Origin of the sequence: Streptomyces violascens, from assembly GCF_014649955.1 — a bacterium.
Lineage (GTDB): Bacteria > Actinomycetota > Actinomycetes > Streptomycetales > Streptomycetaceae > Streptomyces > Streptomyces violascens.
On the sequence record NZ_BMUA01000004.1, the window covers coordinates 114,671 to 229,036 of the forward strand.

Annotated in this window: 101 protein-coding genes, 1 tRNA gene and 1 pseudogene (2 of these 103 only partly in view); 64 read left to right on the top strand and 39 right to left on the bottom strand. The window is 70.9% G+C overall.

The annotated features are described in order from the left end of the window. The 4 genes from IE206_RS11495 to IE206_RS11510 form a co-directional block, all read left to right on the top strand. Positions 1-830, top strand: partial view of a molybdopterin oxidoreductase family protein gene (locus IE206_RS11495; RefSeq protein ID WP_189962010.1) — the final stretch only. The gene continues 1,396 nt to the left of window position 1, outside the view; only the last 830 of its 2,226 coding nucleotides appear in the window; the start codon falls outside the window, past its left edge; it ends in the stop codon at positions 828-830. A 122-nt stretch (positions 831-952) separates the two neighbouring features. Beyond that, a complete protein-coding gene (locus tag IE206_RS11500) occupies positions 953-2,353 on the top strand; it encodes a CitMHS family transporter (protein ID WP_189962011.1) in 1,401 nt (466 codons plus the stop codon). Between the two features lie 266 nt (positions 2,354-2,619). Further along, positions 2,620-4,014: an aldehyde dehydrogenase family protein gene (locus IE206_RS11505; RefSeq protein WP_189962012.1), complete on the top strand. Its 1,395-nt coding sequence runs from the start codon at positions 2,620-2,622 to the stop codon at positions 4,012-4,014. Between the two features lie 63 nt (positions 4,015-4,077). Beyond that, positions 4,078-5,157, top strand: a complete 1,080-nt coding sequence (locus tag IE206_RS11510) for a Zn-dependent alcohol dehydrogenase (protein ID WP_189962013.1) — start codon at positions 4,078-4,080, stop codon at positions 5,155-5,157. Between the two features lie 159 nt (positions 5,158-5,316). On the opposite strand, the gene IE206_RS11515 is transcribed toward IE206_RS11510, so the two are convergent. Both IE206_RS11515 and IE206_RS11520 read right to left on the bottom strand, forming a co-directional pair. Beyond that, positions 5,317-6,306 (bottom strand): DMT family transporter, encoded by a 990-nt coding sequence (locus IE206_RS11515; RefSeq protein WP_189962014.1) that lies wholly within the window; start codon positions 6,304-6,306, stop codon positions 5,317-5,319. Positions 6,307-6,411: 105 nt separating this feature from the next. Continuing rightward, positions 6,412-7,053 carry a TetR/AcrR family transcriptional regulator gene (locus IE206_RS11520; RefSeq protein WP_189962015.1) on the bottom strand — a complete coding sequence of 214 codons (642 nt, stop codon included), beginning with the start codon at positions 7,051-7,053 and terminating at the stop codon, positions 6,412-6,414. Positions 7,054-7,119: 66 nt separating this feature from the next. On the opposite strand from IE206_RS11520, the gene IE206_RS11525 reads away from it, so the two are divergent. From IE206_RS11525 to IE206_RS11535, 3 genes are all read left to right on the top strand, one after another. Then, positions 7,120-8,277 carry an acyl-CoA dehydrogenase family protein gene (locus tag IE206_RS11525; protein ID WP_189962016.1) on the top strand — a complete coding sequence of 386 codons (1,158 nt, stop codon included), beginning with the start codon at positions 7,120-7,122 and terminating at the stop codon, positions 8,275-8,277. An 88-nt stretch (positions 8,278-8,365) separates the two neighbouring features. Continuing rightward, positions 8,366-8,653 (top strand): YiaA/YiaB family inner membrane protein, encoded by a 288-nt coding sequence (locus IE206_RS11530; protein ID WP_189962017.1) that lies wholly within the window; start codon positions 8,366-8,368, stop codon positions 8,651-8,653. A gap of 72 nt (positions 8,654-8,725) precedes the next feature. Then, on the top strand, positions 8,726-9,361 hold the full coding sequence (locus IE206_RS11535; RefSeq protein WP_189962018.1) for a TetR/AcrR family transcriptional regulator: 636 nt from the start codon (positions 8,726-8,728) through the stop codon (positions 9,359-9,361). Positions 9,362-9,430: 69 nt separating this feature from the next. Here the strand turns inward: IE206_RS11535 and IE206_RS11540 are convergent, their stop codons facing one another. Next, positions 9,431-9,892 carry a MaoC family dehydratase gene (locus IE206_RS11540; RefSeq protein ID WP_189962019.1) on the bottom strand — a complete coding sequence of 154 codons (462 nt, stop codon included), beginning with the start codon at positions 9,890-9,892 and terminating at the stop codon, positions 9,431-9,433. Positions 9,893-10,088: 196 nt separating this feature from the next. Between IE206_RS11540 and soxR the strand changes: the two genes are divergently transcribed. Further along, positions 10,089-10,550, top strand: a complete 462-nt coding sequence (gene soxR / locus IE206_RS11545; RefSeq protein WP_226598754.1) for a redox-sensitive transcriptional activator SoxR — start codon at positions 10,089-10,091, stop codon at positions 10,548-10,550. Between the two features lie 57 nt (positions 10,551-10,607). Here soxR and IE206_RS11550 read toward each other — a convergent pair whose 3' ends face one another. Together IE206_RS11550 and IE206_RS11555 are read right to left on the bottom strand one after the other, a co-directional pair. Beyond that, positions 10,608-11,315 carry a 3-keto-5-aminohexanoate cleavage protein gene (locus tag IE206_RS11550; RefSeq protein WP_189962021.1) on the bottom strand — a complete coding sequence of 236 codons (708 nt, stop codon included), beginning with the start codon at positions 11,313-11,315 and terminating at the stop codon, positions 10,608-10,610. A gap of 151 nt (positions 11,316-11,466) precedes the next feature. Further along, on the bottom strand, positions 11,467-12,078 hold the full coding sequence (locus IE206_RS11555; RefSeq protein ID WP_189962022.1) for a hypothetical protein: 612 nt from the start codon (positions 12,076-12,078) through the stop codon (positions 11,467-11,469). 551 nt (positions 12,079-12,629) lie between these two features. Between IE206_RS11555 and IE206_RS11560 the strand changes: the two genes are divergently transcribed. Next, positions 12,630-15,464 (top strand): penicillin acylase family protein, encoded by a 2,835-nt coding sequence (locus IE206_RS11560; protein ID WP_189962023.1) that lies wholly within the window; start codon positions 12,630-12,632, stop codon positions 15,462-15,464. Between the two features lie 18 nt (positions 15,465-15,482). On the opposite strand, the gene IE206_RS11565 is transcribed toward IE206_RS11560, so the two are convergent. Both IE206_RS11565 and IE206_RS11570 read right to left on the bottom strand, forming a co-directional pair. Continuing rightward, positions 15,483-16,796 (bottom strand): lipase family protein, encoded by a 1,314-nt coding sequence (locus IE206_RS11565; RefSeq protein WP_189962024.1) that lies wholly within the window; start codon positions 16,794-16,796, stop codon positions 15,483-15,485. A gap of 114 nt (positions 16,797-16,910) precedes the next feature. Further along, positions 16,911-18,134 (bottom strand): exo-beta-N-acetylmuramidase NamZ family protein, encoded by a 1,224-nt coding sequence (locus IE206_RS11570; RefSeq protein ID WP_189962317.1) that lies wholly within the window; start codon positions 18,132-18,134, stop codon positions 16,911-16,913. Between the two features lie 375 nt (positions 18,135-18,509). Between IE206_RS11570 and IE206_RS11575 the strand changes: the two genes are divergently transcribed. The 3 genes from IE206_RS11575 (at position 18,510) to IE206_RS11585 (ending at position 21,602) form a co-directional block, all read left to right on the top strand. Next, positions 18,510-19,283, top strand: a complete 774-nt coding sequence (locus tag IE206_RS11575; RefSeq protein WP_189962025.1) for an SDR family oxidoreductase — start codon at positions 18,510-18,512, stop codon at positions 19,281-19,283. Further along, on the top strand, positions 19,280-20,932 hold the full coding sequence (locus IE206_RS11580; protein WP_189962026.1) for a class I adenylate-forming enzyme family protein: 1,653 nt from the start codon (positions 19,280-19,282) through the stop codon (positions 20,930-20,932). The genes IE206_RS11575 and IE206_RS11580 overlap by 4 nt, the downstream gene beginning before the upstream one ends. Before the next feature lie 73 nt (positions 20,933-21,005). After that, complete coding sequence (locus IE206_RS11585) at positions 21,006-21,602, top strand: TetR/AcrR family transcriptional regulator (protein ID WP_189962027.1); 597 nt, start codon at positions 21,006-21,008, stop codon at positions 21,600-21,602. Positions 21,603-21,621: 19 nt separating this feature from the next. On the opposite strand, the gene IE206_RS11590 is transcribed toward IE206_RS11585, so the two are convergent. The 6 genes from IE206_RS11590 to IE206_RS11615 form a co-directional block, all read right to left on the bottom strand. Further along, positions 21,622-22,836 (bottom strand): acyl-CoA dehydrogenase family protein, encoded by a 1,215-nt coding sequence (locus IE206_RS11590; protein WP_189962028.1) that lies wholly within the window; start codon positions 22,834-22,836, stop codon positions 21,622-21,624. A gap of 9 nt (positions 22,837-22,845) precedes the next feature. Continuing rightward, a complete protein-coding gene (locus IE206_RS11595) occupies positions 22,846-23,868 on the bottom strand; it encodes a phosphotransferase family protein (RefSeq protein WP_189962029.1) in 1,023 nt (340 codons plus the stop codon). 141 nt (positions 23,869-24,009) lie between these two features. Next, on the bottom strand, positions 24,010-24,330 hold the full coding sequence (locus IE206_RS11600; RefSeq protein ID WP_189962030.1) for a DUF202 domain-containing protein: 321 nt from the start codon (positions 24,328-24,330) through the stop codon (positions 24,010-24,012). Continuing rightward, entirely contained in the window at positions 24,330-24,722 is a 393-nt protein-coding gene (locus IE206_RS11605) for a YidH family protein (RefSeq protein WP_100577397.1), read from the bottom strand. Before IE206_RS11605 ends, IE206_RS11600 begins: the two co-directional genes overlap by 1 nt. Before the next feature lie 25 nt (positions 24,723-24,747). Then, a complete protein-coding gene (locus IE206_RS11610) occupies positions 24,748-25,263 on the bottom strand; it encodes an NUDIX hydrolase (RefSeq protein ID WP_189962031.1) in 516 nt (171 codons plus the stop codon). Positions 25,264-25,312: 49 nt separating this feature from the next. Beyond that, positions 25,313-26,209, bottom strand: coding sequence for a DMT family transporter (locus IE206_RS11615; protein WP_189962032.1), 897 nt, complete (start codon positions 26,207-26,209; stop codon positions 25,313-25,315). Positions 26,210-26,375: 166 nt separating this feature from the next. Between IE206_RS11615 and IE206_RS11620 the strand changes: the two genes are divergently transcribed. Next, the gene (locus IE206_RS11620; RefSeq protein ID WP_189962033.1) at positions 26,376-28,031 is read left to right on the top strand and encodes an FAD-binding dehydrogenase; all 1,656 of its coding nucleotides are present in this window, start codon (positions 26,376-26,378) and stop codon (positions 28,029-28,031) included. Here IE206_RS11620 and IE206_RS11625 read toward each other — a convergent pair. Beyond that, positions 28,028-28,489: an ASCH domain-containing protein gene (locus IE206_RS11625; protein WP_189962034.1), complete on the bottom strand. Its 462-nt coding sequence runs from the start codon at positions 28,487-28,489 to the stop codon at positions 28,028-28,030. The genes IE206_RS11620 and IE206_RS11625 overlap by 4 nt on opposite strands. A 186-nt stretch (positions 28,490-28,675) precedes the next feature. On the opposite strand from IE206_RS11625, the gene IE206_RS11630 reads away from it, so the two are divergent. The 4 genes from IE206_RS11630 to IE206_RS11645 all read left to right on the top strand — a co-directional run bounded on the left by IE206_RS11630 (position 28,676) and on the right by IE206_RS11645 (position 32,754). After that, entirely contained in the window at positions 28,676-29,626 is a 951-nt protein-coding gene (locus IE206_RS11630; protein ID WP_189962035.1) for a hypothetical protein, read from the top strand. Positions 29,627-29,700: 74 nt separating this feature from the next. Next, positions 29,701-31,293, top strand: coding sequence for an APC family permease (locus tag IE206_RS11635; RefSeq protein WP_189962036.1), 1,593 nt, complete (start codon positions 29,701-29,703; stop codon positions 31,291-31,293). Positions 31,294-31,376: 83 nt separating this feature from the next. Further along, positions 31,377-32,108: a molybdopterin-dependent oxidoreductase gene (locus IE206_RS11640; protein ID WP_226598752.1), complete on the top strand. Its 732-nt coding sequence runs from the start codon at positions 31,377-31,379 to the stop codon at positions 32,106-32,108. Continuing rightward, positions 32,050-32,754 (top strand): cytochrome b/b6 domain-containing protein, encoded by a 705-nt coding sequence (locus IE206_RS11645; protein WP_189962037.1) that lies wholly within the window; start codon positions 32,050-32,052, stop codon positions 32,752-32,754. The genes IE206_RS11640 and IE206_RS11645 overlap by 59 nt, the downstream gene beginning before the upstream one ends. Here IE206_RS11645 and IE206_RS11650 read toward each other — a convergent pair. Both IE206_RS11650 and IE206_RS11655 read right to left on the bottom strand, forming a co-directional pair. Continuing rightward, a complete protein-coding gene (locus IE206_RS11650; protein WP_189962038.1) occupies positions 32,751-34,157 on the bottom strand; it encodes a GntT/GntP/DsdX family permease in 1,407 nt (468 codons plus the stop codon). The two genes, IE206_RS11645 and IE206_RS11650, sit on opposite strands and share 4 nt — an antisense overlap. Positions 34,158-34,169: 12 nt before the next feature. Then, positions 34,170-34,679: a gluconokinase gene (locus IE206_RS11655; RefSeq protein WP_189962039.1), complete on the bottom strand. Its 510-nt coding sequence runs from the start codon at positions 34,677-34,679 to the stop codon at positions 34,170-34,172. A gap of 178 nt (positions 34,680-34,857) precedes the next feature. Between IE206_RS11655 and IE206_RS11660 the strand changes: the two genes are divergently transcribed. Together IE206_RS11660 and IE206_RS11665 are read left to right on the top strand one after the other, a co-directional pair. Then, complete coding sequence (locus IE206_RS11660; RefSeq protein WP_189962040.1) at positions 34,858-35,559, top strand: FadR/GntR family transcriptional regulator; 702 nt, start codon at positions 34,858-34,860, stop codon at positions 35,557-35,559. 230 nt (positions 35,560-35,789) lie between these two features. Further along, a complete protein-coding gene (locus IE206_RS11665; RefSeq protein WP_189962041.1) occupies positions 35,790-37,247 on the top strand; it encodes an amino acid permease in 1,458 nt (485 codons plus the stop codon). Between the two features lie 64 nt (positions 37,248-37,311). Here the strand turns inward: IE206_RS11665 and IE206_RS11670 are convergent, their stop codons facing one another. Beyond that, the gene (locus IE206_RS11670) at positions 37,312-38,019 is read right to left on the bottom strand and encodes a TetR/AcrR family transcriptional regulator (RefSeq protein WP_189962042.1); all 708 of its coding nucleotides are present in this window, start codon (positions 38,017-38,019) and stop codon (positions 37,312-37,314) included. A 117-nt stretch (positions 38,020-38,136) separates the two neighbouring features. On the opposite strand from IE206_RS11670, the gene IE206_RS11675 reads away from it, so the two are divergent. The 4 genes from IE206_RS11675 to IE206_RS11690 are packed head-to-tail and all read left to right on the top strand — an operon-like array spanning position 38,137 to position 43,100. Then, entirely contained in the window at positions 38,137-39,630 is a 1,494-nt protein-coding gene (locus tag IE206_RS11675) for an APC family permease (protein WP_373300905.1), read from the top strand. Positions 39,631-39,680: 50 nt separating this feature from the next. Next, positions 39,681-41,324 carry an amidohydrolase gene (locus IE206_RS11680; RefSeq protein WP_189962044.1) on the top strand — a complete coding sequence of 548 codons (1,644 nt, stop codon included), beginning with the start codon at positions 39,681-39,683 and terminating at the stop codon, positions 41,322-41,324. Positions 41,325-41,379: 55 nt separating this feature from the next. Beyond that, the gene (locus tag IE206_RS11685) at positions 41,380-42,465 is read left to right on the top strand and encodes an S-(hydroxymethyl)mycothiol dehydrogenase (protein WP_189962045.1); all 1,086 of its coding nucleotides are present in this window, start codon (positions 41,380-41,382) and stop codon (positions 42,463-42,465) included. Beyond that, positions 42,465-43,100 (top strand): MBL fold metallo-hydrolase, encoded by a 636-nt coding sequence (locus tag IE206_RS11690; protein WP_189962046.1) that lies wholly within the window; start codon positions 42,465-42,467, stop codon positions 43,098-43,100. The genes IE206_RS11685 and IE206_RS11690 overlap by 1 nt, the downstream gene beginning before the upstream one ends. Before the next feature lie 308 nt (positions 43,101-43,408). On the opposite strand, the gene IE206_RS11695 is transcribed toward IE206_RS11690, so the two are convergent. The 4 genes and pseudogenes from IE206_RS11695 to IE206_RS11710 all read right to left on the bottom strand — a co-directional run bounded on the left by IE206_RS11695 (position 43,409) and on the right by IE206_RS11710 (position 46,619). Then, complete coding sequence (locus tag IE206_RS11695) at positions 43,409-44,269, bottom strand: amidohydrolase family protein (protein WP_226598750.1); 861 nt, start codon at positions 44,267-44,269, stop codon at positions 43,409-43,411. 46 nt (positions 44,270-44,315) lie between these two features. Beyond that, positions 44,316-44,619 (bottom strand): annotated as a pseudogene (locus tag IE206_RS11700) (L-rhamnose mutarotase). After that, positions 44,616-45,560 (bottom strand): aldo/keto reductase, encoded by a 945-nt coding sequence (locus tag IE206_RS11705; protein ID WP_189962048.1) that lies wholly within the window; start codon positions 45,558-45,560, stop codon positions 44,616-44,618. Before IE206_RS11705 ends, IE206_RS11700 begins: the two are co-directional and overlap by 4 nt. Positions 45,561-45,683: 123 nt before the next feature. After that, the gene (locus IE206_RS11710; protein ID WP_189962049.1) at positions 45,684-46,619 is read right to left on the bottom strand and encodes a pseudouridine synthase; all 936 of its coding nucleotides are present in this window, start codon (positions 46,617-46,619) and stop codon (positions 45,684-45,686) included. A 197-nt stretch (positions 46,620-46,816) separates the two neighbouring features. On the opposite strand from IE206_RS11710, the gene IE206_RS11715 reads away from it, so the two are divergent. Continuing rightward, positions 46,817-48,337 (top strand): beta-ketoacyl-[acyl-carrier-protein] synthase family protein, encoded by a 1,521-nt coding sequence (locus IE206_RS11715; protein ID WP_226598749.1) that lies wholly within the window; start codon positions 46,817-46,819, stop codon positions 48,335-48,337. Positions 48,338-48,404: 67 nt separating this feature from the next. Here the strand turns inward: IE206_RS11715 and IE206_RS11720 are convergent. Beyond that, positions 48,405-48,492, bottom strand: a tRNA-Leu gene (locus tag IE206_RS11720). A gap of 187 nt (positions 48,493-48,679) precedes the next feature. Between IE206_RS11720 and IE206_RS11725 the strand changes: the two genes are divergently transcribed. From IE206_RS11725 to IE206_RS11735, 3 genes are all read left to right on the top strand, one after another. Beyond that, complete coding sequence (locus IE206_RS11725; RefSeq protein ID WP_189962050.1) at positions 48,680-50,011, top strand: M20/M25/M40 family metallo-hydrolase; 1,332 nt, start codon at positions 48,680-48,682, stop codon at positions 50,009-50,011. Positions 50,012-50,202: 191 nt separating this feature from the next. Beyond that, positions 50,203-50,436, top strand: coding sequence for a chaplin ChpH (chpH, locus tag IE206_RS11730; RefSeq protein WP_189962051.1), 234 nt, complete (start codon positions 50,203-50,205; stop codon positions 50,434-50,436). A 139-nt stretch (positions 50,437-50,575) separates the two neighbouring features. Continuing rightward, entirely contained in the window at positions 50,576-51,394 is an 819-nt protein-coding gene (locus IE206_RS11735; protein ID WP_189962052.1) for a chaplin, read from the top strand. 73 nt (positions 51,395-51,467) lie between these two features. Here IE206_RS11735 and IE206_RS11740 read toward each other — a convergent pair whose 3' ends face one another. Beyond that, positions 51,468-51,656 carry a DUF5703 family protein gene (locus tag IE206_RS11740; protein WP_018535088.1) on the bottom strand — a complete coding sequence of 63 codons (189 nt, stop codon included), beginning with the start codon at positions 51,654-51,656 and terminating at the stop codon, positions 51,468-51,470. A 47-nt stretch (positions 51,657-51,703) separates the two neighbouring features. On the opposite strand from IE206_RS11740, the gene IE206_RS11745 reads away from it, so the two are divergent. Beyond that, positions 51,704-52,378 carry a hypothetical protein gene (locus IE206_RS11745; protein WP_189962053.1) on the top strand — a complete coding sequence of 225 codons (675 nt, stop codon included), beginning with the start codon at positions 51,704-51,706 and terminating at the stop codon, positions 52,376-52,378. A 72-nt stretch (positions 52,379-52,450) separates the two neighbouring features. Here the strand turns inward: IE206_RS11745 and IE206_RS11750 are convergent, their stop codons facing one another. Next, complete coding sequence (locus IE206_RS11750; RefSeq protein ID WP_226598748.1) at positions 52,451-54,811, bottom strand: helix-hairpin-helix domain-containing protein; 2,361 nt, start codon at positions 54,809-54,811, stop codon at positions 52,451-52,453. Then, the gene (locus tag IE206_RS11755; protein ID WP_189962054.1) at positions 54,808-55,791 is read right to left on the bottom strand and encodes an aldo/keto reductase; all 984 of its coding nucleotides are present in this window, start codon (positions 55,789-55,791) and stop codon (positions 54,808-54,810) included. The genes IE206_RS11750 and IE206_RS11755 overlap by 4 nt, the downstream gene beginning before the upstream one ends. Before the next feature lie 171 nt (positions 55,792-55,962). On the opposite strand from IE206_RS11755, the gene IE206_RS11760 reads away from it, so the two are divergent. Beyond that, positions 55,963-57,018: an LLM class F420-dependent oxidoreductase gene (locus IE206_RS11760; protein ID WP_189962055.1), complete on the top strand. Its 1,056-nt coding sequence runs from the start codon at positions 55,963-55,965 to the stop codon at positions 57,016-57,018. Positions 57,019-57,273: 255 nt separating this feature from the next. Further along, on the top strand, positions 57,274-58,062 hold the full coding sequence (locus tag IE206_RS11765) for a ferritin-like domain-containing protein (RefSeq protein WP_189962056.1): 789 nt from the start codon (positions 57,274-57,276) through the stop codon (positions 58,060-58,062). A 1-nt stretch (position 58,063) separates the two neighbouring features. Here the strand turns inward: IE206_RS11765 and corA are convergent, their stop codons facing one another. Further along, positions 58,064-59,059, bottom strand: coding sequence for a magnesium/cobalt transporter CorA (gene corA / locus IE206_RS11770; protein WP_189962057.1), 996 nt, complete (start codon positions 59,057-59,059; stop codon positions 58,064-58,066). Positions 59,060-59,118: 59 nt separating this feature from the next. Between corA and IE206_RS11775 the strand changes: the two genes are divergently transcribed. The 5 genes from IE206_RS11775 (at position 59,119) to IE206_RS11795 (ending at position 66,091) form a co-directional block, all read left to right on the top strand. Beyond that, the gene (locus tag IE206_RS11775) at positions 59,119-59,805 is read left to right on the top strand and encodes a histidine phosphatase family protein (RefSeq protein WP_189962058.1); all 687 of its coding nucleotides are present in this window, start codon (positions 59,119-59,121) and stop codon (positions 59,803-59,805) included. Positions 59,806-59,873: 68 nt separating this feature from the next. Then, complete coding sequence (locus IE206_RS11780) at positions 59,874-60,464, top strand: DUF3090 domain-containing protein (RefSeq protein WP_189962059.1); 591 nt, start codon at positions 59,874-59,876, stop codon at positions 60,462-60,464. After that, positions 60,428-61,249, top strand: coding sequence for an SCO1664 family protein (locus IE206_RS11785; protein WP_189962060.1), 822 nt, complete (start codon positions 60,428-60,430; stop codon positions 61,247-61,249). Before IE206_RS11780 ends, IE206_RS11785 begins: the two co-directional genes overlap by 37 nt. A 428-nt stretch (positions 61,250-61,677) precedes the next feature. Further along, positions 61,678-62,907 carry a cysteine--1-D-myo-inosityl 2-amino-2-deoxy-alpha-D-glucopyranoside ligase gene (gene mshC / locus IE206_RS11790; protein ID WP_189962061.1) on the top strand — a complete coding sequence of 410 codons (1,230 nt, stop codon included), beginning with the start codon at positions 61,678-61,680 and terminating at the stop codon, positions 62,905-62,907. Positions 62,908-63,043: 136 nt separating this feature from the next. Beyond that, positions 63,044-66,091 carry an NPCBM/NEW2 domain-containing protein gene (locus IE206_RS11795; RefSeq protein WP_189962062.1) on the top strand — a complete coding sequence of 1,016 codons (3,048 nt, stop codon included), beginning with the start codon at positions 63,044-63,046 and terminating at the stop codon, positions 66,089-66,091. A gap of 61 nt (positions 66,092-66,152) precedes the next feature. On the opposite strand, the gene IE206_RS11800 is transcribed toward IE206_RS11795, so the two are convergent. The 4 genes from IE206_RS11800 to IE206_RS11815 form a co-directional block, all read right to left on the bottom strand. Beyond that, the gene (locus tag IE206_RS11800; RefSeq protein ID WP_189962063.1) at positions 66,153-66,701 is read right to left on the bottom strand and encodes a hypothetical protein; all 549 of its coding nucleotides are present in this window, start codon (positions 66,699-66,701) and stop codon (positions 66,153-66,155) included. Between the two features lie 54 nt (positions 66,702-66,755). Beyond that, complete coding sequence (locus IE206_RS11805) at positions 66,756-68,492, bottom strand: S8 family peptidase (RefSeq protein WP_189962064.1); 1,737 nt, start codon at positions 68,490-68,492, stop codon at positions 66,756-66,758. A 444-nt stretch (positions 68,493-68,936) separates the two neighbouring features. After that, positions 68,937-70,334, bottom strand: coding sequence for an NADP-dependent succinic semialdehyde dehydrogenase (locus IE206_RS11810; protein ID WP_189962065.1), 1,398 nt, complete (start codon positions 70,332-70,334; stop codon positions 68,937-68,939). 89 nt (positions 70,335-70,423) lie between these two features. Next, on the bottom strand, positions 70,424-71,407 hold the full coding sequence (locus tag IE206_RS11815) for a PAC2 family protein (protein ID WP_189962066.1): 984 nt from the start codon (positions 71,405-71,407) through the stop codon (positions 70,424-70,426). A gap of 379 nt (positions 71,408-71,786) precedes the next feature. Between IE206_RS11815 and IE206_RS11820 the strand changes: the two genes are divergently transcribed. The 6 genes from IE206_RS11820 to IE206_RS11845 all read left to right on the top strand — a co-directional run bounded on the left by IE206_RS11820 (position 71,787) and on the right by IE206_RS11845 (position 79,677). Beyond that, a complete protein-coding gene (locus IE206_RS11820; protein WP_189962067.1) occupies positions 71,787-73,106 on the top strand; it encodes an enolase C-terminal domain-like protein in 1,320 nt (439 codons plus the stop codon). Next, on the top strand, positions 73,103-73,879 hold the full coding sequence (locus IE206_RS11825) for an SDR family NAD(P)-dependent oxidoreductase (RefSeq protein WP_189962068.1): 777 nt from the start codon (positions 73,103-73,105) through the stop codon (positions 73,877-73,879). Before IE206_RS11820 ends, IE206_RS11825 begins: the two co-directional genes overlap by 4 nt. 26 nt (positions 73,880-73,905) lie before the next feature. Next, positions 73,906-74,943 (top strand): sugar ABC transporter substrate-binding protein, encoded by a 1,038-nt coding sequence (locus IE206_RS11830; protein WP_189962069.1) that lies wholly within the window; start codon positions 73,906-73,908, stop codon positions 74,941-74,943. Positions 74,944-75,002: 59 nt separating this feature from the next. Then, positions 75,003-76,535, top strand: coding sequence for a sugar ABC transporter ATP-binding protein (locus tag IE206_RS11835; protein WP_189962070.1), 1,533 nt, complete (start codon positions 75,003-75,005; stop codon positions 76,533-76,535). Next, the gene (locus IE206_RS11840) at positions 76,532-77,563 is read left to right on the top strand and encodes an ABC transporter permease (protein ID WP_189962071.1); all 1,032 of its coding nucleotides are present in this window, start codon (positions 76,532-76,534) and stop codon (positions 77,561-77,563) included. Before IE206_RS11835 ends, IE206_RS11840 begins: the two co-directional genes overlap by 4 nt. Positions 77,564-77,775: 212 nt before the next feature. Then, a complete protein-coding gene (locus IE206_RS11845; protein WP_189962072.1) occupies positions 77,776-79,677 on the top strand; it encodes a serine/threonine protein kinase in 1,902 nt (633 codons plus the stop codon). 147 nt (positions 79,678-79,824) lie between these two features. Here IE206_RS11845 and IE206_RS11850 read toward each other — a convergent pair whose 3' ends face one another. The 5 genes from IE206_RS11850 to IE206_RS11870 all read right to left on the bottom strand — a co-directional run bounded on the left by IE206_RS11850 (position 79,825) and on the right by IE206_RS11870 (position 85,682). Continuing rightward, positions 79,825-80,496, bottom strand: coding sequence for a FadR/GntR family transcriptional regulator (locus IE206_RS11850; RefSeq protein WP_189962073.1), 672 nt, complete (start codon positions 80,494-80,496; stop codon positions 79,825-79,827). 110 nt (positions 80,497-80,606) lie between these two features. After that, complete coding sequence (locus IE206_RS11855) at positions 80,607-82,217, bottom strand: glycerol-3-phosphate dehydrogenase/oxidase (RefSeq protein ID WP_053723490.1); 1,611 nt, start codon at positions 82,215-82,217, stop codon at positions 80,607-80,609. Positions 82,218-82,222: 5 nt separating this feature from the next. Continuing rightward, positions 82,223-83,749 carry a glycerol kinase GlpK gene (gene glpK / locus IE206_RS11860; protein ID WP_189962074.1) on the bottom strand — a complete coding sequence of 509 codons (1,527 nt, stop codon included), beginning with the start codon at positions 83,747-83,749 and terminating at the stop codon, positions 82,223-82,225. Positions 83,750-83,789: 40 nt separating this feature from the next. Further along, positions 83,790-84,566, bottom strand: a complete 777-nt coding sequence (locus IE206_RS11865; RefSeq protein WP_189962075.1) for an MIP/aquaporin family protein — start codon at positions 84,564-84,566, stop codon at positions 83,790-83,792. Positions 84,567-84,917: 351 nt separating this feature from the next. After that, positions 84,918-85,682 (bottom strand): IclR family transcriptional regulator, encoded by a 765-nt coding sequence (locus IE206_RS11870; RefSeq protein ID WP_189962076.1) that lies wholly within the window; start codon positions 85,680-85,682, stop codon positions 84,918-84,920. Positions 85,683-85,974: 292 nt separating this feature from the next. On the opposite strand from IE206_RS11870, the gene metH reads away from it, so the two are divergent. The 4 genes from metH to IE206_RS11890 all read left to right on the top strand — a co-directional run bounded on the left by metH (position 85,975) and on the right by IE206_RS11890 (position 94,074). Then, positions 85,975-89,484 (top strand): methionine synthase, encoded by a 3,510-nt coding sequence (gene metH / locus IE206_RS11875; RefSeq protein WP_189962077.1) that lies wholly within the window; start codon positions 85,975-85,977, stop codon positions 89,482-89,484. A gap of 129 nt (positions 89,485-89,613) precedes the next feature. Then, the gene (locus IE206_RS11880; RefSeq protein ID WP_189962078.1) at positions 89,614-90,315 is read left to right on the top strand and encodes an HAD family hydrolase; all 702 of its coding nucleotides are present in this window, start codon (positions 89,614-89,616) and stop codon (positions 90,313-90,315) included. Between the two features lie 490 nt (positions 90,316-90,805). Next, on the top strand, positions 90,806-92,410 hold the full coding sequence (locus IE206_RS11885; RefSeq protein WP_189962079.1) for an ABC transporter substrate-binding protein: 1,605 nt from the start codon (positions 90,806-90,808) through the stop codon (positions 92,408-92,410). Positions 92,411-92,481: 71 nt separating this feature from the next. Continuing rightward, a complete protein-coding gene (locus IE206_RS11890) occupies positions 92,482-94,074 on the top strand; it encodes an ABC transporter substrate-binding protein (RefSeq protein WP_189962321.1) in 1,593 nt (530 codons plus the stop codon). 214 nt (positions 94,075-94,288) lie between these two features. Here IE206_RS11890 and IE206_RS11895 read toward each other — a convergent pair whose 3' ends face one another. After that, positions 94,289-94,960 carry a response regulator gene (locus IE206_RS11895; RefSeq protein ID WP_053723497.1) on the bottom strand — a complete coding sequence of 224 codons (672 nt, stop codon included), beginning with the start codon at positions 94,958-94,960 and terminating at the stop codon, positions 94,289-94,291. A gap of 128 nt (positions 94,961-95,088) precedes the next feature. After that, positions 95,089-95,946 carry a RecB family exonuclease gene (locus IE206_RS11900; protein ID WP_226598747.1) on the bottom strand — a complete coding sequence of 286 codons (858 nt, stop codon included), beginning with the start codon at positions 95,944-95,946 and terminating at the stop codon, positions 95,089-95,091. A 178-nt stretch (positions 95,947-96,124) separates the two neighbouring features. Between IE206_RS11900 and IE206_RS11905 the strand changes: the two genes are divergently transcribed. From IE206_RS11905 to IE206_RS11915, 3 genes are all read left to right on the top strand, one after another. After that, the gene (locus IE206_RS11905; protein WP_189962081.1) at positions 96,125-97,381 is read left to right on the top strand and encodes a site-2 protease family protein; all 1,257 of its coding nucleotides are present in this window, start codon (positions 96,125-96,127) and stop codon (positions 97,379-97,381) included. Between the two features lie 56 nt (positions 97,382-97,437). Beyond that, on the top strand, positions 97,438-98,325 hold the full coding sequence (locus IE206_RS11910) for a tRNA (adenine-N1)-methyltransferase (RefSeq protein ID WP_053723500.1): 888 nt from the start codon (positions 97,438-97,440) through the stop codon (positions 98,323-98,325). A 189-nt stretch (positions 98,326-98,514) separates the two neighbouring features. After that, a complete protein-coding gene (locus IE206_RS11915) occupies positions 98,515-99,096 on the top strand; it encodes a hypothetical protein (protein WP_189962082.1) in 582 nt (193 codons plus the stop codon). A gap of 32 nt (positions 99,097-99,128) precedes the next feature. Here the strand turns inward: IE206_RS11915 and IE206_RS11920 are convergent, their stop codons facing one another. After that, positions 99,129-99,407 (bottom strand): ferredoxin, encoded by a 279-nt coding sequence (locus IE206_RS11920; protein WP_189962083.1) that lies wholly within the window; start codon positions 99,405-99,407, stop codon positions 99,129-99,131. A gap of 240 nt (positions 99,408-99,647) precedes the next feature. Here IE206_RS11920 and arc point away from each other — a divergent pair, with 240 nt between their 5' ends. The 6 genes from arc (at position 99,648) to prcA (ending at position 105,412) form a co-directional block, all read left to right on the top strand. Next, positions 99,648-101,414 (top strand): proteasome ATPase, encoded by a 1,767-nt coding sequence (gene arc / locus IE206_RS11925; RefSeq protein WP_189962084.1) that lies wholly within the window; start codon positions 99,648-99,650, stop codon positions 101,412-101,414. Positions 101,415-101,648: 234 nt separating this feature from the next. Further along, positions 101,649-103,160, top strand: a complete 1,512-nt coding sequence (dop, locus tag IE206_RS11930) for a depupylase/deamidase Dop (RefSeq protein ID WP_189962085.1) — start codon at positions 101,649-101,651, stop codon at positions 103,158-103,160. Positions 103,161-103,280: 120 nt separating this feature from the next. Then, complete coding sequence (locus IE206_RS11935) at positions 103,281-103,499, top strand: ubiquitin-like protein Pup (RefSeq protein ID WP_016325855.1); 219 nt, start codon at positions 103,281-103,283, stop codon at positions 103,497-103,499. A gap of 104 nt (positions 103,500-103,603) precedes the next feature. Continuing rightward, positions 103,604-103,801 carry an endonuclease domain-containing protein gene (locus tag IE206_RS11940; RefSeq protein ID WP_373300911.1) on the top strand — a complete coding sequence of 66 codons (198 nt, stop codon included), beginning with the start codon at positions 103,604-103,606 and terminating at the stop codon, positions 103,799-103,801. Further along, on the top strand, positions 103,753-104,598 hold the full coding sequence (gene prcB, locus IE206_RS11945; protein ID WP_189962086.1) for a proteasome subunit beta: 846 nt from the start codon (positions 103,753-103,755) through the stop codon (positions 104,596-104,598). The genes IE206_RS11940 and prcB overlap by 49 nt, the downstream gene beginning before the upstream one ends. Positions 104,599-104,653: 55 nt before the next feature. Next, positions 104,654-105,412 (top strand): proteasome subunit alpha, encoded by a 759-nt coding sequence (gene prcA / locus IE206_RS11950; RefSeq protein ID WP_189962087.1) that lies wholly within the window; start codon positions 104,654-104,656, stop codon positions 105,410-105,412. 32 nt (positions 105,413-105,444) lie between these two features. On the opposite strand, the gene IE206_RS11955 is transcribed toward prcA, so the two are convergent. Continuing rightward, a complete protein-coding gene (locus IE206_RS11955) occupies positions 105,445-106,467 on the bottom strand; it encodes a LacI family DNA-binding transcriptional regulator (protein ID WP_189962323.1) in 1,023 nt (340 codons plus the stop codon). Positions 106,468-106,642: 175 nt separating this feature from the next. On the opposite strand from IE206_RS11955, the gene IE206_RS11960 reads away from it, so the two are divergent. From IE206_RS11960 to tatC, 10 genes are all read left to right on the top strand, one after another. Then, positions 106,643-107,902: an MFS transporter gene (locus IE206_RS11960; RefSeq protein ID WP_189962088.1), complete on the top strand. Its 1,260-nt coding sequence runs from the start codon at positions 106,643-106,645 to the stop codon at positions 107,900-107,902. Positions 107,903-107,911: 9 nt separating this feature from the next. Then, positions 107,912-109,273 (top strand): Pup--protein ligase, encoded by a 1,362-nt coding sequence (gene pafA, locus IE206_RS11965; RefSeq protein WP_053723508.1) that lies wholly within the window; start codon positions 107,912-107,914, stop codon positions 109,271-109,273. A gap of 133 nt (positions 109,274-109,406) precedes the next feature. Further along, positions 109,407-110,417 (top strand): FKBP-type peptidyl-prolyl cis-trans isomerase, encoded by a 1,011-nt coding sequence (locus IE206_RS11970; RefSeq protein ID WP_189962089.1) that lies wholly within the window; start codon positions 109,407-109,409, stop codon positions 110,415-110,417. A gap of 40 nt (positions 110,418-110,457) precedes the next feature. Continuing rightward, positions 110,458-110,829, top strand: coding sequence for an FKBP-type peptidyl-prolyl cis-trans isomerase (locus IE206_RS11975; RefSeq protein ID WP_053723510.1), 372 nt, complete (start codon positions 110,458-110,460; stop codon positions 110,827-110,829). Positions 110,830-110,976: 147 nt separating this feature from the next. Further along, a complete protein-coding gene (locus IE206_RS11980) occupies positions 110,977-111,927 on the top strand; it encodes a helix-turn-helix transcriptional regulator (RefSeq protein WP_189962090.1) in 951 nt (316 codons plus the stop codon). 16 nt (positions 111,928-111,943) lie between these two features. Further along, complete coding sequence (locus tag IE206_RS11985) at positions 111,944-112,918, top strand: helix-turn-helix transcriptional regulator (RefSeq protein WP_189962091.1); 975 nt, start codon at positions 111,944-111,946, stop codon at positions 112,916-112,918. Positions 112,919-112,933: 15 nt separating this feature from the next. Further along, on the top strand, positions 112,934-113,188 hold the full coding sequence (locus tag IE206_RS11990; RefSeq protein WP_189962092.1) for a hypothetical protein: 255 nt from the start codon (positions 112,934-112,936) through the stop codon (positions 113,186-113,188). A gap of 11 nt (positions 113,189-113,199) precedes the next feature. Further along, complete coding sequence (locus IE206_RS11995) at positions 113,200-113,397, top strand: hypothetical protein (protein ID WP_114037925.1); 198 nt, start codon at positions 113,200-113,202, stop codon at positions 113,395-113,397. A gap of 211 nt (positions 113,398-113,608) precedes the next feature. Continuing rightward, positions 113,609-113,887: a Sec-independent protein translocase subunit TatA gene (gene tatA, locus IE206_RS12000; RefSeq protein WP_189962093.1), complete on the top strand. Its 279-nt coding sequence runs from the start codon at positions 113,609-113,611 to the stop codon at positions 113,885-113,887. 70 nt (positions 113,888-113,957) lie between these two features. Then, positions 113,958-114,366: the beginning of a twin-arginine translocase subunit TatC gene (tatC, locus tag IE206_RS12005; RefSeq protein ID WP_189962094.1), read on the top strand. The gene runs 551 nt beyond the window's last position; only the first 409 of its 960 coding nucleotides appear in the window; its start codon is at positions 113,958-113,960; its stop codon lies beyond the right edge, outside the window.

Sequence of the window (114,366 nt, forward strand, 5' to 3'; positions counted from 1 at the left end):
TCGCCGAAGGGCGCATGGACGAGTGCGAGATCCATGCCCGGCTCGTGCTCGCCGCGAGCGGGATGCACGGCGCGGAGCCCGCCGCCGTGGACGCGATGGTCGTCGACAGCGCCCTTGCCAAGGCCGTCGCCGACCCGCACTCGCCCGTGCACGGCCAGGACGCGAAGGAACTCGCGGCCAGGCTCACCGGCGAGGGCGGCCCCGAACGGCGCCTCGACCTCATGCTCCGGCTCGGCCCGTACGGCGACGGCTTCGGCGCCCGCCCCGGCGGACTCACCCTCGACCGCGTGCTCGCCCACCCCCACGGCATCGACCTCGGGCCGCTTCGGCCGCGCCTCCCGCAGGTGCTCAGGACCCGCAGCGGGCGCATCGAGCTGCTGCCGGCGCCCATCGCCGCCGACCTGCCCCGGCTGCGCGCCGCCCTCGCCGAACGGCCCGCCTCCCTGGTCCTCGTCGGCCGGCGCCATCTGCGCTCCAACAACAGCTGGCTGCACAACATCCCCGCCCTGACCGGCGGTTCCAACCGCTGCACCCTCCAGATCCACCCCGAGGACGCGGCCCGGCTCGGCCTGGCCGACGGCACCGACGTACGGATCACCTCGGAAGGGGGAGCCGTCGCGGCCCCCGTGGAGATCACCGACAGCGTCCGCGTCGGCGTGGTCAGCCTGCCGCACGGGTGGGGACACAGCAGGCCCGGCAGCCGGCTCGCGGTCGCCGCCGACCGCCCCGGTGTCAACGTCAACCAGCTCCTCGACGGCTCCCGGTTCGACCCGCTGTCGGGGACCTCCGTGCTCAACGGCTTCCCCGTCGAAGTCGTACCCCTATCGTGACCTGGAGTTTTGCTCGTATTGCTCAGGTGTCAACATCTTGTTAAGGATTGAAACGGCGACCTAACGTCATCCGCACCGCCAGCCCCTGGTGGGAGTTCAAGGGTGAACGTTAGGTGTCCTCCATGCTGACCATCCTCGGCTTCGGCATGATCGCGACCTTCCTGGTCCTGATCATGCTGAAGAAGATGTCGCCGATCGCGGCGCTGGTTCTGATCCCCGCTCTCTTCTGCGTCTTCGTCGGCAAGGGAGCCCATCTCGGTGACTACGTCATCAAGGGCGTCGGCTCGCTGGCGCCGACCGCCGCGATGCTCATGTTCGCGATCATCTACTTCGGCGTGATGATCGACGTGGGCCTCTTCGACCCGATCGTGCGAGGCATCCTGCGCTTCTGCAAGGCCGACCCGATGCGCGTGGTCGTCGGCACGGCGGTGCTGGCCGCGGTCGTCTCGCTCGACGGTGACGGCTCCACCACCTTCATGATCACCGTCTCGGCGATGTACCCGCTCTACAAGCGGCTCGGCATGAGCCTCGTCGTGATGACGGGCGTCGCCGCGATCGCCAACGGCGTCATGAACACGCTCCCCTGGGGCGGCCCGACCGCCCGCGCCGCGACCGCGCTCAAGCTGGACGCCTCCGACATCTTCGTGCCGATGATCCCCGCCCTCGCGGTCGGCCTGGTCGCCGTCCTCGTCCTCTCGTACGTGCTCGGCATGCGCGAGCGGAGGCGCGTCGGCTATCTGTCCCTCGACAAGGTCCTGGAGCCGGAGTCGGAGACCGTCCTGGTCGGGGCCGGCGGTTCGGGTTCGGGCTCCGGCTCCGGCTCGGGCGACACCCCGCGCAAGGCGAGCGGCGGCGGCGTGGATGCCCCCGAAGGAGACGACTTCCAGGGGCTCGACTCGGCCCGGGAGACCCTGCGGCCCAAGCTGTACTGGTTCAACGCGCTGCTCACCGTCGCCCTGCTCACCTCCATGATCATGGAGTGGCTGCCGATCCCGGTGCTCTTCCTGATCGGCGCGGCCCTCGCGCTGACCGTGAACTTCCCGCACATCCCGGACCAGAAGGCCCGCATCGCCGCCCACGCCGACAATGTCGTCAACGTCTCCGGCATGGTCTTCGCGGCCGCCGTCTTCACGGGCGTCCTCAACGGCACCGGCATGGTCAAGCACATGGCCGACTGGCTGGTCGGCGTGGTGCCGGACAGCATGGGCTCGCAGATGGGCCTGGTCACCGGGGTGCTCAGCCTGCCGCTCACCTACTTCATGTCGAACGACGGCTTCTACTTCGGCGTGCTGCCCGTCCTCGCCGAGGCCGGTGCCGCGCACGGCGTCTCCCCGCTGGAGATCGCCCGCGCCTCGCTGGCCGGACAGGCCCTCCACATGTCGAGCCCGCTCGTTCCCGCGGTGTACGTCCTGGTCGGCATGGCGAAGGTCGAGTTCGGCGACCACACCCGGTTCACGGTGAAATGGGCGGCGCTCACCTGCCTGGTGGTGCTCGGCTCGGGCATCCTCTTCGGCATCATCTGACCCTCCCTTTCGGCCAACTCCACCGGCGCGGCACGTCCTTCGTGCCGCGCCGGTGCGCGTGCCGGGCGACGTCGGCGTCCGTCCCGGGCGGTGTCGGCGGTGGCCGAAGGGGGTGCCTGGCGCAGTGCCGCCCGGGACCAGGAGGATGGCGCCGGTGAGAACCACCGGCGACCGGGCCCCGGTCGCCCGGGCCGCCCCTGGCGCCCAAAAACTAACGGCGCTAGTTTGAGCGGCGTACGACACCGGTCCGGCTCGGGAGGAATGCGATGAAGGCCCACGACGGGATGTACATCGGCGGCGAGTGGCGATCCGCCGCAGGCCAGGACACCATCGCGGTGGTGAACCCGGTCGACGAGCAGGTCATCGCCCACGTCCCGGCGGGCACGGCCGAGGACGTCGACAGCGCGGTGCACGCCGCCCGCGCGGCACTCCCGGCCTGGTCCGCGACCCCGCCCGCCGAGCGCGCGGCCAAGCTGACGGCGCTGCGGGACCACTTGGTCGCCCGCAAGGACGAGATCGCCGCGACCATCAGCGCCGAACTGGGCGCGCCGCCGGCCTTCGCCCAGGCCGTGCACACGGGCCTGCCGATCGCGATCGCCGGTTCGTACGCCGAGCTGGCCGCCTCGTACGCCTTCGAGGAGAAGATCGGGAACTCCACCGTCTACCAGGAGCCGGTCGGGGTCGTCGGCGCGATCACGCCCTGGAACTATCCGCTGCACCAGATCGTCAACAAGGTGGCTCCCGCTCTGGCGGCGGGCTGCACGGTCGTCCTCAAGCCCGCCGAGGACACGCCCCTGACCGCGCAGCTCTTCGCCGAAGTGGCGCACGAAGCCCGTCTGCCCGCCGGTGTGTTCAATCTGGTCACCGGCCTCGGCCCGGTCGCGGGCCGGGCGCTCGCCGAGCACGAAGGAGTCGACCTGGTCTCCTTCACCGGCTCGACGGCCGTCGGAAAGACGATCGGCGCCACGGCGGGCGCCGCCGTCAAGCGGGTCGCCCTGGAGCTGGGCGGCAAGTCCGCCAACGTCATCCTGCCCTCCGCCGACCTCGCCAAGGCCGTGGGCGTCGGCGTCGCCAACGTGATGGGCAACTCAGGCCAGACGTGCAGCGCCTGGACGCGGATGCTGGTCCACGCCGACCAGTACGACGAGGCCGTCGAGCTGGCCTCGGCCGCCGCAGCCAAGTACACCGTGGGCGACCGCGTCGGCCCGCTCGTCAACGCCAAGCAGCTGGCGCGCGTACGCGGCTACATCGAGAAGGGCGTGCAGGAGGGCGCCCGCATCGTCGCAGGCGGCCCCGAAGCGCCCCTGGAGCGGGGCTACTACGTCACGCCGACGGTCTTCGCCGACGTCACCCCCGAGATGACCATCGCCCAGGAGGAGATCTTCGGCCCGGTCGTCTCGATCATCAAGTACGTGGACGAGGACGACGCCCTGCGGATCGCCAACGGCACCGTGTACGGCCTGGCGGGCGGGGTCTGGGCGGCCGACGACGCGGAAGCCGTGGCCTTCGCGCGCCGCATGGACACCGGCCAGGTCGACATCAACGGAGGACGCTTCAACCCCCTTGCGCCGTTCGGCGGTTACAAGCAGTCGGGCGTGGGCCGCGAGCTCGGCGTGCACGGCCTGACCGAGTACCTCCAGACGAAGTCGCTGCAGTTCTGAGTCGCTTCTGGGCCGCTTCCGAGTCCGCACCCCCTCTCTTACCGTTCAGGAGTAACGCACGTCATGGTTCGCGCCGCTGTACTGCCCGCCGTCGGCTCTCCGTTGGAGATCACCGACATCGACCTTCCCGAGCCGGGCCCCGGCCAGGTGCGGGTCCGCCTCGCCGCCGCCGGGGTCTGCCACTCCGACCTCTCGCTCACCAATGGCACCATGCGGGTCCCGGCCCCGGCTGTCCTCGGCCATGAGGGCGCGGGCACCGTGGTCTCCGTCGGCGAGGGCGTCACCTCGGTGGCCCCCGGTGACGAGGTCGTCCTCAACTGGGCTCCGTCCTGCGGGAGTTGTCACCCCTGCTCGCTCGGCGAGGTGTGGCTGTGCGTCAACGCGCTGAACGGCGCGGCCTCGGTGTACGCGCGCACCGCCGACGGAACCGAGCTGCACCCGGGTCTGAACGTGGCCGCGTTCGCCGAGGAGACCGTCGTCGCCGAGAACTGCCTGATCCCGCTCCCCGAGGGCATCCCGCTCACCGAGGCGGCGCTGCTCGGCTGCGCGGTCCTCACGGGGTACGGGGCGATCCACCACGCGGCGAAGGTGCGGGCGGGCGAGACGGTCGCGGTGTTCGGCGCGGGCGGGGTGGGCCTGGCCACCCTCCAGTCGGCCCGGATCGCGGGCGCCGCGCAGATCATCGCCGTCGACGTCTCCCCGGAGAAGGAGGAGCTGGCCCGCCGGGCCGGCGCGACCGACTTCGTCGTCGCCTCCGAGACCACCGCCAAGGACATCCGCAAGCTCACCGGCGGCCAGGGCACGGACGTGGCCGTCGAATGCGTGGGCCGCGCGGTGACCATTCGTACGGCGTGGGAGTCGACCCGGCGCGGCGGCCGCACCACCGTCGTCGGCATCGGCGGCAAGGACCAGCAGGTCACCTTCAACGCGCTGGAGCTCTTCCACTGGGGCCGCACGCTGGCGGGCTGCGTATACGGCAACTCCAACCCGGCGACGGACGTCCCGACCCTGGCCAACCACATCCGGGAGGGCCGCCTGGACCTCGACGCGCTGGTGTCCGAACGCATCGCCCTGGACGGCATCCCGGCGGCTTTCGACAACATGGTGAAGGGTAAGGGGGGTCGGGCGCTGGTGGTGTTTTAGGGGGTTAGGGGGCGCCGGCTGGGGAGCGTGAGTGCTTTGTCCGCAGGCCGGTGGGGGCTGATCGCGCAGTTCCCCGCGCCCCGGTACCGACAGGGGCGCGGGAAACTGCGTGGCCAGCCGCGGGCGACCCTCACGCGGCCAACCAATGTGCGGGAGCGATCAGTTGACCCGCTCACCAGGATGGGGGTCGGGCGTGGGTCCGGACGGCTCGCCCCCGGCGGAGGAGGCGGGCCCGGATGTCACAGTGACCCCACCCCCGGAGCCTCGCGGGCGGGACCGCGAGACAGCCACTCCCGCGAGGCAGATCGCCCCACCGACCAGGGTGAGCACGGCCGGAACCTCGTCAAGCACCGCCCAGGACATGAGCACGACCATCGCGGGCACCACGTACGTCGTCGCCCCCATGCGGCTCGCCGACGTGCGGGCCAGCGCGAACGCCCATGTAGTGAAGGCGAGCGCGGTCGGGAACACCCCCAGGTACACCATGTTCAGCGTCGCCGAGGCGGGCGCGTGCGAGGCGTCCGAGAGCAGCTGACCGCTGAACGGCAGACAGGCCACCGCCCCCACCAGGCAGCTGAAGAAGGTGACTTGGAGCGGGCTGCCGTGCCGCAGGGCCGGCTTCTGCAGGACGACTCCGGCCGCGTACGTCGCCGCCGCGACCAGGCACAGGACCACCCCGAGCACCGAGGCGTGCCCGTCGCCCGACATGGAGAGCCCCACCGCGATCGCGCCCGCGAACGAGACGGCCATGCCGGCGATCAGGCGCGGCGGCAGCGCCTCGCCGAGGAAGCGCGAGGCGAGCAGCGCCATGAGGATGGGCCCGATGTTCACGATCATCGCGGCGGTACCGGCATCGACCTGCCGCTCGCCCCAGTTGAGGGCCACCATGTAGCAGGCGAACCACAGGAAACCGGACGCCAGGATGCCCGGCCAGGCGGCTCGCGGCGGCAGCCCCTCGCGGCGTATGAGCAGGAAGAGCCCGAGGACGAGCGCCCCGGCGAGCAGGCGGCCGAGGGCGAGCGCGCCGGGGGAGTAGGCCTCCCCGGCGCTGCGGATCGATACGAAGGCCGAGGCCCACAGCACGACGGAGACCGCCACGGCGGCCAGGGCGAGCCGAGCGGAGCGGCGCTCGGGGGAGGTGTTGGTCATGGTCATGCACAGTAGGCGAGAGGCGGTCCGTCGCCGTCCGGATTTTCGCGCGGGGCCAGGTGTTGCCCGAGCGGCCGGGAAGGGAGCGGGACTTGGGGCGACCGGCTAGCCGCCCAGCGCCGCGTACTGCATCGACAGCCCATCCAGCAAAGCCCGCAGCCCCGTCTCGAACGCGCCCTCGTCGATCTTCTCCTGCCGCTCGGCGAGCAGGTGCGCCTGGCCCAGGTGCGGATAGTCCGCCGGGTCGTACGCCGCCTCGTCGTCGACGAAGCCGCGGGCGAAGGAGCCGAGCGCCGAGCCCATGATGAAGTACCGCATCAGCGCGCCGATCCGGGTCGCCTGGGCCGGCGGCCAGCCCGCCGCGACCATCGCGCCGAACACCGCGTCCGCCAGCCGAAGACCGGCCGGGCGCCGGCCGGGCCCCTGGGCGAGGACCGGAACGATGTGGGGGTGGCGGGTCAGGACCGCGCGGTAGGCGAGCGCCCAGTCGTGCAGGGACGTACGCCAGTCGCGGTCGTCGTCCGCGTCGAACATCGACAGGTCGACCTGCGCGGAGGTGGCGTCCGCGACGGCCTCCAGGATCTCGTCCTTGGTGCGGAAGTGGTTGTAGAGCGAGGGCCCGCTGACCCCGAGCTCGGCGGCGAGACGGCGGGTCGAGACGGCCGCCAGACCCTCCGCGTCCACGAGCGCGCTCGCCGCCGCGACGATGCGGTCGGTGCTCAGGAGGGGCTTGCGCGGTCGGGCCATGCGGCACATAGTAGGGCCTGCCAACCAAAAACTAGCAGTGGTAATTAAATCTGGGGTGCAGGGAAAATGAACCTGGAGCTGAGCGAGGAACAGGCGGCCGTGCGGCAGCTCGCCGAGGAGTTCGTCGGCCGCGAGATCGCCCCGCACGTCGTCGAGTGGGACCGCTCCGAGAACGTCGACAAGTCGATCGTGAAGAAGCTGGGCGTACTCGGCTTCCTCGGGCTCACCATCGACGAGGAGTACGGCGGCTCCGGCGGCGACCACCTCGCGTACTGCCTGGTCACCGAGGAGCTCGGCCGCGGCGACTCCTCGGTCCGCGGCATCGTCTCGGTCTCGCTCGGCCTGGTCACCAAGACCATCGCGTCCTGGGGCAGCGAGGAGCAGAAGCGCGCCTGGCTGCCCCGGCTCACCTCCGGCGACGCCCTCGGCTGCTTCGGCCTCACCGAGCCGGGCACGGGTTCGGACGCGGGGAACCTCTCCACGAAGGCCGTCCGGGACGGCGCGTCCGGCGACTACGTGATCAACGGCGCCAAGATGTTCATCACCAACGGCACCTGGGCCGACGTGGTCCTGCTGTTCGCCCGCACCAACGACACCCCGGGTCACCGCGGCGTTTCCGCCTTCCTGGTCCCCACCGACACCCCGGGCCTGACCCGCCGCACCATCCACGGCAAGCTCGGCCTGCGCGGCCAGGCCACCGCCGAGCTCGTCCTCGACGACGTACGGGTCCCGGCGGGGGCGCTGCTCGGCCCCGAGGGCAAGGGCTTCTCGATCGCGATGTCGGCGCTCGCCAAGGGGCGGATGTCGGTCGCGGCAGGATGCGTCGGCATCGCCCGGGCCGCGCTGGACGCGGCCGTCGCGTACGCGGGCGAACGCGAGCAGTTCGGCAAGTCGATCGCCCACTACCAGCTGGTCCAGGAGCTGATCAGCGACATCTCGGTGGACGTGGACGCGGCCCGGCTGCTGACCTGGCGGGTCGCCGATCTGATCGACCGGGGCGAGGAGTTCGCGACCGCCGCCTCCAAGGCGAAGTTGTTCGCCTCCGAGGCCGCGGTGCGCTGCGCCAACAACGCCCTTCAGGTCTTCGGCGGCTACGGCTACATCGACGAGTACCCGGTCGGAAAGCTGCTGCGCGACGCCCGCGTGATGACCTTGTACGAGGGCACCAGCCAGATCCAGAAACTCATCATCGGCCGTGCGGAGACCGGGGTTTCGGCCTTCTGATCAAGGAGCGCCGGGCCCCGGCGTCTGAGTACGTACTGAGTACGAGAGCGGATGTGGCACGCGCCACATCCGCTCCATGCTGTGCGCCATGAGTGAGACACCGGTCAAGCAGCAGAACACTGCGGCGTACTACGGACAGGCCGTCGCCGCCTTCTCGATCGCGCTCGCCGCGACCGCGATCGGCATTCTCCGGCTTCAGGCGGACGCCTGGGTGCGGGCCTTCCTCGGCATAGCGGTCCTCTATCTCGTCACCTCCGCCTTCACCCTGGCCAAGGTGATCAGGGACCGGCAGGAGGCCGGGCAGATCGTCAGCCGCGTCGACCAGGCCCGCATGGAGAAGCTCCTGGCCGAACATGACCCGTTCCAGAAGCTCTAAGCGCTTGCTCACCCTCGGGGTATGGTGTTCGTCCTGCTGAACGGAAGCGCGGACGGACGGAAGGGGCGAGCGATGGGCACGGCTGACGTGACCGAGGAGACGGCCGGCGGCGAGGAGAAGCCGTGGGGCGAGGTCACGCCCGAGGCGGCCAGGAGGCTGCTCGTCGCCGCCGTCGAGGCCTTCGCCGAGCGCGGCTACCACGCCACCACGACCCGGGACATCGCGGGCCGGGCCGGGATGAGCCCGGCCGCGCTCTACATCCACTACAAGACCAAGGAAGAGCTGCTCCACCGGATCAGCCGGATCGGCCACGACAAGGCACTGGAGATCCTCCGGTCCGCGGCCGAGGGCGAGGGCACCGCCGCCGAGCGGCTCTCCGCGGCGGTGCGTTCCTTCGTCCGCTGGCACGCGGGGCACCACATGACGGCCCGCGTGGTCCAGTACGAACTCGACGCGCTCGGCGCCGAGCACCGTAGCGAGATCGTGGAACTGCGCAGGCAGAGCGACGCCGCGGTGCGCCGCATCCTCAACGAGGGCGTGGCGGCGGGCGAGTTCGACGTGCCGGACGTGCCGGGCACCACGCTCGCCGTGCTTTCGCTCTGCATCGACGTGGCCCGCTGGTTCAACACCCAGGGCCGCCGCACGCCCGACGAGGTCGGCGCGCTGTATGCCGACCTCGTCCTGCGGATGGTGGGGGCCCAGAAGTAGCGGGCCCCGGCCCGGCCGGATTCCGAGTCGGGCCGACCGGCCCGGGCAGGTGCGGAAGATCGGCCGGGCTCAGAAGAAGTAGCGCGAGACCGACTCCGCCACGCACACCGGCTTGTCGCCGCCCTCGCGCTCGACGGTGACCTTCGCCGTCACCTGGACGCCGCCGCCCGCCTCCACGACCTCCGTGAGCATCGCCGTGGCGCGCAGCCGCGAGCCGACCGGCACGGGGGAGGGGAAGCGGACCTTGTTGGTGCCGTAGTTGATGCCCATCTTCATGCCCTCGACGCGCAGCACCTGCGGGACCAGCGTCGGCAGCAGCGACAGGGTGAGATAGCCGTGCGCGATGGTCGTCTTGAAGGGGCCGGCCGCGGCTCGCTCCGGGTCGACATGGATCCACTGGTGGTCGCCGGTGGCGTCGGCGAACAGGTCGATCCGCTTCTGGTCGATCTCCAGCCAGTCGCTGTGCCCGAGCTGCTCGCCCACCCCGGCCTTCAGCTCCTCGGCGGACGTGAAGATCCTCGGCTCTGCCATGTCCCTGGTCCCTGCCTCTCGCGACGCTCTCGCAGTGATGAAAAAGCGCATGCGCAGCGCGTGTACAAGCGCTTGCTCAGCTAGCTCAGCATGGTTGGGGCCGCGGGTCCTGTCAACGATGTACGGGGCGGGGGCCGGGCCTGTGCGAGCAGGGCACCCGGCGGGGGCCGGGGGCGGGGCCAGTAGGGTTCGAGGGGTGCCGCAGATTCCAGAGAAGATCCACGAGCTCACGGTCGGGCAGCTGTCCGCGCGCAGCGGGGCTGCCGTGTCCGCACTGCACTTCTACGAGTCCAAGGGCCTGATCGCCAGCCGCCGGACCTCGGGCAACCAGCGCCGTTACTGCCGGGACACCCTGCGCCGCGTCGCCTTCATCCGGGCCGCGCAGCGCGTCGGCATCCCGCTGGCCACGATCCGGGACGCCTTGGCCGAGCTCCCCGAGGAGCGCACCCCCACCAAGGAGGACTGGGCCCGCCTGTCCGAGAACTGGCGCGCCGAACTCGACCGGCGCATCACCCAGTTGGGCCGGCTGCGCGACCACCTCTCGGACTGCATCGGCTGCGGCTGTCTGTCCCTGGACAACTGCGTCCTGTCCAATCCGGACGACGTCTTCGGCGACAGTCAGACGGGGTCCCGGCTGCTGGCAGAGCGCAAGGGCTGAGCGGCTCCGCCCCCTTACGCGCGAGCCCTCACCTTTGTACGGTCGGGCCCCCTGCCCTCAGGCGCAGGCCAGCGCTGCCCGCACCAACTGAGCATTGGACTCGGCCCGTGCGCCGTCCGGAAGGACCAGGACGTCCTCCAGGCCTATGCGCGTGTCGAGCCCCAGCCTGCGGGCCAGTCGCAGCACCGGCCAGGTGCCGCCGTCGTGGCTGTGCAGCAGGATGGGCCTGCCGTGCGCGGCGCCCAGCTCGGCGAGCAGGGAATGCGCCGTCGGCTCCGCGGCCTCCGCGGACGTGCCGATCACTTCGGCGAGGATGCGCAACGTCCTTGAGAAATAAGGGGAGTTGAGGAAGCGCTGGGCGGCGGGGGTGTCGGACCAGATGCCCGCCTCGATGCCCACGCCCCGATCGAGCAGCGCGGCCGCCACCTCGTCGGCGCCGTCCTCGTGCCAGTTCACCGACGCGTAGTCGGGCAGCACCGTCCAGGAACGGATGCGTTCCACCCGGCGGGCCGGATCCGGCTCCGCCCAGGCGCCCGTGGTCACCCCGACCGGCACCGACACTGCGGCCCGTATCGCCTCAAGGGCCGGGCCCACCACGCGTGGTGAGAGCGAATCGCTTCCGCAGGGCGTCTTGGGGTGGACATGGACTTCGGCCGCACCGGCGGCGACGGCCGCTGCCGCGGACTGGGCCAAGGCGGCCGGGGACAGCGGCACCGCCGAGCCGTCCTTGGCACTTCGTACGCCGTTCAGGCAGACCTGGATCATGTCTTCGATGGTGCCAGAGCCCACTGACAACGCGGGCGCCACCGCCGATGCAAAGTCCTTCGACCACGCGCGGCGCTCCGGCGACGCGGGTCCTTCTGGCCGTGCGGGCCCTCTGGCAACGCGGGGGAGAGTCGGCTCGCCCCCGCGCCGCTCACGCCACCGATGCCAGTTCTCCGCGCCGTGCCGCCTTGGCTCGTGCCACCGCCTCGGAGGTCAGTACCGGGCGCGGCACCAGAATTCCGCAGCCCGAGCAGACCGGTCCGAACCACGGCTCGTGGGTCAGATCCTGGTTCCACACCAGCCGGCTTCCCCCGCACACCGGGCACACCGTGCCGGGCGCGGCCCGCAGTGCCGCGATCATGCGGCCGAGCACCTCGGCCAGCGGCTCGGTGGGATGTGTCGTGGGATCGTCGCACCAGGCCACCCCGAAACCGCCCCAGGTGCGCCGGTGCCAGTCGTCGAAGGAGCCCGGGCGCCGCAACCCCGCGTGCTTCTCACGCTTCCTGCGTGCCGCGAACTCCACTTCGTAAGCGAGCCAGACGGCCCTGGCCGCCTCCAGCTCCTCCAGTGCGGCCACCAGCCGCGCCGGATCGGGTGCCCGGTCCTCGGGCCCGATGCGGTGCCTGCCGCACAGATGGTCCCAGGTCGCCCGATGCCCGTAGGGGGCGAACCGCTCCAGACACTTGCGCAGCGAATAGCGCCGCAACGCGAGATCGTTCCTCGGGTCGCGCACCTGTCTCGCCAGACTGCGGAAACCAGCCATGGCCCTGCCACCTCCGTCGCTCGTACTTCGGCGTCGAGGAATGGACGTACCGGAAGGCGATCCGGCTCCATCGAAATTCCGATGGCGTCCATTACGGGGGATTCGCCTACCCTGTCCCAACCGTTGGAATCCGATTCTCATGAACTCCTCAGAACGTGGCCCATATGGACCCTTCCCCCCGTCGACCTGCTGGAACGGCCGAAGAGGCCAGGCAGTGGCGCTGCCGGGGAAGTGCCGGGGCCGGCAATGGATCAGGTCCCGTCAGGCCCTCCGCCACATCCGGAATCCCTTCAACCGGCTTGGCCCCCATGGCCACTTGGGCACCAACGGCGCGGCCGGTATTCGCCCGTCCCACATAACCCTGCGAAGCCCGGAAGGAATACGCGTGCCGACGGAGGCCGAAAGGGTACAGCTGCCGGTGGTGTCCCGCCGTGATCGCGGAGCCGGTCGGGCGGGTGTGTGGGGATTCCGAGAAGGTGACGCATGTTCACCTTACGCTGCGGTGTTACCCCAAGTAGCCTCCCGCGCATCGGCCCCCACTAGGAGCGCGCATGCGACGACGCACCGCCAGGCTCACAACAGCCGGGAAACACAGCAGACTTCGACTCGTGACGGGCATCGGGCGCGGCAGAGCCGCCGCGTGCGCCGCCACCGTCATCGCCCTGTCCGCCGCCCTGCTCGGCCCCGCGGTCCCGGCCGGCGCGGCCGAGCCCGCGGACGGCGACCTCTGTCAGGGACAGTGCTCCGACATCCTGCCGCCCGGCGCCAACGGCAACGCCACCCTCGTCGAGATCCTCGGGAACAAGGTGTTCGGGACCCATCCCGCGCACAGCGACGACGAGCTCGGCAAGTACGACGCCCTGGTCGCCGGCCAGTCCTCGCTCACCGACGACAAGCTCAACAGCTTCTTCAACGACGCCTCCTTCGGCGTCCCGAACGGCCAAGTCGAGTCGACGACCTCACCCCGCTCCGACGTCACCATCACCCGCGACAAGGCGACGGGCGTGCCGCACATCAAGGGCACCACCCGGTACGGCACCGAGTACGGCGCCGGGTACGCGGCCGGGCAGGACCGGCTCTGGCTCATGGACCTCTTCCGCCACATCGGGCGCGGCGAGCTCACCTCCTTCGCGGGCGGCGCCCTCGCCAACCAGGGTCTTGAGCAGGAGTTCTGGCCACAGGCCCCGTACACCGAGGCCGATCTCCAGGCGCAGGTCGACCGTATCCGTACCGCCAACGGAGCCCGCGGCGAGCAGGCCATGGCCGATGCCCAGGCGTACGTCGACGGCATCAACGCCTATGCCAAGCAGTCCAAGGACGGCCGCTACTTCCCCGGCGAGTACGTGCTCACCGGCAAGATCGACTCCATTACGAACGTCGGGGAGATCCAGCCCTTCAAGCTCACCGACCTGATCGCGCTCGCCTCCGTGGTGGGCGGGCTCTTCGGTGGCGGTGGGGGCGGCGAGGTGCAGGCCGCGCTCTCGCTCCAGGCCGCGCAGGCCAAGTACGGCGTGGCCGAGGGCACCAAGGTCTGGGAGTCCTTCCGCGAGCGCAACGACCCCGAGTCCGTGCTCACCGTCCACGACGGCACCAGCTTCCCGTACGCGGGCAAGCCCGCCAACGCCCAGGGCACCGCGATGCCCGACCCCGGCACGGTCGTCCCCGAACAGCTCGTCTACGACCGCACCGGATCGGCGAACACCCATGCCAGGGCGGACGTGAAGGTTCCGCAGCGGCTCAAGCCGTTGAAGGGCATGTACGACAACGGCGCGCTGCCCGGCATCGACCTCGGCAAGCCGCGCGGCATGTCCAACGCCCTCGTGGTGTCCGGCTCGCACACCGCCGGCGGACACCCTGTAGCGGTGTTCGGCCCGCAAACCGGCTATTTCGCGCCACAGTTGCTGATGCTCCAGGAAATCCAGGGCCCCGGCATCAGCGCCCGTGGTGCCTCCTTCGCCGGAGTCGGCATGTATGTCCAGCTCGGCCGCGGCCAGGACTACGCGTGGTCGGCCACCTCGGCGGGCCAGGACATCATGGACACGTACGCCGTGGAGCTCTGCCAGGACGCCACCCACTATCTCTACCGGGGCGTGTGCACCCCGATGGAGAAGCTGGAGAAGACCAACTCCTGGAAGCCGACGGTCGCCGACACCACGGCGGCCGGTTCCTACCGGATGCAGGTCTGGCGCACCAACTACGGCATCGTCACCGCCCGCGCCACCGTCGGCGGCAAGCCCGTCGCGTACACCTCACTGCGCTCCACCTACCGGCACGACGCCGATTCGATCATCGGCTTCCAGATGATGAACGACCCCTCCTACGTCAAGGACGCCAAGACCTTCCAGGAGGCGGCCCAGCACGTCGACTACACCTTCAACTGGTTCTACGCGGACTCCCGCACCGCCGCCTACTACAACAGCGGCCTGAACCCGGTCCGCAACCCCGATGTCGACCCCTCGCTGCCCGTCAGGGCGGACCAGGCCTATGAGTGGCAGGGCTTCGACCCGGCCTCCAACACGGCGGCCTACACCCCGCCCGCCCAGCACCCCCAGTCGGTCGGCCAGGACTACTACGTCTCCTGGAACAACAAGCAGGCCAAGGACTACTCCACGGCCGGCTTCGGCGACGGCTCCGTGCACCGCGCCAACCTCCTCGACGACCGCGTGAAGGCGCTGGTCGCCCAGGGCGGCGTCACCCGCTCCTCGCTCACCCGCGCCATGGCCCAGGCCGCGGTCACCGACCTGCGCGGCGAGGACGTGCTGCCCGAACTCCTCAAGGTGCTGCGCAGCGCGCCGATCACTGATCCCCAACTGGCGACCGCCGTGCAGCAGCTGGAGGCCTGGCAGGCCGACGGCACCCAGCGCCGCGAGACCTCGCAGGGCTCGCACACCTACACCCACCCCGACGCGGTGCGCCTGATGGACGCCTGGTGGCCGCTGCTCGTCGAGGCCGAGTTCCGCCCCGGGCTCGGCGACCCGCTCTACAACGCCCTGACCGCAAACCTCGGCATCGACGAGGCACCCTCGGCCGGGCACGGCCCGACCGGCTCGCACGCCGGGTCCGCCTTCCAGTACGGCTGGTGGAGCTACGCCGACAAGGATCTGCGGAAGGTCCTCGGTGAGCCGGTGCAGGGGCCGCTGGCCCGCGCCTACTGCGGCGACGGCAAGCTCGACGCCTGCCGCGACAGCCTGCTCGGCACGCTCAAGCAGGCCGCCGCCAAGACCCCGGCGCAGGTCTACCCGGGCGATGCCGGCTGCGGAGCCGGCGACCAGTGGTGCGCCGACAGCATCGTGCAGCGCCCGCTCGGTGGCATCACCCAGTCCGCGGTCAACTGGCAGAACCGGCCGACCTACCAGCAGGTCGTCGAGTTCCCCAGCCATCGCTAGCGCGTGAACGGCCGCGGGTCAGGTCCTGCCGATCCGGCCCGCGGCCAGCACCACCTGGGCCAGCTCCTGGTGGCAGATGTCGCTGTGCGCACCCGAGGGCGGCCCGCCGTCCTTCACCACGGCGGCCGCGTCCACGCTGACGCAGCCCGAGTCCGGCACCCCGTCGCGCAGCGCCTCGGCCAGCGTGAGCGTGGTGCAGGGGCTGACGGCCTGGATGCCGTCGTGGCCGATCGCCCACCACCGCCTGTCGAGGCCGGGCAGCGCGCTCGCGTAGTCCCCGGACAGCGCGGACGCCAGCGGGTAGATGACGCCGAGCGCCGTGTCGAAGTGGGAGTAGCAGGAGACGACCGGGCCGTCGATCCGCCCCTGCGCGTCGCTCAGCGCCCCAGCCCCCGAGAGACCGTCGGGCAGGTGCTCGGCGAAGACGTAGTGCGAGAAGGCTCCTTCGAGCAGCGTCACCGACTTCAGATTGCGCGCGCCCGCGGGCAGCCCCTTGAGCGCGAACGCGACCACGCGCGCACCCTGACTGTGTCCGACGAGGTGTACGCGCAACTCGGGCCGCGCGGCGGCCAGTTGACCGATCAGTGGACCGAGTCCGAGCTGCCCCACCTTGCCCGCCCGGCGCTTCATCTCGTAGTAGGTCGTCTGGCGCAGCACTTCCTTCGCGCCGTCCCACAGGTGCTTGAGGGAGCCACCGATCGAGAACGAGGGCCCGGCCGGCCCCGGCTGCACGGCCATGCCGGTGTCGGCGAGCGCGGCCGTGAACTTCTGGCACAGCGGCAGGATGTCATCCGTAAGGATCGCGGGCGAGGCACCGGGCCCGTCCTCCACCGCCAGGTCGCCGACGGCTCCGGCCCCGCTCGTGGCGGCCGTAGTCACCAGCTGCCGGGTCAGCCGCCCGAAGTCGTTGAACGCGTCCTCGGAGTCTGGCTGCCCGGCGAGGTGGGCGGCGATTTGGTCGACGGTCGCGTCCTGGCCGGGGAAGAAGCCCTTGAGCGCCGATACGGTCGCGTCGTCGAGCCCGGGGCCGACGGCGGCCTCCGTGGCGTGCGGATAGTCGGGGATGGTCTCGTCGGTGAAGCGGATCGACGGCCAGATCACGCCGCCGTACCCGAGCCGCACCTGGGGCGAGCCCGCGAGCAGCGCGGGAAACGGCGCGAAGAACGCCTGGTACAGACTCCGGGCCGCCGACGGGGTGTTGTTCCAGCCGTGGCAGAACAGCACCAGGTCCGTGGCGTCCACGCCGGTCAGGGCCGTGCGCTCGGCGGGATTCGTGTCGCCGTCCGCGTCGAAGGTGATCTCCCGGTACGGCTCGACTCCGATGTCCGTCATGGTCCGACCTCCGGTCCGCTCGACGATGAGCGCCACCCATCGTCCCGCCGCACCGCGGAGCCGGCCATATGCGGGACAGCGGAGACCCGGCGACTTCGGCCCGGCCCACCCGTATCAGTCGTACATCAGGTAGGTCCGGCGTACGGTCCGGAACGCGGTCAGCCCCGGCTGCCAGGCGGCGACGATCTCGTCGGTTCCGGCGCCCGCGTCGACCATCGTGCGGACCAGGGCCGAGCCCGTGAGCTTGTCGATCCAGTGGTCCGGCCGCCAGGCGAAGCCGCGCCAGACCCGCTTGGCGGTGACGAGGAGGGCGATTCCGGTGCGTACGGGATCGAACGACTCCCGCTGGTGGACGTGGAGCTGTACGCCTCCGACGGTCTTCCCCTCGAACTTGGAGAACGTCGGAGCGAAGTAGGCCTCGCGGAACCGGACGCCGGGCAGGGCGAGTTCATTGAGCGCGGCGGCCCACTTGCCGTCGATCCCCTCCGCGCCGAGCAGCTCGAACGGCCGCGTCGTGCCGCGCCCCTCGGACAGGTTGGTGCCCTCGAAGAGGCAGGTGCCGGAGTAGACGAGAGCGGTGTCGGGGGTGGGCATGTTGGGGCTGGGCGGCACCCAGGGGAGTCGGGTGTCGTCGAAGAAGTCGGCTCGCCGCCACCCGGTCATCGTGACGGTGCTCAACTGCACTCTGCCGTTGAGGAATTGGGCGTTGAAGAGCCGGGCGAGCTCGGCGGCCGTCATGCCGTGCGCCTGCGCGATGGGCCGGCGCCCGACGAAGGTGGCGAACGCGGGGTCGAGGACCGGGCCGTACGCGGAGCGGCCGGTCACCGGGTTGGGCCGGTCCAGGACCACGAAGCGCTTGCCGGCGAGTGCGGCGGCCTCCATGCAGTCGTAGAGGGTCCAGATGTAGGTGTAGAAGCGCGCGCCGACGTCCTGGATGTCGAAGACGATCGTGTCCACGGCGGAGGCGGTGAAGATGTCGGCGAGGGGCTGTCCGCTCTTCGTGTACGTGTCGTACACGGGGAGCCCCGTCGCGGGGTCGGTGGAGCGGCCCTCGGAGCCGCCGGCCTGGGCGGTGCCGCGGAAGCCGTGCTCGGGGCCGAAGACGGCGGTCAGGCGTACGCGGGGGTCGGCGTGCATGACGTCCACGATGTGGCGTACGTCCTGGGTGATGCCGGTGGGGTTGGTGACGAGGCCGACGTTCTGGCCGGCGAGGGGGGCGTAGCCGTCGGCGGCGAGGCGGGCGAAGCCGGTGCGGAGCCGGGCTTCGGCGGGGAGAGGGAGGGGGAGGGGGGCCGTCGCGAGTGTGCCGGCGAGCAGGGTGCGTCTGGACAGGGTCATCCGTACACCTCCGGGTTCGGTACGGGCCGTCATGCCCAGCACGGTAGCGGGCGCCGGGTGCGCGCGAGGGCGGCCACGCCTGGGGCTCCGCCCCAGACCCCGATGCCCCCACCCCGCCCCTTCCCGAAACCCGCCGGGGGTTGGGAAAGGGGTGAAGCCGGGTTCCTGGGGCTGCGCCCCAGCCCCCGTTCGCGCCCGAACGGCGCTCGTCCTCAAACTCCCCCAAGGCCTCACGGGCCAGGGGGGACCCCCATGACAGGCTGAAATGCTCCGGTGCGGGCCGGGGCGCGGCCCCAGGAGGGTGGGGCCTTCCCAGGGGACATACCGACTGGTTAGTCTGTCGGGGCATTCGGCACCACAGAGAGGCGGGTCTCCATGAGCACGGGACAGGCGGTCCAGGGCGCCGCAGTGGTCGTCACCGGCGCAGGCGGCGGCATAGGCGCCGCCCTCGCGCGCAGATTCGCGGCGGAGGGCGCCCGCGTCGTCGTCAACGACCTGGACGCGGACAAGGCCCGTAAGACCGCCGAGGAGATCGGTGCCATCGCCGTCCCGGGGGACGCCTCCACCGTCGTCGGCCCCGCCCGCGACGCCCTCGGCGGCGCCATCGACATCTACTGCGCCAACGCGGGCCTGGGATCCGGCGGTTCGGAGGCCGCCCCCGAGGACGTATGGGCCGCGGCCTGGGACGTCAACGTGATGGCCCACGTCAGGGCCGCCCGCGAGCTGCTGCCCGAATGGCTGGAGCGTGGCGCGGGGCGGTTCGTGTCCACCGTCTCCGCCGCCGGGCTGCTCACCATGATCGGCGCGGCGCCCTACAGCGTCACCAAGCACGGTGCGCTCGCCTTCGCCGAGTGGCTTTCGCTGACCTACCGCCACCGCGGCATCCAGGTCCACGCGATCTGCCCGCAGGGCGTGCGCACCGACATGCTGGACGCCACCGGATCCGCCGGCGACCTCGTGCTCAAGCCCACCGCGATCGAGCCCGACGAAGTGGCCGACGCCCTCTTCGGCGCCATGGCCGACGGACGCTTTCTCGTGCTGCCCCACCCCGAGGTCGCCGATTACTACACGGCCCGCGCCGCCACCCCCGACCGCTGGCTGACCGGCATGAACCACCTTCAGCAGAAGTGGGAGACGAGCGCCGAATGACCTCGATCTACGCGGCCAAGCCCTGGCTGGCCCAGCTCAGCGATGCCCAGCGGGCGGACATCACCCCGCCCGAGACCGTGCTGCACTCCTTCCGCGCCGCCGTCGCCCGCGCCCCCGAACGCACCGCGCTCGCCTACTTCGACGGCCGCCTGAGCTACGCCGAGACCGACGCGCTCTCCGACTCCGTGGCCGGCCACCTCGCCGCCCGGGGCCTGGTCCGCGGCGACCGCGTCGCGCTCATGCTGCAGAACACCCCGCACTTCGTGATCGCCCTGCTCGGCGCGTGGAAGGCCGGGGCCACCGTCGTCCCGCTCAACCCCATGTACAAGTCGGGCGAGGTCGCGCACGTACTCAAGGACTCCGACGCCGCCGCGCTGATCTGCTCCGACCGCGCCTGGGAGGACTATCTGCGCGACACCGCCGCCGCCTCCCCGGTCCGCATCGTCCTCACCGCCTGCGAGCTCGATCTTCAGACGGAGAACGACCAGAGGGTGCTCGGGTTCGAGCGGTCTGCCGTGCCCGGCGACACCGATGACCTCGTCGGCGTTGCCCGGCAGGGGCTCGGCGCTCCCTCAGGGCGGGAACTCTCCGGCGGTGACACGGCGTTGATCAGTTATACGTCCGGCACCAGTGGCACCCCCAAAGGCGCGATGAACACCCATCGCGGCATCACCTACAACGCGGAGAGGCAGCGCACCGGACATCCGATAGCAGAAGGCTCGGGCTACTTCGCGCTCGCGCCGCTCTTCCACATCACCGGCATGGTCTGCGAACTCGCCGCCTGCATCGCCAACGCGGGCACCCTGATCCTGGCCTACCGCTTCCACCCGGGTGTCGTCCTCGACGCCTTTGCCGAACACCGCCCCGCCTACACGGTCGGACCCTCCACGGCCTTCATGGCGCTCGCGGCCACCCCCGGCGTCACCCGGGAGCACTTCGCGTCCTTCGAGGTCATCTCGTCGGGCGGCGCACCCCTGCCGCCCGCGCTGGTCGAGAAGTTCCGCGAGGGCTTCGGTCCGTACATCCGCAACGGCTACGGACTGACCGAGTGCACCGCCCCCTGTGCCTCGGTGCCGCCCGAGAAGGAAGCGCCGGTCGACCCGGTCTCCGGGACGCTCTCGGTCGGCGTGCCCGGGCCCGAGACGGTGGTGCGGATCGTCGACCTCGAAGGCAACGAGGTGCCCTTCGGCGAGCAGGGCGAGATCCTGGTGCGCGGGCCGCAGGTCGTGCCCGGCTACTGGCGCCGCCCCGACGCCACCGCCGAGGCGTTCCCCGACGGCGAGCTGCGTACCGGCGACATCGGCTTCATGGACCGCGACGGCTGGCTCTACGTGGTCGACCGCATGAAGGACATGATCAACGCGTCCGGGTTCAAGGTGTGGCCGCGCGAGGTCGAGGACGTCCTCTACACCCACCCGGCGGTCCGCGAGGCGGCCGTCGTGGGCATCCCCGACGCGTACCGGGGAGAGAGCGTCAAGGCGTACGTCAGTCTGCGCCCGGGCGCCGAGGCCGACCCGGCCGAGCTCGCCGCGTACTGCAAGGAGCGGCTCGCCGCCTACAAGTACCCGCGCGAGGTCGAGATCCTGGCGGAGCTTCCCAAGACCACGAGTGGGAAGATCCTCAGGCGGGAACTGCGCACCCAGGCGTAGCGCCCGGCACACACGACCAGCACGGCACGACCAGCTCACAGCTTCGCGCACGTACGAGAGAAAGGTGGCGGCGATGGCCAAGGCGACGGACACAAGCGGCACCACCCCCGTCCCCCAGCGGCTGCTCGCCGCCGCCACCCGCCTCTTCGCGGAGAACGGCTACGACCGCACCTCGGTGCAGGAGATCGTGGAGGCGGCGGGCGTCACCAAGGGCGCGCTCTACCACTACTTCGGCTCCAAGGAGGACCTCCTCCAGGAGGTGTACGCCCGGGTGCTGCGGCTCCAGCAGGAGCGGCTCGACGCGTTCGCCGACGCGGACGAGCCCATCGAGCAGCGGCTGCGCGAGGCGGCCGCCGACGTGGTGGTGACCACCATCGACAACCTCGACGACGCGGCGATCTTCTTCCGCTCCATGCACCACCTGAGCCCGGAGAAGAACAAGCAGGTCCGGGCCGAGCGCCGCCGCTACCACGAGCGGTTCCGCGCGCTCATCGAAGAGGGGCAGGCCGCCGGGGTGTTCTCCACCGCGACCCCGGCCGACCTGGTGGTGGACTACCACTTCGGCTCGGTCCACCACCTGTCCACCTGGTACCGCCCGGACGGCCCGCTCACCGAGCAGCAGGTCGCCGATCACCTCGCCGACCTGCTGCTGCGCGCGCTGCGTCCCTGAACCCCGAACCGCCCGGCCCTTACAGGTACTTCTTCAGCTCGCGGCGGGCCAGCGAGCGCTGGTGCACCTCGTCCGGGCCGTCCGCGAGCCTCAACGTCCTGGCCGCCGCCCAGAGTTCGGCCAGCGGGAAGTCCTGGCCGACGCCGCCCGCTCCGTGCAGCTGGACCGCGTTGTCGATGATGCCGACGACCGTGCGCGGGGTGGCGATCTTGATGGCCTGGATCTCGGTGTGTGCCCCGCGGTTGCCCACGGTGTCCATCAGCCAGGCCGTCTTCAGGACGAGCAGCCTGAGCTGCTCGACCGCGACGCGGGCGTCCGCGATCCACTCCTGGACCACGCCCTGCTGGGCGATGGGCTTGCCGAACGCGGTACGGGACACGGCCCTTCGGCACATCAGCTCGATGGCCCGCTCGGCCATGCCGATCAGCCGCATGCAGTGGTGGATCCGGCCGGGCCCGAGCCGCGCCTGGGCGATGGCGAAGCCGCCGCCGGCCTCGCCGACCAGATTGCTCGCGGGCACCCGGGCGCCGTGGAAGACGACCTCTGCGTGACCGCCGTGGGAGTGGTCCTCGTAGCCGTACACCTGCATGGCGCGGCGGATCTCGACGCCCGGGGTGTCGCGGGGGACCAGGACCATCGACTGCTGGCGGCGCACGTCGGCGTTGGCGGGGTCGGTCTTGCCCATCACGATGAAGATCTTGCAGTCCGGGTTCATGGCGCCGGAGATGTACCACTTGCGGCCGGTGATGACGTACTCGTCGCCGTCGCGCTCGATCCGGGTCTCGATGTTGGTGGCGTCCGAGGAGGCCACCTCGGGCTCGGTCATCGCGAACGCCGAGCGGATCTCCCCGGCGAGCAGCGGCTCAAGCCACTGCTTCTTCTGCTCGTCCGAGCCGAACTGGGCGAGCACCTCCATGTTCCCGGTGTCCGGGGCCGCGCAGTTGAGGGCGGTCGGCGCCAGGTGCGGGGAGCGGCCGGTGATCTCGGCCAGCGGGGCGTACTGGAGATTGGTGAGCCCCGCGCCGTACTCCGCGTCGGGAAGGAACAGGTTCCACAGGCCCTGCCGGCGCGCCTCGGCCTTGAGGTCCTGCACCACCTGAGGGGTGTCCCACGGGGATGCGAGCCGGGCGCGCTGCTCTTCGGCGACGGCCTCGGCGGGGTGGACGTACTCGTCCATGAAGGCGAGGAGCCTGGTCCGCAGTTCTTCGGTGCGGGCGTCGAATGCGAAGTCCATGAGGGGCGTTCAGCCTTCCTGAAGGGTGGTGAGGCCGTGCTCGATGAAGACCGGGACGAGCTCGCCGATGCGGTCGAAGCCGGCGCCCACGGTCTGGCCGAGGGTGTAGCGGTAGTGGATGCCTTCGAGGATCACGGCGAGCTTGAACCAGGCGAACGCCGTGTACCAGGAGATGGCGGAGGTGTCGCGGCCGGAGCGGGCCGCATAGCGTTCGATCAGCTCGGCGGGGGAGGGGTGGCCGGCCGCGCCGGCGGTGGTGGAGACCGGAGAGTTCGGGACTTCCAGTTGCGCGCTGTACATCGCCAGCAGGCCGAGGTCGGTCAACGGGTCGCCCAGCGTGGACATCTCCCAGTCAAGGACCGCCTTGATCCGGTCGTCGTCGCCGATCAGCACGTTGTCGAGGCGGTAGTCGCCGTGGACGACGGTCGGGGCGGGCGATACGGGAAGGTCACGGCCGAGCGCCGCGTGCAGCTCGTCGATGCCGGCCAGGTCGCGGTTGCGGGAGGCGTCGAGCTGCTTGCCCCAGCGGCGGAGCTGCCGGTCGAGGAAGCCCTCGGGCCGCCCGAAGTCGCCGAGCCCGACGGCCTCGGGGTCCACCGCGTGCAGCTCGACGAGCGTGTCGACCAGCGCGAGCACGGCCGCCCGGGTCCGCTCGGCGCCGAGCGGCGCGAGCTGTTCGGCGGTGCGGTACGGCGTCCCGGCCACGTACTCCATGACGTAGAACGGCGAGCCGAGCACCGACTCGTCCTCGCAGAGCAGCACCGGTTCGGGCACCGGGACGGCCGTGGGGTACAGGGCGCTGATCACCCGGTGTTCGCGCTTCATGTCGTGCGCGGTGGCGAGTACGTGGCCAAGGGGTGGCCGCCGCACGACCCACTGGCCGGCCCCGTCCGTGACGACGTACGTCAGATTCGAGCGGCCCCCCTCGATCAGCCGGGCCCTGAGCGGTCCGCTCACCAGACCCGGCCGCACGCGGTCGAGGTGGGCCCGCAGCTGATCCGGGTCGAGGCCTGGCGGGGGGACTGTGCTCATGTTCGGCACCTCCGGACGGGGGTCGGGGCATGCTGTCCGGAGACACGCTACCGACCAGTCGGTATGCCGTCCAGGGCGGGCCGCGAATTACGGCGTATCCAAGGGAGGGATGCGGGTCCCGGAAGAGCCCGGAGGCCGGTTTCAGAACAGCATGGCGACGGCGAAGCAGGCCAGGGCCACCGTGCAGGCGGCCGTGGCGACCGCGGCGCGCACCCCGAGAACCCGGGGCCGCCCGGCGCCGCTCAGGGCCTGGATGCGGCGGTGCGCGACGGCCAGGAACCCGAGCCACACCAGCCCGCTGAGCGTCAGTGCGAGGATCCCGAGCGGTGAACTCCCTCGGTGCACCGCCTGTTTGGCGGCGAGCACGGCGGCCACTGTGCAGGACAGCGTGGTACGCCGCCAGGCGAGCCGGGTCCGCTCCGGCTGGAGCCCCGGGTCGCGGGCGGGCACCGGCGAGGGCATCAGCCGGCCCAGCCGAAGACGACGACCACCACCATCACCACGGCGACCACCGCGACGGCGAGGCTCAGGAGCGTGGGGAACCGCGACACCGGCAGGTCCTCGCCGCGCCGCATGGCCCGCTCGCAGCGCACCCAGTGGTTCACCGCCCGCAGCGCGCAGAGCACGCCCGCGGCGAGCAGCGCGAGGGCGAGCGCGACCCGGACGCCCCAGCGCAGGTCGGGCAGGAACTGGTCGACCGCGAAACCGCCCCCGACCAGCGCGAGCGAGGTCCTGATCCAGGCCAGGAAGGTGCGCTCGTTGGCGAGCGAGAACCGGTAGTCGGGGGTCTCGCCCTCCTCGCCGATGCGCTGGGGCGCGAACCACAGCCGCAGGGTCTGCACGATCGTGATCACCCGCCGCACCCTACCCGGCACCCCCTCAGGACAGGTCGATGCCCGAAGCGCGCAGCCGCCGCCAGGCCGCGAGGCCGTCCGGCACCCACTCCCAGGCCCCGATCCGGCGCTCCAGTTCGGCGAGCGGCAGGAAGTCGTGCCAGGCGACCTCCTCCACCTGCGGATTCACCGGGAGCTCGCAGCGGACCTCGTACACGGCCGACCACCAGCTCTGCTCGCCGTTCTCGTAGAGGAACTTGAACAGCGGCACGGGCTGCGGAAGACCACAGACGCCGAGCTCCTCCTCGGCCTCGCGCAGCGCCGCGCCGTCGTACGACTCGCCCGCGCCGACCACCCCGCCGACGAACATGTCGTACAGGGAGGGGAAGACGAGCTTCTCCGGCGTGCGGCGGTGCACGAAGATCCGGCCCGCCGCGTCTGTGGCCAGGATGAACACGCAGCGGTGCCGCAGGTTCCGGGCGTAGGCGTCGGCGCGCCGGGCCTGCCCGATCACGGTGTCCTGCTCGTCGACGATGTCCAGGATTTCGTCAGCCGGATTCATGGGGTCATGAAATCACCGGCCCATGGCCTCTCGGTACGAGAGCCGCGCCTCAGTGCGGCTGGAGGTCGCGGGCCTCCTCCTGCGGCGCCGTCCCCGACGGCATCGCCGGGTGAAGACCGAGCAGCACGATCCCCGCCACGATCGCGGCGAGCCCGGCCGCCTCCCAGGCCAGCGCGCCCGCGTCGGTACGCAGCCGGTCCCCGAGGAAGCCGACGCCGCAGGCGATCCCGGCGAGCGGCTGGGCGGCCGTCAGGGCGGGCAGCGACATCCGCAGCGGGGCCGTCTCGAAGGCACTCTGGACCAGGACCAGGCCGGTCACCCCGAGCGCGATCACCCCGTACGGCTGCCAGCTCGTCATCAGCTCCGGCCAGCCGCCGCCCGAAAGGCGCTGGCCGCTGATCCGGGTCAGCGCGTCCTGGAGGCCGTACAGCAGGCCCGCTGCGATGGCGAGCATCACCGGGGCCGCGACGCTCAGCCGGTCGTGTTTGGCGAGGCCCGCCAGCATCAGCGCGATCCCGACCACCAGGCCCACGATCAGCCAGTGCCGCAGCGCCCCCGCCTCCGAGACGCCGCCGTGCGGCTGACCCGCCACGATGAACGCGGTCACCCCGCCCGCGAGCAGCGCGAGCCCCGCCCAGCCCTGGCGGCCCAGCGGCTGACGGGTCCAGAGTCTGGACAGCCACATCGCGAAGAAAAGGTTGGTCGCCACCAGCGGCTCGACCAGGGACACCTGGCCCCAGCCCAGCGCGAGGGCGCTGAGCACCATGCCCGCCACCATCAGGCCTATCCCGGCCAGCCAGCGCGGCATCCGCACCAGGTCGAGCAGCAGCCGCGGCGACATGAAGTCGCCGATCGGGGCGCGCTGCGCCGCGTTCTGCTGCAGCACGAAGCCCGAGCCCAGACAACACGCTGCGCTCACGGCGAGGACGAGGACCAGAACCGACACGACGTACACCTCAAGTACGGCCGGGGGGAGCCGACTTGGCCGACGATAGCGCCCCGGGGGCGCTGATGCCTCCCGGGTGCCCGCAGCCGGGCGGTTGACGCCGGGTGACGGCCCGCCGAAGATCTGACGCACGGGTAACTTGGCGGACGAGCGGAGTGACGGGCCCATGGCGTACGACGCCGATGTGATCGTGGTCGGGGCGGGACTCGCGGGCCTGGTGGCCACGGCCGAGCTGGCGGACGCCGGCAAGAAGGTGATCCTGCTCGACCAGGAGCCCGAGCAGTCGCTCGGCGGTCAGGCCCACTGGTCCTTCGGCGGGCTCTTCCTCGTGGACTCGCCCGAGCAGCGTCGCATGCGGATCAAGGACAGCCGGGCGCTCGCGCTGCAGGACTGGTACGGCACGGCGGGCTTCGACCGGGACGAGGACCACTGGCCGCGCAAGTGGGCGGAGGCCTACGTCGACTTCGCGTCCGGCGAGAAGCGGGCGTGGCTGCACGCCCGGGGAGTCCGGTTCTTCCCCGTGGTGGGCTGGGCCGAACGGGGTGGTTACGACGCCAACGGGCATGGCAACTCCGTTCCCCGCTTCCACATCACCTGGGGCACCGGGCCGGGCATCGTGGCCCCGTTCGAGCGGAGGGTGCGGGAGGCCGCCGCCCGGGGGCTTGTCCAGTTCGCGTTCCGGCACCGGGTCACCGGCCTCGGACGCACCGCCGGGGCCGTGGACACCGTGACCGGCGAGATCCTGGAGCCGTCCGGCGCCGGGCGCGGGACCGCGTCCACCCGGACCGTGACCGGTTCCTTCGAGCTTACGGCGCAGGCGGTCGTCGTGACCAGCGGCGGCATCGGAGGCAACCACGACCTCGTGAGGTCACAGTGGCCCCAGCGGCTCGGCACCCCGCCCGAGCACATGCTCTCCGGTGTGCCCGCCCATGTGGACGGCCTCATGCTCGGCATCGCGGAGGAGGCCGGCGCCCACCACATCAACCGCGACCGGATGTGGCACTACACCGAGGGCATCCAGAACTGGAACCCGATCTGGGCCCGGCACGGCATCCGCATCCTGCCCGGCCCCTCCTCGCTCTGGCTGGACGCGCGCGGCAACCGGCTGCCCGTGCCGCTCTTCCCCGGGTTCGACACCCTGGGCACGCTCGACCACATCATGAAGACCGGCCACGACTACACGTGGTTCGTGCTCGACCAGAAGATCATCGGCAAGGAGTTCGCGCTCTCGGGCTCCGAGCAGAACCCCGACCTCACCGGCAAGTCCGTACGGGGCGTCATCGGGCGGGCGCGGGCCGACGTGCCGGGTCCGGTGAGGGCGTTCATGGACCACGGCGCCGACTTCGTCGTCGAGAAGGACCTGGCCTCGCTGGTGCGCGGCATGAACGTGCTCACCAAGGAACCCCTGATCGACGAGGCCGCGCTGCGCCGCGAGATCGTGGCCCGCGACCGGGAGATCGCCAACCCCTTCACCAAGGACCTCCAGGTCACCGCCATCCGGGGGGCGCGCAACTACCTCGGCGACAAGCTCATCCGCACCGCGACCCCGCACCGCATCCTCGACCCGAAGGCGGGCCCGCTGATCGCGGTCAAGCTCCACATCCTGACCCGCAAGTCGCTCGGCGGCCTGGAGACCGACCTCTCCTCCCGCGTGCTCACCGCGGGCGGCGAACCCCTTCCGGGCGTGTACGCGGCGGGGGAGGCGGCCGGCTTCGGCGGCGGAGGCGTCCACGGCTACCGCTCCCTGGAGGGCACGTTCCTGGGCGGCTGCATCTTCTCGGGCCGGGCGGCGGGAAGGGCGGCGGCGAAGGCGGTGTCCTAGGGCCTGCCCGGGGTGCCTTGGGGCCCGCCCGGTGAGCCCACCCGCTCCACCAGCCGGAACCGGGTGGCGATGACCGGGGTCTCGTCGGTGACCTCGAACGACGGGTCGCCGACGGCCTCCAGCATCTCGGGGCTGCGCCAGAACGTCTCGTGGTTGGCGCGCCACCCGGCCAGGGTCTCGTCCCCCTCGCCCTCGTCGATCGCGTGCTGGAGGTCGACCTCGGCCAGCGGCAGGACCCGTACGTCGGTCACCTCGATCACGGCGACCGTCTCGCCCGCCGAGTCGATGAGGCGGCTGCGTTCGCCGACGTACGGCAGTGGATCGCCCGCGTGCTCGTAGTCGGCGAGCAGCCCGGTCGTCGAGGTCTTCGCGCCGCTGAGCACCGCCGACACCAGCTGGTCACGCAGGGGACCCGGAAAGGCCAACAGGAATTCGGGCAGGGACTGTTGTTCACTCATGGGCTCAGCCTATGGCGGTCGCCGGGGCCCAACTCCCTTGAGTGGGGCTCACGTTCACTGATCATTCAAGGGCCGAACGGCCTTGACGCGGAGCATCGCCTACCGCTTTGCTGTCGGCGACCATCGCGCACGTGTTCAGCGTTCACATGCATGCACGAGCGCCATCGCCTCACAGGAAGTACGCGGATGTCCCCGCCTCCGCCCCCGCTCGGCCGCCCCCGCCGATGGGGCAACCGGTCGTTCGACGCGGCCCTCGACGACACCGAACTCGCCACGGTCCGGGACCAGTTGGCGCAGGGGCGGTGGACCAGGGTCCGCTCGCTGCTCGGGGCGACCGGCGACGACTGGGACCGCCGCGGCCACCGCCTCACCGTGCTCGCCGAACCCGCCACCAGCGCCGTCTGGGCCCGCGAGTGGCTGCTCGCCGAACCCGACAGCGCGGATGCCGCGGCCCTGTTCGCCTGCGCCAGCGTCCAGAAGTGTCTGCGCGGCAAGGAGTCAGAGGACCGCGCCCGCCAGGCCTGCCTGACCGCGGCCGGGCGCGCCCCGGCCGACCCCACCCCCTGGCTCGCGCTGCTCGCGCTGGCCCGCGCGCTCGGCACCGAGGACGAGACGGTGCGGGCCTTCGAGGAGGTGCGCGCCCGCCACCCCGAACACCACCACGCCCACCACCTGATGGCCGCCCGCCTGGCGGAGCGTCGCCCCGGCGAGGGCCCCGACCCGCTCCACGAGGTGTACGACTTCGCCACCTCCGAGGCCGCCCGGGCCCCCGCCGACTCCCCGCTCGCCCTGCTCCCGCTGATCGCCCATGCCGAGCGCTACCGGGTGCTCGCCGCGGCCGGGGGCAGGCCCGGCGACCCCGCCGCGTCCGGGCACTGGACCGGCCGCCGGGCCGGCCAGGTGATCAGGACCGCGTTCGACTGGTGGCTGGAGTGGGAGCGCGAGGACCACCCCAGGGCCGGCATCGACCTCAACTTCCTCGCCCACGCTAAGCATTGCGAGGGCCGCACCGCCGAGGCCGCCGCCCTGTTCCACCGCATCGGTCGCCACATCACCCCCGCGCCCTGGTCGTACCCCAATCGCGACCCGTACCGCGCCTTCCACGCCGCGCGCAGCGCAGCGCTGGGTTCCGTGTAGCGCGCGGACCCGGCCCGCGTCGTGGCCGCACCCCCGTCCTGTTCCGAAGGCAGTACCGAAAGGGCAGACCCCGCATGCCGAGCCAGACCAGCGATACCGAGATCAGCACGTACAAGGGGCAGGACCGGGCGCTGCGCGCCGACCGCCTCGGCACCCCGGGACTGCTCCTCTCGGTCCTCGCGGCGAGCGCGCCCCTGATGGTCGTGGCCGGGGTGATGCCGACCGCGTTCGCGGCGATGGGCGTCGTCGGACAACCGCTGCTCTTCCTGATCCTCGGCGCGGTCCTCGCCCTGTTCAGCGTCGGGTACGCCGAGATGAGCCGCCATGTGCACAACGCGGGCGCGTTCTACGCGTACATCGCGCGCGGCCTCGGCCCGACCGCGGGCGCCGCGGCGTCCTACGTGGCGCTCGCCGCGTACAGCGCGCTCCAGGTCGGCATCTACGGCATGTTCGGCTTCGAGGTGTCCGGGCTGCTCGACACCCACCTCCACGTGAGCATCGACTGGTGGGTGCCCGCACTGCTCGCGGTCGCCCTCGTCGGCGCGCTGGCCTGGCTGAAGATCGACCTCAACGCCAAGGTGCTCGGGGTGCTCCTGGTCCTGGAGGTCGTGATGGTCGTCGCCTTCGACGGCGCGGCCGTGGCGAAACCGGCCGCCGATGTGCTCTCGCTGCACGCCTTCAACCCGCACAGCCTGAGCGGCGGCAGTGTCGGCATCGCCCTGTGCTTCTGCATCGCCGCGTTCACCGGCTTCGAGCAGGCCCCGGTGTACGCCGAGGAGACCAGCCGCCCGCACGTGGTCGTCAAGCGCGTCATGTTCCTCGCGGTCGGCTTCGTGGCCCTCTTCTTCGCGCTCAGCTCCTGGGCGCTCACGCTGGCGACGGGCCCGGGCGACATCATCGACTCCGCGCAGAAGCAGGGCCCGGGGCTGCTGTTCGCGCTGGCCGACAAGAACCTCGGCGGCACGTTCACCGACGTCCTCCACGTCCTGTTCGTGACCGGCATGTTCGCGGCGCTGCTCAGCTTCCACAACGTGGTCGCCCGGTACGTGTTCGCCATGGGCCGCGAGGGGCTGCTGCCCGCCGGCTTCGGCCGCACCAGCCGCGCCAGCGGCGCCCCGGCGGGCGGCTCGCTGCTCCAGAGCGTGATCTCGGTGGTGGTCGTCGCGGCCTTCGCGCTCACCGACCACTGGCCGGCCGGCGACCCGACCGCCCCCGTCATGCACCTGTTCACCTGGATGGGCAACGTCGGCGCGCTCGGCGTGATCCTCCTGATGGCCGCCGCCTCGCTCGCCGTGATCGTCTTCTTCGTACGCCGGGGAGCGGCCGGGGCCCAGCTGTGGCGGCTGCTCGCCGCGGGCGCCGCGGGCATCGCGCTGCTCGGCATCGCCGCGTACACCGTCAAGCAGTTCCATGTGCTGGTCGGCGCGGGGCCGGACGACGCGCTCAACTGGGTGCTGCCCGGGATCATCGTCCTCGCGCTGGTGGCGGGCCTGGGCTACGGCCTGGTGCTGCGGGCGCGCAAGCCCGAGGTGCACGCCCGGATCGGCCTCGGCAACGAGGCCTTCCAGCTGGAGCGGACGGCCCTCGCCGAGCGCGGCGCCCGGGGCACGGTGCCGGGCAGCCGCCGGCCCGAGGAGAGCGAGTCGGGACGCGCCGCCGAGCTGTGAGCCGCCTTCGGGAATTCTGACGGAACGGTGACGGACGGCCGGGATTCCTGGCGGGACCGGCCCCCTGGTGTTCGAATCGTCGCGTGACACCAGAACCAACCCCTCCGCCCGCGCGTGGTGCGCCCGTCGGGCGCCGGCTCGTGCTCGGCATGCTCGGCCTCGGCGTGGCCGGGGTCGCCTCGGCGCGCTACGTCCAGGGCGGCCTGGAGTCGTTCCTCGGCGCCGCCGCCGACAAGGACCCCACCGGACTCACCGGTCTGCTGCCCAACGGCGGCGGCTTCCGCTACTACTCGGTCACCTCCTCCGTGCCCGACAGGAGCGCCGCCGACTACCGGCTCACCGTCGACGGCCTGGTCACCAGGCCCGCCACGTACACACTCGACACACTGCGCGCGATGCCGCAGACCCGCCTGGTGCGCGATGTGCAGTGCGTGACGGGATGGCGGGTGCCGGGTACGCCCTTCGCCGGGGTGCAGTTGTCGCGGCTCCTGGACGCGGCCGGGGTGCGGCCGGGCGCCGGAGCGGTCCGCTTCACCTGCTTCGACGGCGCGTACAGCGAGAGCCTCACTCTCGAACAGGCGCGCCGCGACGACGTGTTGATCGCCCTGAGCATGCAGGACAAGCCGGTCAGCCACGCCCACGGCGGGCCGGTCCGCCTGTATGTGGCGCCCATGTACTTCTACAAGTCGGCGAAATGGCTGTCCGGGATCACCGTGACGGAAAAAGTCGAGCGGGGATACTGGGAGGAGCGAGGTTATGACACCGACGCCTGGGTCGGCCGGTCCAATGGACGCGAAGACACCCCCACCTCCTGAACTCCCTTACACAGTAAGGCGGTTCACGGCGGGGGAGCGGTGGGTGCACCGGGCCACGGCCTGGCTGATGGGCGCCTGCGTGGTGACGGCGGCGATCCTCTACATCCCGCAGCTCGCCGAGGCCGTCGGCCGCCGCGAGCTGGTGGTGCGGGTGCACGAGATCTGCGGGGTGCTCCTTCCCGCGCCGGTCCTGCTCGGCCTCGCCTCACGGGCGTTCCGCGCGGACCTCGGCCGCCTCAACCGTTTCTTCCCGTACGACAGGACCTGGCTGCGCACCGCGCTGCGCCGGGAGCGGGAGCCGCGTCCGGCCGGGAAGTTCAACGCGGGGCAGAAGGTGTACGCGGGCTGGATCGCGGGGGCCGCCCTGGTGATGCTGGGGACGGGGCTGCTGATGTGGTTCACACACCTGGCGCCCATCGAGGTGCGGATCGGGTCCACGTTCGTGCACGACTGGCTCTCCCTTGCCGTCGGCATCGTCGTCATCGGGCATGTGTGGATGGCGTTCGGCGACCCGGAGGCACGCCGTGGCATGCGCACCGGGTCGGTCGAACGGCCCTGGGCGAAACGCGAACACCCTTTGTGGGAGCCGGAGCCGGAGTCGGACGAGGATGCGGACCGGCTCGACCCGGAGTCGAGCCGGAGCTAGACGACGAGTGAGAGCAGCAGGACGAAGCCGAGTGCCACCACGGAGATGATCGTCTCCATCACCGACCAGGTCTTGACCGTCTGGCCGACGTTCATTCCGAAGTACTCCTTGACCAGCCAGAACCCGGCGTCGTTGACGTGGCTGAAGAAGAGCGAGCCGGCCCCGACGGCGAGCACGAGCAGGGCGGCGTGCGCGGTCGACATGTCGGCCGCGAGCGGTGCCACCAGGCCCGCCGCGGAGATCGTCGCCACCGTCGCGGAGCCCGTCGCGAGCCGGATCGCCACCGCGATCAACCAGGCGAGCAGCAGCGACGGAATCGCCCAGTCCTTGGAGAGGTCCAGGATCATCTGGCCGACGCCCACGTCGATCAGCGTCTGCTTGAAGCCGCCGCCCGCGCCCACGATGAGCAGGATGCCCGCGATGGGAGCCAGGGACTTCTCGACGGTCGTCGAGATCCGCTCCTTGGTGAACCCGGCCGCCCGGCCCAGGGTGAAGATGCCGACCAGGACGGCCGCGAGCAGCGCGATCAGCGGCGAGCCGATGACGTCGGTGACCCGCTGGACGTGGTTCTTCGGGTCGTCGACCACGATGTCGACCAGCGCCTTGGCCAGCATCAGGACGACCGGAAGGAGCACGGTGGCGAGGGTCGCGCCGAAGCTCGGCCGCCTCTCCAGATCCTCCGAGGGCCGGGTCGGCACCATCTTGTCCGGGGCCGGGATGTCGACCCAGCGGGCCGCGTACCTGGAGAACAGCGGGCCCGCGATGATCACCGTGGGAACGGCGACGACGACACCGAGCGCCAGCGTCACGCCGAGGTTGGCGCCGATCGCGTCGATGGCGACGAGCGGCCCCGGGTGCGGCGGGATCAGGCCGTGCATCACGGACAGACCGGCGAGGGCCGGAATGCCGATCCGCATCAGGGAGTAGTTGCCGCGCTTGGCGACGAGCAGCACCACGGGGATCAGCAGCACGATGCCGACCTCGAAGAACAGCGGAAGCCCGATGATCGAGGCGATGGCCACCATCGCCCAGGGCATCGCCCGCCCGCCGGACTTCCCGGCCCTGGCCAGGATGGTGTCGACGATCTGGTCCGCGCCGCCGGAGTCGGCGAGCAGCCTGCCGAGGATGGCGCCGAGCGCGATCAGTACGCCGACGCCGGCGACCGTGCTGCCGAGGCCGCCGCTGAAACTGGCGATCGCCTTGTCGAGCGGGGCGCCCGCGAAGGCGCCGAGCGCCAGCGATCCGATGGTCAGGGCCAGGAAGGCGTGCAGCTTGAACCTGGTGATGAGCAGGACGATGACGGCGATGCCCGCGAGTACGGCAATGCCCAGCTGGGTGTTGCCGGCCGAGGTGATCGGCTGCGTGGCGCCCGCTGCCAGGAACTCGACGCTGAGTCTGGTCACGGTGGGGATTCCTTAGATGGTGAGCGGTCGCAGCGCGGCGGCGGCCCGCTCCGCGATGTCCTCGGGGGTGCCGGACACGTCGACGGCGACGCCCGCCTCGTCCGGGCCGAGCGGCTGGAGCGTGGCGTACTGCGAGTCGAGCAGCGCGACCGGCATGAAGTGCTCCTTGCGCTCGGCCATCCGCTGCTCGATGAGCGCGCGGTCGCCGGTCAGGTGCAGGAAGACGAGGCCGGGGGCGGCCGCCCGCAGCCGGTCGCGGTAGCTGCGCTTGAGCGCGGAGCTGGAGACGACCCCGCCGAGCCCGGCCCGGCGGTGCGCCCACGCGCCGATCGCGTCGAGCCAGGGCCGGCGGTCCTCGTCGTCCAGCGGGATGCCGGCTGACATCTTGGCGACGTTCGCCGCGGGGTGGAAGTCGTCGCCCTCGGCGTAGGGGACGCCGAGCCGTGCTGCGACCAGCGGCCCGATGGTCGTCTTGCCGGTTCCGGCAACGCCCATCACGACGACGGTCAGGGGGGAGTTCATGCGGGTGGTGCCTCGCTGTCTTCGTCGACATCGATGTCCGTCGCGCACACTCAAACCCATTAGGTACGACATATTCAAGAGGTCGTGATTTAAAAGTCATACTTTTGAGGCCGTGATGTCGGCCCGTGGGCCTCGATTGCGGCCCGAAGCCGTCAATGAGGGCCCGTACGCTTGGGCCATGACGACTCAGGCCCGGGGGCTCCACACGCATGTGCTCGACAGCCTGGGTCTGGCGATCACCGCGGGCGAGTACCCGCCGGGCAGCGTGCTGCGCACCGACGAGCTGGCCCAGCGCTTCGACGTCTCGCGCACGGTGGTCCGCGAAGTGGTCCGCGTCCTCGAATCGATGGACCTGGTCGAGTCCCGGCGCCGGGTCGGCGTGAGGGTGAAGCCGGCCGAGCAGTGGAACGTGTACGACCCGCAGGTCATCCGGTGGCGGCTCGCCGGCGCCGACCGGCCGCGCCAGCTGCGCTCGCTCACCGTGCTGCGCTCCGCCGTGGAGCCGGTCGCCGCCGGGCTCGCCGCCCTCAGGGCAACGCCCGCCCAGTGCGCCGACCTCACCGAGCAGGCCCTCGGCATGGTCGCCACCTCGCGCGGGCGTCAGCTGGAGGCGTACCTCGTGCACGACGTCGCCTTCCACCGGATCGTGCTCAACGCGTCCGGCAACGAGATGTTCGCCCGGCTCGGCGACGTGGTGGCCGAGGTCCTCACCGGCCGCACCCACCACCAGGTGATGTTCCCCGATCCGGACCCGGCGGCCGTCACTTTGCATGTGCGGGTGGCCGAGGCGGTCCGCGAGCGGGACGCCGCGGAGGCCGAGCGACTGACCCGCGAGATCGCGGTGGGCGCCCTCCAGGAACTGGACGTCCTCGCACCATAGGTACCCTAGGCAACAAAAACCGCTCAGCGGATACCTTTTAGTTACCTCTGAAACACCTCAAATCTGTCTCTACGTGACATTGGACACTGCCAAACTGTGCCGACAGCCGGGACTATGGGCCGCTGGTCCGTGCCAAGGTGACGTCTAGTCCCTGCCAAGGTGACGACCTGCATCACCGGTACGGCCGGTCCCGCACGACCGCATGACCCCTCACAAAGGCGAACTACTCCATGAGTGACCGCACCATGCCTGCGGCCGAGACCCAGGATGCCCCCGCGGGGGCATCGACGGGCACCCCCCACATCGACGCCGGTGATGCCGGTTACAGCAAGGACCTCAAGTCCCGCCACATCAACATGATCGCCATCGGCGGCGCGATAGGCACCGGCCTCTTCCTCGGTGCCGGCGGCCGGATGGCGGGCGCGGGCCCCTCGCTCGCGATCGCCTACGCGGTCTGCGGCGTCTTCGCCTTCTTCGTCGTACGGGCGCTGGGTGAGCTCGTGCTCTACCGCCCCTCGTCGGGCGCCTTCGTCTCCTACGCCCGAGAGTTCATGGGCGAGAAGGGCGCCTACACGGCGGGCTGGCTCTACTTCCTGAACTGGTCGACCACCGCCGTCGCCGACATCACCGCGGCCGCGACCTACGCCCACTTCTGGGCCATGTTCAGCGACATCCCGCAGTGGCTCTGCGCGCTCGTGGCGCTCGCGGTCGTCCTCACGGCCAACCTCATCTCGGTGAAGTACTTCGGCGAGATGGAGTTCTGGTTCGCGATCATCAAGGTCGTCGCCCTCGTCGCGTTCATGCTGGTCGGCATCTACCTCGTGGTCACCCAGCACGACGTGGACGGCGCCACGCCGGGCCTCGCCAACATCACCAGCCACGGCGGCATCTTCCCGATGGGCATGCTGCCCATGCTGCTCGTCATCCAGGGTGTCGTCTTCGCGTACGCCTCGGTCGAGCTGTGCGGCGTGGCCGCCGGTGAGACGGAGAACCCGCAGAAGATCCTGCCCAAGGCGATCAACTCGATCATGTGGCGCGTCGGCATCTTCTACGTCGGCTCGGTCGTGCTGCTCGCGCTGCTGCTTCCGTACACCGAGTACTCCGAGAACCAGAGCCCCTTCGTCACCGTCCTCGACAAGATCGGGGTGCCGGGTGCGGCCGGCGTGATGAACCTGGTGGTCCTCACCGCGGCCCTCTCCAGCCTCAACTCGGGCCTGTACTCGACCGGGCGCATCCTGCGCTCGATGTCGCTCGCGGGCTCCGCGCCCAAGTTCGTCGGCGTCATGAACAAGGGCAAGGTCCCCTACGGCGGCGTGCTGTTCACCGCCTTCTTCGGTGTCCTCGGCGTCGCCCTGAACGGCTTCGTGCCCGACGACGCCTTCGAGATCGTGCTGAACTTCGCCTCCATCGGCATCCTCGGCACCTGGGCGATGATCATGATCTGCTCGCTGCTGTTCTGGCGCCGCGCGCAGGAGGGCCGCCTGCAGCGCCCCTCCTACCAGCTGCCCTGGGCTCCGTACACGCAGATCGTGACGCTGGTCTTCCTCGCGTCCGTGGCGTTCCTGATGTGGTACGGCGGGGGCGTCGGCCGCACCACGATCTACTGCCTCCCGATCATCGCGGCCCTGCTCGTCGGCGGCTGGTACCTGGTCCGCAAGCGGGTCGGCGCGGTCGCCTCGGGCAAGTAGCACCGGCTCAAGCGCATCGAGAGGGCGGCACCCCCGGTCACGGGGGTGCCGCCCTCTTTCGTACTCAGGCCCGGACGTGCTGCAGGCGGGACGCGGCCGCCGCGAGCATCATCTCCAGGGCCGCCGGATAGGCGCTGCGGCCCATCTCCGCCACCAGCGTCGGCGCGGTCGCGGCCACATGCGGATGGGTGTCCGCCGGAAGCCGCGCGTACCGCTCCCGCCAGGCCCGCTCCTCCAGATTCCGGGACTCCTTGGGCAGCGTGAGCACGGCCGCGTCAAGGGCCGCGAACGACAGGGCCTGGTCGACGAACACGTGGTAGATCCGCACCGCCTCGGCGTCCGGGAACCCGGCCTCGCGCAGAATCCCGAGGATCGTCTCCACCGACCGCATCTCGTGCACCCGCCCGGTCACCCGCGTGCAGGTCAGCAGCGCCGCCTGCGGATGGGCCTGGTAGTCGGCGTGGATCCGCAGCCCGAGCGAGCGCAGGTCGGCCCGCCACTCACCGGTCGGCCGCCAGACCTTCAGGGTGCGGCCGATCAGCTCGTCCGCCACCGCGAGCAGCAGATCGTCGGTGTCGTGAAAGTAGCGGTAGAGCGCGCTGGGATCCGCGCCGAGCGCCGTGCCGAGCCGGCGCACGGTCAGCGCCGCCGCCCCGTGCTCCCCGATCAGCCGCAGCGCCGTCTCGACGATCAGCTCCCCGGACAGGACCGTGCCCCGCTTGGTGGGCCGGCGCCGCCGACGCTCCCCGTCCGGTACGACTCGCTCGCTCATGGGCCGCACCCTACGAAGCGCCGCGCTTTATGACAACAGCGTTGACGCACCGGCTTCACCCGGAGTTCGATGTGCCGCCATCGGGGCCGAAAAGCGCCCCTCGGCGAAGGAGCGACCGTGCGCACTCCCTACGGCAGTGACCCACCCGTTCTGCGCAAGAGCCTCGGCGTCCTCGACGGCGTGGCCATCGCGGCCTCCTCCACGGCCGCCACCACCAGCATCGGCATCGGACTCGGCGTCACGGCCGGTGCCGTGGGCCTGCACCTCCCGATCGTCATGCTGCTCGCGTTCGTCCCGATCCTGGGCATCGCGAGCGCGTACACCCGGCTCAACAAGGTCGAGCCCAACATGGGCAGCGGCTATGTGTGGGTGGGCCGCTCGCTCAGCCCCTGGCTGGGCTTTCTGACCGGCTGGATCGGCATCGTCTCGACCGTCGTCTTCCTCTCCTACACCACCGCCGTCACCGGCTCCGCCCTCCTCCAACTGGCGGGCGAGGCAGGCCTGCACACCCTCGGGGGGCTGCGCCTGGACCCCGACTCCACGGCCCAGTCCACCGCGATCGGCATCGTGATCCTGGTCGCCGTCACCTTCACCGCGGTCGTCGGCACCCGCTCGGCCGCCACCCTCCAGAAGTGGCTCCTGGTCTTCGAGTACGCGGTGCTGCTCGGCTTCTGCGGCTACGGGCTCATCAAGGGCTCGCACCCCTTCAGCCTGGACTGGCTGAACCCGTTCACCATCCCCTCGGGCCAGGCCCTCGCCCAGGGGCTGCTGCTCTCCGTCTTCTGCTACTGGGGCTTCGAGTCGACGTTCAGCGTGAACGAGGAGATCCGGGATCCCCAGGACGCCTCCAAGGCCGGACTCATCACTCTGTTCACCATGCTCGGCCTGTTCCTGCTCGGCTCCTTCGCCTTCCAGCGGGTGCTCTCCCAGGACGAGTTGGTGGGCCACGGCGCCCAGGGCCTCACCTTCTTCGGCGACCGGCTCGCCGCCCAGCCGCTCGCGGCCCTGCCCCTCGTCGCGCTGACCTTCTCGGCGGTCGCCTCGCTCCAGTCCGGCGTCATCCCCACCGTGCGCGGCATGTTCGCGATGAGCCGCGACCGTACGCTTGGCCCGCTCTGGCTCAAGGTCAGCCCCCGGTACGGGACGCCGGCGGTCGGCACCATCGCGATCGGCTGCGTCGCGGGCGCCATCGCCGTCCTCTCGCTGCTCATCCCCAAGATCGGCGACCTGATCCTGGCCTCCGTCAACGCCATCGGAATCGTCGTGTCCCTCTACTACGCGCTGACCGCCCTGGCCGCCGCCAGCCGCTTCCGCGGCGCGCTGAAGGAGAGCGTGGGCGAGGCCGTACGGGCCGTGGTGATCCCCGTCCTGAGCGCGCTGTTCCTGCTCGGCCTCGGCGGCTACCTCGGCTGGACCTTCTACACCTCCGCCGACCACTTCGAAGTCAGCCCCGACAACGGCTGGTTCATGCTCCTGTGTCCCCTGGTGATGCTGCTCAGCGGCGTCGTCGCCGCGGCCTGGGCCAAGTGGGTAAGAAAATCTCCGTACTTCGTCACGGGACTCTCGACCATGGAAACCGACCCGGCACCGCTGGGCGCGGAAACCGTCTGACACCACGTACTCCTACAGAACCCTGTACTCCTATGGAAATGGATCCCCACATGCGCCACACCCCCGCCGACCTGGTCTTCACCGGCGGTCCGGTCCTCACCCTGGACGCCGCCCGCTCCCGCGCCACCACCGTGGCCGTCACCGGGGACCGCATCACCGCCGTCGGCCACGACGAGGTGCGCGAGCTGATCGGACCGAAGACCCAAGTCGTCGACCTGGCAGGGAAGTTGCTCGTCCCCGGCTTCCAGGACGCCCACGTCCACCCGGTGTCGGCGGGCATCGAGCTGGCGCGCTGCGACCTCACGGGCCTCATTACGGCGGCCGACACCCTGGCGGCGGTACGGGCCTACGCCGACGCCCACCCCGAACAGGAATGGATCACGGGCGGCGGCTGGTCCATGGAGGCCTTCGAGGGCGGCAGCCCCACTCGGGACCTCCTCGACCGCGTCGTGCCCGACCGGCCCGTCTACCTCCCCAACCGGGACCACCACGGAGCCTGGGTCAACACCCGCGCCCTCGCCCTCGCCGGCATCACCCGGGACACCCCCGACCCCGCCGACGGCCGCATCGAGCGCGACGCGACCGGCGAGCCGAGCGGCCTGCTCCAGGAGGGAGCCATGGACCTGGTCGGACGGCACACCCCCCGCTCCACCCCCGCCGATCGGCTCGCCGCGCTGCTGCGGGCCCAGGCCCACCTCCACTCGTACGGGATCACCGCCTGGCAGGACGCGATCGTCGGCAGCTTCGGCTCGATGGACGACCCCGCCGACGCCTATGTGACCGCCGCCCGCGACGGATCGCTGACCGCACGGGTCGTCGGCGCGCTGTGGTGGGACCGCGAGCGCGGCGCCGAGCAGATCCCCGAACTGGTCGAGCGGCGGCGGGAGCTGAGCCACGGCCGGTTCCGCGCCGGGTCGGTGAAGATCATGCAGGACGGTGTCGCCGAGACCGGCACCGCGGCCCTGCTCGGCCCGTACCTCGACGCCTGCGGCTGCGCGACCGCCAACACCGGCACCAGCTTCGTCGACCCGGCCGAACTGCGCTCGTACGTCACGCAGTTGGACGCGCTCGGCTTCCAGGCCCACTTCCACGCGCTCGGCGACCGGGCCGTGCGCGAGGCGCTCGACGCGGTGCAGGCGGCCCGCGAGACCAACGGCTGGACCGACACCCGCCCGCACCTCGCCCACCTCCAGATCGTCCACCCCGACGACATCGACCGCTTCCGCGCGCTCGGCGCGACGGCCAACATCCAGCCCCTGTGGGCCTCGCACGAACCGCAGATGGACGAGCTGACCATCCCCTTCCTCGGCGAGGAACGGGCGGGGTGGCAGTACCCGTTCGCGGCGCTGCTCCACTCCGGGGCGACCGTGGCGGCGGGCTCGGACTGGCCGGTCAGCAGCCCGGACCCGATGGAGGGCATCCACACGGCGGTGAACCGGATCGCGCCCGGCGAGAAGGGCCCGGCCTTCCTCCCCGCGCAGCGGATCACCCTGACGGCGGCGTTCGCCGCGTACACCGCGGGAACGGCCCATGTGAACCACCTCGACGACACGGGCTCGATCCGCACGGGCGCCCTCGCGGACCTCGCGGTGCTCGACCGCGACCCGTACGCGGGACCGCCGGAGGAGATCGGCGCGACCCGCGTGCTCGCGACGTACGTCGGGGGACACCAGGTGCACGACGCCACCTCATAGGGTGTATTCCAGATACACCCGAATACGCCCAACGGCATGAACAGGGAGTGGCGGAATGTCGCAGCAGGTCCAAGGGGTCATCGCACCGGGGAAGAACCAGCCCGTACGGGTGGAGACCATCGTGGTGCCCGACCCGGGCCCCGGCGAGGCCGTGGTGAAGATCCAGGCCTGCGGCGTCTGCCACACCGACCTGCACTACAAGCAGGGCGGCATCAACGACGACTTCCCCTTCCTGCTCGGCCACGAGGCGTCCGGGATCGTGGAGTCGGTGGGCGAGGGCGTCACCGACGTCGCGCCCGGCGACTTCGTGATCCTCAACTGGCGTGCGGTGTGCGGGAGTTGCCGGGCCTGCCTGCGCGGCCGCCCGCAGTACTGCTTCAGCACGCACAACGCCGAGCAGAAGATGACGCTCCTCGACGGGACGGAGCTCTCCCCGGCCCTCGGCATCGGCGCGTTCGCCGAGAAGACGCTGGTCGCGGCGGGCCAGTGCACCAAGGTCGACCCGGCGGTGTCCCCGGCCGTGGCGGGCCTGCTGGGTTGCGGAGTGATGGCCGGCATCGGCGCGGCCATCAACACCGGCAACGTCGGCCGGGGCGACTCGGTGGCCGTCATCGGCTGCGGAGGCGTCGGCGACGCGGCGATCGTGGGCGCGAGGCTCGCGGGCGCGGCCAGGATCATCGCCGTCGACATCGACGACCGGAAGCTGGCGACGGCCAAGTCGATGGGTGCCACGCACACGGTCAACTCCCGTACGCAGGACGCCGTCGAGACGATCCGCGGGCTGACCGGCGGCAACGGGGCGGACGTCGTCATCGAGGCGGTGGGCCACCCGGAGACGTACAAGCAGGCGTTCTACGCCCGCGACCTGGCGGGCACGGTGGTGCTGGTGGGCGTCCCGACCCCGGACATGACCCTGGAACTGCCCCTGCTGGACGTCTTCGGCCGGGGCGGCGCCCTGAAGTCCTCCTGGTACGGCGACTGCCTCCCCTCGCGCGATTTCCCGATGCTGATCGACCTGCATCAGCAGGGCCGGATCGACCTGGCGGCGTTCGTCACGGAAACCATCGCGCTGGACGAGGTCGAGAAGGCCTTTGAGCGCATGCACGAAGGCGATGTGCTGCGTTCGGTGGTGGAGTTCTGATGACCGTTCGCGCACGAATCGATCATCTGGTCACGTCCGGCACGTTCGCTCTCGACGGGGGTACGTGGGATGTCGACAACAACGTGTGGATCGTCGGGGACGACGAGGAGGCGGTCGTCATCGACGCGGCGCACGACGCGGAGGCGATCCTGACGGCCCTGGGCGGGCGCAGACTCCGGGCGATCCTGTGCACGCACGCCCACAACGACCACATCGACGCGGCGCCGGCGCTGTCGGAGGCGACGGGCGCGCCGATCCTGCTGCACCCCGACGACCTCCCTCTGTGGAAGCAGACCCACCCGGACCGCATGCCGGACGGCGAACTCTCGGACGGCGAGCGGGTGTCGATCGCGGACGTATCGCTGGAGGTGCTCCACACCCCGGGCCACGCTCCGGGCGCGGTCTGCCTGTACGCCGAGGCGCTGGGCACGGTCTTCACGGGCGACACTCTGTTCGCAGGCGGCCCGGGCGCGACGGGCCGCTCCTTCTCGGACTTCCCCACGATCATCGACTCGCTCAGGGAGCGGGTGCTGATGCTGCCGGGGGAGACGGTGGTGCGGACGGGGCACGGGGACGGCACGACGGTGGGCGCGGAGGCGCCGCACCTGGGGGAGTGGGTGGCGCGGGGGCATTGACCCGGGAGGGCGCGGGCAGCTGGTCGCGCAGCTCCCCGCGCCCCTGGCGGGCTGCTGTGCGGCCCCCTGGGCGGCGCGCCCGCCGGCGCCGTTCGTCTGCGGACCGTGCGTGGCTGGTCGCGCAGCTCCCCGCGCCCCCTGGCAGGGGCAGTGCTGGCCCGCACCGGGGCGTTTCAGCCCGTCCGGCGTTTGAGGACGAGCGCCCTTGAGGCGCGAACGGGGTCTGGGGCGGAGCCCCAGGAGCCACCCACCGGGTCGCGGCCGACGAACTCCCCCGGAGGGTCTCGGGAAGGGGCGGGGTGGGGAAGCTACGCCGCAGGCGGCAACCCGTACACCCCCCGGGCCGTCCCCCCGAACACGGCCTCGCGCTCACCCGCACTCAACCCCGCCACAACCCCCCGAGCCACCCCCACCACACCCCCGTACGAGGACGCAAGGACACACACCGGCCAGTCCGACCCCCACAAAACCCGCCCCGCCCCAAACGCATCGAGCACCGTCTCGGCGTAAGGCCGAAGATCCGCCACGGTCCAGGCCGCCCAGTCCGCCTCCGTCACCATTCCCGACAGCTTGCACACCGTGTTCGGCAGGGCGGCCAGTGCCCGAAGGGCCGAGGCCCAGGGCTCAAGCGCCCCGGAGGCGATGGGCGGCTTCCCCAAGTGGTCCAGGACAAAGGTGAGTTCGGGGTGCAGCGCGGCGACCCGCGCGCAGTCGGACAGCTGGTCCGCGCGCACCACCAGGTCGTACGCGAGCCCGGCCGACGCCACCGCCCCCAGCCCCCGCCGCACATCGGCGCGCAACAGCCACCCGGGATTCCTTTCGCCCTGCACCTGGTGCCGGATCCCCACGAGGCGCCCGCCGCCGGGCAGCCCGCGCAGCCGGGCCAGCTCGTCGGCGACGCCCGGCGAGGTGAGGTCGGTCCAGCCGACCACCCCGGCCACGAGATCACTGCCGTCCGCGAGCGAGAGGAGTTCCGGAGTCTCCTCCGCGACGGTCACCGTCTGGACGACCACGGTCGACGTGACCCCGGCGGACGAGGCCTCGGGCCGCAGATCGTCCAGGGTGAAGTTCCGGCGGAGCGGAGAGAGTTGGGGCCCGGTGATCCAGTCCTGGTCGCGGACGCCCAGGTCCCACACATGATGATGCGCATCGACGAAGCCCGCGCTCACCGAAGCCCCCGGCCGGCACGCCACGCGTCGACCCACCCCGCCCCGCTCACAGCTCCCACACCACGGGAAGCCCGGCCCCCGCGCCTTCGCTCGAATAATCGTGCGCGACATCGAGCAGTTCGCTCATCCGAACCTGCCATGCCACATTCACCGGCAATTCCGCCAACTCGCTCAGCAGGCGACCGTAATTCGATCAAGTGGAACAGCTCAGTACCACTGCGCCAGATCGTCCACGACGTGGCCCCGGCCGCGCAGATCGCGGCCCTGAGTTCCGGGGGCACCTCGCGGTGCGCGGCCTCGTACTGCGCGATGCGGTCGGCCCGGACCCGCGTGTGCAGGGCGACCCTCATATGCCCAGCTCCTCCCAGAGCGCGTCCGGCACCGGCGTGGCGAACATGGCCGCGGTGTCGGCGACTTCGGCCGCAGAACGCGCCCCGGCCAGCACGCTCGCCACCGCCGGATGCCGCAGCGGAAAGGCCAGTGCGGCGGCTCGCAGCGCGACCCCGTGCCCCGCACAGACCGCCTTGATCTTCAGCGCCCGTTCGACGAGCTCCGGGGGCGCGGCCGCGTAGTCGTACGTCGCGCCGGGCCGCGGATCGGCGAGCAGCCCCGAGTTGAAGACCCCACCGACCACCACGCTCCTGCCCCGCGCGGCGGCCTCCGGCAGCAGTTCGTCGGCCGCATGCTGGTCGAGCAGCGAGTAGCGCCCGGCGCAGAGCACGGCGTCCACGTCCGACTCGCGCAGGAAGCGGGTCAGCAGCCCGGTCCGGTTCATCCCGGCGCCTATGGCCCGTACGACACCCTCCGCGCGCAGCCCTTCCAGCGCCGGGTACGCCTCGCGGAGCGCCTGCTCGCCGTGGTCGTCCGGGTCGTGGAGGTAGACGATGTCGATCCGGTCGAGCCCGAGCCGCTCCAGGCTGGCCTCGATGCTGCGGCGCACCCCGTCCGCGCTGAAGTCCCAGCGGCGCCGGTGCGTGGCCGGGACGGCGAACCCCTGAGCGAGATCGTCCCCGCCCCCTTCCCGGGGCTCCAGGATCCGGCCGACCTTCGTGGAGAGCGTGTACGCGTCCCGGGGGCGGTCACGCAGCGCCGCGCCCATGCGGCGCTCGGAGAGCCCGAGCCCGTAGTGCGGGGCCGTGTCGAAGTAGCGGACGCCGGCGTCCCAGGCCGCGTCGACCGCGCCCCGGGCGGTCTCGTCGGACAGGGGCGTGAAGAGGTTGCCGAGAGCGGCGCCGCCCAAGGACAGAGCGGTCACCGGACAGCGGCCCGCACCCAGCGGGGTAGCACGCATGCCCGCATATTTATCAGACCTTTGCGGGGTTCAGGCACCCCTGAGGCTCCAAATTCCGTACGGGGAGCCCGAATTGATCCGATGTCTGGAGCGCGGCCCGCTGACCCGCAGCCCTCCAGGCTCCTACCCGCGGGGCCAAGCCGCCAGCCGGAGCCCGCTCTCGAACCTGTGGGCCCGCCCATCCACCGGATCGGTGAACTCCAGGACCTTGGCGAGCAGTTGCAGCGGCGCCCCGAAGTCGTCCGGCCCGGACTCCGGCAGGACCACCGGGTACACCGGATCGTTGAGGATCGGCAGCCCGAGCCCGTGCATGTGGACCCGCAGCTGGTGGGTGCGGCCGGTCGCGGGCAGCAGGCGATAGCGGCCGAGCGCGCCGCGCCGCTCGGCCAGTTCGATCCGGCTCTCGGCGTTGGGCTCGCCCGCCTCCTCGCGGGCGGCGATGACCCCGCGTTCCTTCACGATCCGGCTGCGTACGGTCACGGGCAGCGCCACGGCGGGGTCGTACGCGGCCACCGCCTCGTACTCCTTGCGCACCCGGCGCCCGCTGAACAGGTTCTGGTACGCGCCCCGGTCCTCGGGCCGTACGACGAACAGGGCGAGGCCCGCGGTCAGGCGGTCGAGCCGGTGGGCGGGCTGGAGCGCGGGCAGCGCCAGATCCCGCCGCAGCCGTGCCACCGCCGTCTCCGTGATGTGCCGGCCCCGGGGCGTGGTGGCGAGGAAGTGCGGCTTGTCGGCGATCACGATCCGCTCGTCGCGGTAGACGATCCCGATCTCGAACGGCACCGGCACCTCCGGCGCGAAGTCCCGGTGGAACCACACGTGCATCCCGGCCCGGTACGCCTCGGCCCCGCTCAGCGCCCCCTCGGCCCCGACGAACCGCCCCTCGCGCAGCATCGCGGCCACCCGCTCCGCGCCGACCGCGCCCTCGAACCGGCCAAGCAGATGATCGCCGACCGTCGCCCAGAGGCCCTCCGGGTCGGCGGGCAGCCGCACGCGTACCGGATCGATGCCGTCGCGCTGAGCGAGCGGGGCGGCCGGGGTCCTGGATCTGCGTCTCACGGAACCAGAGAACCTCAACGGACCCCACAGAAGCAAGAGATTCCCAGGTCAGCGCCCTTGCCGTGCGGAGCGGGACGAAGAAGAGCGGGTGAGGCAGCCCTTCCGGGCCTGCTTTCTTCGCGATCGGAAGGCATGCTGCCTGAAGGGATCGAGTGCGGAAATATCATGATCTGCCGCAAATGAGGCAAAGGGAAACGATGAGTGAAGAGTCGCTCATGGGCGGCAAATGTGTCCTGCTCACCACGAGTGAACTGGTGCCCGGGGACGTCATCGCGACGGATCCGGACGGCCCCTGGCTCGTGGTGGTGCGCACGGCGCCGGTGACCGAGACGAAGACCCGGCTGCAACTGCGCCCCCTGACCGGCGGCCCGGACCTGGAGCGCGTGCTGCCGCGCTACGAACGCCAGGTCGTCCGTACGACGCGGGTCGACCCGGCCGATCTGCCGGACCCGGCGGCCCCCCGGCGCCGTCGGGTCGTGGTGACCGGCCTCGGTGCCGTCAGCCCGCTCGGCGGCGACGTGCCCGGGCTGTGGCAGGGCCTGCTCGAAGGCCGCTGCGGGGTGTCGGTGATGGAGGGCCCGGACTTCGACGGCCTGCCGGTACGCCTCGCCGCCCGGGCCGCGATCGACCCCGCCGACCTGCTGCCGAGGCCGCTGGCGCGGCGGATGAACCGTTCCGCCCAGTTCGCGCTGCTCGCCGCCCGCGAGGCCTGGCGTGACGCCGGACTCGACCTCTCGGGCACCGTCGCCAGCGGCCTGCGCCCGGCTCGTACCGGAGTGTCGATGGGCACGATCATCGGCGGCGCGCCCGTCATGGTCGAGAGCCGCCTCACGCTCATCGCGCGCGGACCGAGGGCGGTCTCTCCGCACACCTCGCCCATGACCGTGCCGTCCGCCTCGGCCGCCCAGATATCCAAGGACCTCGACATCCGCGGCGAGGCCAGAACCTTCGTGTCCGCCTGCGCCTCCGGCACCGAGGCGATCGGGCAGGCCATCGACGCCATCCGCGCCGGACGGGTCGACCTCGTCGTCGCGGGCGGCACGGAAGCCGTGATCACCCCGGAGATCCTCGCCGCGTTCGCCGCGATGCGGGCGGTCTCGCCCCGGAACGACCGACCGGGCGCGGCCTCACGGCCGTTCGACGCCGAACGCGACGGATTCGTGCTGGGTGAGGGAGCCGGCGTACTGATCCTGGAGGACGAGGAGCACGCCCGGGCGCGCGGCGCCCGCATCTACTGCGAGGCGGCCGGCTGGGGCCTGTCCGCGGACGCCTTCCACATGGCGGCCCCCGAACCCGAGGGCCGCGGCGTCGAGGCCGCGCTGCGAGCCGCCCTCGCGGACGCCGGAGCCACGCCCGCCGACGTCGCCCACGTCAACGCGCACGCCACGGCGACCGTCGACGGCGACCGCACCGAGGCCCGCGCCCTGTGCCGCCTCTTCGGCAGCCACGCCCGCGACATCCCCGTCACCGCGAACAAGGGCGCCCTGGGCCACCTCCAGGGCGGCGCGGGCGGGGTGGAGGCCATCGCCACGGTCCTCACCCTGCGCGACGGCCTGATCCCCCCGACCGTCGGCTGCGACCACCCCGAGGAGGGCCTGGGCCTGGACGTGGTCCGCGGCACCCCCCGCCCCCTGCCGCCCTGCGGTGACATAGCCCTGAGCAACTCCTTCGGCTTCGGCGGCCACAACGCGGTCCTGGCCTTCCGGCCGCGGCCTTGAACCGGGCGGAGCCAGGGCCCAACGCCCCCGGAAACGCAAAAGAACCCCACCGAAGTGGGGTTCCTGCTGGTGTCCGAGGGGGGACTTGAACCCCCACGCCCGATAAAGGGCACTAGCACCTCAAGCTAGCGCGTCTGCCATTCCGCCACCCGGACAAGGTGTCTGTCTCGCGGGCCGTGCCCGTTCCGACGTGGAAAACAATAGCAAACATCCGGGGGTGCTCGATCACCCCCGTGGCCTGCATGAACGCGGGATGTCGGCGGGAAGCCGCCCTTGGGTGGCGAGGGGGCGCGGGGGCAGGATGGGGGCGGACCACACGGAGCGACAGCGGGAGGAAGCAGCGTGAGCGAGTCGAGCACGACCCGGACCGGCGGCGTGACCGGTGAGGACGAGGTCGTCGACCTCTGTCGCGATCTGATCAGGATCGACACCAGCAACTACGGCGACCACTCCGGACCCGGTGAGCGCGCGGCCGCGGAGTACGTCGCGGAGAAGCTTGCCGAGGTCGGCCTGGAGCCGAAGATCTTCGAGTCGCACAAGGGCCGCGCCTCCACCGTGGCCCGCATCGCGGGCGAGGACCCGTCGCGGCCTGCGCTGCTCATCCACGGCCACACCGACGTCGTACCGGCCAACGCGGACGACTGGACCCACGACCCCTTCGCCGGCGAGATCGCCGACGGCTGTGTGTGGGGCCGGGGCGCCGTCGACATGAAGGACATGGACGCGATGACCCTCGCGGTCGTGCGCGACCGGCTCAGGAGCGGCCGCAGGCCCCCGCGCGACATCGTCCTCGCCTTCCTCGCCGACGAGGAGGCCGGCGGCACGTACGGGGCGCGCTTCCTCGTGGACAAGCACCCCGAGCTCTTCGAGGGCGTCACCGAGGCGATCAGCGAGGTCGGCGGGTTCTCGTTCACCGTCAACGAGAAACTGCGGCTCTACCTCGTGGAGACGGCCCAGAAGGGCATGCACTGGATGAAGCTGACCGTGGACGGCACCGCCGGGCACGGCTCGATGATCCACAAGGACAACGCCATCACCGAGCTGTCCGAGGCCGTGGCGCGGCTCGGCCGGCACAAGTTCCCGGTGCGGGTGACCAAGACGCTGCGGCACTTCCTCGACGAGCTCTCGGACGCGCTCGGCACCGAGCTCGACCCGGAGAACATGGACGAGACGCTCGCCAAGCTCGGCGGCATCGCCAAGCTCATCGGCGCCTCCCTCCAGAACACCGCCAACCCGACCCAGCTGGGCGCCGGTTACAAGGTCAACGTCATTCCGGGACAGGCGACCGCCCATGTCGACGGGCGCTTCCTGCCGGGGTACGAGGAGGAGTTCCTCGCCGATCTGGACCGGATCCTGGGGCCGCGCGTGAAGCGCGAGGACGTCCACGCGGACAAGGCCCTGGAGACCACCTTCGACGGCGCCCTGGTCGACGCCATGCAGACCGCGCTGCAGGCCGAGGACCCGATCGCGCGCGCCGTGCCGTACATGCTCTCGGCCGGCACCGACGCCAAGTCCTTCGACGACCTCGGCATCCGGGGCTTCGGCTTCGCGCCGCTGAAGCTGCCGCCGGAGCTCGACTTCGCCGGGATGTTCCACGGCGTGGACGAGCGGGTCCCAGTCGACGGCCTGAAGTTCGGCGTGCGGGTCCTCGACCGGTTCATCGACGCGTCCTGAGGCCGGCTGCGGGCTCCGGACATCCCGGCATCGGATGCGTGCCGAAACGACGCTGCACTAATCGTTTGAGCGTACGTATCCGACTGGAAAGAGTGAATGCACTCATATGCTCGTAGCCCCATAACTTCCTCCTCGTTACAGGGTGTGCGGTCCGCGGCTGGGACCGCACATTTGCCAACAAGGAGGAAGTAATGATCAAGAAGGTCGTCGCTGCTGCGGCTGTCACTGGTGGTCTGGTTCTCGCGGGCGCGGGCCTGGCTGTCGCCGACGCGGGCGCCGAGGGTGCTGCCGTGCACTCCCCGGGTGTCGTGTCCGGCAATGTCCTCCAGGTTCCCGTGCACGTGCCGGTGAACGTGTGCGGCAACACGGTCTCCGTGATCGGGCTGCTGAACCCCGCCTTCGGCAACACCTGCATCAACAAGTGACGTTGTGCCTCAACCCGTGAGGGTCTGAGCCGGGCGGCCCCGGAGTGCGCGCCATGCACTCCGGGGCCGCCCGGCATTTCAGCCCGGGCGCAACGGCGCAGCCGGGCTTTCCGGAAGGCAGAAGGCAGGGAACGAATCTATGCGACAGGTCACCCGTAAGGGACTGATCACCATGGCGGCCGCGAGCGGCGTCATCGCCATGGGCAGCGGTGCCGCGCACGCCGACTCGGCGGCTCAGGGCAGCGCCACCAACTCGCCGGGCGTGCTGTCCGGCAACACCGTCCAGGTCCCGGTGCACGTGCCGGTCAACGCGTGCGGCAACACCGTCAACGTGATCGGCGCGCTCAACCCGGCGTTCGCCAACAGCTGTGCCAACAAGGGCGGCGGACACCCGGGCGGCGGGGCCGTGGCGACCGGCCACACCAGCAACTCGCCCGGTGTGGGCTCCGGCAACACCATCCAGGCGCCCATCGACGCACCCGTGAACCTCTGCGGGAACAGCCTGAACGTGGTGGGCATCGGCAACCCGGCGTTCGGCAACGACTGCGTCAACGACGAGAGCGGCCGGCAGCAGCACCCCGGGCACCCGGGCCATCCCGGCCACCCCGGGCACCCGCAGCACCCCGGCCAGCCCCATCACCCCGGCAAGCCGCACGAGCCGGGCCAGCACAAGCCCTGTCCCCCCGAGCAGCCGGGTCACCCCCAGCAGCCCGGGCACCCCGGGGTCCCGCAGAACCCGGTCAGCCCGATCGCGCACCAGCCGGCCAAGCCCGCGCAGCCTGCCGCGCCCGTCAGGCCCGCAGCCCCGGTCATCCAGACCGTGACCGCACCGAAGGCCCCGGCCGCCTCGCTCGCGCACACCGGCTCCGAGGGCATGGGCTTCGCCGCCCCGGCCGCCGCCGGTCTGGTGCTCGGCGGGGCGGTGCTCTACCGCCGCGGGCGCGCCGCGCAGCGGTAGCGGTCACGCACGAGCTGTCATGACGGAGCGGGCCCCGCACCTGTGCGGGGCCCGCTCCGTCATCACCGCGGGCTCACCATGTGGCCCGCACCTGGCGGATGATCCGCCTGCGCAGCCGCACTCTGCGGCTGCCGTCCCGGCGCAGACTCAGTCGGTCCAACTCCCAGTGTCCGTACTCGGCATGGTCGGTCAGCAGGCGTGTCGCCTCCTTGCGGGACACCCCGCGCGGGACGTACACGTCGACAAATTCGTATTCCGGCATCGCATCTATTGTGCGGGCAGAGGCCCGGTACGGATAGCGTCTGCACTATGTCTGATGCTGCGCAGCCCACCGCTGCCGAGGTACGTGCCGCCGCCGAGGCGGTCAAAGCCGCGCTGGACCGTCACCTCGATGCGGTCGAACGCCGCACGGGGGACGACGATCCCGACGTGTACGAGGCGTTCAACGCGCTCGCGGCGGCCGCCGAGGCGTACGACGAGCGGCTCTACGACCGCTACGACGAGGTGACCCCCTTCGAGATCCCCGGCGCCGACGACTCCCTGCCGCCCTACGCGGGCCCCGAGGAACCCAACGCCCTCAGCGTCCTCATCCGGCGCGACTACGCCGTGGCCGAGCCCCAGCGACTGCTCGCCCAGGCGCAGCGGATCACCGATCTCGACCCCGAGGCGGAGGAGCCGGACGAGGGCGAGCGCACTGCGCCGGTCGTCGGCAGCAGCATCCACGCCGCCCTCGGCGTGCTCTTCGGCGAGTACGAACCAGACGAAATCGCCTCCCGGCACAAGGAGTTCGGCCTGGAGGAGGGCGATTCCACGCTGTGGGTGTCGGCCGCCGACGAGCTCCCGGAGCCGGGCGAGTGGCTGAGCACGCCGTTCGACCACGCCGACCCGCAGCGCGTGGTGTGCCGCTTCGACGTGAGCGCCGTGTTCGACGAGGAGGAGCTGGAGGACGACCTCGACGAGGAGGACCTCCGGCCGGCCCCCTGACCGGGCTGCCGCAGGGCAGAGGCCGCGCACCCCTCGCGTAGGGGGTGCGCGGCCTCCGCCATGGGCGACGTACTACTCGGCGGTCTTCAGGAGGCCGTGCAGCAGCGGGGCCAGGCGGGTCGTGCGCGGCGCCGGGAGGATCTCCGCGACGGCCCGGGGAAGTGCCTGGTCCACGCCGTGGACGACGGACAGGTGCCGCTCCGCGCGGCCGAATGCCGTATAGACCCAGGCCCGGTTGAGCCCCTGCGCCGCGTCTCCCGGGAGCACCGCGACCACCGCCGGCCAGCGCATCCCGACCGCCTGGTGGGCGGTCAGCGCCCAGCCGTGCCGCAGCGCGGACTCGACCCGCTCCTTCGGTACGAGCACGGGGGTGCCCGCGCAGTCGATCCGCAGGCCCTCCGCGTCCGCCCCGACGACCGTGCCGATCATGGTGCGGCCCGGGACCTCGGCGTACGCCACCTTGTCGGACGGGTCGAAGCCGCCGAAGCGGCCGGGGCCGGGGTTGAGGCGCTGCTTCAGGGCCGCGTTCAGCGCGCGGGTGCCCGCCGAGCCGCCGTGGCCCACCGTGATCACTTGGGTCTGTTCCGGCGGGATTCCGATCGCCCGGGGGATCGAGTCGGCGAGGAGCTGCACGCAGCGGTGCACGGCCTCGCCCGCGTCCCGCACCGGGACGATCACGACTTCCTTGCCGGGGGCCTCGACCTGGTTCAGCTCGCCGATGCCGATGCCCGAGACCAGCTCGCCGACCGGCCCCGGGTCGGGCAGCCTCGATGCCACCACCGGGCAGACCCGGGCGGCCAGCAGGTCGTGGAAGACCAGGCCCGCGCCCGCCGTGCCGAGCACCCCGGGGTCCCCGCTCAGGACGAGCCGGCAGCCGTCGGGCAGCGACTCCACCAGCATGGCCGCGGTCTCCACGTCGAGCTGTGTCGCGTCCTGCACCACCAGGACGTCGAGGGCGAGCGCCCCGTCCGCGTCCCGGCCCGGGCCCTCGCCGGACAGCAGGCCGGCGACGGTGAACGCGGCCAGCGGGCCCGCCAGCTGGGCCAGCCGGCGCTGCCCGTCGGCGGCGTGTGCGGCGCCCGCGGCACGCAGTCCGGCCGCCGCTGCCGCCGTCACCACCGCCGCCGACTCGGCGCGCGCGGCCTCGCCGCCGGTGTGCGCCACCAGGCCGCTGCCCGCGACCGCGCGGACCAGCTCGCCGCCCTCCGGCCACACCGAACCGTCGTCCCGCACCGGCGAGTTGAGCAGCCGGGCGAGCCCGTCGGCCAGGCTCTCCTCGGCCAGGGCGTACCGGTCGAGCCCGAGCAGCACCTCGACCGGCTCGGCCGTCTCTTCGGCGTTGCCCTCGGCATCCTCGGCGTCCTCGGAGGGGCGCGGCTCGTCCGCCAGGCCGTCCTGGAAGACCAGCACCACGCCCTCGGCGATGGCCTGCTGCACCGCCTCGTCCGGATCGGGTACGGAGCGCGCGGCCAGTGCCTTGCGCACGTCGTCGGCCGCCAGGGCCGTATGCCCCTGCACCGCGGCCTGTTCGAGGATCCAGCCGACCAGCGCGGCCGCCCTGCGTTCGTCGTCCGGCCGGCACTCGGCGCCGAGCAGCGCCCGGGCGAAGCCGTCGGCCTGCTCGGGCCGCACCCCGGGAACCGCGAGGAGCTGCCAGGGGTCCGCACCGAGCCGCTCGGCCGCCTGCTCGCCGAGGGCGCCGGTGACCTGGGCGGCCAGTGCCTCGGGCGCGCCACCCCGGGTCAGCACGGCCCGTACGGCGGCGAGGGCGTCGGCCGAAGTGGGGGGCGCCTGGGCGGGCTCGGGCGCCCTGGGGCGTACCGGAGCGGACTGCTGGGCGGGGGCGGGTCTGCGGGGGGCGGGGGTCGGGCCGCCGAAGAACGCGGCGCCCGACTTCTCGCCGCTCTCCACGGCCCGTACGGCGGCGAGGAGGTCGGCCGCCTGCCCGCTCAGCTTGGTGCCGGCCGGGATCGGCGCCTCCTTCTCCGCCTTGCGCTGCTCGATCCTGGCCCGCAGCTCCCGCTGAGCCGCGAGCTCGGCGGCGGCCTCGGAGACCACGGGGGCCTCGGCATCGGCGGCCTCGGAACCGGCGGCGGATCCGGGCTCCTCGGCGGTTGCCTCGGAGGGCCCGGACTCCTCCTCGGCGGTTGCGTCGGCGGTCCCGGTCTCGCCGTCGGGCCGGGCATCCTCGGCCGCTGCCTCGGGTTCCGCTCCGGGCTCTGAGGGGGCGTTCGCGTCGGGCGTCTCGGAGTCGCCAGGGGATTGCGGCTCGGGCTCACCGGCGCTCGCCATCGCGGAGCCGCCCCCGCCGTCCGCGCCATCCACCGCAGGGTCGCCGGCGGCGATGCCCTCCGCGGGCTCGGGCGCCACCTCCGCCTCGGCGGATTCGTCGGCCGTGGGTCCAGGGGCCGAGCCCTGGGGAAGCGCAGTCACAGCGTGCTCCAGTCCTGATCGGGATAGCGGTGCACGGGCGCCGACACATCGTCGAGCGCCTGGCAGATCTCGTCAGGAAGACTAAGGGCCTCCACTGACAATGCGGCCGCGAGCTGCTGCGCGTTGCGCGCGCCGACGATCGGCGCCACCACTCCCGGACGGTCCCTCACCCAGGCCAGCGCCACCTGAAGGGGTGTCGCGGCGAGTCCGTCGGCTGCTATGGAGACGGCGTCGACGATCCGGCTCGCCGCCTCGTCGAGGTAGGGGGCGACGAACGCCGAGAGCCCCTCGGACGCGCCGCGCGAGTCCGCCGGCATCCCGTGCCGGTACTTCCCGGTCAGCACGCCCCGGCCCAGCGGCGACGAGGGCAGCAGGCCGACCCCCAGGTCCAGGGCGGCCGGAAGGACCTCGCGCTCCACCCCGCGCTGGAGCAGCGAGTACTCCATCTGGGTGCTGGCGAGCCGGGTGCGTACCCCGGGCGCGGCGAGCTGCCAGGTCGCGGCCTTGGCGAGCTGCCAGCCGCTGAAGTTGGAGATGCCCGCATAGCGCGCCCGCCCGCTGCTGACCGCGATGTCGAGGGCCTGGAGGGTCTCCTCCAGCGGCGTCTCGCAGTCGAAGGCATGGACCTGCCAGAGGTCTACGTAGTCGGTTCCCAGGCGCTCAAGTGACGCGTCGAGGGCGCCCAGGAGATGGCCGCGCGAGCCGTCGAAGCGGCGGTCGGGGTCGGGCACGCTGCCCGCCTTGGTCGCGATCACCAGGTCCCGGCGCGGCGCGAGCCGCTCCGTCAGCTGCCCGAGCAGATACTCCGCGTCCCCGCCGCCGTACACGTCCGCCGTGTCGATCAGCGTGCCGCCCGACTCCCAGAACGCCTTGAGGAGTTCGGCGGCATCCTGCTCGCCGACGTCCCGGCCCCATGTCAGGGTGCCGAGCCCGATCCGGGATACGCGCAGGCCCGTGCGGCCGAGATGCCTCTGCTCCATGGGCGCTGAGATTACTGGCCAAGGGCCCACGGGGAGAGAGCCTGTGGACAACTCCGCCCTGCCGCATCGCGCCCACGCGCGCTAGAGTCCCCGGCACAGGAACGTTACTCATCAGTAAGACGCGAGAACGGACGCGTGGGTACGCGTCCCGACGAGTAAGGGGATTCGGCCATGCGGCTCGGCATCAACCTCGGCTACTGGGGCGCGGGAATGGACGGCGACAACCTTGCCGTCGCCAAGGAGGCGGACAAGCTCGGCTACGACGTCTGCTGGGCGGCCGAGGCCTACGGCTCGGACGCGCCTACCGTCCTCGCCTGGGTCGCGGCCCAGACCGAGCGCATCGACGTGGGCTCCGCGATCCTCCAGATCCCGGCCCGCCAGCCCGCCATGACCGCGATGACGGCCGCCACCCTCGACTCCCTCTCCGGTGGCCGCTTCCGCCTGGGCCTCGGCGTCTCGGGACCGCAGGTCTCCGAGGGCTGGTACGGCGTCAAGTTCGACAAGCCGCTCGCCCGCACCCGGGAGTACGTCGAGATCGTCCGCAAGGCGATGACGCGGGAGCGGCTCTCCTACGAGGGCGAGCACTGGACGCTGCCGCTGCCCGGCGGCCCCGGCAAGCCCATCAAGCTGACCGTGCACCCCGAGCGCGAGCACATCCCGCTCTACATCGCCGCGATCGGTCCCAAGAACCTGGAGCAGACGGGCGAGATCGCCGACGGCGCGCTGCTGATCTTCCCGGCCGCCGAGCACATCGAGGCCACCGCGATCTCCCACATCCGCGCGGGCCGCGAGAAGGCCGGCCTGACCATGGACGGCTTCGACGTCTGCCCGACGCTGCCGATCTCGCTGGGTGCCGACGCGGACGTCCCCGCACTCGCCGACATGTTCCGCCCGTACACCGCGCTGTACGTCGGCGGCATGGGCAGCCGCAAGCAGAACTTCTACAACCAGCTCGCCCAGCGCATGGGGTACGAGAAGGAGGCCGCCGAGATCCAGGACAAGTACCTGTCCGGCGACAAGGCGGGCGCGGGCGCCGCGGTGCCGCAGCAGCTCATCGACTCGACCACGCTGCTCGGCTCGGTCGAGCGGATCGCCGACCGGATGCAGGCGTACGCGGCCTCCGGCGTCACCACGCTGACCCTGGCCCCGGCCGGCTTCACGCTCGACGAACGGCTCGCCTCGCTGCGCGCGGGCACCGAGGCGCTGGAGCGCGCGGGCCTCGCGTAGGGAACGTCCCAGGGGATCCGTCCAGGAGATCGTCCCAGGGGATTGTCTCTGCGGCCGTGGTGGGGGCTCGGGGGGTCTTCCCCGCCACGGCCGTCATGTCTGACAACGCCCCGACACGCCGCCCGGTTACGGCGATGTGGGCACCGCACATTCCTTCGTTCGGCCCAGTGGAGCCCGACCCCCTGTTGCCGCCGGTGGTTCGCCGCATTTGACTCGGTTTCGCATGGTCACTGTGCGCACCCCGGAGGTACGGCGATGCTCTCGGCCAAGAGTCTGTTCCAGGAGATCCTCGACCACGACGAGTCGTTCCGGCTCTTCTGCTCCATAGCGGCCAGCGGCGAGTCCCAGGGCGGCTGGGAGAACGGCCGGATCGCCTCCCTCCTGCCCCAGAGCTGCCGCGACCTCGCCCCCAAGGTCGCCCGGCACGGCGCCGACGAGGACAAGCACGGACGGATCTTCAACGCGCTGCTGAAGAGGCGCTGCCTGAGCCCCGTCGACGTACCGCCCGACACCGACTACACGATGCTGCTCGAACAGCACGGCATCGGGCTCGGTCACGAACAGCTCCGGGGCGAGGCGCCGCTCACCGAACAGGACGTCGTCGTCTACCTCGCCCACAGCCGGGTCACCGAACAGCGCGCCTCCGAACAGATGGCACTCCTGCGCAGACACTTCGGCTCGGACCCCGACATCGGCCGGGCGGTGCGGATGATCTCCGACGACGAGGACAACCACCTGGCGTACTGCCACGAGGAGTTGCTGCGCCTGGCCCGGGCCGGACACGGCCCCGTGATCCAGCGCGTACTGCGCGAGTGCGCGCTCGCCGAGATCCGCGTGTACCGCGATGTCAGCCTCGCAGTGATGGCTCACATGGGACGGATCCTCGCCTGGCCGCGCACCAAGGCGGCGGTCCTCGCGGCGGGCATCCACGCGGTGTACGCCTACGAACGGCTCGGCGGGTGGCGGCGGATGGTCAGCCTCACCATGCCCGAGCGGCGCGACGCCCTTGGCGGCCCCGCCGTCCCCGCACCGGGATTCGCCTGAGCTACAGCCAGCCCCGGCGCTTGAACAGCCGGTACAGGGAGATTTCGAGCACCACCATCAGGAGGATCACCGCCGGGTAGCCCCACCACCAGTGGAGCTCCGGCATGTGGTCGAAGTTCATGCCGTAGACGCCGGCCACCATCGTGGGAACCGCCGCCATCGCCGCCCACGCCGAGATCTTCCGCATGTCGTCGTTCTGGCGGACGCTCACCTGGGCGAGATGGGCCGAGAGGATGTCGGAGAGCAGCCGGTCCAGGCCCTCCACCGCCTCGTTGGTCTTCATCAGGTGGTCGTCCACATCGCGGAAGAACGGCTGCGACTTGGCGTTCACGAACGGCACGCCCGCGCTCGCGAGGCGCTGCACGGGCTGCGCGAGCGGGCCGGTCGCCCGGCGGAACTCCAGGAGCTGCCGCTTGAAGGTGTAGATCCGCGAGGCCGTGTTCTTGGTGTCGCCGCCACCCGTCGGCGAGAAGATCTGCGCCTCCAGCTCCTCCAGGTCGGTCTGGAGCTCCGCCGCCACCTCCGTGTAGTGGTCGACGACCGCGTCGCTCACCGCGTACAGGACCGTCGTCGGCCCGTGCTTGAGGAGCTCCGGCTCTGCCTCCAGCCTGCGCCGCACCGCCTTGAGCGGGGCGCCCTCGCCGTGCCGGACGCTCACCACGAAGCAGTCGCCCACGAAGAGCATCAGCTCGCCGGAGGTCACGGTGTCGCCGTGCGGCTCGTACACCACCGGCTTCAGGACCATGAACAGCGAGTCGTCGTAGACCTCCAGCTTCGGCCGCTGATGCGCCTTCAGGGCATCCTCCACGGCCAGCCTGTGCAGTCCGAACTCGCTGCTGACCAGGTCGAATTCCTCCTCCGTCGGCTCGTAGAGGCCGAGCCACAGGAAGCTGTCGCCGATGGAGCGCGCCTGGTCGAGGGCGTCCGAGAAGTCCCTCGGGCCCTCGGTGCGGCGCCCCTCGCGGTAGATGGCACAGTCGACGATCATTGCGGGCATTGTCCCTTGATCGGGAGCCGCCCGCACCCGAGGGCGGCCGCACGCCTAGGCTGGCGCACATGGCCACGCTGATCCTCGTACGCCACGGACGTTCCACCGCCAACACGGCGGGGGTGCTGGCCGGCTGGACGCCGGGTGTCGCCCTCGACGAGCGCGGCCGCGCCCAGGCCGCCGCCCTGCCGGCCCGGCTCGCCTCCGTGCCGCTCGCCGCCGTCGTCACCAGCCCGCTGCAACGCTGCCGCGAGACCGTGCAGCCGCTCCTCGACGCCCGCCCCGGACTGACGCTGCACCCCGAGGACCTGATCGGCGAGTGCCACTACGGCGACTGGTCGGGCCGCAAGCTCTCCGAGCTCTCCACCGAACCGCTGATGGAGGTCGTGCAGCAGCACCCCTCCAACGCGGCCTTCCCCGGCGGCGAGTCGATGCGGGCCATGCAGGCCCGGGCCGTCGAGGCCGTACGGGACTGGAACACCCGGATCGAGACCGAGCACGGCCCCGACGCGGTCTACGCCATGTGCTCGCACGGCGACATCATCAAGTCGATCGTGGCGGACGCCCTCGGCATGCATCTCGACCTCTTCCAGCGGATCTCGGTGGAACCGTGTTCCCTCACCGTCATCCGTTACACCCGCCTGCGGCCCTTCCTCGTACGCCTCGGGGACACCGGCGACCTCGCCTCGCTCGCCCCGCGCGAGAAAGAGCCGGACGATCAGGCCGAGGTCGGTGGCGGTGCGGGAGCACCGTGATCGCCGCGCGCAGTAGGGTGGACGCGCCGAAAACCGCTGCTCCAACTCCGAACTAGGGAGACCAGAACGTGTCCCGTCAGGTGTTCTTCTACGACCCGCCGGACCGTTTCGTGGCCGGCACGGTCGGGCTGCCCGGGCGCCGTACGTTCTTCCTCCAGGCGTCCGCGGGCAGTCGCACCACCAGCGTCGCCCTGGAGAAGACCCAGGTCGCAGCCCTTGCCGAGCGGATCGACGAGCTGCTCGACGAGGTCGTGCGCAGGACCGGAGGAAACGCTCCTGTACCCGCCGTCGCCCCGCCCGACGTCACGGACACCGCGCCGCTCGACGCTCCCGTCGAGGAGGAGTTCCGGGTCGGCACCATGGCGCTGGCCTGGGACGGCGACGAACAACGCATGATCATCGAGGCGCAGGCCCTGGTCGAGCTCGACGCGGACACCGAGGACGACCTCGCCGAGGCCGAGGAGCGCATGCTCCAGGACGAGGAGAACGGCCCGCCGATGCTGCGGGTGCGCCTGACCGGAGCCCAGGCCCGGGCCTTCGCCAAGCGCGCCCTCGACGTCGTGAACGCGGGCCGGCCGCCGTGCCCGCTGTGCAGCCTGCCGCTCGACCCGGAAGGACACGTATGCCCGCGCCAGAACGGATACCGCCGCGGAGCCTGACCTCCGCCGAGCTCCTCGCCAAGGGTGAGCTCACCGTCCTCGGCCGGATCCGCGAGGCGTCCAACGCGGTCCTGTACTGCTCCGTCGCGTACGGGGACGACAGCGCGGAGTGCGTCTACAAGCCCGTCGCGGGGGAGCGGCCGCTGTGGGACTTCCCCGACGGCACGCTCGCCCAGCGCGAGGTCGCGGCGTACGAGGTGTCGCAGGCGACCGGCTGGGATCTCGTGCCGCCCACCGTGCTGCGCGACGGGCCCTACGGCGAGGGCATGGTCCAGCTGTGGATCGAGCCGGTCGAGGAAGACTCCGGGCTGCTCGCGCTCGTCGACGACGAGGAGCCGGCCGAGGGCTGGAAGGCGGTCGCGCTCGCCGAGGTCGGCGAAGGCCGCACCGCGCTGCTCGTGCACGCGGACGACGACCGGCTGCGGCGGCTCGCCGTGCTCGACGCGGTGATCAACAACGGGGATCGCAAGGGCGGGCATCTGCTGCCCGCGCCCGGCGGGCGGCTGTACGGGATCGATCACGGGGTCACGTTCAACGTGGACGACAAGTTGCGGACGCTGCTGTGGGGGTGGGCGGGTGAGCCGCTCACCTCGGAGGCGGTGGGCGCCCTGAAGGGCCTGGCCGAGGCCCTTCGGCCCCGGGAGCCCCTTGCCGTCCGGCTGGGTGGGCTGATCACGGCGGCGGAGGTGGAGGCGGTGCGGGGGCGGGTTGCCGCGCTGCTGTCGGCGGGGGTCCACCCGGCCCCCTCCGGCGAGTGGCCATCGATCCCGTGGCCACCGGTCTGAGACCGTTCCCCGGCCGGGGCTCCGCCCCGGACTCTTTGGCCCCTCCCCGCCCCTTCCCGAAAGCCTCCGGCGGATGGGGGAGGGTGCGGTCAGGTCCGGTGCCGGTCGGCCGCGGATCGTGCGTGGCCGGTCGCGCAGTTCCCCGCGCCCCTGGCAGCGTCCATGCTGGTCAGCACCGGGGCATTTCAGCCCGTCCGGCGTTTGAGGACGAGCGCCGTTCGGGGCGACGGGGTCTGGTGCGGAGCCCCAGGAGAACCGGCTTCACCCACTTCCCACCCCCGGAGGGTTTCGGGAAGGGGTGGGGCGGGGCGCCTCTCGGGGCCTGGCGGAGCCCCGGCACAACCGGGCCACCTTGCGCAAGAGGGCCTATTCGGCCAAGCGCGGGGTCCGGTTCGTATCCGGAACCCGCGTCCGGTTACGCTCAAGACATGCATGCCTGGCCCGCTTCTGAGGTCCCCGCCCTGCCCGGCAAGGGCCGCGACCTCCGGATCCACGACACCGCGACCGGCGGTCGAGTCACCCTCGACCCCGGTCCCGTCGCCCGCATCTACGTCTGCGGGATCACCCCGTACGACGCGACCCACATGGGTCACGCGGCGACCTACAACGCGTTCGACCTCGTTCAGCGCGTGTGGCTCGACACCAAGCGGCAGGTTCACTACGTCCAGAACGTGACGGACGTGGACGACCCCTTGCTGGAGCGAGCCATCCGCGACGGCAAGGACTGGGTGGAGCTCGCCGAGGGCGAGACCGCGCTGTTCCGCGAGGACATGACCGCCCTGCGCCTGCTCCCCCCGAAGCACTACATCGGCGCGGTCGAGTCGATACCCGGGATCGTCCCGCTGGTCGAACGGCTGCGGGACGCGGGAGCCGCGTACGAGCTCGAAGGGGACATCTACTTCTCCGTCGAGAGCGACCCGCACTTCGGCGCGGTCTCGCACTACGACGCCGCCGCCATGAAGGCGCTGTCCGCCGAGCGCGGCGGCGACCCCGAGCGGCCCGGCAAGAAGAACCCGCTCGACCCGATGCTGTGGATGGCCGCCCGCGAGGGCGAGCCGAGCTGGGACGGCGCCTCCCTCGGGCGCGGCCGCCCCGGCTGGCACATCGAGTGCGTCGCCATCGCCCTCGACCACCTCGGCATGGGCTTCGACGTGCAGGGCGGCGGCTCCGACCTGATCTTCCCGCACCACGAGATGGGCGCATCCCACGCCCAGGCGCTGACCGGCGAGTACCCCTTCGCCAAGGCGTACGTACACGCCGGCATGGTCGCCCTGGACGGCGAGAAGATGTCCAAGTCCAAGGGCAACCTGGTCTTCGTCTCGAAGCTGCGGCGCGACGGCGTCGACCCGGCCGCCATCCGCCTCACCCTGCTCGCCCACCACTACCGGGCCGACTGGGAGTGGACCGACCAGGTGCTCCGGGACGCCCTCGATCGCCTCGGGCGCTGGCGCGCCGCCGTGTCGCGGCCCGACGGCCCGTCCGCGGACGCGCTGGTCGAGGAGGTCCGCGAGGCCCTCGCCGACGACCTCGACGCGCCCGCCGCCCTCGCCGCGGTGGACCGCTGGGCCGAGCGCCAGGACGCCGAAGGCGGCACCGACGAGGCCGCCCCGGGTCTCGTCTCCCGCACGGTCGACGCCCTCCTCGGCGTCGCCCTGTAAGGATCAACCGGCTCTGCCCGCACCGCCCTTGGACTCCTCGTGAGTCCGGGGGCGGTTTCGTTTTTTCCTCGGCCCGCCCCATGTTTCCTCGGCCCACCCCATGGTCCAATGCTCGTTTGTGCGCTAAACACGCTCTATGCAATCACCAATACGCACGAGAGTGGCGCTCGCGGGTGCGGCCGTGCTCGGTCTGCTCGGGGTGTTCGCGGGGCCGGGCAGCGCGCAGGCCGCGCCGCCCGCCGACACCCCCGCCGCCACCTCCGTAGGGAACGTGACCGGCTTCGAGGCCGCCGCGGGCTCCGTCTTCACGCTGCACGCGGGTGCGGCCGAGGCCCGGGTCCGCTTCGTCACCGCCGACACCTTCCGCATCGAACTCGCCCCGGACGGAAAGTTCACCGACCCGACCGGCTCCGACATCGTCCTGCCGCAGGGCAAGCCGCCGGCCGCCCGCTGGAAGGACAAGGGTGACCGCTACGAGCTGAGCACCGACAGGGTCACCCTGCGCGCCTTCAAGTCCCCGCTCCGCTTCGCCCTCTACAAGGCGGACGGCACCCAGCTCTGGACCGAGACCAAGCCGCTGAGCTGGACCAAGGACACCACCACCCAGACCCTGTCGCGCGGCGCCACCGAGCAGTTCTACGGCGGCGGCATGCAGAACGGCCGTGGCAACACCTCGCACCGCGACCGGACGGTGCAGGTCGGCGTCGACGACAACTGGAACGACGGCGGCCACCCCAACTCCGTCCCGTTCTACCTCTCGACGGCCGGTTACGGCGTCTTCCGCAACACCTACGCCCCCAATACGTACGTCTTCGGGCAGCCCGTCACCGCGAGCGCCAAGGAACAGCGCTTCGACGCCTACTACTTCGCGGGCGATGCCAAGCAAGTCATCGGCGACTACACCCAGTTGACCGGAAAGCCGTTCCTGCCGCCGGTCTACGGGCTCGAACCCGGCGACTCCGACTGCTATCTGCACAACGCCAACCGCGGAGAGCGCCACACCCTCGACGCCCTCAAGGTCGCCGACGCGTACAAGACCAACGACATGCCCAACGGCTGGATGCTCGTCAACGACGGCTACGGCTGCGGTTACGAGAATCTCGCCGAGACGGCCAAGGGCCTGCAGCACGACTCCATGCACATGGGGCTGTGGACCGAGGACGGTCTCGACAAGCTCGCCGACCAGGTCAAGGCGGGCCAGCGCGTCGCCAAGCTCGACGTCGCCTGGGTCGGCGACGGGTACAAGCACGCGCTCGACGGCTGCAAGGCCGCCTACCAGGGCATCGAGGCCAACAGCGACGCGCGCGGCTTCACCTGGGCCCCGGAGAGCTGGTCGGGCGCGCAGCGCTGCGGCGTCCAGTGGTCCGGCGACCAGTCGGGCAGCTGGGACTACATCCGCTGGCAGATACCGACCTACGCGGGCGCGACCCTGTCCGGCCTCGCCTACACCAGCGGCGACATCGACGGCATCTTCGGCGGCAGCCCGAAGACGTACACGCGCGACCTCCAGTGGAAGTCGTTCCTGCCCGCCGTGATGACGATGGACGGCTGGGCCGCCGGCGACAAGCAGCCCTACCAGTACGGCGAGCCGTACACCTCCATCAACCGCGGCTATCTCAAGCTCAAGGAGTCGCTCCTTCCCTACATGTACTCCTACGCCCACGAGGCGACGAAGACCGGAGTCGGCCCCGTCCGTCCGCTGGCGCTCGAATACCCCGACGACCCGAAGGCGGCGACCGACGCCGCCAAGTACGAGTTCCTGTCCGGCGAGGACTTCCTGGTCGCGCCGGTCTACCAGGACTCGACCGTACGCAACGGGATCTACCTCCCCAAAGGCACCTGGATCGACTACTGGAGCGGGCGCACCTACCAGGGCCCGACCACCGTCGACCATTACAGTGCGCCCCTCGACACGCTGCCGCTGTTCGTGAAGGCGGGCGCCGCCGTCCCGATGTGGCCCGGCATCCGCTCCTACCAGGACCGCACCGCCGACTCGCCGCTGGCCTGGGACATCTACCCGCAGGGCCGCTCCTCCTTCCAGCTGTACGAGGACGACGGTGTGACGCGGGCGAACCGGACCGGCGCCTTCGCCACCCAGCGCACAGACGTCTCGGCTCCGCAGCGCGGCTCGGGCGACGTGCGGGTCCAAGTGGGCGCCGGCAAGGGGGAGTTCACGGGCAAGCAGACCACCCGCCCCTACGAGCTGACCGTGCACACGGGCAGCGCGCCCGTCAAGGTCGAGGTCCAGGGGCGGCAGCTCGCGCGGCTCGGCTCGAAGGCCGCGTACGACAAGGCCGCCACGGGCTGGTTCTACGACCCGAGCGACCGGGGCGGCGTAGTGCTGGTGAAGACCGCGAGCCTGCGCACGGACAAGGCGTTCGAGGTGAAGCTCAAGGACACCAGCGCCGTCGGCGGCCGCACCCCGGGCGACCGGGTCGCGCTGGCCGCGCCCGCCGGGCAGGAGCTCGGCGCCGGTGCGCCCGGCAAGGTGGCGGTGGACGTCACCGCCGGGGCCAAGGACGCGACCGGCGTCCAGGTGTCCGTCGCCGCGCCGGCCGGGTGGACCGTAACCCCGCCCGCCGCGCTCGACCGCGTCCCGGCCGGCACCACCCGGCGCGTCGAGGTGGGCGTCACTCCGGCCAAGGGCACCAAGCCCGGCGAGATCACGCTGAACCTCAACTCGTCCTCCGGACAGGGGAGTTCACAGCAGCGGATCGCGGTCTCCGTGATGCCGGCGCCGCCCGCGGCCGACACCTGGGCCAGTGACATGGTCTGGCTGACGTCTTCCAACGGATACGGGCCGCCCGAACGCGACCGCTCCAACGGCGAGTCCGGGGCGGCCGACGGCCACACCCTCACGCTCGCCGGGAAGACGTACGCCAAGGGCATCGGCGCCCACGCCGACTCCGACATCGAGGTCTACACCGGCGGGCGCTGCACCGCCTTCACCGCCGACGCCGGCATCGACGACGAGATCAACGGCTACGGGGAGGTCGCCTTCTCCGTGGAGGCGGACGGCAAGGTCCTGTGGACCTCGCCGAAGGTGACCGGAGCCTCCGCGACCGTGCCGGTGAACGTGCCCCTCGGTGGCGCCCGGCACGTCCATCTGAAGATCACCGACACCAACGGCTCCAAGTCCGGCGACCACGGGGACTGGGCCGGCGCCAAGTTCAGCTGCGCCTAGATATACGGCGGGCGCCGGGCGGGGATGTCCCCACCCGGCGCCCTCTGTGCGGGAGTTGGCGCTACTGCTTGTTCACCACGATCGCCTGGATGACGCTGTTGGTGTTGTCGTAGAACCCGATGACCTGCTGCCCGAACGCGAAGGCCTCCTGGACCTCGTCATGGGTGACGGGGTTCGGGTTCGCGAGCTGGCGCCAGGCGCCGTCGATGAACAAGTACAGGATCGACGGCTGGCCGGGCAGCGGGGTCACGACATCCCAGAACTTCGTGGCGATGCCGCTGACCAGGGCGGCGCTGTTGACCGCGGCGGGCAGCACGAGCGGCTGGCCGATGCCCTGCTGCTGACCCTGCTGGCCGCCCATCTGCTGGAGCAGCTGCTGGTAGGGCTGCTGCTGGCCGAGCTGCTGGAGCTGCTGCTGGATCTGCGGCGGCAGCTGCTGGCCGATGCCCTGCTGGCCGTACTGCGGGGTGAAGCCCTGCTGGCCGTAGCCCTGCTGCTGGCCGAAGCCCTGAGGCGGGGAGGTGCTGGGGCCCTGCTGGCCCATCTGCTGGCCGTACTGCTGCTGTTGGTGCATCTGGTGCTGCTGGCTCATCTGCGGGGTGGTGCTCATGCGGGTGTCACCTTCCCTGTTGTGAGTTCCGTTGGCTGTCCGGTGTCCGGGGACTCAGCTGGCGACCACCAGGCCGACGACCTCGTCGTCCGAGAACCAGACCCGTATGTCCGGCCGTCCGGCCGCGAAGGCGGAGTGCACCGCCTGGCGGAGTTCGGGCGCGGGATTGTTCAGGTTGCGCCATGCCCCGGCCACGAACAGCCGGAGCCTCGGGGGCAGTTCATGGGGGTACGGGATCAGTTCGTCCCAGTACCGCTCGGCCTGACCGGTGCCGACCGTCGAGGGCATCAGACGGGTCACCGCGGCCTTGATGTCGGGCCGGTTGCCGATGCGCTGCGAGGCGGGGCGGCCCGGCGCGTCCTGCTGCGGCGAACCGGACGACCGCAGGATCGTACGGGCCTGCTCCGGCGTCATCGGGTCCTGCCCGGTGGCCTTCAGCATGCCCTGCAGCGAAGCGAGGGCGCCGACCACGATGGGCGCGGCCGAGGACGTCCCGGAGAACGTGTCCGTGTACCAGGCGATCTCCTCGGTGCCACCCTGGAGGTCGCCCTCCCGGTGCCAGAACCCGCCGGTCGTGGTGGTCTCGCGGCCCCAGCCCTGGGCGTCCAGGCGGGCGCCGTAGTTGGAGAACGCGAGCCGCGAGCGGTCCGGGCCGTGGTCGCGGCCGTGCGTGCCGGGCGGCGGTGCGCCCGCGCCCACCAGGACCGCGCCCGAGGACTGGTTGGACGGGTTGAACGGGTTGCGCCAGTCCTGCGGGAAGCCCTCGGGTCGCCGCTCGTACAGCGCGTCGTCCAGGCTCTCGCCGCCGTTGCCGCCGGCCGCCACCACCAGGACGCCCTTCGCGGTCGCCCAGCGGATCGCCGCGAAGTCGTCCGGCCACCACTCGATCGGGATGTAGCCCACCTGGTCGTCCCGGTCCTGGAAGTCGGACCTGGGCCCCGGGCGGTGCAGTTCGATCAGGACGATGTCGCCGGGCGAGAGCCGGTCGGCCGCGGCGTGGATCGCCGCCGCCGTGCCGATGCCCTGGAACGAGGCGGCCGCCGTGACCGCCTCCGGGGCGATCCCGGTGATGCCCTTCTCGTCCCGGTCGCCGCCGATGATCCCGAGCACGGCCGTGCCGTGGTTGCGCCACGCCACGTCCTGCACCGGGTTGCCGACCACGATCCCGGCGAGCTTCTCCACCAGGTCCTCGTGGCCCAGCTGCCAGGCGCCCTCCACGTCGATGACGGTGACGCCCTCGCCGGAACCGCCCGGCCGCAGCCACGCCCAGTAGGCGTCGACGCCCTCGGGCGCGGGGTTCAGATAGCCCTGCCGGCCGGTGTAGTCGGGCGTCGCAGGGGCGCCCTCCTTCAGCCGCTTGATGGTCTCCTCGTCGCGTCCCGTCATCGAGGCGGGCACGGCGCCCGGCTTCACGTACGCCGTCTCGACCTCGGGCAGCGCGGCGAGCCGTGCGCTCAGCTCCGTGGCCCGCTCGCCGCCACCGCGTACCCGGTAGTAGAGGGACAGGTCCGGGAGCGCCTCGCGGGAGGTGCCCTGCGGGACCTGGGCCAGTCGCTCCTCGCGGCCGAACAGCGGCTCCAGGGCGATCTGTTCGTCGGCGAGGAACATCGAGAGAGCCGAGGTGTCGGCCCCGGAAGCCGAGCGGATGCCCTCGGCGCCGACGCGCAGCCGGGCCTCGGCCCGCGCGACGACGATCAGTTCCGGCTCGGCTCCGTGATAGGTGAATCCAGCTCCATCGGGTCCTGGCCCCGCCGTTCCGGGGCCCTGGCCCGGGTGAATCCGATCGGTCATCGCTTCCGCCGCTCCCCTCGGGTGCTGTGCTTGGCGTGCCTACGGGGACACACCTTGCTACCGGAGCGGCGGAACGTAAACCCCGCTGGCGCGAACAAAGTTTGAAATCAAGCTGAATGGGCAACCCGTGCATTTGGACCGGAAACCGATGTCACGCCGCAATTCCGCCAAAGACGGTTGAGTTTGGCGGGGCGCCGGGAACTTCGAGCGGCCTCTGTGACAGGGAGGTTGACGCGTCTGCGCGGGGTGGCCGGAACGCGCCCACGGTTGGACCACGGCGGTCCCGGGCCCGCCTTCCGGATTCCGACGCCGCCGGGTTCGGCGTACGACCGGTTACCCGTACTGATGGCGGTCGGCCAAGCCCCGCGCCCCGAAGGGCGCGGGGAACTGAGCGACCCGCCCCCACCGGCCCGCGGTCGAATACCCGCACTTCGTGCCCGGCGCTCAGCTGCTCGCGCCGTGCCAAACGGTCGTGACGTTGCAGAACTCCCGAATGCCGTGGGCAGACAGCTCCCGCCCGTACCCAGACCGCTTGATCCCTCCGAAGGGGAACGCAGGGTGCGACGCGGTCATCCCGTTGAAGAACACCCCGCCCGCCTGAAGGTCCCGAACACAGCGCTCGACCTCGCCGTCGTCGCGGGTCCAGACGTTCGAACTCAGGCCGAACGGCGAGTCGTTGGCGACCGACACCGCCTCGTCGAGGTCCCGCACCCGGTACAGCGTGGCGACCGGGCCGAAGGTCTCCTCCTGGTGGATCCGCATGTCCTGGGTGATGCCCGCCAGGACGGTGGGCAGGTAGAACCAGCCCCGCTCGCTTCCCTCGGGACGGCTTCCACCGCACAGCGCGGTCGCTCCCTTGCGTACGGCGTCGTCGACGAGCTCCTCCAGGTCGGTCCGGCCCTGCTCGCTCGCAAGCGGGCCCACGTTCGTGTCCTCCAGGAGCGGGTCGCCGACCTTCAACTCCCGCATTCCTGCCGTGAATCGCTCGGCGAACGCGTCGTAGACGTCGGTGTGGACGATGAAGCGCTTCGCGGCGATGCAGGACTGGCCGTTGTTCTGCACCCGGGCGGTCACCGCGGTCCGCGCGGCCCGATCCACATCGGCGGAGGGCAGGACGAGGTAGGGGTCGCTGCCGCCGAGTTCGAGCACCGTCTTCTTGATCTCGTCGCCGCAGATCGCCGCCACCGAGCGGCCCGCCGGCTCGCTGCCGGTCAGTGTCGCGGCCGCCACCCGCCGGTCGCGCAGCACCTTCTCGACGCCGTCGGAGCCGATGAGCAGGGTCTGGAAGCAGCCCTCGGGGAAGCCCGCCCGGCGGAACAGGTCCTCCAGGTACAGCGCCGTCTGCGGCACGTTCGAGGCGTGCTTGAGCAGGCCGACGTTGCCCGCCATCAGTGCGGGCGCCGCGAACCGTACGACCTGCCAGAGCGGGAAGTTCCACGGCATCACGGCGAGGATCACGCCGAGCGGCCGGTAGTGGACCCTGCACCGCTCGGCCCCGGAGTCCCGGACGTCGTCCTCGGCGGGCTCCTCGTCGGCGAGCAGGGCGGCCGCGTGCTCGGCGTACCAGCGCATCGCCTTCGCGCACTTCGCCGCCTCGGCCCGGGCGGCCGCGACGGGCTTGCCCATCTCCAGGGTCATGGTGCGCGCGATGTCGTCCCGGTCGCCGTCGAGCAGGTCGGCGGCCCGCAGCACCAGCCGCGTGCGTTCGTCGAAGCCGGTCGTGCGGTAGTCGGCGAAGGCGGCCCCGGCCGTGGCGAGGCGGCGCTCCACCTCCTCGGGCCCCATGGCACCGAAGCTCTTGAGCGTCTCACCGGTAGCCGGATTCACCGTGGCGATGGCCATGACGTACGACACCTCCCGAAGGCACTGGTCCTTCGACCTTCCCGCGCGAGGGGAGGCGCCGCAACGCGAACCGGAGCCGGGCCCGGGGGCTACTCCTCGGAGGTGTCCTCGCCGGGGTCCTCCGTCTTCGGCGGCTTCGGGGGCCGGGTGCGCCCGCTGGAGGTGTCCCGCAGGTACGAGCCGTCGCCCTCGGTCGCGTGACCGCCCGCCGTGGCCTGGCCGGGGCCGGGACCGCCGTCCCGGCGCCGCAGGTACCGCTCGAATTCGCGGGCGATCGCCTCGCCGGACGCCTCGGGCAGGTCCGCGGTGTCGCGCGCCTCCTCCAGCGTCTGGACGTACTCGGCCACCTCGCTGTCCTCGGCGGCCAGTTGGTCGACGCCGAGCTGCCAGGCCCGGGCGTCCTCGGCGAGTTCGCCGAGCGGAATCCTGAGGTCGATCAGGTCTTCCAGACGGTTGAGCAGGGCGAGCGTGGCCTTGGGGTTCGGCGGCTGGGACACGTAGTGCGGCACCGCGGCCCAGAGGCTGACCGCGGGAACTCCCGCATGCGTGCAGGCCTCCTGGAGGATGCCGACGATGCCGGTCGGGCCCTCGTACCGGGTCTCCTCCAGATCCATGGTCCGCGCCAGGTCCGGGTCGGAGGTCACGCCGCTGACCGGCACCGGCCGGGTGTGCGGGGTGTCGCCGAGCAGCGCGCCCAGGATCACCACCATCTCCACGCCCAGCTCGTGCGCGAAGCCCAGGATCTCGTTGCAGAACGAGCGCCAGCGCATCGACGGCTCGATGCCGCGCACCAGGACCAGATCGCGCGGCTTGTCGCCGCCGACCCGCACCACGGAGAGCCGGGTGGTCGGCCATGTGATCTTGCGGACCCCGCCGTCCAGCCACACGGTCGGCCGGTTCACCTGGAAGTCGTAGTAGTCCTCCGCGTCCAGCGCCGCGAAGACCTCGCCCTTCCACGCCCCGTCCAGGTGCGCGACAGCGGAGGAGGCGGCGTCGCCCGCGTCGTTCCAGCCCTCGAACGCGGCGATCATGACCGGGTCGACCAGCTCGGGAACGCCCTCCAGCTCGATCACCCAGTGCCTCCCTCAGAAGTTCCCTTGCGTACGTCCCAACCTTACGGCTTCAGACCTACCCAGCCGCAGCCCCCGTGCACGGCCCTCCGGCGCCGGGAGTGACGGAGGAATGAAGGGGTCCCTGGCGGGGCAACAGCACACTCGGATGCCGATTCATCCGAGCTGTGGGCCGTAAGTTCCTGCAGCACCCTGGACGCTGGCGCTCGGGCGAGGATATACATCGGATGACCGGAAGAGATCCGATGTCCACACGGATGTTCCCGTAAAGGTTCCTGCGGACGTTCGTTCAGTGATTCATCGGTTCATTGCGGCGAAGATCCACGGGTAGTGCCGCGGGTAGTGCCATGGGCAGATCCACGTGTTCATCCAGGGGGCGTGCATGAGGCCGAGCGTCACGGGGTTCGAGGTACACGACATCCGCTTTCCCACCTCGGAACGGCTCGACGGCTCGGACGCCATGAATCCGGACCCCGACTACTCGGCCGCCTATGTGGTGCTGCGCACCGACGGCGGCCACGAGGGCCACGGCTTCGTCTTCACCATCGGCCGAGGCAACGAGGTGACCGCCGCCGCCATCGAGGCGCTGCGGCCCTACGTCGTCGGCCGCCCGGCTCCGACTTCCGCGGCCGACCTCGCCGTCCTGCACCACGACCTCACCCACGACTCCCAACTCCGCTGGCTGGGGCCGGAGAAGGGGGTCATGCACATGGCGGCGGGCGCCGTCGTCAACGCCGCATGGGACCTGGCGGCCACCACGGCGGGCCTGCCCGTGTGGGAGTTTCTCGCCTCGATGTCGCCCGAGGACCTGGTCTCGCTCGTCGACTTCCGCTATCTCACGGACGTACTGACCAGGGACGAGGCGCTCGCCATCCTGCGTGCCGCCGAACCCGGCCGCACAGAGCGGGCCCGGCTCCTTCGTGAAGAGGGCTACCCCGCGTACACCACCTCGCCCGGCTGGCTCGGCTACGACGACGCCAAGCTGGTCCGCCTCGCCAAGGAGGCCGTCGCCGACGGCTTCGTCCAGATCAAGCTGAAGGTCGGCGCCGACCTCGACGACGACGTCCGCAGACTGAGCCTGGCCCGCGCCGCCGTGGGCCCCGGCATCCGCATCGCCGTGGATGCCAACCAGCGCTGGGACGTCTGCGAAGCCATCCGCTGGATGGCCGCGCTCGCCCCGTACGAGCCGCACTGGATCGAGGAGCCGACCAGCCCCGACGACATCCTCGGCCACGCCGCCGTGCGGGCCGGGCAGCCGGTGAAGGTCGCCACCGGCGAACACGTCGCCAACCGGGTCGTGTTCAAACAGCTCCTCCAGGCGGGCGCCGTCGACTTCGTGCAGATCGACGCGGCCCGGGTGGCCGGGGTGAACGAGAACCTGGCGATCCTGCTGCTCGCCGCCAAGTACGGCGTGCCGGTCTGCCCGCACGCGGGCGGGGTCGGCCTGTGCGAACTCGTCCAGCACCTCGCCATGTTCGACTTCGTCGCCGTCTCCGGCAGCCGCGAGGACCGGGTCATCGAGTACGTCGACCACCTGCACGAGCACTTCGCGGCGCCCGCCGTCGTCGAGGCCGGCCACTACCGCGCCCCGACCGCCCCGGGCTTCTCCGCCCGTATGCACCCCGCCACCCTCGCCGCCTACCGCTACCCGGACGGGCCGCAGTGGCTGGCCCGCCGACCGGCCCAGGAGGTCACCTCATGAGCAGTGCAAGGGACTTCGAGGGCATGGCGGCCCTCGTCACGGGCGGCGCCTCGGGCATCGGCGCCGCCGTCGCCGAGCTCCTCATGGAGCGCGGCGCCCGCGTCGCCGTACTCGACCGGGACGTGAAGGGCGCCCCACCCGGCACCCTCGCCCTGGAGGCCGACGTCACCGACGACGCGGGCGTACGGGACGCGGTCGCCCGGGCCGTGGGCGAATTCGGCGCCCTGCACACCGTCGTCTCCAACGCGGGCGTCGGCGCCGTCGGCACCGTCGAGGACAACGACGACGCCGAATGGCACCGCGTCCTCGACGTGAACGTCCTCGGCATGGTCAGGGTCGCCCGGCACGCGCTGCCCCATCTGCGACGCGCGGCCGGGGAGCGGCCCGGCCGCGCGTCCCTCACCCAGACCTGTTCCATCGCCGCCACCGCCGGCCTGCCGCAGCGCGCCCTGTACAGCGCGGCCAAGGGCGCCGTCCTCTCCCTCACCCTCGCGATGGCCGCCGACCATGTGCGCGAGGGGGTGCGGGTCAACTGCGTCAACCCCGGCACTGCCGACACCCCCTGGGTCGCCCGGCTGCTCGACCGGGCGGACGACCCGGAGGCCGAACGCGCCGCTCTGCGGGCCCGCCAGCCGATGGGGCGCCTCGTCTCGGCTGCCGAGGTCGCCGCCGCGATCGCCTACCTCGCAAGCCCGGCGGCGGCCGCCGTCACCGGCACGGCCCTCGCCGTGGACGGCGGCATGCAGGGCCTGCGCCTGCGACCGAGTACCTGAGCCGCAACTCCACCAAGGACGGGACCATGAGAGTGCGTACGACAACTGCCGCCGCCTGCACCGCACTTGTCGCGGTCGCGTTGCTCACCGGCTGCAACCGCGAGTCCGGCGGCGGTACCGGATCGAAGAAGGTCGGCATCGACCTGCCGCGCAGCGACAGCGACTTCTGGAACTCCTACCAGCAGTACATCGAGAAGGGCGTCAAGTCCGGCGAGGTCTCCGCGCTGCCCCTCACCAACTCCCAGAACGACGTGGGCAAGCTGGTCGCCGACGTCACCGCCTTCACCGACCAGGGTGCCAAGGCGGTCGTCATGGCCCCGCAGGACACCGGCGCGATCGCCTCCACCCTCCAGAGCCTGAACCAGCGCAAGATCCCGGTCATCAGCGTCGACACCCGCCCCGACAAGGGCGATGTCTACATGGTCGTACGCGCCGACAACAAGGCGTACGGCGAGAAGGCCTGCAAGTACCTGGGGGAGCGGCTCAAGGGCAAGGGAGAAGTCGCCGAATTCCAGGGCGACCTGAGCTCCATCAACGGGCGGGACCGCTCCGAGGCGTTCAAGTCCTGCATGGACAAGAGCTACCCCGGCATCAAGGTCTACGAGCTGGCCACCGACTGGAAGGGCGACGTCGCCTCCGCCAAGCTCCAGTCCACGCTCGCCGCCCACCCCGGTCTGAACGGCATCTACATGCAGGCCGGCGGGGTCTTCCTCCAGCCGACCCTCGCCCTGCTCCAGCAGAAGGGCCGGCTCCTGCCGCCGGGCGCCGCCGGTCACATCGCGATCGTCTCCAACGACGGCATCCCCGAGGAGTTCGACGCGATCAAGGCCGGAAAGATCGACGCGACCGTCTCGCAGCCCGCCGACCTCTACGCCAAGTACGCGCTGTACTACGCGAAGGCGGCCCTGGACGGCAAGACGTTCAAGGTCGGCCCGACCGACCACGGCTCGAACATCATCAAGATCGACAACGGCTACGAGGACCAGCTGCCGGCACCCCTGGTCACCAAGGACAACGTGAACGACGCCTCGCTGTGGGCGAACCAGCTACAGAAGACGAGCTAGCCATGGCACACGGACCGGACGGGCCGGCCGCGGCACCCGAAGCAGCACAAGGGCGGGGCATGGGGTCCGAACCCGCTCTGCACGCGCACGGCATCGTCAAACGCTTCGGGCCCACGCTCGCCCTCGACGGCGTCGGCCTGACCGTGCGGCCCGGTGAATCGCACGCCCTGGTCGGCCGCAACGGCGCCGGGAAGTCCACCCTGGTCGGGGTGGTCACGGGCCTTCACCGGCCGGACGCGGGAGCCGTCACGTTCGGCGGCGCGCCCGCACCGGCCTTCGGCGACCGCGCCGGCTGGCAGTCCAAGGTCGCCTGCGTCTACCAGAAGTCCATGGTCGTCCCGGACCTGACCGTCGCCGAGAACCTGTTCCTGAACCGCTTCGAGGGGGAACGCATCCGCTGGAGCCGGCTGCGCCGCCGCGCCCGTGACCTCCTCGCCGAGTACGGGGTGAACGTCGATCCGGATGCCCGCGCCGGTCAACTCCCGGTGGAACAGCGGCAGTTCGTCGAGATCGCCCGCGCCCTGTCGTTCGGCGCCCGCCTGATCGTCCTGGACGAACCGACCGCCCAGCTCGACGCACGCGGCATCCAGCGCCTGTTCACCAAGCTCCGCGAACTCCAGGCGCAGGGCGTGGCGTTCCTGTTCATCTCGCACCACCTCCAGGAGGTGTACGACCTGTGCACCGCGGTCACCGTCTACCGCGACGCCCGCCGGGTCCTCACGTCCTCCGTCGCCGACCTGCCCAAGGACGAGCTGGTCGCGGCGATGACGGGGGAGCGGGCAGGCGCGGCCGGGACCTCCTGGCGTGCGGCCTCGGGTCCCGCCCGGACGTCGTCGGAACCGGCCCTGCGGGCCGAAGGGCTCGCGCTGGACGGGGAGTTCGAGGCGCTCGACCTGGCGGTGCACCCCGGCGAGGTGCTCGGGGTCGCCGGGGCCGCGGCCAGCGGGAACACCGCGCTCGGCGAGACCCTGGCCGGGATGCGCCGGGCCGGCGCGGGCCGGGTCACCGTACAGGGCAGAGCGGTGAAACCGGGCAGCGTGCCGCACGCGCTCGACGCGGGCATCGGCTACATCCCGGAGGACCGGCACCGCCAGGGCCTCGTCCCGGACCGCTCGGTCGCCGAGAACGCGACGCTCACGGTGACCGACCGGCTCGGGCCCTGGGGGACCGTACTCCCTTCCAGAACAAGGGAGTTCGCGCTCTCGATGATCGGCTCGCTCGACATCAGGACGCGGGGTCCCGAGCAGCCGGTGTCGGGCCTTTCGGGCGGCAACCAGCAGAAGGTCGTGGTGGCCCGTGCGCTCGCCCGCACACCGGTGGTCCTGGTGGCGGTACGCCCCACGGCGGGCGTGGACGTGAAATCCAAGGACGCGCTCCTCGGTGTGGTGCGGCGGGTGGCCGACGAGGGCAGCGCCGCGGTGATCGTCTCCGACGAACTCGACGACCTCAGGGTCTGCGACCGGGTGCTCGTGCTGTTCCACGGGCGGGTCGTCGCGGAATACGGCAGCGGGTGGACCGACCGGGAGTTGGTCGCGGCGATGGAAGGTGTGCGGGACGTGGAAGGTGTCGAGAGGACGGGGGAGCGGTCATGACCGATACGGCGACCGAGGCACCGGCGGGCGTACGGGATGCGAGCCCGCTCGGGCGTCTGGCCCACATCCGCTGGAGCGACTTCTCCCTCGTGCCCGTGATCCTCGTCCTGATGGTCATCGGCTTCATCGTCTCGCCGGTGTTCCTCACCTCGGGCAACCTGATCAGCGTCATCCAGCAGTCCTCCGAGCTGAGCCTGCTGGTGCTCGGCCAGGCCCTGATCCTGATCTGCGGGCGGATGGACCTGTCCCTGGAGTCGACGATCGGCATCGCGCCGGTCATCGCGATGTGGCTGGTCCTGCCGTCCTCGGCGCCGGCCGGCCGCTTCACGGGCGTCGGCCTGCTGCCCGGCTGGACGGCGATCCCGGTGTGCCTCCTGGTCGGCCTGGCGATCGGCGCGTTCAACGGCTTCCTGATGCTGAAGCTGAACGTCAACGGGTTCATCGCGACGCTCGGGATGCTGACGATGCTGCGGGGTCTGCACGTCGGCATCACGGGCGGGCGCTCGATCATCGACATGCCGCCGTCCTTCCGCTACCTCGGCATGACGGACTGGCTCGGCGTGCCCGCCGCGGTCTGGATCTGCCTCGCGCTCTTCGCGATCGGCGGGGCGGCCCTTGCGTGGCTGCGGCACGGGCGGGCGCTGTACGCGATCGGCGGGAACGCGGAGGCGGCGCGGGCGGCGGGGATCCGGGTGGACCGGGTGACGTGGATCGTGCTGGCGGTGGGCGGTCTGCTGGCCGCGTTCGCGGGGATTCTGTATACGGGGCACTACGGTTCGGTCGCGGCGAACCAGGGGAACGGGTGGATCTTCCAGGTGTTCGCGGCGGCGGTGATCGGGGGGATCTCCCTGAAGGGCGGGCGGGGCACGCTCTTCGGTGCGCTGACGGGTGTGCTCACGCTCCAACTGGTGGTGAACGTGATGACGCTGGGCGGCGTCCCCGCCCTGTGGAACCAGTTCCTGAACGGAGCGATCATCATCGTGGCGCTGGTGATCAGCCGCTTCGCAAGCGGCGAAAAACAGGACTAGCCCTGCCTCTTCGATCCTGCCCGGGGCGCGGGGCTGTGACATTGTGCGGCTCCGCCGCGTGGGCGCGAGCAACTACGCACGGTCCGCGGCCGAAAGGGGGTGTGAGGGGCGCGGGGAACTGCGCATTGGGGCGGGGCAGGAAGTCGGATACCCTCTCGCGGTTGGGTTTGGGGCATCGGCGGGCCCACCGCCGCAACAGGGGACGGATTTTCATGAGCGCACCTTCCACCGGCCTTTTCCAGCCGCTTGGGCCGGACGACCCGTCCACGGTGGGCGGTTACCGTCTGACCGCCGTGCTGGGTGCGGGCGGCATGGGCAAGGTGTACCTCTCCTACACCCCCGGCGGACGCCCCATCGCGCTCAAGGTGATCCGCCCCGAGTTCAGCGAGGACCCCGAGTTCCGGCGCCGCTTCCAGCAGGAAGTGAAGGCGGCCCAGCGGGTGCAGGGCCTCTACACCGCGCCCGTCATCGACTTCGACACCGAGGGCACCCAGCCCTGGCTGGCGACGGCCTACGTCCCCGGCCCCTCCCTCGCGGACGCCGTGTCCCAGCACGGGCGGCTGCCGCTGCGCAGCGTGCTGCTGCTCGCCGTCGGCGTCGCGGAGGCGCTGCACGTCATCCACGGCGCGGGCATCGTCCACCGTGACCTGAAGCCCGCGAACGTACTCCTCGCCGCCGACGGTCCCCGTGTGATCGACTTCGGTATCGCCCGTGCGGCGGACGCCACTTCGCTGACCGGCCACGGGGTCAGCGTCGGCACGCCCGCGTTCATGGCACCCGAGCAGGCCGCCGCGGGTACGGTCACCCCGCACACCGACATCTTCGCCCTCGGCCAGATCGTGGCCTACGCGGCGATCGGCGCGCCCGCTTACGGCGAGGGTTCCTCGCACGCCGTGCTGTACCGCATCGTGCACGAGGACCCCGACCTCAGCGCGCTGCCGGCAGAGCTGCGGCCCCTGGTGACGCGGTGCCTCAGCCGCGACCCCGCGGACCGTCCGAGCCTGACCGAGGTCATCCAGATGTGCCACGACCTCTCGCCCGCCCCGCTCCGCCAGGGCGAGGACTGGCTGCCCCAGGCGGTCGCCGGTTCCATCACCGAGCGCCTCCAACTGCCCGAACCGGCGAAGACCCCGCCGCCGCAGCCCGCTGTGGCCCCGACGCCGACCGCGGTCTCCGCGCAGCCCCCGACGCAGGGCGCGAACCCGTACGTCCCGACCGGTGTGGGCGTGGCCGCCGCCCCGACGCAGAGCGCCCCCGCCGCTCCGATGCACGCACCGAACGCTCCGGCCGCCCCGGGCCCGGTGCCGCCCGGTTATCAGACGCCTCCGCCCGGCTATCAGACGCCTCCGCCCGGCTACCAGACACCTCCGCCGGGCTACCAGACTCAGCCGGCCTACCAGCCCCACCCCGGCTACCAGACGCCTCCGCCCGGGTACGGACCCGGCTACCCCACTCCGGCGCCCGCCCACCACCCCGGCTACCCGCCCGCCGCGCCCAAGCGCAAGCGGACGGGGCTGATCGTCGCGGGGTCCGTCGTCGCGGCGCTGATCGGCATCGTGGTCATCGTCTCCCTGCTGCCGAAGGGCTCCGACAACAAGGCCAAGGGCAGCTCCGGTTCCGCCGGTGGAAGCAGGGCCGCCAGTGCCGGCACCACGAGCGGCGGGTCGAGCGGCAAGAACCAGAAGCCCGCCGACCCCACCCCGGCCTCGTACCAGGGCATCAACCTGACGGCCAACTACCAGCTGATGCTGGCCGACAACCCGCCGCGCCCCGGCACCGGCGGCAGCGCCGGCGTGTCGTACAACCACGGAGATCTCTACTTCTACATGGACACCCTCTTCGGGGACACGAAGATCGGCACCGACAACGGCAAGCTGGTCGTCCTGAACAACTCGGAGAAGGGTTCGCTGGAGACCTGCCGCGCCGAAACCCGTTACACCGACAAGATCGGCCTCGACCAGCTCACGGACGGGTCGGAGATCTGCGTGCTCAGCGACGCGGGCCACATCGCGGTGGCGACGTACCGCGGCAAGTCCGGCACGAACGACCCGAGCAAGTACATCACCCTGGACCTCAAGATCTGGCGCAACGCGGAGGAGCCGAGGAAGCACTGAGGCGGGGCCGGCGGTGCTGGGTGCCCCGAGCCCTTCGGGGCCCGGGGGCAGCGCACCCGGAGACCCGGCCTCAGCCGACCCGCACCCCCGCAGGCCACGCGGCCCCGCCGCAGAATGTCACAGCGGGAAGGGGCGGGCAGGGGAGACCTACAGGGTTGACCTCAGCCACTGCTCCACGCTGGCGATGTGCACAGTCGCCCAGGACCGGGCCGCCTCCGTGTCCCGATCGCGCAGGGCCGAGAGAATCGCCCGGTGCTCGTGCAACGTCCGGCTCACCGCATCCTCCTGGGTGAGCCCCCGCCAGATACGGGCCCGGGTCGTGGGCCCGGACAGCCCGTCGAGGAGCGAGCACAGCACCGAGTTCCCCGACCCCGCCACGATCCCGCGATGGAATTCGAGGTCGGAGGCCACCAGCTCCTCCACGGAGGGCGCGGCGCCCAGCGCGTCCAACTGGGCCGACAGCGCGTCGAGTTCGGCATCGCTGATCCGCGACACCGCCATCGCCGTGGCGGCCGGCTCCAGAATGCGGCGCACCGCGAGGAACTCCAGGACCGTGTCGTCGCGGTGGAAGTCGACGACGAAGCTCATCGCCTCGAGCAGCAGCTGCGGGTCCAGGCTGGTGACGTAGGTGCCGTCGCCCTGGCGGACGTCCAGGATGCGGATCAGGGACAGCGCCCGCACCGCCTCGCGCAGGGAGTTGCGGGACAGGCCGAGCTCCGCTGCCAGTTCGCTCTCCTTGGGGAGCCGGTCGCCCGGCCGCAGCGCACCGGAGACGATCATTTCCTTGATCTTCTCGATGGCCTCGTCGGTGACAGCCATGGGCGACCTCCATACATCCGATGTATCGGCCCCCATTATGCGCGCCGGGGAACGCCGAAGGGGCGGCTCCCGCAAAGGAGCCGCCCCTTCGACCGTCGGCCGACGTGGCGTCAGTTCTTCTTCTGCAGCAGGACGTCGACCTTGTCGCGGATCTCGTCCGTGGCCAGACCCCGGATCGTCAGGGTCGTGCGGCGGCGCAGCACGTCGTCCGCGGTCTCGGCCCACTCGTGGTCGCGGGCGTAGACGACCTGCGCCCAGATCTCCGGCGCGTCCGGGTGGATGCGCTCGGCGAGGGCCGCGTCGTCGTTGGCCAGGCGCGCGATGTCGAAGGACAGCGAACCGTAGTGCGTGGCCAGGTGCTTGGCGGTGTCGGCCGCCATGCGCGGGCCGGGCGCCGGGCCGTCCACCATCAGGCGGTGGGCGACGGCGCGTGGGTTGGCGATGCCGGGCAGCGGCATCTTGCCGGGGAGCTCGGAGATGGGCTCGAAGTCGTCGCCGAGCGGGTGGCCCGGCAGCTGCTCCAGCTTCTTCATCACCGTACGGCCGATGTGGCGGAAGGTCGTCCACTTGCCGCCGGCCACGGACAGCATGCCGCCGCGGCCCTCGGTGACGACCGTCTCGCGCTTGGCCTTGGAGGTGTCGCCGGGACCGCCGGGCAGCACCCGCAGACCGGCGAAGGAGTACGTGATCAGATCGCGCGACAGCTGCTGGTCGCGGATCGAGAACGCGGCCTCGTCGAGGATCTGCGCGGTGTCCGCCTCGGTGACGCGGACGTCCGCCGGGTCGCCCTCGAACTCCTCGTCGGTGGTGCCGAGCAGGAGCATGTCCTCCCAGGGCAGGGCGAACGTGATGCGGTACTTGTCGATCGGGGTCGCGAGCGCGGCCTTCCAGGGCGCGGTGCGCTTGAGGACCAGGTGCGCGCCCTTCGACAGGCGTATGGAGGGAGCCGAGTTCGGGTCCTCCATCTTGCGCAGGTGGTCGACCCAGGGGCCGGTCGCGTTCAGGACGAGGCGGGCATTGACGCCGAACTCCTCGCCGTCCATGCGGTCCTTGAGGTCGGCGCCGGTGACCCGGCCCTTGGTGAAGCGCAGGCCGGTGACCTCGGCGTGGTTGAGGACGACCGCGCCGGCCTCGACGGCGGCGCGCACCGTCATCAGGGCCATGCGGGCGTCGTTCATCTGGTCGTCGCCGTAGACGGCCACGGCCTTCAGGTTGTCCGTACGCAGCTCCGGCACGTCCGCCGCGGCCTTCGCGGGGGAGAGCAGGTGGCCGACGCCGTCGCCGAAGGCGGAAAGGGCCGAGTAGGCGAAGACGCCGGCACCCAGCTTGGCGGCGCCGTGCGGGCCGCCCTTGTACACGGGCAGGTAGAACGTGAGCGGGTTGGCGAGGTGCGGGGCCACCTGACGGGACACCGCACGCCGCTCGAAGTGGTTCTCCGCGACCAGCTTCACCGCGCCGGTCTGCAGGTAGCGCAGACCGCCGTGGAGCAGCTTGGAGGAGGCGGAGGAGGTGGCGCCGGCGAAGTCACCGGCGTCCACCAGGGCCACCCGCAGACCGGACTGCGCGGCGTGCCAGGCGGTGGAGATGCCCAGGATGCCGCCGCCGATGACCAGGAGGTCGTACGTCGCCTTGGACAGTTGCTCCCGAGTCTCGGCGCGGCTCGGGTGGGAGCCGGAGGCCGGGTGCGTCCCGAGGGCAGGGACGCTCTGCAGGGTGGTCATGTCGATTACTCCTCGTCCTCGATCCAGCCCATGGTCCGCTCGACGGCCTTGAGCCAGTTCTTGTACTCGCTGTCACGCCTGTCGGCGTCCATGCGAGGGGTCCATTCCGCCGCCCGGCGCCAGTTGGCGCGCAGCGCGTCGGTGTCCGGCCAGAAGCCGACGGCCAGACCGGCGGCGTAGGCGGCGCCGAGGCAGGTCGTCTCGGCGACCATCGGACGCACGACCGGCGCGTCCAGGAAGTCCGAGAGGGTCTGCATCAGCAGGTTGTTGGAGGTCATGCCGCCGTCGACCTTCAGCGCGGTCAGCTCGACGCCCGAGTCCTTCGTCATAGCGTCGGTGATCTCGCGGGTCTGCCAGGCGGTGGCCTCAAGGACGGCGCGCGCGATGTGCGCCTTGGTGACGTACCGGGTGAGGCCGGCGATCACACCGCGGGCGTCGGAGCGCCAGTACGGGGCGAACAGGCCGGAGAAGGCCGGCACGAAGTAGGCGCCGCCGTTGTCCTCGACGGAGGAGGCCAGGGTCTCGATCTCCGCGGCGGTCTTGATCATGCCCATCTGGTCGCGCATCCACTGGACGAGCGAGCCGGTGACGGCGATGGAGCCTTCGAGGGCGTAGACCGGCTTCTGGTCGCCGATCTGGTAGCCGACGGTCGTCAGCAGGCCGTTGTAGGAGTTGACGGGCTTGTCACCGGTGTTCATCAGCATGAAGGTGCCGGTGCCGTAGGTCGACTTGGCCTCGCCCTCGGAGAAGCAGGTCTGGCCGAACAGGGCCGCCTGCTGGTCGCCGAGCGCGGAGGCGACGGGGACGCCGTCCAGGACGCCGCCCTTGGCGTGTCCGTAGACCTCGGCGGACGAGCGGATCTCGGGCAGCACGGCCTTCGGGATGTCGATGGACGCGAGGATCTTCTCGTCCCACGCCATGTCGTGCAGGTTCATGAGCAGCGTGCGCGAGGCGTTGGTGACGTCCGTGACGTGGACACCGCCGTCGGTGCCGCCGGTCAGGTTCCAGATGACCCAGGAGTCCATGGTGCCGAAGAGGATGTCGCCGCGCTCGGCGCGCTCGCGCAGGCCCTCGACGTTGTCGAGCAGCCAGCGCACCTTCGGGCCCGCGAAGTACGAGGCGAGCGGCAGGCCGGTCTCGCGGCGGAAGCGGTCCTGGCCGACGTTGCGGCCGAGCTCCTTGCAGAGCGCGTCGGTGCGGGTGTCCTGCCAGACCAGCGCGTTGTGCACGGGCTCGCCGGTGTTCTTGTCCCACATCAGCGTGGTCTCACGCTGGTTGGTGATGCCGATCGCCTTGACGTCGGCGGCGGTGATGCCCGCCTTGTCGATCGCGCCGGCCACGACTTCCTGGACGTTGGTCCAGATCTCGGCGGCGTCGTGCTCCACCCAGCCCGGCTTCGGGAAGATCTGCTCGTGCTCCTTCTGGTCGACCGAGACGATCCGGCCGTCCTTGTCGAAGACGATGCAGCGGCTGGAGGTGGTGCCCTGGTCGATGGCCGCGATGAACGGGCCGGTGCTGTGCGTGTCGCTCATGGGGTGCTCCCGGTAGGTCCGAAGGGGGTCGCGTCGTGTCTCAGGCGAAGGCGATGTTGTAGATGCCACCGGCGATCGCGCCGCCGATCAGCGGGCCGACGACCGGGATCCACGCGTAGCTCCAGTCCGAGCCGCCCTTGTTGGGCAGGGGCAGCAGGGAGTGCACGATGCGCGGGCCGAGGTCGCGGACCGGGTTGATGGCGTAGCCGGTCGGACCGCCGATCGAGAGACCGATGCCCACCACGACGAGCGAGGTGATCAGGACACCGATGACGCCGAGACCCTTGCCGTCGCCGTTGAGGCCCTGGGTCAGGATCGCGAGCACCAGAATGATGGTGGCGATGACTTCCGTGACCACGTTCTGGACCACGTTGCGGATCTCCGGGCCGGTCGAGAAGATGCCGAGCACCGGGCCGGCCTCGCGCTCGCGGGCCTCGACCGCCTTGGCGTCGCCGACGATCTCGGGGTCGGTGAGGTGCGCGTGGAACTGGCCGTAGTAGGCGAGCCACACGAGGACCGCGCCGAGCATGGCGCCGAGGATCTGTCCGCCGAGGTACACGGGGACGTCGCTCCACTTGGTGCCGCCCTCGATCGCGAGACCCAGGGTCACCGCGGGGTTGAGGTGGGCGCCCGAGAGCGGGGCCGAGATGTAGGCGGCGGTCAGCACGGCGAAGCCCCACCCGAAGGTGATCGCGAGCCAGCCGGCGTTCCGCGCCTTCGAGCGCTTCAACGTGACGGCGGCGCACACGCCACCGCCCAGCAGGGTGAGAACGGCGGTACCAATGATCTCGCCGGTGAAGATGTCGTGGCTGGACACCCGCGACTCCTTTGTCCTTCGTCCAGGGGGAAATCCCAACAAGCGGAGCACCGGGTCCCTCCGGTGATCCGCGCCCTCAATGGCTGAGGGCTGTCCGGCCCATGGCGTTGTCACACTCTAACTCGTATTGCCGGTAGGTGTTCGACAATGCCGACCGCTGAACGGCAGTTTTGCCCCCGGGTTAACTGGACGTCAATACTTCTGTGACTGGAATCCCTGATCGTTACCAGGTGGTACGAACCACCAAACATGGACCCGGGTGCAGGATCAAGATCATGTACTGGTATGGCGCGGGTCGCTCCGGCCGACTTCTGCCTGCGGTGCGCGGGCTGGAGCGCCCGGCGCCGCGCCCTAGAACCGGCCGGCGCCCAGGTCCCGCGAGACCGCGCGGGCGCAGTCGCGTACCGCGGCCACCAGCTCGGGCCGCACCTCGCCGTCCTTGCAGACCCGCTCGACGGCGCCCGTGACGCCCACCGCGCCGACCGGCATCCGGCGCCGGTCGTGGATCGGGGCGGCCACCGAGGCGACGCCCTCCCAGGTCTCCTCGATGTCCGAGCCCCAGCCGCGCGCCCGGGTGACATCGAGCAGTCCCTCGAAGCTCTCGGGCGCGGTGACCGTGTGCGCCGTGAACGCCTCGTGCATGTTGTCCACGGCCTCGGTGTGCGCCACCGGGTCGTACGCGGAGAGCACCTTGCCCAGGGCCGTGGAGTGCAGTGGCTGCATGGCGCCCACTTCGAGCACCTGGCGGCTGTCGTCGGGCCGGAAGACGTGGTGCATGATCAGCACGCCCTGCTGGTGGAGCACCCCCACGTACACGCTCTCGCCGCTGGACCGCGCCAGGTCGTCCGTCCACACCAGGGCGCGCGCCCGCAGCTCGTGGACGTCCAGGTAGCTGTTGCCCAGGCGCAGCAGCTCGGCGCCCAGCTGGTAGCGGCCGGACGCCGGGTCCTGCTCCACGAAGCCCTCGGCCTGCAGGGTGCGCAGGATGCCGTGCGCGGTGCCCTTGGCGAGGCCCAGTGCGGAGGCCACCTCGGACAGTCCGAGCCGCCGCTCGCCCCCCGCGAGCAGCCGCAGCATGGCGGCCGCCCGTTCGAGCGACTGGATGTTGCGCGCCATCGCGCTCCCTCCCTTTTCCGGGCACTGCTGAACCGGCTGTCGCCGCTGAAGCGGCCGGCTCTCACATCAACTGGTTCGACAATGCTGAACAGTATCGGCCGTTGCCGACCTCGTGTCACCGCGAGTGCGACCCCTCCCGACACTTCCGGACACCCGCATTCGGCCGAGCCCCGGCCGTCCGCCCCCTGATACACCCGCGCGCCGCCCGGGGCCGCCCGGTTAGGCTGGCCGCGTGCGCCCTCCCATTGGAAGGCGCAAAGCCGACAGCCGTCGCACTCCAGGGAGCACATCCATGGCCTCGTTGCCGACCCCTTCCGCTGACAGCCGGACCCGTATCGACGCCCTCCGTGAGGCGCTCGCCACCCGGGTGGTGGTGGCCGACGGTGCGATGGGCACGATGCTGCAGGCGCAGGATCCCACCCTGGAGGACTTCCAGGACCTCGAAGGGTGCAACGAGGTCCTGAACGTGACCCGGCCCGACATCGTGCGCTCGGTCCACGAGGCGTACTTCTCGGTCGGCGTGGACTGCGTCGAGACCAACACCTTCGGCGCCAACCACACCGCCATGAGTGAGTACGACATCCCGGAGCGGGTGCACGAGCTGTCGCAGGCCGGCGCCCGCATCGCCCGCGAGGTCGCGGACGAGTTCACCGCCTCGACCGGGCAGCAGCGCTGGGTGCTCGGCTCCATCGGCCCCGGTACGAAGCTGCCGACGCTCGGCCACATCGGCTACCCCACGCTGCGCGACGGATTCCAGGCGAACGCCGAGGGCCTGATCGCGGGCGGCGCGGACGCGCTGATCGTCGAGACCACCCAGGACCTGCTCCAGACCAAGTCCGCCATCCTCGGCGCCCGCCGCGCGATGGAGGCCACCGGGGCCGACCTGCCGCTCCTTGTCTCGCTCGCCTTCGAGACGACGGGCACGATGCTCCTCGGCTCCGAGATCGGCGCCGCGCTGACCGCCCTTGAGCCGCTCGGCGTCGACATGATCGGTCTGAACTGCTCGACCGGCCCCGCCGAGATGAGCGAGCACCTGCGCTACCTCACCCGGCACTCCCGCATCCCGCTGCTCTGCATGCCCAACGCCGGCCTGCCCGTCCTCACCAAGGACGGCGCCCACTTCCCGCTCGGCCCCGAGGGCCTGGCCGACGCGCAGGAGAACTTCGTCCGCGACTACGGCCTGTCCTTGGTGGGCGGCTGCTGCGGTACGACGCCGGAGCACCTGCGCCAGGTCGTGGACCGGGTGCGCGGGACCGCCCCCGGCGAGCGCCACCCGCGCCCGGAGCCGGGCGCCGCCTCCCTCTACCAGACGGTGCCGTTCCGCCAGGACACCTCCTACCTGGCGATCGGCGAGCGGACGAACGCGAACGGGTCGAAGAAGTTCCGCGAGGCCATGCTGGAGGGCCGCTGGGACGACTGCGTGGAGATGGCCCGCGACCAGATCCGCGAGGGCGCCCACATGCTCGACCTGTGTGTCGACTATGTCGGCCGCGACGGCGTGGCCGACATGGCCGAGCTGGCCGGCCGCTTCGCGACCGCCTCCACCCTCCCCATCGTCCTGGACTCGACCGAACTCCCGGTCATCCAGGCCGGGTTGGAGAAGCTGGGCGGCCGTGCGGTCATCAACTCGGTCAACTACGAGGACGGCGACGGGCCCGAGTCGCGGTTCGCGAAGGTCACCAGGCTGGCGGTCGAGCACGGCGCCGCGCTGATCGCGCTGACCATCGACGAGGAGGGCCAGGCCCGCACCGTCGAGACGAAGGTCGCGATCGCCGAGCGGCTCATCGCGGACCTGACCGGGAACTGGGGGGTGCACGAGTCGGACATCCTCATCGACGCCCTGACCTTCACCATCTGCACCGGCCAGGAGGAGTCGCGGGGCGACGGCATCGCCACCATCGAGGCGATCCGCGAGCTCAAGCGCCGCCACCCGGACGTGCAGACCACGCTCGGCCTGTCCAACATCTCCTTCGGCCTGAACCCGGCCGCCCGCGTCGTCCTGAACTCCGTGTTCCTGGACGAGTGCGTGAAGGCCGGCCTGGACTCGGCGATCGTGCACGCCTCGAAGATCCTGCCGATCGCGCGCCTGGAGGAGGAGCAGGTCAAGGTCGCCCTCGACCTGATCTACGACCGCCGGGCCGAAGGCTACGACCCCCTCCAGAAGCTCATGGAGCTGTTCGAGGGCGTCAACATGAAGTCGATGAAGGCGGGCAAGGCCGAGGAGCTCCTCGCCCTGCCGCTGGACGAGCGCCTCCAGCGCCGCATCATCGACGGCGAGAAGAACGGCCTGGAGGCCGACCTCGACGAGGCCCTCCAGGACACCCCCGCCCTCGACATCGTCAACAACACCCTGCTCGAAGGCATGAAGGTGGTCGGCGAACTGTTCGGCTCCGGCCAGATGCAGCTGCCGTTCGTGCTCCAGTCCGCCGAGGTCATGAAGACCGCGGTCGCGCACCTGGAGCCGCACATGGAGAAGTCGGACGCGGAGGGCAAGGGCACCATCGTGCTCGCCACCGTGCGCGGCGACGTCCACGACATCGGCAAGAACCTCGTCGACATCATCCTGTCCAACAACGGCTACAACGTCGTCAACCTCGGCATCAAGCAGCCGGTCTCCGCGATCCTGGAAGCCGCCGAGGAGCACCGCGCCGACGTGATCGGCATGTCCGGCCTCCTGGTCAAGTCCACCGTGATCATGAAGGAGAACCTGGAGGAGCTCAACCAGCGCAAGCTGGCGGCCGAGTACCCGGTCATCCTCGGCGGCGCGGCCCTGACCCGGGCCTATGTCGAGCAGGACCTGCACGAGATCTACGAGGGCGAAGTCCGCTACGCCCGCGACGCGTTCGAGGGGCTCCGGCTCATGGACGCCCTGATCGGCGTCAAGCGCGGCGTGCCCGGAGCCGTACTCCCGGAACTGAAGCAGCGCCGGGTGCCGAAGAGGGACACCCCCGTCCTGGAGGTCAAGGAGCCGGAGGGCTCGGTGCGCTCCGACGTGGCCACCGACAACCCGGTGCCCACCCCGCCGTTCTGGGGCACCCGCGTCGTGAAGGGCATCCCGCTCAAGGAGTACGCGTCCTGGCTCGACGAGGGCGCGCTGTTCAAGGGGCAGTGGGGCCTGAAGGAAGCCCGAAAGGGCGGACCGACGTACGAGGAGCTGGTGGAGACCGAGGGCCGCCCGCACCTGCGCGGCTGGCTCGACAAGCTGCACACCGAGGGCCTGCTCGAAGCGGCCGTCGTCCACGGCTACTTCCCGTGCGTGTCCAAGGGCGACGATCTGATCCTGCTGAACGAGGACGGCTCCGAGCGCACGCGCTTCACCTTCCCGCGCCAGCGCCGGGGACGGCGGCTGTGCCTGGCGGACTTCTTCCGCCCGGAGGACTCGGGCGAGGCCGACGTCGTCGGCCTCCAGGTCGTCACCGTCGGCTCCCGCATCGGCGAGGAGACCGCCAAGCTCTTCGAGGCCAACTCCTACCGCGACTACCTCGAACTGCACGGCCTGTCCGTCCAGTTGGCGGAAGCGCTCGCCGAGTACTGGCACGCCCGGGTCCGCTCCGAGCTGGGCTTCGCGGGCGAGGACCCGTCGGATGTGGAGGACATGTTCGCCCTGAAGTACCGCGGCGCGCGTTTCTCGCTCGGCTACGGGGCCTGCCCCGACCTGGAGGACCGGGCGAAGATCGCCGAGCTGCTCGAACCGGAGCGGATCGGCGTCCACCTCTCCGAGGAGTTCCAGCTCCACCCGGAGCAGTCCACCGACGCCATCGTCATCCACCACCCCGAAGCCAAGTACTTCAACGCCCGATGACGGGGCGCGGCGCATAATTCAGCGCATGTTCAGCGGGCCGGACGTACACTGGTCGGCCCAGTAAAGGCCGGTCGCTTTTCCCAGCTGGGGAAGGCGACCGGCCTTCTCGTCCCTTCAGGAGGTGTGCCGATGACCAGTACGGTCCCCGCAGCCATCACACGTGTGGCCGACGGCTCCGCGCTCCAGGCCGTCTTCCTCGACATGGACGGCACCCTGGTCGACACCGAGGGCTTCTGGTGGGACGCCGAGCGCGAGGTCTTCGCCGACCTCGGGCACGCCCTCGACGAGTCGTGGCGGGACGTGGTGGTGGGCGGCCCGATGACGCGCAGCGCGGGCTTCCTCATCGAGGCCACCGGCGCCGACATCACCCTGGCCGAGCTGACCGTACTGCTCAACGAACGCTTCGAGGAGCGCATCACCCGCGGGGTGCCGATGATGCCGGGCGCCGCCCGGCTGCTGAGCGAGCTCGCCGCCCACAACATCCCGACCGCTCTGGTCTCGGCCTCGCACCGCCGCATCATCGACAAGATCGTCCACTCGCTCGGCCCGTCCAACTTCGCCCTGACCGTCGCGGGCGACGAGGTGGCCCGCACCAAGCCGCACCCCGACCCGTACCTGATCGCCGCCGGCGGACTCGGCGCCGACCCGGCCCGGTGCGCCGTCGTCGAGGACACCGCGACCGGCGTCGCGGCGGCCGAGGCGGCCGGCTGCCGGGTGGTCGCGGTGCCGTCCGTCGCCCCGATCGCGGCCGCCGCGGGCCGGGTCGTGGTCGACTCCCTCGAAGAGGTCGACCTGGCATTTCTGCGCACCTTGATCACCAGGATGAACTGACCCGCACACCGAGCGTGCGCCGCTGAATGCAGCGGAAACTCATCGCAGCCGCGCGTTCATTTTCCGTGACGCCGACGGTGACGAATTCACACCCTGTCAAAGGGACCCGGGTGGTGACGTTCGTCACCCGACAGGGGGTCGACAGGAGCCCGTTCCGGGCACTCCTGGCCCGCTGGACGCACCGTTGTGTCCCGTTTGGTGATCTCGTGTACGAATCATTCCGCCGCCCATATATCGGTGGGCCGGTATTGCGGCGGACGGATTGATTCCCAGTGCACCAGAGCCAGTTCCAGCTTTTCGTACGGCGCGCACTAATCTCGTCCGAGAACTTCGCCGCACCCTCATCTGCCCCGCCGCACACCAAGCGGACGGGAGCGCAGGTCCGATCGCACAAACCCGGCCCGATCGCCCCGCCCCGAACGGGCGGACGCGGCGGAGTGTCCCGTACACAGCTGTACCCCAAAGTGCCGGACAAGGGAGATCGTCCAGGATGAACCGCAAGACTTTGGTGCTGCCGGCCGTAGTGGCCTTGCTCGCTCCCGTACTCGCCGCCTGTGGCGGATCGGAGAGCGGGGGAGACGGCGGCAAGACCATCGTCGTGGGCACCACGGACCAGTTCGTGGCAACCAAGGACGCCCCTGCCCCCCTCGATCCGGCGCACGCCTATGAGACGGGCATTTGGAACGTGATGCGCCAGACGACGCAGTCGCTGGTCCACGTTCCGCGCGGCGGCGGCATGCCCGTCCCGGACGCGGCCTCCGCCTGCAACTTCACCGACAAGGAGAACGAGAGCTACCGCTGCACCCTGCGCAGCGGCCTCGAGTTCGCCGACGGCACCAAGGTGACCGCCGACGACGTGAAGTACTCCGTCCAGCGCGTCATCGACATTAAGGACGACAACGGCCCCTCCGGTCTCCTCGACAACATCGACACCATGGAGACCAAGGGCGACGCCGAGATCGTCTTCCACCTCAAGACGCCGGACGCCACCTTCCCGTACAAGCTCGCCACCCCCGCGGCGGGCATCGTCCAGAAGGACAAGTACGGGCCGAAGAAGCTCCGCGACGGCTTCGAGATGGACGGCTCCGGGCCGTACAAGATGAAGGCCGAGGTCAAGGACGGCGAGCAGGCGGTGAAGTTCACCTTCACCAAGAACTCCAACTACAAGGGTGACGTCAAGCTCGCCAACGACAAGGTCGAGCTGCGCTCCTTCCCGACCGCCGAGGCCATGGGCACCGCGCTCGCCAAGGGCGAGATCGACATGATGACCCGCGCGATGACGCCGGGGCAGATCCAGCAGATGCAGGTCAGCCCCAGCAAGGACATCAACCTGGTCGAGATGCCGGGCCTGGAGATCCGCTACCTGGGCTTCAACACCGATGACCCGTCGGTGAAGAACAAGGCCGTGCGCCAGGCGCTGGCCCAGTCCATCGACCGCAGTCAGCTCGTGAACAAGGTGTACGGGCAGACCGCCGAGCCGCTGTACTCGCTGATCCCCACCTCGATCGCCGGGCACACCAACTCGTTCTTCAACAAGTACGGCGAGGCCAGCAAGGCCAAGGCCCAGGCCATCCTGAAGAACGCCAACATCCAGACGCCCGTCAAGCTCACCCTCAACTACACGAAGGACCACTACGGTTCGATCACCGAGGACGAATTCAAGAATCTCTCCTCGCAGCTGAACGCGACTGGGCTTTTCAGCACTACGATCCAGGGGACCGAGTGGTCGAAGTTCCGTCCCGCGCAGAAGAAGGGTGAGTACGCGGTCTACGGCCTCGGGTGGTTCCCCGACTTCCCGGACCCGGACAACTTCGTCGCCCCGTTCTTCGGCAAGGACAACTTCCTCAACACCCCGTACGCCAACAACGACATCCGCAACACGCTGATCCCTCAGTCGCGGGTGGCCGCCGACCGCAACCAGGCGTCCAAGCCGTTCGAGTCCATCCAGGACATCGTCGCGAGCGACGCTCCGGTCGTCCCGCTGTGGCAGGGCAAGCAGTACGTCGCTGCCCGCAGTGACATCACCGGCACCGAATGGGCCATCAACTCCTCGTCCGACCTGCAGCTCTGGGAACTGGCGCGAGGAAAGAAGTAACGCACGACCCGGCCGCGATCCTTCCGTGCCGGCCAGTAATTTCCGTGAGCAGGACTGTGAGGCACGTGCACGTGAAGATCCGGAACCGATGGCTGACGACCCCGCTCGCGGCGGGTGTGGCGGCCGGGCTCCTGAGCGGCTGCGGTACCCAGGAGGGCGGCGACGCCGCCTCCGACGGCGGCGGGTCGGTGGTCATGGGGATGTCGGACGACATCCTGGCCACCGACCCCGCCTCGGGTTACGACCCGGGTTCGTGGCTGTTGTTCAACAACGTCTTCCAGTCCCTGCTCAGCTTCCCCAAGGGCAGTTCGACGCCGCAGCCGGAGGCCGCCCAGGCGTGCAGCTTCGACAGGGGCGGCTCCACGGTCTACCGCTGCACCCTGCGTTCCGGCCTCACCTTCAGCAACGGCGACAAGCTGACCTCCGAGGACGTCAAGTTCTCCTTCGAGCGCGTGCTGAAGATCAACGACCCCAACGGCCCGGCGCCGATGCTTGCCACCCTGGGCAAGATCGAGACCCCGGACGAGAAGACGGTCGTCTTCCGGCTCAAGGTCCCGGACGCCACCTTCCCCAGCAAGATCGCCTCCGGTGCCGGCTCGATCGTCGACCACAAGGAGTACCCGGCCGACAAGCTCCGCACCGACGGCAAGGCGGTCGGCTCCGGCGTCTACAAGCTGAACTCCTTCGGTGAGGACAAGGCCGTCTTCTCGGTCAACTCCTCCTACGAGGGCACGGTCAAGGCCAAGAACTCCGGCATGACGCTGAAGCTCTACCACGGTGACCAGAAGGCCCTGGCCGCCGCCCTGAACAAGGGCGACGTCGACCTCGTCTACCGAGGCCTGACCGCCAAGGACACCGCGGCCCTGCAGAGTTCGCCGACGGCGGACAAGAAGGGCGTCGAGGTCATCGAGGGCACCAGCGCCGAGGTCCAGGACCTGGTCTTCAACATGAAGGACCCGGTCGTCGGCAAGGTCGGGGTGCGCAAGGCGATCGCCTACCTCGTCGACCGCGAGGCCCTGGTGCGCGACGTGTACTCGTCCACCGCGAGCCCGCTGTACTCGGTCATCCCGAGCGGCATCACGGCCCACAACACCGCCCTGTTCGACATGTACGGCGGCAGTCCGCAGCCCGCCAAGGCGAAGGCGGCCCTGCACTCGGCGGGTATCACCGGCAAGGTGAAGCTCACCCTGTGGTCCACGCCGAGCCGCTACGGGCCGTCCACCGACGACGAGCTGCAGGCGATAGCCAAGCAGCTCAACGCGAGCGGTCTGTTCGACGCGGATGTGAAGTCGGTCGAGTTCAAGCAGTACGAGAAGGACATCGAGGCCGGGAAGTACGGCGTCTACGTGAAGGGCTGGGTCCCCGACTACCCGGACCCGGACAACTTCACCCTGCCGTTCTTCGGCAAGGGCAACGTGCTGTCCAACAACTACGCGAACAAGCAGATCACCGACGAGATCCTCCCGGCGACCGCGGCCACCGCCGACCGCGCGTCCACGGAGGGCGACTTCGCCAAGCTCCAGGACATAGTCGCCGACGAACTCCCGGTCCTCCCCCTGTGGCAGGGCAAGCAGTACGCGGTGGCCCGAACGGGCATCACGGGCCTGGAATGGACCCTGGACGCGTCGACGGTGTTCCGCTTCTGGGAAATCAAGAAGGGCTGAGGGGAATCCCCGCAGGCCGCGGGGCCGCGAGATTGCGCGGCTCCGCCGGGCGGGCGTGATCGAGGGCGCCGGGTGCCCTACAGGGGCGCGGGGAACTGCGCGCCCAGCCACCGACGCCCGCAGCCGAAGGCCGGCAACATCCAGCCCCTCCGGCATTCGAGGAGCGGGGGCCCGGGGGCAGCGCCCCCGGAAGGCTCAGGGAGCCACCCCGCCCTCACTGTGCGCCGGGCCGAACCAACCCACTCTCGTACGCGTAAACGGCCGCCTGCACCCGGTCCCGCAAGCCCAGCTTCGTCAGCACATGCCCCACATGCGTCTTCACCGTCGTCTCGCTGACGAACAGATCCGCCGCGATCTCCGCGTTGGACAGCCCGCGGGCAACCAGCTTCAGGACCTCGACCTCACGGTCGGTCAGCGTGTGCAGCGTGTCCGGCACCGGCTCCTCGCCGGACGGCAGATGGTCGGCGTACTTGTCGAGCAGGCGGCGCGTGATCGACGGCGCCAGCATCGCCTCGCCGGCCGCGACCACCCGGATCGCCTGCACCAGCTCGTTGGCGGGCGCGTCCTTCAGGAGGAAGCCGCTGGCCCCCGCCTTGAGCGCCTCCACCACGTACTCGTCGAGGTCGAAGGTGGTCAGGACGAGCACCTTCGCGGGGCCGTCCTTGCCGGGCCCGCTGATCTGGCGCGTCGCCTCGACGCCGTCCATCCGGGGCATCCGGATGTCCATGAGGACCACATCGGGCTGAAGCGCCCGGACCTGATCGAGGGCCTGCAGACCGTCACCGGCCTCGCCGACCACCGCGATGTCCTGCTCGGCCTCCAGGATCATCCGGAAGCCGGTGCGCAGCAGCGGCTGGTCGTCGACCAGTAGGACGCGGATCGCCACGGGTACTCCTCATCAGGATTGCTGGACCGGGCCCATTCTGCCCTGCTCACCGGTGGTGGATGCGGCCGGGAGAGGCCCCGGGCGACCGGCACCCCGGGAGGTCCCGGGCCAACGGCCGCCGCTGGAACTCAGCCTGCCGACTCCGGCGCCGGAGCGATGGACAACGGGTATACCGGGGGAGTCCCACCGAATTCCGGACAGACCGCCTGATGGTCGCACCAGCCGCACAGCTTGGTGGGCCGGGGCCGCCAGTCGCCCGTCTCGGTGGCGAGCCGGATCGCCTCCCACAGCGCGAGCAGCTTCCGCTCCACCTGGACGAGGTCCGCCTCGACCGGGTCGTACGTCAGCACGTCGCCACTGCCCAGGTACACGAGCTGAAGCCGGCGCGGCACGACCTGCTTCAGGCGCCACACCACCAGCGCGTAGAACTTCATCTGGAAGAGCGCGCCCTCCGCGTACTCCGGCCGCGGCGCCTTGCCCGTCTTGTAGTCGACGATCCGCACCTCGCCGGTGGGCGCCACGTCCACCCGGTCGATGACCCCGCGCAGCCGCAGCCCCGAATCCAGCTCGGTCTCGACGAAGAACTCCCGCTCCACCGGCTCAAGGCGCGTGGGATCCTCCAGCGAGAACCACCGCTCCACCAGCCGCTCGGCCTCGCCCAGCCACTTGGTGAGCCGCTCGCCCTCGGTGTCCTCGGCGAACAGCTCGGTCAGCTCCGGCTTCGATTCGAGCAGCCGGTCCCACTGCCCCGGGATCATCGACTTGGCGCGCGGCGCGGTGCGCTCGGCCGCCGGGTCGTCGAAGAGCCGCTCCAGAACGGCGTGCACCAGCGTGCCGCGCGTGGCCGCCTCGCTCGGCTTCTCGGGCAGTCTGTCGATCACCCGGAACCGGTACAGCAAGGGGCACTGCATGAAGTCGTTCGCCCGCGACGGCGACAGCGACGTTGGCTGCTGTGCGGCCGCGGCCCCACCGGTGCTCGTACTCATGACACAGACCCTACGACCCGCCACTGACAGCGAGCGGAATACCATCGACGACAGGCGCCCTCACCCTGCATGATCGTGGCATCGCACCATGCAGCGAACATTCGGCGGACGAGGAGAGTCCGGCCGGGGCTCCGGGGCAGGTTTCCCGGAGCAGGCATCGTACCGACGAAGGGAACCCGTGGAAGACAGCGGCGAGAGCGGCGAGCGCGGACGGCCGCAGTCCGGCGCGGAGGGCAACACCCCGGGTCCGGGCCCGGGCAACGGCAAACAGCCCCGCTCCGGACCCGGCGGCGGACTCCTGATGGGCCGCCCCTTCGGAGTGCCCGTCTACGTCGCCCCCAGCTGGTTCCTGGTCGCCGCCCTGATCACCTGGGTCTTCGGCGGCCAGCTCGACCGGGTCCTGCCCGAACTCGGCGCCGCCCGCTACCTCGTGTCGCTCTTCTTCGCCGTGGCCTTCTACGCCTCCGTGCTGGTCCACGAACTCGCCCACACCGTGGCCGCGCTGCGCTTCAAGCTGCCGGTGCGCCGGATCCAGCTCCAGTTCTTCGGCGGAGTCTCCGAGATCGAGAAGGAGACCGAGACGCCGGGCCGCGAGTTCGTCCTCGCCTTCGTCGGCCCGCTGCTCTCCCTGGTCCTGTCCGGCGTCTTCTACCTCGGCATGAAGGCCGTCGAACCCGGCACCGTGCCCGGCGTGCTCCTGGCCGGCCTGATGATCTCCAACCTCATCGTGGCCGGCTTCAACCTGCTGCCCGGCCTGCCCCTGGACGGCGGCCGCATGCTCCGCGCCGTCGTCTGGAAGATCACCGGCAAGCCCATGAGCGGCACGATCGCCGCCGCCTGGGTCGGCCGCGCGCTCGCCGTCACCGTCCTCATCGGCCTGCCGCTGCTCACCCAGACCGGCGTGCTCGGCAATTCGCCCGACGAGGTCAGCGGCATGGACACCGTCACCGACGCGCTGCTCGCCGCCATCCTCGCCGCGATCATCTGGACCGGCGCCGGCAACAGCCTGCGCATGGCCCGGCTGCGCGAACACCTCCCCGAGCTGCGCGCACGCACCCTCACCCGGCGCGCCGTCCCCGTCGAGTCCACCACCCCGCTCTCCGAAGCACTGCGCCGCGCCAACGAGGCGGGCGCCCGCGCGCTGGTCGTCGTCGACGGGCACGGCGACCCGACCGGCCTCGTCCGCGAGGCCGCCATCGTCGGCGTCCCCGAACACCGCCGCCCCTGGGTCGCCGTCAGCGGCCTCGCCCAGGAACTCACCGACGGCATGCGCGTCCCGGCCGAGCTCGCCGGAGAGCCCCTGCTCGATCTGCTCCGGGCCACCCCCGCCACCGAGTACCTGGTCGTCGAGGAGACCGGCGAGATCTACGGAGTGCTGTCCGCGGCCGACGTGGAGAAGGCGTTCGTCGCGGCCATGGCGCGGCCCGGCTCCTGACACCGGGCGCCGCCGCCGTGGCGTTCGCGGCCCCGTACGGCCGGTACTCTGGTCGTATGTCCGAACCGACCGGTGCCGCCCGCCGTCGCGGGCCCTTCAAGGTCGGGGACCAGGTCCAGCTCACCGACCCCAAGGGACGCCACTACACGTTCACGCTCGAAGCCGGGAAGAATTTCCACACCCACAAGGGTTCCTTCCCGCACGACGAGCTGATCGGTGCTCCCGAGGGCAGTGTTGTCCGTACCACGGGAAACGTCGCCTACCTCGCGCTGCGCCCCCTGCTCCCCGACTTCGTCCTGTCCATGCCCCGCGGCGCCGCCGTGGTCTACCCCAAGGACGCGGGGCAGATCCTGGCCTTCGCCGACATCTTCGCCGGCGCTCGCGTCGTCGAGGCCGGGGTCGGCTCGGGCTCGCTGAGTGCCTTCCTGCTGCGCGCCATCGGCGACCACGGAATGCTGCACTCCTACGAGCGCCGCGAGGACTTCGCCGAGATCGCCACGCAGAACGTGGAGCGCTACTTCGGCGGCCCGCACCCCGCCTGGCAGCTGACCGTCGGCGACCTCCAGGACAACCTGTCGGACACCGACGTCGACCGCGTCATTCTGGACATGCTCGCCCCCTGGGAGTGCCTGGACGCCGTCTCCAAGGCGCTCGTCCCCGGCGGCATCCTGTGCTGCTACGTGGCCACCACCACCCAGCTCTCGCGCACCGTCGAGTCCATCCGCGAGATCGGCTGCTTCGCCGAGCCGCAGCCCTGGGAATCGATGATCCGCAACTGGCACGTCGAGGGCCTGGCCGTCCGCCCGGACCACCGGATGATCGGCCACACCGGCTTCCTGGTGACCGCCCGCCGCCTCGCGGACGGCGTGGAACCCCCGATGCGCCGCCGCCGCCCCGCCAAGGGCGCGTACGGCGACGACTACGAGGGCCCCAACAAGGACTGAGCTCCCGTCCTGGGGCTGAGCCTCGTACAACGAACCGGCGCCGCCGCCGAGTTCCCGGACCGACACGGGAACTCGGCGGCGGCGCCTTTACGTTGAGCCTGTTGCCCCGGTATTCCGCCCACCTGTGACGTGTGGCACGATGCTGGCCACCCCCACCACCCGCACCGCCCTTCACAGGAGACCTCCCGCGTGCAGACTGCCGCCGTCCCTGAGCTCGCGCACACCCATGCCCGCCCCGTTCACTGGATCGCCACCGCAACCGCCATGGCCGCAGTCGTCGCGATCGCGGGCTTCCTGCAGCCGGACGCGGCCAAGGCCTCCCAGACACCCGGCGAGCGCGGCACCACCCCGCTGACGACGGCAGCCGCCCCCGACACGGGCGCGGTCGCCTTCCCGCTCGACTGCGGGAGCAACGGCACGGCGGTGGAGAAGAAGGCCTCGGGCGACCTCGACGGCGACGGCGCCCCCGAAACCGTCGCCGTCGTGCACTGCAACGCCGGCGGCGGCACCCCGCCCAGCGGCATCTACGTCCTGACGAAGCCGGTGGTGAAGGGAGCGCCGCCGCGCGTGGTGGCGACGCTGGTGGACCCCAGGGAGAAGCAGACCGTCGCCGACTTCGACGTACGGGACGGAGCGGTGGCGGCGACCCTGCTCGGCTACTCCTCCGACGACGTGCCGCGCTTCCAGCCGGACGTGCGCCAGCAGGTCAAGTGGCGCTGGCGGGGCGGGAAGTTCGTCCGCTCTGCCGGCGCCGCCGCGATGGGCGTCTGAGCGACCCGGTGTAGCACCGGGTCACCCTCCGCTCACTCCGCGTCGGGCCCGTACACCTCGACGCTGTCCGAAACCCGACGTACGTGAATACAGTCGCCCGGGCACTCCTTCGCGGAGTCCACGACGTCCTGGAGCAGCGGCAGCGGTACGGGTGTTGTGGCCCCGGGCGTCTGCAGCAACTCGTCCTCGGAACTCTTCACATACGCAAGCCCGTCGATGTCCAGCTCGAAGACCTCGGGGGCGTACTGGACGCAGATGCCGTCGCCGGTGCACAGGTCCTGGTCGATCCAGACTTCGAGAGCCTCGTTCATGTGCCTGCCGTTCCTGCGCGAGTGAATCAATCGGTGCCAGCCCTGACGGGTGTTGACCCCATCGACGATAACAACCGCCCGCTTTCCGATGTTGATGGGTGGGTATTCCCCTGGCGTGAGGGAGAGCGCAAGGGTGAAGATCAGACACACCTCAGAGTCTTTGTGATCTAGGGGTTTCAATCACCACCAGCCCAGGTAGGGTCAGGAAGCGTCCAGCTCCCCTTGGAGGAGGTGAGGACCGTGGCAGCCCACGACGACGACATCAACCGCGGCATCCGGCCCGGGCGGGGGTCTGAGGACCCAGCCGGCCAGGTTGCCTATCTAGAGCAGGAAATCGCCGTCCTGCGACGTAAGCTCGCCGACTCGCCGCGTCATACGAGGATTCTCGAAGAGCGGATCGTCGAGCTGCAGACCAGCCTGGCGGGCGTGTCCGCGCAGAACGAGCGGCTCGCCAACACGCTCCGCGAGGCCCGCGACCAGATCGTGGCCCTCAAGGAGGAGGTCGACCGGCTCGCGCAGCCGCCGGCCGGCTTCGGAGTCTTCCTGCAGTCCAACGAGGACGGCACCGCCGACATCTTCACCGGGGGCCGCAAGCTCCGGGTGAACGTCAGCCCCAGCGTCGAGCTCGACGACCTGAGGCGCGGCCAGGAAGTCATGCTGAACGAAGCGCTCAACGTGGTCGAGGCCATGGAGTTCGAGCGCGCCGGGGACATCGTCACCCTCAAGGAGATCCTGGAGGACGGCGAGCGCGCCCTGGTGATCGGGCACACCGACGAGGAACGGGTGGTGAGGCTCGCCGAGCCGCTCCTGGACATCACCATCCGCCCCGGCGATGCGCTCCTGCTGGAACCCAGGTCCGGCTACGTCTACGAAGTGGTACCGAAGAGCGAGGTCGAGGAACTGGTCCTCGAAGAGGTCCCGGACGTCGACTACGACAAGATCGGCGGTCTGGGCAACCAGATCGAGCTGATCCGCGACGCGGTCGAGCTCCCCTACCTCTACCCCGACCTCTTCAAGGAGCACGAACTGCGGCCGCCGAAGGGCATCCTGCTCTACGGCCCGCCGGGATGCGGCAAGACGCTGATCGCGAAGGCGGTCGCCAACTCCCTTGCCAAGAAGGTCGCCGAGGTGACCGGCCAGCCCGCGGGGAAGAGCTACTTCCTCAACATCAAGGGCCCCGAGCTCCTCAACAAGTACGTCGGTGAGACCGAGCGGCACATCCGCCTGGTCTTCCAGCGTGCGCGGGAGAAGGCGAGCGAGGGCACCCCCGTCATCGTCTTCTTCGACGAGATGGAATCCCTCTTCCGCACCCGCGGATCCGGTGTCAGCTCGGACGTGGAGAACACCATCGTCCCGCAGCTGCTCGCCGAGATCGACGGCGTGGAGGGTCTGGAGAACGTCATCGTCATCGGCGCCTCCAACCGCGAGGACATGATCGACCCCGCGATCCTGCGGCCCGGCCGGCTCGATGTGAAGATCAAGATCGAGCGTCCGGACGCGGAGGCGGCGAAGGACATCTTCGCCAAGTACCTCCGCTCCTCCCTGCCGCTGCACGCCGACGACCTCGCCGAGCACGGCGGGGACGCGGACGGCACCACCCACGCGATGATCCAGTCCGTGGTGGAGCAGATGTACGCGGAGACCGAGGAGAACCGCTTCCTCGAAGTCACCTACGCCAACGGTGACAAGGAAGTCCTGTACTTCAAGGACTTCAACTCCGGCGCCATGATCCAGAACATCGTGGACCGGGCCAAGAAGATGGCCATCAAGGCCTTCCTCGACCAGAACCAGAAGGGCCTTCGGATCTCCCACCTCCTCCAGGCTTGCGTGGACGAGTTCAAGGAGAACGAGGACCTGCCGAACACCACCAACCCGGACGACTGGGCCAGGATTTCCGGAAAGAAGGGCGAGCGGATCGTATTCATCCGCACCCTTGTCACCGGAAAGCAGGGCGCGGACACCGGACGCTCCATCGACACGGTGGCCAACACCGGTCAGTACCTGTAAAAGGCAGGCCGGCTGCGGGTGCCCGGGCGGGCATCCGCAGCCGACTGCTTTTCAGGCCACAAGCAGGGCACGAGCAATGACGGAATTGATCTCCCCACCAGCGCAAAGGCGTTCTAGGCTCTTCGGTACCGCCGAGTCGCGCAGTGCGGGGACGGGCACCGCACACGCACCGGAGAACCAGCGGTACTTGAGCGCCGCTCCCGCGGGGGAGCGCCGCCGGGCAAGGAGGGCCGCATGACCGTACGGCGAGTAATGGGCATCGAGACGGAGTACGGGATCTCCGTCCCCGGCCACCCCAACGCCAATGCCATGCTCACCTCGTCCCAGATCGTCAACGCCTATGCGGCGGCGATGCACCGGGCGCGCCGCGCCCGCTGGGACTTCGAGGAGGAGAACCCGCTGCGGGACGCCCGCGGCTTCGACCTCGCCCGCGAGGCCGCCGACTCGAGCCAGTTGACCGACGAGGACATCGGCCTCGCCAACGTCATCCTCACCAACGGGGCGCGCCTCTACGTCGACCACGCGCACCCCGAGTACAGCTCACCCGAGGTCACCAACCCGCGCGACGCCGTCCTGTGGGACAAGGCCGGCGAGCGCATCATGGCCGAGGCGGCCGAACGCGCGGCCCAGCTCCCCGGCGCCCAGCCGATCCACCTGTACAAGAACAACACCGACAACAAGGGCGCCTCGTACGGCACGCACGAGAACTACCTGATGAAGCGGGAGACCGCCTTCTCGGACATCGTGCGCCACCTGACGCCGTTCTTCGTCTCGCGCCAGGTCATCACCGGCGCCGGGCGCGTGGGCATCGGCCAGGACGGCCACGAGCACGGCTTCCAGATCAGCCAGCGCGCCGACTACTTCGAGGTCGAGGTCGGCCTGGAGACGACGCTCAAGCGCCCGATCATCAACACCCGCGACGAACCCCACGCGGACGCCGAGAAGTACCGCCGCCTGCACGTCATCATCGGCGACGCGAACCTCTCGGAGATCTCGACGTACCTCAAGCTGGGCACGACCTCCCTGGTCCTCTCCATGATCGAGGAAGGGTTCATCAACGTCGACCTGGCCGTGGACCAGCCGGTCCGCACCCTCCACCAGGTCTCGCACGACCCCACGCTGCAACACCTCGTCACGCTGCGCAGTGGCCGCAGCCTGACCGCGGTGCAGCTCCAGATGGAGTACTTCGAGCTGGCCCGCAAGTACGTCGAGGAGCGCTTCGGGGCGGACGCCGATGAGCAGACCAAGGACGTCCTGGCCCGCTGGGAGGACGTCCTGAACCGGCTGGAGAACGACCCGATGAGCCTGTCGGGGGAGCTCGACTGGATCGCCAAGCGCGAGCTGATGGAGGGCTACCGGCGCCGGGACGGCCTCGACTGGGACGCGGCCCGGCTGCACCTGGTGGACCTCCAGTACGCCGACGTACGGCCCGACAAGGGCCTCTACAACCGTCTGGTGGCCCGCGGCAAGATGAAGCGGCTCCTGGACGACCCCGGCGTCCTGCGGGCGCAGACCAAGCCCCCGGAGGACACCAGGGCATACTTCCGCGGCCGCTGCCTGGAGCAGTACGCGGACGACGTCGCGGCGGCCTCCTGGGACTCGGTGATCTTCGATCTGCCGGGCCGGGACTCGCTCCAGCGGGTGCCAACCCTGGAACCCCTACGCGGAACGCGTAATCACGTGAAGGCGCTGCTCGACCGGTGCCGTACGGCCGAAGATCTGGTGCGGGTGCTCTCCGGCGGCTGAAAGGCCGCGGGTATGGGAAACACAGAGGTAGGCCCCGCACGTTCCAGAAAGTGCGGGGCCGATGTCAGACCCTGCTTGTAGGGTCTGATCAAGGACATCGAACCGAGCGGGGTGAGGTAGATGGCGACCAAGGACACCGGCGGCGGCCAGCAGAAGGCGACGCGCTCCACCGAGGAGGTCGAGGAGCAGGCGCAGGACGCGCAGGCTTCGGAGGACCTCAAGGAGCGGCAGGAGAAGCTCTCCGACGACGTGGACTCCGTCCTGGACGAAATTGACGACGTCCTCGAAGAGAACGCCGAGGACTTCGTGCGGTCCTTCGTTCAAAAGGGCGGACAGTAGTTCACGGACGTGAACATCGGGGTGCGTCGTGGGAGGCCCGGACCGGGACGCGGGCTTCCCACGGCAGCACTGCCCGGCCCCGCAGGGGCGACCGCGTAATTGGCCTGTCCTGCCCAGCCGTTCATGTGGATCATTGCCGAACGGCGGGTAGGGTCCCAGGCGTACTGTGCTTCAACTGCAATTCGGCCATCGGCCTGTTGGGGGAAATTCCCAACACCGTCCGTCGGGCTGCCGCCTACTTGGAAGGAAACTCGTGGAAGCCAACACTCGTGGCACCGGGCGTCTACCAGCTGCCTTCCTGACGCCTGGCTCCTCCTCATTCATGGACTTCCTGTCCGAGCACTCGCCGGAGATGCTGCCCGGCAAGCGCGCCCTGCCGCCCGTGCAGGGTCACATCGAAGCGCCGCACGGCACGACGATCGTCGCGGCGACGTTCCCCGGCGGGGTCGTCCTGGCCGGCGACCGGCGGGCCACGATGGGCAACATGATCGCCCAGCGCGACATCGAGAAGGTCTTCCCGGCCGACGAGTACTCGGCGGTCGGCATCGCGGGCACCGCCGGCCTCGCCGTCGAGATGGTCAAGCTCTTCCAGCTGGAGCTGGAGCACTTCGAGAAGGTCGAAGGCGCCACGCTCTCCCTGGAGGGCAAGGCCAACCGGCTCTCCACGATGATCCGCAGCAACCTGGGCATGGCCATGCAGGGCCTCGCCGTGGTCCCGCTCTTCGCGGGCTACGACGTGGACCGCGACAAGGGCCGGATCTTCTCCTACGACGTCACCGGCGGCCGCTCCGAGGAGCACGGCTTCGCCGCAACCGGCTCCGGCTCCATCTTCGCCCGGGGCTCCATGAAGAAGCTCTACCGCGACGATCTGACGGAGCAGGAGACGACCACGCTCGTCATCCAGGCGCTCTACGACGCCGCCGACGACGACTCGGCGACCGGCGGCCCGGACATGGCGCGCCGGATCTTCCCGATCGTCACCGTCATCACGGAGGACGGCTTCCGCAGGCTCACCGAGGCGGAGTCCTCCGAGCTCGCCCGCACCATCCTGGAGCGGCGGCTGGAGCAGCCCGACGGCCCCCGGGCCTCCCTCCTCTGAGGCCCGAGCAGGCCCCGAGATGACCCAGCCACTGACAGAAAGGGACGGTTAGCCGGTGTCGACCCCGTTCTATGTCTCACCCCAGCAGGCCATGGCCGACCGTGCGGAGTACGCCCGCAAGGGCATCGCCCGCGGCCGCAGCCTGGTCGTGATCCAGTACGCCGACGGCATCGTGTTCGTCGGTGAGAACCCGTCCCGCGCGCTGCACAAATTCAGCGAGATCTACGACCGGATCGGCTTCGCGGCCGCCGGCAAGTACAACGAGTACGAGAACCTCCGCATCGGCGGCGTCCGTTACGCGGATCTGCGCGGATACACCTACGACCGCGACGACGTGACGGCCCGTGGGCTCGCCAACGTCTACGCGCAGACGCTGGGCACCATCTTCTCCAGCGTCGGCGAGAAGCCGTACGAGGTGGAGCTGGTCGTCGCCGAGGTCGGCAGCACCCCGGAAGAGGACCAGATCTACCGGCTGCCGCACGACGGCTCGATCGTGGACGAGCACGGCTCCGTCGCGGTCGGCGGCAACGCCGAGCAGATCAGCACGTTCCTGGACCAGCGCCACCAGGACGGGATGTCGCTCGCCGAGGCGCTGAAGCTGGCCGTGCAGGCGTTGTCGAACCAGGCGAACGGCGCCGACCGGGAGATCCCCGCCGAGCGCCTGGAGGTCGCGGTCCTGGACCGGACGCGGCCGCAGCAGCGGAAGTTCAAGCGCATCGTCGGCCGTCAGCTCTCCCGGCTGCTCCAGGCGGATGTGGCCAAGACGGAGCCCACCGAGGCCCCTTCGGACCTGGAGGAGACGGAGGACGAGTAGTCCCCCGCTTCCTCACGCGCCCCGGTTCCGCCTCAGGCGGGCCGGGGCGCGGCCGTTGAGCCCCGTACGGCCAGCGAGACGGGCAGGTCCCCGGTCTCGGGCGGGCGCCCCTCCAGGACGGCGAGCAGCGCCGCCATGCCGCGGGCGCCGACCTGTTCGGCGGGCAGCGCGAGCGTGGTGAGCTCCGGCTCCAGGGCCGTGGCGAGGGTGAGGCCGTCGAACCCGGTGACCGACACGTCGTCGGGGATGCGCAGGCCGAGCCGGTGGGCCGCCTTGCAGGCGCCCGCGGCCAGGAAGTCGTCGTCGCAGACCAGCGCGGTCGGGCGCGGGCCGGGGGCGCGCAGGGCCTGCTCGGCCGCCTCCCGCCCGGAGTCCACGCCGAGCGCCGCCCGGACCGTACGCAGCTCGGCGCCCGGCACCCCGGCGAGCGCGTCGGCCCACGCCCGGGCGCGTACGACGAAGGTCCAGGAGTCCACGTCGGCCGCGACATGCAGGAACCGCCGGTGCCCGAGCCCGAGCAGATGCTCCGTCAGCCGCCGTACGCCGTCCGCGATGTCGAGGTTGACGTGGGCCGCGGGGCCCGGCTCACCGGGGTCGCTGTCGAGCATGACCAGCGGCAGGTCGCTGCCGCGGATCGGGGCCAGCGCGCCCGCCGCCATCGAGGAGGCGATCACCCCGTCGAGCGCGGTGCGGGCGGAGTCGAAGGGGTCCCGGGCCGGGCCGATGCCCTCGGGGGAGGGGTAGAGCACCACGCCGAAGCCGTGCTCGGCGGCGACCTTGGCCGCGCCCGCGTAGACCCGGGCGAAGAACTCGCTGGTCATGGCCGGCACGACGAGCAGCGCCGTTCTGGTGCGGCCGAGCCGCAGGCTGCGCGCGGCCAGGTTGGGGCGGTAGCCGAGCTCGCGTGCGGCCTCCCTGACCAGGCCAGCGGTCCGCTCGGAGACCCGGCCGCGCCACTTGTCGCCCAGGACCAGCGAGACGGTGGCCTGCGAGACGCCCGCCGCGCTCGCCACGTCCCGGCTGGTGGGCCGGGACCCGGCCGGCCGCCCGGACATCGCGGCGCGGGCTGCGCGCACCCCCGAGCGGGCCGCCACCGGAGCGGATTCCGGTCTTTCCGGGCTGGTCACAGGTCCTCCAGGGCGGCTGGTCGGCGGGCGCGGGGTGGACCCGCGGACTTGCCACATGGTACGTATGACGTCGGAAGTTATACGTAACACCTAGGGAGTGGCCATGGCGGCGGGATACGTGGAGATCCTTCGGACGCGGCATGCCGCGCGGCTGCTCGCGGGCACCCTCACCGGACGGCTGCCGAACGCGACCGCCGCGATCGCGGTCGTCTTCTTCGTACGGGCCGAAGGCGGCAGCTACTCGCTCGCGGGCGCGCTGACCGCCGTGTACGGCGTGGCCACGGCCGTCGGGCAGCCGCTGCTCGGGCGGGCCGTCGACCTGTACGGACAGCCGCGGGTGATGCTCCCCGCCTCCGTCCTCGCGGCCCTCGGCATGGTCCTGCTCGCCGTCGTCGGCATCGAGCCGGTGGCCGTCGCCTACGCGGCCGTCCTCGTCGCCGGGCTCGCCACACCGCCGCTGGAAGGCGGCCTCCGCGCCCTGTGGCCCAGCGTCCTGAAGCGCGAGGACCAGGTGCACACCGCGTACGCCATGGACGCGATAGCCCAGGAGGTGATGTTCACGGTCGGCCCGCTGCTCGTCACCGTCTCCATAGCCCTCTGGTCGCCCGCCACCGCACTGCTGCTCATCAACGCCCTCGGGGTGCTCGGCGCGCTCAGCGTCGTCCTCTCCGAGCCGTCCAGGTCCTGGCGTTCGGCGCCGCGTGAGGCGCACTGGCTCGGCGCGCTGCGCTCGCCCGGACTGCTCGCGCTGCTCGGCTCGTTCTTCTTCGTCGGCCTCGCGCTCGGCGCCATCATCGTCGCCGCGTCCGCCTACGCCGACGACCACGGCAGCGACACGATCTACGGCTGGCTGATGGCGGCCAACGGGCTCGGCGCGCTGCTCGGCGGGCTCGTCTACGGGGCCCGGCAGTGGAGCGGTGCACCGGAGAAGCGGCTGCGGATTCTGGTCGCGCTGCTCGCCGTCGGCTACCTGCCGCTGACGCTGGTCCCCGGCGTCCCCGCGATGGCCGCGCTCACCGTCGTCTCCGGCCTCTTCCTCGCGCCGTGCATCGCCTGCGCGTTCATCGTCGTCGACCGGCACGCCCCCCGCGGCACGGTCACCGAAGCCTTCTCCTGGCTGGTGACGGCCTTCGGCGTCGGCACCGCGCTCGGCACGGCGGCCGCGGGTCCGGCGGTCGAACTCGGCGGAACGGGTGCCAGTTTCGCGGTCGCGGGCGGCGGCGGCATCGCGGCCCTCGTCGTACTCCTCGCCACCCAGCGCGTCCTGGCAGCTCCCGGGCGTCGGCCTGATGTCGCCGGAGTTGACGAAAATGATCGAAACCGTGCCGTCGAACCCGGTTTCAGCTCAGGCCATCAGGCGTAATGTTCCCTCATGGACCGCCGCATTTTCGGGCTGGAGAACGAGTACGGCGTCACGTGCACGTTCAGGGGACAGCGCCGACTGTCTCCTGACGAAGTGGCGCGCTACCTCTTCCGCCGTGTTGTGTCATGGGGCCGCAGCAGCAACGTCTTTCTGCGGAACGGCGCCCGCCTCTACCTGGACGTGGGATCGCATCCGGAATACGCAACTCCCGAATGCGACAACGTGACCGAACTGGTCACCCACGACAAAGCCGGCGAGCGCATTCTCGAAGGCCTGCTCGTCGACGCCGAACGCCGCCTGCACGAGGAGGGAATCGCGGGCGACGTCTATCTCTTCAAGAACAACACCGACTCGGCGGGAAACTCCTACGGATGCCACGAGAACTATCTCGTCGCCCGGCACGGAGAGTTCTCCCGGCTCGCGGACATCCTCATTCCGTTCCTCGTCACCCGCCAGTTGATCTGCGGCGCCGGCAAGGTGCTGCAGACCCCGCGCGGCGCGGTCTACTGCGTCAGCCAGCGCGCCGAGCACATCTGGGAGGGCGTCAGCTCCGCCACCACCCGCTCGCGTCCGATCATCAACACCCGGGACGAGCCGCACGCGGACGCCGAGCGCTACCGGCGCCTGCACGTCATCGTCGGCGACTCCAACATGTCCGAGACGACCATGCTGCTGAAGGTCGGAGCCACCGACCTCGTCCTGCGCATGATCGAAGCCGGCACGGTCATGCGCGACCTCACCCTGGAGAACCCGATCCGGGCCATCCGCGAGGTCTCCCACGACATCACCGGCCAGCGCAAGGTGCGTCTGGCCAGCGGGCGCGAGGCCTCCGCCCTCGAAGTGCAGCGCGAGTACTACGAGAAGGCCGTGGACTTCGTGGAGCGCCGCGGCATCCGCACCGGCACCGTCGACCAGGTCCTCGAACTGTGGGGCCGCACCCTGGACGCCATCGAGGCCGAGGACCTCGACCGGATCGGCACCGAGATCGACTGGGTCATGAAGTACAAGCTCATCGAGCGGTACCGGGCCAAGAACAACATGACCATGTCGCACCCCCGGGTCGCGCAGATAGACCTCGCCTACCACGACATCCACCGCCGGCGGGGCCTCTACTACCTCCTGGAGCGCAAGGGCCAGGCGGCCAGGATCTGCAACGACCTGAAGATCTTCGAGGGCAAGTCGGTGCCCCCGCAGACCACCAGGGCGCGTCTGCGCGGCGACTTCATCCGCCGTGCCCAGGAGCAGCGCCGGGACTTCACGGTCGACTGGGTGCATCTGAAGCTCAACGACCAGGCGCAGCGCACCGTGTTGTGCAAGGACCCGTTCCGGTCGGTCGACGACCGGGTGGAGAAGCTGATCGCCGGCATGTGAGACACCAGAGGTTCTGGCCGTGGGCCCCGTGCGCTGTTGCGTACGGGGCCCACGGGCATGCCGGACCCTTGTGGTACCGGAGTGGGGCCGTAGAGTGGCGGCTCCGACCGTTCCAGCTACCCCGAGGACCACTGTGCGACGCCGACTTGCTGCCGCGCTCATCGTGCCGGCCCTGATGCTCACCGCGGCCTGCGGAGGAGGTGACGACTCGGCGAAGAAGAAGGACGCGTCCGCTTCTCCCTCCGACCAGGCGTCCCAGCCCGCCGCTCCCAAGCCGGTGTCCGACGCCTCGCCGATGCCCACCGTCGCGGGCGACCTGGGCAAGAAGCCCACGATCACCATCCCCAAGGGCGACCCGAGCGGGAAGTTCGTCGTCAAGACGCTGACCGCGGGCACCGGCCCCGAGGTCAAGAAGAACGACCTCGCGGTGACGAAGTACACCGGGAAGATCTGGAAGAGCGGCAAGGACCTCGCCGGTTCCTACGACAAGGACGGCGTGCCCCAGGTCATCCCGGCGGGCTCGCAGACCTACATCCCCGCGTTCAGCGAGGCGGTGCTCGGCCAGAAGGTCGGCGCGCGCGTCCTGGTCGTGGCCCCGCCGTCCGCCGCGTTCGGCGCCGCGGGCAAGCAGGAGCTCGGCGTCTCCGGCACCGACAACCTGGTCTTCGTCCTCGACGTCGACAGCGTGATGCCGAAGAAGGTCGATGGCACCCAGGCGGCCATCCCGTCCGACCTGCCGCAGATCAAGGCGGACAAGGAAGAGGCCGCCACGATCACGGTCCCGAAGAACGACCCGCCGAAGAAGCTCGTCGACCAGGTCCTCATCGAGGGCAAGGGCGCCGAGGTCAAGAGCGGCCAGACCGTCTACATGCAGTACAGCGGCGCCACCTGGAAGCCCAACGAGGGCGCGGCGCAGGCGAAGCTGTTCGACACGTCCTGGAAGACCGGCGCCCCGTTCTCGACCCAGATCGGCCAGGGCCAGGTCATCGAGGGCTGGGACAAGGGCCTGGTCGGCAAGAAGGTCGGCAGCCGTGTCCTGCTCGTCATCCCGCCGGAGCAGGGCTACAAGGACAAGGCCCAGGGTGCGGACATCCCGGCCAACTCGACCCTGGTCTTCGTCGTGGACATCCTCGGAGCAGTGTAAGACTGTCCGGGTTGCCCATAGCGATAAGTAGGAGCATTACGTGAGCATCGACAAGCCCGAGATCGACTTCCCCGAGGGCCAGCCGCCGGCTGACCTGGAGATCAAGGAGATCTGGGAGGGTGACGGCGCCGTCGCCAAGGCCGGAGACTTCGTCAAGGTCCACTACGTGGGCGTGGCCTTCTCCACCGGTGAGGAGTTCGACGCCTCCTGGAACCGCGGCAACCCGCTCGAGTTCAAGCTCGGCGCCGGCCAGGTCATCTCCGGCTGGGACCAGGGCATCCAGGGCATGAAGGTCGGCGGCCGCCGCCGGCTGACCATCCCGGCCCACCTCGCCTACGGCGACCGCGGCGCCGGCAGCGCGATCGCCCCGGGCGAGACGCTGATCTTCGTCTGCGACCTGGTCTCCGTCTGAGACGCACCTCGATCAGTCCCGAGCGATCGGACCTGATCAGACCGAGGGCCCATGCCTGCTGGCATGGGCCCTCGGCTTTTGCCGGGGCAGCCGGGGGCGGTACGGTCAACGGTCGTAGCGCACAACGAGAGAGGGCGTAGGGCATCGATGGCGATTGTCAAGGCCGAGCGGCTGATGAACCTGGCGCTGTGTCTGCTCGGGACACGGCGCGCACTCAGCAAGCGGGAGCTGCGCGAGTCCATCGAGGCCTATCTCGAAGCCGGGTCCGACGACTCCTTCAACCGGATGTTCGAGCGGGACAAGGACGATCTGCGGGAACTCGGCCTGGTCATCGAGACCGTCGAGAACCTCGACGGCGAGACCGGCTATCTCGCCCGCCGCGACAGCAACCGCCTGCCGCCGGTCCAGCTTGATGCCGAGGAGGCCGCGGCCCTCGGGCTCGCCGCCCGTGTCTGGCAGCAGGCCCGGCTCGCGGGCGCGGCCAGCGGAGCGCTCCAGAAGCTGCGCGCCGCCGGCATGCCCGAAGCCGACAATCCGTACGAGCACAGCGCCATCGAGCCACGCATCCCGGTCCATGAGACGGCCTTCGAGCCTTTGATGCTGGCCTGCCGCGACCGGCGCCCGGTCGTCTTCGACTACCGCAAGGTCACCGCCGTACGCCCCGAGGCCCGGCATGTCGAGCCCTGGGGCCTGGAGTGCTGGCGCGGCCACTGGTACCTGGCCGGCTGGGACCGCGACCGGGGTGCCGAGCGGGTGTTCCGGCTCAGCCGCATCTCCGGCCGGGTCCGCTCCCGCGCGGGCGCCTTCACCGCGCCGGTGCCCGACGTCGTCACCGTGCGCGAGACCGTCGAGAGCTGGGCGGGGGAGACCGCGACCCGCTCGGCCAGGATCCGGCTGCGCGCCGGGGCCGGCTACCCGCTGCGCTCGCGGGCCACCGCGGCGCGGGAACTCGGCGACGGGTGGGACGAGTTGGAGATTCCGTACGGGCACGGGCTGGATGCCCACCTCGTGGAGTTCGGCCCCGATGTCGTCGTGCTGGAGCCCGCCGATCTGCGGGCCGACGTGATGGACCGGCTGCGCGCCGTGGCCAAGGGCTGAGGGGGACCGTACGACCATGGCTGCAAACGCCATCGACCAGACGCGGCGGATGCTGTCGCTGGTGACCTATCTGCGCGAGCGCCCCGGCGCCCATGTCGCGGACGTCGCCCGCGCCTTCGGCATCACCGAGGACGAACTGATCTCCGACCTCGACGTGCTGCCCATGTGCGGCACGAGCTTCCGCGGCGGCGACCTCCTGGACATCGACACCGACGGCGACCGCATCTGGTGGCACAACCCGGACGACGTCGCGGCCCCGCTCCGGCTCGCCGCCGACGAGGCCACCGCGCTGCTCGTCGCCGCGCGCGCCGTCTCCACGCTGCCCGGCCTGCGCGAGGGCGACCGGCAGGCGCTGCTGCGCGCCACCGCCAAGCTGGAGGCCGCGGCCGGCGAGGCCGCCGGCGCCAGCTCCCGGCTCTCGGTCACCTTCGAGTCCGAAGGCGGTGTCTTCGCCGAGGTCGACCGGGCGATCTCCGAGCGCCGCCGCCTGTGGGTGAAGTACTACTCGCCGGCCCGCGACGAGCTCACCGAGCGCGAGGTCGACCCGATCCGGCTCTTCGCCGTCGGCCACACCTACATGGAGGCGTGGTGCCGGCTCTCCGAGGCCCGGCGCACCTTCCGTCTCGACCGGGTCGCCGAGATCCGCCTGCTCGACGAGGCATCCGCGCCGCCCGAGCTGGAGCTGCGCGACCTGTCTGAGGGGCTCGTCCAGCCGTCCGCCGAGGACCCCGAGGTCGTCGTCGAGGTCGGCCCCGGCGGTCGCTGGGTCGCCGAGTACTACCCGCACGACAGCGCCGAGGAGCTCCCCGACGGCGGTCTGCGGATCACGCTGCGCACGCCCGACCCCGCGTCGCTGCGGCGCCTGGCGCTGCGGCTCGGCCAGGACGGCCGGATCGTCTCGCCGGACGACCTCGCCGAGAGCGCCCGGCGCGCGGCCCGCGAGGCGCTGGCCGGCTACGGGGAACCGCCCGCGCTCGACCACCAGAGCTGAGGAGAATTGCGGAACATGTCGGTATTGCCCGGTATTTCCCGTCCCGTGATCCCGGTCCTCTTCAAGGCGGCCTGCCCGGAGTGCCGCGCCCGCTTCGAACTCGGCGCGGCCGCGCTCCGCCTGGCCATCGGCGCAAGCCGACGCACCACCTTCTACTCCTTCACCTGCCCCGAGTGCGGCTCGGCCGTCCGCAAGCCGGCCGGGGAGCGCATCATCGAACTCCTCACCGGCGGCGGTGTCCGCACCCTCCGCCTCCACTCCACCGTCTAGGGTCCGCATCCATGTTCTGGCCGATGACCGCCATCGCCCTCGGTTTCCTCGGGATCGCCGTGCTCGGCGTCCTCGCGATCAAGGTGTTCGTCGAGGCGCAGCGGCTCGGCCGCCAAGTGGCCGACACCACACGGAAGATCAACCGCGCCGCAGAGGACCTGGAGCGCGCCGCCGTCGACCTCGCGGGTGCCGGAGAAACGCTGAGGTGACCGGTGCGCTCTGATGTCGCCCGTTTCGGGGCGGTACGCTGCACAACGCGGTCCAGGTAGCGAGGCCCGGTCCGCAAACGGGCGTACGCACGGGGATTGCCCAGCGTTTACCCCTGCGCGTTACGATCGCTGCACGTAAGGCGGTCGGACACCAGTCCGGCCACCTCCAGCAGCCCCCTACCCTGCAGCCTCGGTGAGAAGGTAAACGCTTATGTTCGGAAGGCTCGGCGCCCCCGAGATCATTCTCATCCTCATCGTCGTCGTCCTGCTGTTCGGCGCGAAGAAGCTCCCGGACATGGCGCGGTCGCTCGGCAAGTCGGCCCGCATCCTCAAGAGCGAGGCCAAGGCCATGAAGTCCGAAGGGCAGCAGCCCGCCCCGGCCGACCCGTCGGCCGAGCAGCCGCCGGCCCAGCGCACGATCCAGTCCGCGCCCGGCGACGTGAGCAGCGCCCGTCCGGTGACCGAGCCGACGGACACGACGCAGCGCTGACACCGGGCCGAAGCAGGCGCTGTTCACCTCTGTGACCAAAGTGACCTGCCGCACGAGATGAGGACGTGGGTTGCTCAAGTCTGCCCGCAAACAACAGAGGGACCCCGAGGGCCGGATGCCGCTCTCGGACCACCTTCGCGAGTTGCGCAACCGGCTCGCGAAGTCGGTGTTGGCGATCCTGGTCTGCGCCGTCGTGGCGGCGTTCTACTACAAGGACATCGCCGAGCTGATCACACGGCCGATCAAGGAGGCCGTGGACTGCACGGTGCCGTTCACCGAGCTCACCAGGAAGGACGGTGGCGCGGAGGTCTGCGGCAACATCACGATGTCCGGCCTCATGGGGCCGTTCACGCTGATGATCAAGGTGTCGATGGTGGCGGGCGTCGTCGCGGCAAGCCCGGTCTGGCTCTACCAGCTGTGGGCGTTCGTCTCGCCCGGCCTGCACAAGCACGAGAAGCGGTACTCACTGAGCTTCGTGG

What these genes read in the sequence shown, in the direction of transcription:
- IE206_RS11500 (WP_189962011.1), top strand. Translation starts at nt 953, where the DNA reads ATGCTGACCATCCTCGGCTTCGGCATGATCGCGACCTTCCTGGTCCTG.
- IE206_RS11505 (WP_189962012.1), top strand. Translation starts at nt 2,620, where the DNA reads ATGAAGGCCCACGACGGGATGTACATCGGCGGCGAGTGGCGATCCGCC.
- IE206_RS11510 (WP_189962013.1), top strand. Translation starts at nt 4,078, where the DNA reads ATGGTTCGCGCCGCTGTACTGCCCGCCGTCGGCTCTCCGTTGGAGATC.
- IE206_RS11515 (WP_189962014.1), bottom strand. Translation starts at nt 6,306, where the DNA reads ATGACCAACACCTCCCCCGAGCGCCGCTCCGCTCGGCTCGCCCTGGCC.
- IE206_RS11520 (WP_189962015.1), bottom strand. Translation starts at nt 7,053, where the DNA reads ATGGCCCGACCGCGCAAGCCCCTCCTGAGCACCGACCGCATCGTCGCG.
- IE206_RS11525 (WP_189962016.1), top strand. Translation starts at nt 7,120, where the DNA reads ATGAACCTGGAGCTGAGCGAGGAACAGGCGGCCGTGCGGCAGCTCGCC.
- IE206_RS11530 (WP_189962017.1), top strand. Translation starts at nt 8,366, where the DNA reads ATGAGTGAGACACCGGTCAAGCAGCAGAACACTGCGGCGTACTACGGA.
- IE206_RS11535 (WP_189962018.1), top strand. Translation starts at nt 8,726, where the DNA reads ATGGGCACGGCTGACGTGACCGAGGAGACGGCCGGCGGCGAGGAGAAG.
- IE206_RS11540 (WP_189962019.1), bottom strand. Translation starts at nt 9,892, where the DNA reads ATGGCAGAGCCGAGGATCTTCACGTCCGCCGAGGAGCTGAAGGCCGGG.
- IE206_RS11550 (WP_189962021.1), bottom strand. Translation starts at nt 11,315, where the DNA reads ATGATCCAGGTCTGCCTGAACGGCGTACGAAGTGCCAAGGACGGCTCG.
- IE206_RS11555 (WP_189962022.1), bottom strand. Translation starts at nt 12,078, where the DNA reads ATGGCTGGTTTCCGCAGTCTGGCGAGACAGGTGCGCGACCCGAGGAAC.
- IE206_RS11560 (WP_189962023.1), top strand. Translation starts at nt 12,630, where the DNA reads ATGCGACGACGCACCGCCAGGCTCACAACAGCCGGGAAACACAGCAGA.
- IE206_RS11565 (WP_189962024.1), bottom strand. Translation starts at nt 16,796, where the DNA reads ATGACGGACATCGGAGTCGAGCCGTACCGGGAGATCACCTTCGACGCG.
- IE206_RS11570 (WP_189962317.1), bottom strand. Translation starts at nt 18,134, where the DNA reads ATGACCCTGTCCAGACGCACCCTGCTCGCCGGCACACTCGCGACGGCC.
- IE206_RS11575 (WP_189962025.1), top strand. Translation starts at nt 18,510, where the DNA reads ATGAGCACGGGACAGGCGGTCCAGGGCGCCGCAGTGGTCGTCACCGGC.
- IE206_RS11580 (WP_189962026.1), top strand. Translation starts at nt 19,280, where the DNA reads ATGACCTCGATCTACGCGGCCAAGCCCTGGCTGGCCCAGCTCAGCGAT.
- IE206_RS11585 (WP_189962027.1), top strand. Translation starts at nt 21,006, where the DNA reads ATGGCCAAGGCGACGGACACAAGCGGCACCACCCCCGTCCCCCAGCGG.
- IE206_RS11590 (WP_189962028.1), bottom strand. Translation starts at nt 22,836, where the DNA reads ATGGACTTCGCATTCGACGCCCGCACCGAAGAACTGCGGACCAGGCTC.
- IE206_RS11595 (WP_189962029.1), bottom strand. Translation starts at nt 23,868, where the DNA reads ATGAGCACAGTCCCCCCGCCAGGCCTCGACCCGGATCAGCTGCGGGCC.
- IE206_RS11600 (WP_189962030.1), bottom strand. Translation starts at nt 24,330, where the DNA reads ATGCCCTCGCCGGTGCCCGCCCGCGACCCGGGGCTCCAGCCGGAGCGG.
- IE206_RS11610 (WP_189962031.1), bottom strand. Translation starts at nt 25,263, where the DNA reads ATGAATCCGGCTGACGAAATCCTGGACATCGTCGACGAGCAGGACACC.
- IE206_RS11620 (WP_189962033.1), top strand. Translation starts at nt 26,376, where the DNA reads ATGGCGTACGACGCCGATGTGATCGTGGTCGGGGCGGGACTCGCGGGC.
- IE206_RS11625 (WP_189962034.1), bottom strand. Translation starts at nt 28,489, where the DNA reads ATGAGTGAACAACAGTCCCTGCCCGAATTCCTGTTGGCCTTTCCGGGT.
- IE206_RS11630 (WP_189962035.1), top strand. Translation starts at nt 28,676, where the DNA reads ATGTCCCCGCCTCCGCCCCCGCTCGGCCGCCCCCGCCGATGGGGCAAC.
- IE206_RS11635 (WP_189962036.1), top strand. Translation starts at nt 29,701, where the DNA reads ATGCCGAGCCAGACCAGCGATACCGAGATCAGCACGTACAAGGGGCAG.
- IE206_RS11645 (WP_189962037.1), top strand. Translation starts at nt 32,050, where the DNA reads ATGACACCGACGCCTGGGTCGGCCGGTCCAATGGACGCGAAGACACCC.
- IE206_RS11655 (WP_189962039.1), bottom strand. Translation starts at nt 34,679, where the DNA reads ATGAACTCCCCCCTGACCGTCGTCGTGATGGGCGTTGCCGGAACCGGC.
- IE206_RS11660 (WP_189962040.1), top strand. Translation starts at nt 34,858, where the DNA reads ATGACGACTCAGGCCCGGGGGCTCCACACGCATGTGCTCGACAGCCTG.
- IE206_RS11665 (WP_189962041.1), top strand. Translation starts at nt 35,790, where the DNA reads ATGAGTGACCGCACCATGCCTGCGGCCGAGACCCAGGATGCCCCCGCG.
- IE206_RS11670 (WP_189962042.1), bottom strand. Translation starts at nt 38,019, where the DNA reads ATGAGCGAGCGAGTCGTACCGGACGGGGAGCGTCGGCGGCGCCGGCCC.
- IE206_RS11680 (WP_189962044.1), top strand. Translation starts at nt 39,681, where the DNA reads ATGCGCCACACCCCCGCCGACCTGGTCTTCACCGGCGGTCCGGTCCTC.
- IE206_RS11685 (WP_189962045.1), top strand. Translation starts at nt 41,380, where the DNA reads ATGTCGCAGCAGGTCCAAGGGGTCATCGCACCGGGGAAGAACCAGCCC.
- IE206_RS11690 (WP_189962046.1), top strand. Translation starts at nt 42,465, where the DNA reads ATGACCGTTCGCGCACGAATCGATCATCTGGTCACGTCCGGCACGTTC.
- IE206_RS11705 (WP_189962048.1), bottom strand. Translation starts at nt 45,560, where the DNA reads ATGCGTGCTACCCCGCTGGGTGCGGGCCGCTGTCCGGTGACCGCTCTG.
- IE206_RS11715 (WP_226598749.1), top strand. Translation starts at nt 46,817, where the DNA reads ATGAGTGAAGAGTCGCTCATGGGCGGCAAATGTGTCCTGCTCACCACG.
- chpH (WP_189962051.1), top strand. Translation starts at nt 50,203, where the DNA reads ATGATCAAGAAGGTCGTCGCTGCTGCGGCTGTCACTGGTGGTCTGGTT.
- IE206_RS11735 (WP_189962052.1), top strand. Translation starts at nt 50,576, where the DNA reads ATGCGACAGGTCACCCGTAAGGGACTGATCACCATGGCGGCCGCGAGC.
- IE206_RS11740 (WP_018535088.1), bottom strand. Translation starts at nt 51,656, where the DNA reads ATGCCGGAATACGAATTTGTCGACGTGTACGTCCCGCGCGGGGTGTCC.
- IE206_RS11745 (WP_189962053.1), top strand. Translation starts at nt 51,704, where the DNA reads ATGTCTGATGCTGCGCAGCCCACCGCTGCCGAGGTACGTGCCGCCGCC.
- IE206_RS11755 (WP_189962054.1), bottom strand. Translation starts at nt 55,791, where the DNA reads ATGGAGCAGAGGCATCTCGGCCGCACGGGCCTGCGCGTATCCCGGATC.
- IE206_RS11760 (WP_189962055.1), top strand. Translation starts at nt 55,963, where the DNA reads ATGCGGCTCGGCATCAACCTCGGCTACTGGGGCGCGGGAATGGACGGC.
- IE206_RS11765 (WP_189962056.1), top strand. Translation starts at nt 57,274, where the DNA reads ATGCTCTCGGCCAAGAGTCTGTTCCAGGAGATCCTCGACCACGACGAG.
- corA (WP_189962057.1), bottom strand. Translation starts at nt 59,059, where the DNA reads ATGCCCGCAATGATCGTCGACTGTGCCATCTACCGCGAGGGGCGCCGC.
- IE206_RS11775 (WP_189962058.1), top strand. Translation starts at nt 59,119, where the DNA reads ATGGCCACGCTGATCCTCGTACGCCACGGACGTTCCACCGCCAACACG.
- IE206_RS11785 (WP_189962060.1), top strand. Translation starts at nt 60,428, where the DNA reads ATGCCCGCGCCAGAACGGATACCGCCGCGGAGCCTGACCTCCGCCGAG.
- mshC (WP_189962061.1), top strand. Translation starts at nt 61,678, where the DNA reads ATGCATGCCTGGCCCGCTTCTGAGGTCCCCGCCCTGCCCGGCAAGGGC.
- IE206_RS11795 (WP_189962062.1), top strand. Translation starts at nt 63,044, where the DNA reads ATGCAATCACCAATACGCACGAGAGTGGCGCTCGCGGGTGCGGCCGTG.
- IE206_RS11800 (WP_189962063.1), bottom strand. Translation starts at nt 66,701, where the DNA reads ATGAGCACCACCCCGCAGATGAGCCAGCAGCACCAGATGCACCAACAG.
- IE206_RS11805 (WP_189962064.1), bottom strand. Translation starts at nt 68,492, where the DNA reads ATGACCGATCGGATTCACCCGGGCCAGGGCCCCGGAACGGCGGGGCCA.
- IE206_RS11810 (WP_189962065.1), bottom strand. Translation starts at nt 70,334, where the DNA reads ATGGCCATCGCCACGGTGAATCCGGCTACCGGTGAGACGCTCAAGAGC.
- IE206_RS11820 (WP_189962067.1), top strand. Translation starts at nt 71,787, where the DNA reads ATGAGGCCGAGCGTCACGGGGTTCGAGGTACACGACATCCGCTTTCCC.
- IE206_RS11825 (WP_189962068.1), top strand. Translation starts at nt 73,103, where the DNA reads ATGAGCAGTGCAAGGGACTTCGAGGGCATGGCGGCCCTCGTCACGGGC.
- IE206_RS11830 (WP_189962069.1), top strand. Translation starts at nt 73,906, where the DNA reads ATGAGAGTGCGTACGACAACTGCCGCCGCCTGCACCGCACTTGTCGCG.
- IE206_RS11835 (WP_189962070.1), top strand. Translation starts at nt 75,003, where the DNA reads ATGGGGTCCGAACCCGCTCTGCACGCGCACGGCATCGTCAAACGCTTC.
- IE206_RS11840 (WP_189962071.1), top strand. Translation starts at nt 76,532, where the DNA reads ATGACCGATACGGCGACCGAGGCACCGGCGGGCGTACGGGATGCGAGC.
- IE206_RS11845 (WP_189962072.1), top strand. Translation starts at nt 77,776, where the DNA reads ATGAGCGCACCTTCCACCGGCCTTTTCCAGCCGCTTGGGCCGGACGAC.
- IE206_RS11850 (WP_189962073.1), bottom strand. Translation starts at nt 80,496, where the DNA reads ATGGCTGTCACCGACGAGGCCATCGAGAAGATCAAGGAAATGATCGTC.
- IE206_RS11855 (WP_053723490.1), bottom strand. Translation starts at nt 82,217, where the DNA reads ATGACCACCCTGCAGAGCGTCCCTGCCCTCGGGACGCACCCGGCCTCC.
- glpK (WP_189962074.1), bottom strand. Translation starts at nt 83,749, where the DNA reads ATGAGCGACACGCACAGCACCGGCCCGTTCATCGCGGCCATCGACCAG.
- IE206_RS11870 (WP_189962076.1), bottom strand. Translation starts at nt 85,682, where the DNA reads ATGGCGCGCAACATCCAGTCGCTCGAACGGGCGGCCGCCATGCTGCGG.
- metH (WP_189962077.1), top strand. Translation starts at nt 85,975, where the DNA reads ATGGCCTCGTTGCCGACCCCTTCCGCTGACAGCCGGACCCGTATCGAC.
- IE206_RS11880 (WP_189962078.1), top strand. Translation starts at nt 89,614, where the DNA reads ATGACCAGTACGGTCCCCGCAGCCATCACACGTGTGGCCGACGGCTCC.
- IE206_RS11885 (WP_189962079.1), top strand. Translation starts at nt 90,806, where the DNA reads ATGAACCGCAAGACTTTGGTGCTGCCGGCCGTAGTGGCCTTGCTCGCT.
- IE206_RS11900 (WP_226598747.1), bottom strand. Translation starts at nt 95,946, where the DNA reads ATGAGTACGAGCACCGGTGGGGCCGCGGCCGCACAGCAGCCAACGTCG.
- IE206_RS11910 (WP_053723500.1), top strand. Translation starts at nt 97,438, where the DNA reads ATGTCCGAACCGACCGGTGCCGCCCGCCGTCGCGGGCCCTTCAAGGTC.
- IE206_RS11920 (WP_189962083.1), bottom strand. Translation starts at nt 99,407, where the DNA reads ATGAACGAGGCTCTCGAAGTCTGGATCGACCAGGACCTGTGCACCGGC.
- dop (WP_189962085.1), top strand. Translation starts at nt 101,649, where the DNA reads ATGACCGTACGGCGAGTAATGGGCATCGAGACGGAGTACGGGATCTCC.
- IE206_RS11935 (WP_016325855.1), top strand. Translation starts at nt 103,281, where the DNA reads ATGGCGACCAAGGACACCGGCGGCGGCCAGCAGAAGGCGACGCGCTCC.
- IE206_RS11955 (WP_189962323.1), bottom strand. Translation starts at nt 106,467, where the DNA reads ATGTCCGGGCGGCCGGCCGGGTCCCGGCCCACCAGCCGGGACGTGGCG.
- IE206_RS11960 (WP_189962088.1), top strand. Translation starts at nt 106,643, where the DNA reads ATGGCGGCGGGATACGTGGAGATCCTTCGGACGCGGCATGCCGCGCGG.
- pafA (WP_053723508.1), top strand. Translation starts at nt 107,912, where the DNA reads ATGGACCGCCGCATTTTCGGGCTGGAGAACGAGTACGGCGTCACGTGC.
- IE206_RS11980 (WP_189962090.1), top strand. Translation starts at nt 110,977, where the DNA reads ATGGCGATTGTCAAGGCCGAGCGGCTGATGAACCTGGCGCTGTGTCTG.
- IE206_RS11985 (WP_189962091.1), top strand. Translation starts at nt 111,944, where the DNA reads ATGGCTGCAAACGCCATCGACCAGACGCGGCGGATGCTGTCGCTGGTG.
- IE206_RS11990 (WP_189962092.1), top strand. Translation starts at nt 112,934, where the DNA reads ATGTCGGTATTGCCCGGTATTTCCCGTCCCGTGATCCCGGTCCTCTTC.
- IE206_RS11995 (WP_114037925.1), top strand. Translation starts at nt 113,200, where the DNA reads ATGTTCTGGCCGATGACCGCCATCGCCCTCGGTTTCCTCGGGATCGCC.
- tatA (WP_189962093.1), top strand. Translation starts at nt 113,609, where the DNA reads ATGTTCGGAAGGCTCGGCGCCCCCGAGATCATTCTCATCCTCATCGTC.